At 67.9% G+C, this 113,920-nt stretch carries 101 protein-coding genes and 3 pseudogenes (1 of these 104 cut by a window edge); 48 read left to right on the plus strand and 56 right to left on the minus strand.

Annotated elements, in window-relative coordinates; genetic code table 11:
- Positions 1-188 precede the first annotated feature (188 nt).
- From F614_RS0103580 to F614_RS0103590, 3 genes are all read right to left on the minus strand, one after another.
- Complete coding sequence (locus F614_RS0103580) at positions 189-401, minus strand: YjfB family protein (RefSeq protein WP_018866450.1); 213 nt, start codon at positions 399-401, stop codon at positions 189-191.
- A gap of 557 nt (positions 402-958) precedes the next feature.
- Positions 959-1,597, minus strand: coding sequence for a YceI family protein (locus F614_RS0103585; protein WP_018866451.1), 639 nt, complete (start codon positions 1,595-1,597; stop codon positions 959-961).
- Complete coding sequence (locus F614_RS0103590) at positions 1,590-2,366, minus strand: CDP-alcohol phosphatidyltransferase family protein (protein WP_026329800.1); 777 nt, start codon at positions 2,364-2,366, stop codon at positions 1,590-1,592. Before F614_RS0103590 ends, F614_RS0103585 begins: the two co-directional genes overlap by 8 nt.
- A gap of 164 nt (positions 2,367-2,530) precedes the next feature.
- On the opposite strand from F614_RS0103590, the gene F614_RS0103595 reads away from it, so the two are divergent.
- The 5 genes from F614_RS0103595 (at position 2,531) to F614_RS0103615 (ending at position 6,603) form a co-directional block, all read left to right on the plus strand.
- Positions 2,531-3,532, plus strand: coding sequence for a zinc-binding alcohol dehydrogenase (locus tag F614_RS0103595; RefSeq protein WP_026329801.1), 1,002 nt, complete (start codon positions 2,531-2,533; stop codon positions 3,530-3,532).
- Between the two features lie 31 nt (positions 3,533-3,563).
- Positions 3,564-3,962, plus strand: a complete 399-nt coding sequence (locus F614_RS0103600) for a 6-carboxytetrahydropterin synthase (protein ID WP_018876148.1) — start codon at positions 3,564-3,566, stop codon at positions 3,960-3,962.
- A 5-nt stretch (positions 3,963-3,967) separates the two neighbouring features.
- Complete coding sequence (locus F614_RS0103605) at positions 3,968-5,020, plus strand: glycosyltransferase family 4 protein (protein ID WP_019558280.1); 1,053 nt, start codon at positions 3,968-3,970, stop codon at positions 5,018-5,020.
- On the plus strand, positions 5,017-5,838 hold the full coding sequence (locus F614_RS0103610; RefSeq protein WP_018882277.1) for a hypothetical protein: 822 nt from the start codon (positions 5,017-5,019) through the stop codon (positions 5,836-5,838). Before F614_RS0103605 ends, F614_RS0103610 begins: the two co-directional genes overlap by 4 nt.
- A gap of 96 nt (positions 5,839-5,934) precedes the next feature.
- Positions 5,935-6,603 (plus strand): hypothetical protein, encoded by a 669-nt coding sequence (locus F614_RS0103615; protein ID WP_019558281.1) that lies wholly within the window; start codon positions 5,935-5,937, stop codon positions 6,601-6,603.
- Positions 6,604-6,702: 99 nt separating this feature from the next.
- On the opposite strand, the gene F614_RS0103620 is transcribed toward F614_RS0103615, so the two are convergent.
- A complete protein-coding gene (locus F614_RS0103620) occupies positions 6,703-8,082 on the minus strand; it encodes a sigma-54-dependent Fis family transcriptional regulator (protein ID WP_019558282.1) in 1,380 nt (459 codons plus the stop codon).
- 430 nt (positions 8,083-8,512) lie between these two features.
- Between F614_RS0103620 and F614_RS0103625 the strand changes: the two genes are divergently transcribed.
- The 10 genes from F614_RS0103625 (at position 8,513) to F614_RS0103670 (ending at position 20,272) form a co-directional block, all read left to right on the plus strand.
- Positions 8,513-9,721 (plus strand): efflux RND transporter periplasmic adaptor subunit, encoded by a 1,209-nt coding sequence (locus tag F614_RS0103625; RefSeq protein ID WP_018866459.1) that lies wholly within the window; start codon positions 8,513-8,515, stop codon positions 9,719-9,721.
- A gap of 128 nt (positions 9,722-9,849) precedes the next feature.
- The gene (locus F614_RS0103630; RefSeq protein ID WP_018877913.1) at positions 9,850-14,133 is read left to right on the plus strand and encodes an efflux RND transporter permease subunit; all 4,284 of its coding nucleotides are present in this window, start codon (positions 9,850-9,852) and stop codon (positions 14,131-14,133) included.
- 31 nt (positions 14,134-14,164) lie between these two features.
- The gene (locus F614_RS0103635; protein ID WP_018866461.1) at positions 14,165-14,872 is read left to right on the plus strand and encodes a sulfur globule family protein; all 708 of its coding nucleotides are present in this window, start codon (positions 14,165-14,167) and stop codon (positions 14,870-14,872) included.
- Between the two features lie 596 nt (positions 14,873-15,468).
- Positions 15,469-15,900 (plus strand): sulfur globule family protein, encoded by a 432-nt coding sequence (locus F614_RS0103640; protein WP_018866462.1) that lies wholly within the window; start codon positions 15,469-15,471, stop codon positions 15,898-15,900.
- 110 nt (positions 15,901-16,010) lie between these two features.
- The gene (locus F614_RS0103645) at positions 16,011-16,655 is read left to right on the plus strand and encodes a ParA family protein (RefSeq protein WP_019558283.1); all 645 of its coding nucleotides are present in this window, start codon (positions 16,011-16,013) and stop codon (positions 16,653-16,655) included.
- A gap of 54 nt (positions 16,656-16,709) precedes the next feature.
- The gene (locus tag F614_RS0103650) at positions 16,710-17,297 is read left to right on the plus strand and encodes a DUF302 domain-containing protein (protein WP_018866464.1); all 588 of its coding nucleotides are present in this window, start codon (positions 16,710-16,712) and stop codon (positions 17,295-17,297) included.
- 42 nt (positions 17,298-17,339) lie between these two features.
- Positions 17,340-17,861 (plus strand): hypothetical protein, encoded by a 522-nt coding sequence (locus F614_RS0103655; RefSeq protein ID WP_019558284.1) that lies wholly within the window; start codon positions 17,340-17,342, stop codon positions 17,859-17,861.
- A gap of 27 nt (positions 17,862-17,888) precedes the next feature.
- Complete coding sequence (locus F614_RS0103660; RefSeq protein WP_019558285.1) at positions 17,889-19,460, plus strand: dynamin family protein; 1,572 nt, start codon at positions 17,889-17,891, stop codon at positions 19,458-19,460.
- A gap of 99 nt (positions 19,461-19,559) precedes the next feature.
- Positions 19,560-19,706 (plus strand): hypothetical protein, encoded by a 147-nt coding sequence (locus F614_RS14885; protein WP_018866467.1) that lies wholly within the window; start codon positions 19,560-19,562, stop codon positions 19,704-19,706.
- Between the two features lie 95 nt (positions 19,707-19,801).
- Positions 19,802-20,272: a DsrE/DsrF/DrsH-like family protein gene (locus tag F614_RS0103670; RefSeq protein WP_017941517.1), complete on the plus strand. Its 471-nt coding sequence runs from the start codon at positions 19,802-19,804 to the stop codon at positions 20,270-20,272.
- A 397-nt stretch (positions 20,273-20,669) separates the two neighbouring features.
- On the opposite strand, the gene F614_RS0103675 is transcribed toward F614_RS0103670, so the two are convergent.
- From F614_RS0103675 to hisI, 5 genes are all read right to left on the minus strand, one after another.
- Positions 20,670-22,472 (minus strand): long-chain fatty acid--CoA ligase, encoded by a 1,803-nt coding sequence (locus F614_RS0103675; protein ID WP_019558286.1) that lies wholly within the window; start codon positions 22,470-22,472, stop codon positions 20,670-20,672.
- A 343-nt stretch (positions 22,473-22,815) separates the two neighbouring features.
- Positions 22,816-23,865, minus strand: coding sequence for a nickel/cobalt transporter (locus F614_RS0103680; RefSeq protein WP_196800206.1), 1,050 nt, complete (start codon positions 23,863-23,865; stop codon positions 22,816-22,818).
- A gap of 129 nt (positions 23,866-23,994) precedes the next feature.
- Positions 23,995-24,630 carry a DUF1007 family protein gene (locus tag F614_RS0103685; RefSeq protein ID WP_018876162.1) on the minus strand — a complete coding sequence of 212 codons (636 nt, stop codon included), beginning with the start codon at positions 24,628-24,630 and terminating at the stop codon, positions 23,995-23,997.
- Between the two features lie 5 nt (positions 24,631-24,635).
- Positions 24,636-26,045, minus strand: a complete 1,410-nt coding sequence (cysS, locus tag F614_RS0103690; protein WP_019558287.1) for a cysteine--tRNA ligase — start codon at positions 26,043-26,045, stop codon at positions 24,636-24,638.
- Entirely contained in the window at positions 26,045-26,485 is a 441-nt protein-coding gene (gene hisI, locus F614_RS0103695) for a phosphoribosyl-AMP cyclohydrolase (protein ID WP_018876164.1), read from the minus strand. Before hisI ends, cysS begins: the two co-directional genes overlap by 1 nt.
- A 228-nt stretch (positions 26,486-26,713) precedes the next feature.
- Here hisI and F614_RS0103700 point away from each other — a divergent pair, with 228 nt between their 5' ends.
- The 5 genes from F614_RS0103700 to F614_RS0103720 all read left to right on the plus strand — a co-directional run bounded on the left by F614_RS0103700 (position 26,714) and on the right by F614_RS0103720 (position 35,039).
- Positions 26,714-28,801, plus strand: coding sequence for a PAS domain S-box protein (locus F614_RS0103700; protein WP_019558288.1), 2,088 nt, complete (start codon positions 26,714-26,716; stop codon positions 28,799-28,801).
- Positions 28,798-29,232, plus strand: a complete 435-nt coding sequence (locus tag F614_RS0103705; RefSeq protein WP_018866475.1) for a response regulator — start codon at positions 28,798-28,800, stop codon at positions 29,230-29,232. The genes F614_RS0103700 and F614_RS0103705 overlap by 4 nt, the downstream gene beginning before the upstream one ends.
- A 28-nt stretch (positions 29,233-29,260) precedes the next feature.
- Positions 29,261-33,166 carry an EAL domain-containing protein gene (locus F614_RS0103710; RefSeq protein ID WP_019558289.1) on the plus strand — a complete coding sequence of 1,302 codons (3,906 nt, stop codon included), beginning with the start codon at positions 29,261-29,263 and terminating at the stop codon, positions 33,164-33,166.
- A gap of 84 nt (positions 33,167-33,250) precedes the next feature.
- The gene (locus F614_RS0103715; protein WP_019558290.1) at positions 33,251-34,231 is read left to right on the plus strand and encodes a M14 family metallopeptidase; all 981 of its coding nucleotides are present in this window, start codon (positions 33,251-33,253) and stop codon (positions 34,229-34,231) included.
- A gap of 22 nt (positions 34,232-34,253) precedes the next feature.
- Complete coding sequence (locus F614_RS0103720; protein WP_019558291.1) at positions 34,254-35,039, plus strand: sulfite exporter TauE/SafE family protein; 786 nt, start codon at positions 34,254-34,256, stop codon at positions 35,037-35,039.
- 28 nt (positions 35,040-35,067) lie between these two features.
- Here the strand turns inward: F614_RS0103720 and F614_RS0103725 are convergent, their stop codons facing one another.
- The 3 genes from F614_RS0103725 to motA are packed head-to-tail and all read right to left on the minus strand — an operon-like array spanning position 35,068 to position 37,931.
- A complete protein-coding gene (locus F614_RS0103725; protein ID WP_019558292.1) occupies positions 35,068-36,126 on the minus strand; it encodes a GTP-binding protein in 1,059 nt (352 codons plus the stop codon).
- A gap of 1 nt (position 36,127) precedes the next feature.
- Positions 36,128-37,060, minus strand: coding sequence for a flagellar motor protein MotB (gene motB / locus F614_RS0103730; RefSeq protein WP_019558293.1), 933 nt, complete (start codon positions 37,058-37,060; stop codon positions 36,128-36,130).
- 19 nt (positions 37,061-37,079) lie between these two features.
- On the minus strand, positions 37,080-37,931 hold the full coding sequence (motA, locus tag F614_RS0103735; RefSeq protein WP_018866481.1) for a flagellar motor stator protein MotA: 852 nt from the start codon (positions 37,929-37,931) through the stop codon (positions 37,080-37,082).
- A gap of 110 nt (positions 37,932-38,041) precedes the next feature.
- Between motA and F614_RS0103740 the strand changes: the two genes are divergently transcribed.
- The 4 genes from F614_RS0103740 (at position 38,042) to F614_RS0103755 (ending at position 43,911) form a co-directional block, all read left to right on the plus strand.
- A complete protein-coding gene (locus F614_RS0103740; protein WP_019558294.1) occupies positions 38,042-39,433 on the plus strand; it encodes an HDOD domain-containing protein in 1,392 nt (463 codons plus the stop codon).
- A gap of 169 nt (positions 39,434-39,602) precedes the next feature.
- Positions 39,603-41,174 (plus strand): PAS domain-containing methyl-accepting chemotaxis protein, encoded by a 1,572-nt coding sequence (locus tag F614_RS0103745; protein ID WP_018877927.1) that lies wholly within the window; start codon positions 39,603-39,605, stop codon positions 41,172-41,174.
- Positions 41,175-41,785: 611 nt separating this feature from the next.
- Positions 41,786-43,171, plus strand: coding sequence for a magnesium transporter (locus F614_RS0103750; RefSeq protein ID WP_019558295.1), 1,386 nt, complete (start codon positions 41,786-41,788; stop codon positions 43,169-43,171).
- 83 nt (positions 43,172-43,254) lie between these two features.
- Positions 43,255-43,911, plus strand: coding sequence for a TorF family putative porin (locus F614_RS0103755; protein WP_019558296.1), 657 nt, complete (start codon positions 43,255-43,257; stop codon positions 43,909-43,911).
- 259 nt (positions 43,912-44,170) lie between these two features.
- Here the strand turns inward: F614_RS0103755 and ispG are convergent, their stop codons facing one another.
- The 3 genes from ispG to F614_RS0103770 all read right to left on the minus strand — a co-directional run bounded on the left by ispG (position 44,171) and on the right by F614_RS0103770 (position 47,667).
- Positions 44,171-45,388, minus strand: coding sequence for a flavodoxin-dependent (E)-4-hydroxy-3-methylbut-2-enyl-diphosphate synthase (ispG, locus tag F614_RS0103760; protein ID WP_019558297.1), 1,218 nt, complete (start codon positions 45,386-45,388; stop codon positions 44,171-44,173).
- 355 nt (positions 45,389-45,743) lie between these two features.
- Complete coding sequence (locus tag F614_RS0103765; protein WP_019558298.1) at positions 45,744-46,847, minus strand: hypothetical protein; 1,104 nt, start codon at positions 46,845-46,847, stop codon at positions 45,744-45,746.
- Between the two features lie 22 nt (positions 46,848-46,869).
- Entirely contained in the window at positions 46,870-47,667 is a 798-nt protein-coding gene (locus tag F614_RS0103770; protein WP_369771866.1) for a hypothetical protein, read from the minus strand.
- Between the two features lie 201 nt (positions 47,668-47,868).
- Here F614_RS0103770 and F614_RS0103775 point away from each other — a divergent pair, with 201 nt between their 5' ends.
- Both F614_RS0103775 and F614_RS0103780 read left to right on the plus strand, forming a co-directional pair.
- Entirely contained in the window at positions 47,869-48,537 is a 669-nt protein-coding gene (locus F614_RS0103775; protein WP_018876179.1) for a TIGR02281 family clan AA aspartic protease, read from the plus strand.
- Between the two features lie 70 nt (positions 48,538-48,607).
- Positions 48,608-49,930, plus strand: coding sequence for an MFS transporter (locus F614_RS0103780; protein ID WP_019558299.1), 1,323 nt, complete (start codon positions 48,608-48,610; stop codon positions 49,928-49,930).
- A 205-nt stretch (positions 49,931-50,135) separates the two neighbouring features.
- On the opposite strand, the gene F614_RS0103785 is transcribed toward F614_RS0103780, so the two are convergent.
- Both F614_RS0103785 and F614_RS0103790 read right to left on the minus strand, forming a co-directional pair.
- Positions 50,136-53,324: an efflux RND transporter permease subunit gene (locus F614_RS0103785; protein ID WP_019558300.1), complete on the minus strand. Its 3,189-nt coding sequence runs from the start codon at positions 53,322-53,324 to the stop codon at positions 50,136-50,138.
- Positions 53,321-54,577, minus strand: coding sequence for an efflux RND transporter periplasmic adaptor subunit (locus F614_RS0103790; RefSeq protein WP_018876182.1), 1,257 nt, complete (start codon positions 54,575-54,577; stop codon positions 53,321-53,323). The genes F614_RS0103785 and F614_RS0103790 overlap by 4 nt, the downstream gene beginning before the upstream one ends.
- A gap of 186 nt (positions 54,578-54,763) precedes the next feature.
- On the opposite strand from F614_RS0103790, the gene F614_RS0103795 reads away from it, so the two are divergent.
- The gene (locus F614_RS0103795; RefSeq protein ID WP_038037212.1) at positions 54,764-55,318 is read left to right on the plus strand and encodes a copper chaperone PCu(A)C; all 555 of its coding nucleotides are present in this window, start codon (positions 54,764-54,766) and stop codon (positions 55,316-55,318) included.
- Positions 55,319-55,336: 18 nt separating this feature from the next.
- Here F614_RS0103795 and F614_RS0103800 read toward each other — a convergent pair whose 3' ends face one another.
- Complete coding sequence (locus F614_RS0103800) at positions 55,337-56,194, minus strand: peptidylprolyl isomerase (protein WP_019558302.1); 858 nt, start codon at positions 56,192-56,194, stop codon at positions 55,337-55,339.
- Entirely contained in the window at positions 56,194-56,490 is a 297-nt protein-coding gene (locus tag F614_RS0103805; RefSeq protein ID WP_019558303.1) for a YciI family protein, read from the minus strand. The genes F614_RS0103800 and F614_RS0103805 overlap by 1 nt, the downstream gene beginning before the upstream one ends.
- A gap of 181 nt (positions 56,491-56,671) precedes the next feature.
- Here F614_RS0103805 and F614_RS0103810 point away from each other — a divergent pair, with 181 nt between their 5' ends.
- The 5 genes from F614_RS0103810 to scpB are packed head-to-tail and all read left to right on the plus strand — an operon-like array spanning position 56,672 to position 61,580.
- A complete protein-coding gene (locus F614_RS0103810; protein WP_019558304.1) occupies positions 56,672-57,286 on the plus strand; it encodes an L-threonylcarbamoyladenylate synthase in 615 nt (204 codons plus the stop codon).
- A gap of 50 nt (positions 57,287-57,336) precedes the next feature.
- The gene (locus F614_RS0103815; protein ID WP_018877940.1) at positions 57,337-58,704 is read left to right on the plus strand and encodes a DUF945 family protein; all 1,368 of its coding nucleotides are present in this window, start codon (positions 57,337-57,339) and stop codon (positions 58,702-58,704) included.
- A gap of 54 nt (positions 58,705-58,758) precedes the next feature.
- Positions 58,759-59,979 carry a tryptophan--tRNA ligase gene (locus tag F614_RS0103820; RefSeq protein ID WP_018879490.1) on the plus strand — a complete coding sequence of 407 codons (1,221 nt, stop codon included), beginning with the start codon at positions 58,759-58,761 and terminating at the stop codon, positions 59,977-59,979.
- Positions 59,980-59,988: 9 nt separating this feature from the next.
- Positions 59,989-60,858: a ScpA family protein gene (locus tag F614_RS0103825; protein WP_018879491.1), complete on the plus strand. Its 870-nt coding sequence runs from the start codon at positions 59,989-59,991 to the stop codon at positions 60,856-60,858.
- A gap of 8 nt (positions 60,859-60,866) precedes the next feature.
- The gene (gene scpB, locus F614_RS0103830) at positions 60,867-61,580 is read left to right on the plus strand and encodes an SMC-Scp complex subunit ScpB (protein ID WP_018879492.1); all 714 of its coding nucleotides are present in this window, start codon (positions 60,867-60,869) and stop codon (positions 61,578-61,580) included.
- Here scpB and F614_RS0103835 read toward each other — a convergent pair.
- Entirely contained in the window at positions 61,577-62,314 is a 738-nt protein-coding gene (locus F614_RS0103835; RefSeq protein WP_018866501.1) for an FKBP-type peptidyl-prolyl cis-trans isomerase, read from the minus strand. The genes scpB and F614_RS0103835 overlap by 4 nt on opposite strands.
- Before the next feature lie 330 nt (positions 62,315-62,644).
- On the opposite strand from F614_RS0103835, the gene F614_RS0103840 reads away from it, so the two are divergent.
- On the plus strand, positions 62,645-63,976 hold the full coding sequence (locus F614_RS0103840) for a sulfite oxidase (RefSeq protein ID WP_019558305.1): 1,332 nt from the start codon (positions 62,645-62,647) through the stop codon (positions 63,974-63,976).
- 9 nt (positions 63,977-63,985) lie between these two features.
- Complete coding sequence (locus F614_RS0103845; RefSeq protein ID WP_018866503.1) at positions 63,986-64,312, plus strand: hypothetical protein; 327 nt, start codon at positions 63,986-63,988, stop codon at positions 64,310-64,312.
- A 112-nt stretch (positions 64,313-64,424) separates the two neighbouring features.
- Here the strand turns inward: F614_RS0103845 and rlmKL are convergent, their stop codons facing one another.
- From rlmKL to F614_RS13875, 7 genes and pseudogenes are all read right to left on the minus strand, one after another.
- Positions 64,425-66,647, minus strand: a complete 2,223-nt coding sequence (gene rlmKL, locus F614_RS0103850) for a bifunctional 23S rRNA (guanine(2069)-N(7))-methyltransferase RlmK/23S rRNA (guanine(2445)-N(2))-methyltransferase RlmL (protein ID WP_019558306.1) — start codon at positions 66,645-66,647, stop codon at positions 64,425-64,427.
- A gap of 66 nt (positions 66,648-66,713) precedes the next feature.
- Positions 66,714-67,502: an ABC transporter permease gene (locus tag F614_RS0103855; protein WP_019558307.1), complete on the minus strand. Its 789-nt coding sequence runs from the start codon at positions 67,500-67,502 to the stop codon at positions 66,714-66,716.
- On the minus strand, positions 67,502-68,407 hold the full coding sequence (locus F614_RS0103860; protein ID WP_018880783.1) for an ABC transporter ATP-binding protein: 906 nt from the start codon (positions 68,405-68,407) through the stop codon (positions 67,502-67,504). Before F614_RS0103860 ends, F614_RS0103855 begins: the two co-directional genes overlap by 1 nt.
- A 132-nt stretch (positions 68,408-68,539) precedes the next feature.
- Positions 68,540-68,986: a DsrE family protein gene (locus F614_RS0103865; RefSeq protein WP_019558308.1), complete on the minus strand. Its 447-nt coding sequence runs from the start codon at positions 68,984-68,986 to the stop codon at positions 68,540-68,542.
- Positions 68,987-69,265: 279 nt separating this feature from the next.
- A complete protein-coding gene (locus F614_RS0103870) occupies positions 69,266-69,715 on the minus strand; it encodes a DsrE family protein (RefSeq protein ID WP_018866508.1) in 450 nt (149 codons plus the stop codon).
- A 197-nt stretch (positions 69,716-69,912) separates the two neighbouring features.
- Positions 69,913-70,242: pseudogene (locus tag F614_RS13870) on the minus strand (EamA/RhaT family transporter); the annotation flags it as partial.
- Between the two features lie 284 nt (positions 70,243-70,526).
- Positions 70,527-71,057: pseudogene (locus F614_RS13875) on the minus strand (EamA family transporter); the annotation flags it as partial.
- A 76-nt stretch (positions 71,058-71,133) separates the two neighbouring features.
- Here F614_RS13875 and F614_RS0103880 point away from each other — a divergent pair.
- Positions 71,134-72,042 (plus strand): NAD(P)-dependent oxidoreductase, encoded by a 909-nt coding sequence (locus F614_RS0103880; RefSeq protein WP_018877946.1) that lies wholly within the window; start codon positions 71,134-71,136, stop codon positions 72,040-72,042.
- A 4-nt stretch (positions 72,043-72,046) separates the two neighbouring features.
- Here F614_RS0103880 and F614_RS0103885 read toward each other — a convergent pair whose 3' ends face one another.
- The 3 genes from F614_RS0103885 to F614_RS0103895 form a co-directional block, all read right to left on the minus strand.
- Complete coding sequence (locus tag F614_RS0103885; RefSeq protein ID WP_019558309.1) at positions 72,047-73,348, minus strand: NRAMP family divalent metal transporter; 1,302 nt, start codon at positions 73,346-73,348, stop codon at positions 72,047-72,049.
- On the minus strand, positions 73,345-74,880 hold the full coding sequence (locus F614_RS0103890; RefSeq protein WP_019558310.1) for a GGDEF domain-containing protein: 1,536 nt from the start codon (positions 74,878-74,880) through the stop codon (positions 73,345-73,347). The genes F614_RS0103885 and F614_RS0103890 overlap by 4 nt, the downstream gene beginning before the upstream one ends.
- Positions 74,881-75,241: 361 nt before the next feature.
- Positions 75,242-75,475 (minus strand): hypothetical protein, encoded by a 234-nt coding sequence (locus tag F614_RS0103895; protein ID WP_018866512.1) that lies wholly within the window; start codon positions 75,473-75,475, stop codon positions 75,242-75,244.
- Positions 75,476-75,613: 138 nt separating this feature from the next.
- Here F614_RS0103895 and F614_RS0103900 point away from each other — a divergent pair, with 138 nt between their 5' ends.
- The 5 genes from F614_RS0103900 to F614_RS0103925 all read left to right on the plus strand — a co-directional run bounded on the left by F614_RS0103900 (position 75,614) and on the right by F614_RS0103925 (position 80,463).
- Complete coding sequence (locus F614_RS0103900) at positions 75,614-76,933, plus strand: rhodanese-like domain-containing protein (protein WP_019558311.1); 1,320 nt, start codon at positions 75,614-75,616, stop codon at positions 76,931-76,933.
- A 407-nt stretch (positions 76,934-77,340) separates the two neighbouring features.
- On the plus strand, positions 77,341-77,952 hold the full coding sequence (locus tag F614_RS0103910) for a TetR/AcrR family transcriptional regulator (protein WP_019558312.1): 612 nt from the start codon (positions 77,341-77,343) through the stop codon (positions 77,950-77,952).
- A gap of 37 nt (positions 77,953-77,989) precedes the next feature.
- Positions 77,990-78,481: a DsrE family protein gene (locus F614_RS0103915; protein ID WP_018877952.1), complete on the plus strand. Its 492-nt coding sequence runs from the start codon at positions 77,990-77,992 to the stop codon at positions 78,479-78,481.
- A gap of 72 nt (positions 78,482-78,553) precedes the next feature.
- Complete coding sequence (locus tag F614_RS0103920) at positions 78,554-79,054, plus strand: DsrE family protein (protein ID WP_026329802.1); 501 nt, start codon at positions 78,554-78,556, stop codon at positions 79,052-79,054.
- 368 nt (positions 79,055-79,422) lie between these two features.
- A complete protein-coding gene (locus F614_RS0103925) occupies positions 79,423-80,463 on the plus strand; it encodes a GGDEF domain-containing protein (protein WP_019558314.1) in 1,041 nt (346 codons plus the stop codon).
- Between the two features lie 39 nt (positions 80,464-80,502).
- Here F614_RS0103925 and F614_RS0103930 read toward each other — a convergent pair whose 3' ends face one another.
- The 5 genes from F614_RS0103930 to F614_RS0103950 all read right to left on the minus strand — a co-directional run bounded on the left by F614_RS0103930 (position 80,503) and on the right by F614_RS0103950 (position 83,654).
- Positions 80,503-81,270: an ABC transporter permease gene (locus F614_RS0103930; RefSeq protein ID WP_018866517.1), complete on the minus strand. Its 768-nt coding sequence runs from the start codon at positions 81,268-81,270 to the stop codon at positions 80,503-80,505.
- Positions 81,267-82,235, minus strand: coding sequence for a daunorubicin resistance protein DrrA family ABC transporter ATP-binding protein (locus F614_RS0103935; RefSeq protein ID WP_018876200.1), 969 nt, complete (start codon positions 82,233-82,235; stop codon positions 81,267-81,269). Before F614_RS0103935 ends, F614_RS0103930 begins: the two co-directional genes overlap by 4 nt.
- Positions 82,236-82,330: 95 nt before the next feature.
- Positions 82,331-82,741 (minus strand): large-conductance mechanosensitive channel protein MscL, encoded by a 411-nt coding sequence (gene mscL / locus F614_RS0103940; protein ID WP_018880792.1) that lies wholly within the window; start codon positions 82,739-82,741, stop codon positions 82,331-82,333.
- An 80-nt stretch (positions 82,742-82,821) separates the two neighbouring features.
- Entirely contained in the window at positions 82,822-83,169 is a 348-nt protein-coding gene (locus F614_RS0103945; RefSeq protein ID WP_019558315.1) for an antibiotic biosynthesis monooxygenase, read from the minus strand.
- A 119-nt stretch (positions 83,170-83,288) separates the two neighbouring features.
- Positions 83,289-83,654 carry a rhodanese-like domain-containing protein gene (locus F614_RS0103950; protein WP_019558316.1) on the minus strand — a complete coding sequence of 122 codons (366 nt, stop codon included), beginning with the start codon at positions 83,652-83,654 and terminating at the stop codon, positions 83,289-83,291.
- Between the two features lie 177 nt (positions 83,655-83,831).
- Here F614_RS0103950 and F614_RS0103955 point away from each other — a divergent pair, with 177 nt between their 5' ends.
- Entirely contained in the window at positions 83,832-85,163 is a 1,332-nt protein-coding gene (locus tag F614_RS0103955; RefSeq protein ID WP_019558317.1) for an ethylbenzene dehydrogenase-related protein, read from the plus strand.
- 287 nt (positions 85,164-85,450) lie between these two features.
- Here F614_RS0103955 and F614_RS0103960 read toward each other — a convergent pair whose 3' ends face one another.
- The 5 genes from F614_RS0103960 to F614_RS0103980 form a co-directional block, all read right to left on the minus strand.
- Positions 85,451-85,753, minus strand: a complete 303-nt coding sequence (locus F614_RS0103960; protein WP_018866523.1) for a DUF3817 domain-containing protein — start codon at positions 85,751-85,753, stop codon at positions 85,451-85,453.
- 87 nt (positions 85,754-85,840) lie between these two features.
- Complete coding sequence (locus tag F614_RS0103965; RefSeq protein ID WP_019558318.1) at positions 85,841-86,122, minus strand: hypothetical protein; 282 nt, start codon at positions 86,120-86,122, stop codon at positions 85,841-85,843.
- 166 nt (positions 86,123-86,288) lie between these two features.
- Complete coding sequence (locus F614_RS0103970; protein ID WP_018876203.1) at positions 86,289-86,723, minus strand: DsrE family protein; 435 nt, start codon at positions 86,721-86,723, stop codon at positions 86,289-86,291.
- A gap of 318 nt (positions 86,724-87,041) precedes the next feature.
- Entirely contained in the window at positions 87,042-88,676 is a 1,635-nt protein-coding gene (locus tag F614_RS0103975) for a methyl-accepting chemotaxis protein (protein WP_019558319.1), read from the minus strand.
- 313 nt (positions 88,677-88,989) lie between these two features.
- Complete coding sequence (locus tag F614_RS0103980; RefSeq protein ID WP_019558320.1) at positions 88,990-89,628, minus strand: hypothetical protein; 639 nt, start codon at positions 89,626-89,628, stop codon at positions 88,990-88,992.
- A 276-nt stretch (positions 89,629-89,904) separates the two neighbouring features.
- Between F614_RS0103980 and F614_RS0103985 the strand changes: the two genes are divergently transcribed.
- Positions 89,905-90,327 carry a rhodanese-like domain-containing protein gene (locus F614_RS0103985; protein ID WP_018866527.1) on the plus strand — a complete coding sequence of 141 codons (423 nt, stop codon included), beginning with the start codon at positions 89,905-89,907 and terminating at the stop codon, positions 90,325-90,327.
- A 134-nt stretch (positions 90,328-90,461) separates the two neighbouring features.
- Here F614_RS0103985 and F614_RS0103990 read toward each other — a convergent pair whose 3' ends face one another.
- Positions 90,462-90,941, minus strand: a complete 480-nt coding sequence (locus F614_RS0103990; protein WP_018866528.1) for a cupin domain-containing protein — start codon at positions 90,939-90,941, stop codon at positions 90,462-90,464.
- A gap of 607 nt (positions 90,942-91,548) precedes the next feature.
- Positions 91,549-92,130, minus strand: a complete 582-nt coding sequence (locus F614_RS0103995; RefSeq protein ID WP_018866529.1) for an OsmC family protein — start codon at positions 92,128-92,130, stop codon at positions 91,549-91,551.
- Between the two features lie 134 nt (positions 92,131-92,264).
- On the opposite strand from F614_RS0103995, the gene F614_RS0104000 reads away from it, so the two are divergent.
- Positions 92,265-93,320: a GlxA family transcriptional regulator gene (locus F614_RS0104000; RefSeq protein WP_018866530.1), complete on the plus strand. Its 1,056-nt coding sequence runs from the start codon at positions 92,265-92,267 to the stop codon at positions 93,318-93,320.
- A 51-nt stretch (positions 93,321-93,371) separates the two neighbouring features.
- Here F614_RS0104000 and F614_RS0104005 read toward each other — a convergent pair whose 3' ends face one another.
- From F614_RS0104005 to F614_RS14325, 12 genes are all read right to left on the minus strand, one after another.
- Positions 93,372-94,463 carry a tetratricopeptide repeat protein gene (locus F614_RS0104005; RefSeq protein ID WP_019558321.1) on the minus strand — a complete coding sequence of 364 codons (1,092 nt, stop codon included), beginning with the start codon at positions 94,461-94,463 and terminating at the stop codon, positions 93,372-93,374.
- Positions 94,464-95,697: 1,234 nt separating this feature from the next.
- Positions 95,698-96,804, minus strand: a complete 1,107-nt coding sequence (modC, locus tag F614_RS0104010) for a molybdenum ABC transporter ATP-binding protein (protein WP_019558322.1) — start codon at positions 96,802-96,804, stop codon at positions 95,698-95,700.
- Positions 96,801-97,493 carry a molybdate ABC transporter permease subunit gene (gene modB / locus F614_RS0104015; RefSeq protein ID WP_018876220.1) on the minus strand — a complete coding sequence of 231 codons (693 nt, stop codon included), beginning with the start codon at positions 97,491-97,493 and terminating at the stop codon, positions 96,801-96,803. The genes modC and modB overlap by 4 nt, the downstream gene beginning before the upstream one ends.
- 6 nt (positions 97,494-97,499) lie before the next feature.
- Positions 97,500-98,300, minus strand: a complete 801-nt coding sequence (gene modA / locus F614_RS0104020) for a molybdate ABC transporter substrate-binding protein (protein WP_019558323.1) — start codon at positions 98,298-98,300, stop codon at positions 97,500-97,502.
- Positions 98,301-98,488: 188 nt separating this feature from the next.
- Positions 98,489-98,869: a winged helix-turn-helix domain-containing protein gene (locus tag F614_RS0104025; protein WP_019558324.1), complete on the minus strand. Its 381-nt coding sequence runs from the start codon at positions 98,867-98,869 to the stop codon at positions 98,489-98,491.
- Positions 98,870-99,265: 396 nt separating this feature from the next.
- Complete coding sequence (gene acs, locus F614_RS0104030) at positions 99,266-101,224, minus strand: acetate--CoA ligase (RefSeq protein WP_019558325.1); 1,959 nt, start codon at positions 101,222-101,224, stop codon at positions 99,266-99,268.
- 112 nt (positions 101,225-101,336) lie between these two features.
- Positions 101,337-101,948 (minus strand): 3'-5' exonuclease, encoded by a 612-nt coding sequence (locus tag F614_RS0104035; protein ID WP_026329803.1) that lies wholly within the window; start codon positions 101,946-101,948, stop codon positions 101,337-101,339.
- Between the two features lie 163 nt (positions 101,949-102,111).
- Complete coding sequence (locus F614_RS0104040; protein ID WP_019558327.1) at positions 102,112-103,962, minus strand: putative nucleotidyltransferase substrate binding domain-containing protein; 1,851 nt, start codon at positions 103,960-103,962, stop codon at positions 102,112-102,114.
- A gap of 249 nt (positions 103,963-104,211) precedes the next feature.
- Complete coding sequence (locus F614_RS0104045) at positions 104,212-105,981, minus strand: sodium:solute symporter family protein (protein WP_018866542.1); 1,770 nt, start codon at positions 105,979-105,981, stop codon at positions 104,212-104,214.
- A 7-nt stretch (positions 105,982-105,988) separates the two neighbouring features.
- Positions 105,989-106,252: a DUF4212 domain-containing protein gene (locus F614_RS0104050; RefSeq protein ID WP_018866543.1), complete on the minus strand. Its 264-nt coding sequence runs from the start codon at positions 106,250-106,252 to the stop codon at positions 105,989-105,991.
- Between the two features lie 43 nt (positions 106,253-106,295).
- Positions 106,296-108,173 carry a DUF294 nucleotidyltransferase-like domain-containing protein gene (locus F614_RS0104055; RefSeq protein WP_018866544.1) on the minus strand — a complete coding sequence of 626 codons (1,878 nt, stop codon included), beginning with the start codon at positions 108,171-108,173 and terminating at the stop codon, positions 106,296-106,298.
- 188 nt (positions 108,174-108,361) lie between these two features.
- The gene (locus F614_RS14325) at positions 108,362-108,526 is read right to left on the minus strand and encodes a DUF1328 domain-containing protein (protein ID WP_018866545.1); all 165 of its coding nucleotides are present in this window, start codon (positions 108,524-108,526) and stop codon (positions 108,362-108,364) included.
- A 298-nt stretch (positions 108,527-108,824) separates the two neighbouring features.
- Between F614_RS14325 and F614_RS0104065 the strand changes: the two genes are divergently transcribed.
- The 5 genes and pseudogenes from F614_RS0104065 to dtd all read left to right on the plus strand — a co-directional run bounded on the left by F614_RS0104065 (position 108,825) and on the right by dtd (position 111,933).
- Entirely contained in the window at positions 108,825-109,118 is a 294-nt protein-coding gene (locus tag F614_RS0104065) for a hypothetical protein (protein WP_231366583.1), read from the plus strand.
- 243 nt (positions 109,119-109,361) lie between these two features.
- A pseudogene (locus F614_RS0104070) lies at positions 109,362-109,757 on the plus strand (outer membrane beta-barrel protein); the annotation flags it as partial.
- Between the two features lie 376 nt (positions 109,758-110,133).
- Positions 110,134-110,448, plus strand: coding sequence for a hypothetical protein (locus F614_RS0104075; protein ID WP_018867628.1), 315 nt, complete (start codon positions 110,134-110,136; stop codon positions 110,446-110,448).
- Between the two features lie 55 nt (positions 110,449-110,503).
- Entirely contained in the window at positions 110,504-111,490 is a 987-nt protein-coding gene (gene pip, locus F614_RS0104080; protein WP_019558328.1) for a prolyl aminopeptidase, read from the plus strand.
- Complete coding sequence (dtd, locus tag F614_RS0104085) at positions 111,487-111,933, plus strand: D-aminoacyl-tRNA deacylase (protein ID WP_018876784.1); 447 nt, start codon at positions 111,487-111,489, stop codon at positions 111,931-111,933. The genes pip and dtd overlap by 4 nt, the downstream gene beginning before the upstream one ends.
- Before the next feature lie 310 nt (positions 111,934-112,243).
- Here the strand turns inward: dtd and F614_RS0104090 are convergent, their stop codons facing one another.
- Both F614_RS0104090 and glmS read right to left on the minus strand, forming a co-directional pair.
- Positions 112,244-112,540 carry a hypothetical protein gene (locus F614_RS0104090; protein ID WP_017943077.1) on the minus strand — a complete coding sequence of 99 codons (297 nt, stop codon included), beginning with the start codon at positions 112,538-112,540 and terminating at the stop codon, positions 112,244-112,246.
- A 112-nt stretch (positions 112,541-112,652) separates the two neighbouring features.
- A protein-coding gene (gene glmS, locus F614_RS0104095; protein WP_019558329.1) for a glutamine--fructose-6-phosphate transaminase (isomerizing) crosses the window boundary here: on the minus strand, positions 112,653-113,920 show its 3' portion. It continues 583 nt past the right edge of the window; the window shows 1,268 of its 1,851 coding nt (coding positions 584-1,851); its start codon lies beyond the right edge, outside the window; the stop codon is at positions 112,653-112,655.

The following is a 113,920-nucleotide window of genomic DNA, read 5'->3' on the forward strand; positions in this document are numbered from 1 at the left end:
CAAGGGCCTTTGTTCACCACGAAGGGCACGAAGATACGAAGGAAGGGCAAGGGCGTGTAACCACAGAGGTCACGGAGGACACGGAGAAAGTCGATCGTTGCCGGAGCAGGGCGGGTGATGGCCCAGTCAAGAGAAGGCCCCGGGCATGGATGCGCCGGGGCCTTTCTGGGTGGACGGTCGGTAACGTGTCAGGCGGTCGTGTTGATGTTGGTGCCGACGTTGTCCGGCAGGCCCTGAGTGGCAGCCTGCATCTCGCCGATGTCGGGCATGGCCTGCAGCATCGACTGAGCCGCCATCTCTTGGGACTCCATCGCCTTCTTCTGCACGGCCACATCCTTCTGCATGGCCACCTGCTGCTGGCTGTTCTGCGTGGCCATCGCGGCAATCGCGCTTGCGTCCATCTCGTACTCCCGGTTCTGAATGTGCAGGCCCGTTGCACTCGATAGGGGGAACGGGCCTGCCCCCGGTGACGGCTGCATCCCCGCAGACTTGAGCCCCCGAATCGGATTTTTTTCAGAAGGTACCTGTTCTACGGGGCCATCGCCGTGCGTCCGGGCTCCCCGTCCTTCTCCATACCCTGGCTGGTTTGATCTGCCCTGGCCCTTCCTTCGTATCTTCGTGCCCTTCGTGGTGAACAGCGCCCTTGACCTTCAATGGGCGTTTCGCTCGCTTCGTCCGCGTCCTGTCTATTTCGGGGCGATCGCGACCCGCGCCTTCGGGGTGCGCCGTGACATGGGTGCCAGGGTCCGGAGATCCCGGCTCTTCGCTTCGCTGCGGCCGGGGTGACGGGGAGTGTTGCCCCGTGCCCCGCGATCACCCGTCAGCAACGTCGGCTCCAGCGCGTCGCCCTGTAGTCAGTCCTTCTCCGTGTCCTCTGTGCCCTCCGTGGTGCAATCCGCCCTGGCCCTTCTTCGTGCCTTCGTGTGCTTCGTGGTGAATACATTCAGTCGGCGGGGCGTTACTGGCGCTGGGCCTCGAACTCGATGATCAGTTCGACTTCGTCGCCGACGATGTCGCGGGTCAGGCCGTAGGTCATGCCGAAGTCGGAGCGGTTGAAGCTGCCGCGCATCGACGCACCGAGCACGTACGGCCGGCCGAACAGGCCGCCGAGCGGGAACGGGTAGCGCCCGACCTTGTTGATCGTCACGTCGAGGTGGATGGTGCGGGTCTCGCCCAGCAGCTCGAGCCCGCCGCTGAGGCGCCCGGTGTTCTCGCTGGTCGGCTCGTAGCGCGTGGCGGTAAAGCGCATCTCCGGGTATTCCTCGACGTTCAGGAAGTCCTCGTTGCGCAGGTGGTCGTCGCGCTCGGCGTGGTTGGTGAACACGCTGTCGGTCTGGATGACGAAATGGCCGTCGCCCAGCTCGCCCGTGTCGGGGTCGAAGACGAACTCGCCCTCGGCTTCCAGGAACATGCCCAGGACCTTGGCATAGCCGGCATGATCGACCAGGAAGCCGACCGCGAAGTGGTCGGGGTCGATGACCCAGCGGTCGGCATCGGCCAGGGCCTGCGCGGGCAGCGCCAGGGCCGTGGCCAGCAGGCCACCCAGCAGCAGGCGGCGCAGGCGGGCGGGGCGGCGGTTGTTGCGGGCGTCAGTCATGACACACCTCCGGTCGGTGGCGGTACAGCCAGTGGATATCCACGGCAAAGGACAGGCCCAGGGCCAGCAGGCCGGCCAGGGCGATGGTGATGGCGGCGGGTGCGGGCAGGCCGGGGATCAGGACCAGGAGCAGGACCACGGTCTGCAACACGCAGAGGGCCTGGCGGCGCCGGCTGGGCGGCAGTGGCGCGGCCAGCCAGGGCAGGGGGCGGGCGGCCAGCACGAAGGCGTAGCGCATCAGGCCGATCAGGATCACCCAGGGCCCCACCGCCGTCATCTGCCAGACGAGGACCGACAGGGCGAGGATCATGGCGGCGTCCAGCTCCATGTCGAAGCGGGCGCCGAACGCGGTGGCGCTGTCCGTGCGGCGCGCGACGGCCCCGTCCACCCCGTCCAGCACCAGTGCCAGGCCCGCGAGGGCGATCACCCACAGCGCCAGCACCGGCTCGTCCGGGGTAGGGGCGGCCAGGACCAGGCCGCCGAGCGGGGCGGTCAGGGCGGCGCGCAGGAGCGTGACCCGGTTGGCCGGGCCAGGGCCGCGCCCGGCGGGCGCCACTCCGGTCGCCGGGGTGCGGCTGGCGAGGATGGCACCCAGCACCAGCCAGAGCGTGACGAAACCGGCGACGGTTGGCAGGCCCGTGGGCGCGTGCCAAACCAGTGCACCGGTTACGGCGAGGCCGGCCAGGCCCGCGAGCAGCCAGTCGGTCGCCCAGACCCGCAGGCCGGCCTGCAGGCGCAACGGGAAAGGCTTGGCGGGGGAAGACTCCATGCGGGGATTGTAGCGCTCCGTTGGCGATCGTCCTGGGGGCGCGCGGGTGGCACGCCCTGGTCTTGCGACCATGCGGGGCACCGGGAGTTGCCGGTCGCTGCGCCCTTCGCCCAAACTGCACGGATGATCACGTGGCAGCGCACCCCGTTTCCGGGCCCCTCCCGGTGAGCACGGCCGACTCCGAACAGGCGTTCTGGGTCACCGGTCCGGGCACGGGCGCGTTGCGTCCGGAGGCACTGGCGGAGCCGGGCCCGGACGCGGTGCGGGTGCGCACGCAGTTCTCGGCGATCAGCCGCGGGACCGAGTCGCTGGTGTTCCACGGTCGGGTGCCGGAGAGCCAGTATCAGGCGATGCGCGCGCCGTTCCAGGCCGGCGAATTCCCGTGGCCTGTGAAGTACGGCTACATCAGCGTCGGCACCGTTGAGGCGGGTGGCGCGGCGCACGGGCTGGACGGGCAGCGAGTGTTCTGCCTGTATCCGCATCAAAGCGCCTACACGGTGCCGGCCGCCGCGGTGGTGCCGATACCGGATGCCGTGCCTTCGCGGCGCGCGGTGCTGGCGGCCAACATGGAGACGGCCATCAACGCGGTCTGGGACTTGCAGCCCGGTCCGGGGGATCGCCTCGCGGTGATCGGCGCCGGCGTGGTGGGCCTGCTGGTGGCCGGGTTGCTGCGGGCGATGCCGGGCGCCGAGGTCACGCTGATCGACCCCAATCCCGCCCGCGAACCCGTGGCGGCGGCGCTGGGATTGTCGCTCTGTACGCCGGAGGCGGCGCGGGGGAACCCGGAGCTGCAGGGGCTGGACGGGGTGGTGCATGCCAGCGGCAACCCGGCCGGGCTGGCGCAGGCCCTGGACCTGGCCGGGGTCGAGGCGCGGGTGGTGGAGATGAGCTGGTACGGCGACCAGCCGGTGCCGGCACCGCTGGGCGAGGCGTTCCATTCGCGGCGGCTTACGCTGCGCAGTTCACAGGTGGGCCGCATCCCGCCGGAGCGCGCGGCGCGCTGGGATTACCGTCGCCGCCTGGCGCTTGCATTGTCCCTGCTGGCCGATCCCGCACTCGACGCGCTGATCACTGGCGAGGATGCCTTCGCCAACCTGCCCGCGGCGATGGCCCGCGTCACGGGGCCCGAGGCCGCCCGCACCCTTTGCCACCGCGTCCGCTACTGATCTTTTATTTCTCAAGACGGGGAACCACCCGATGTACAGCCTGAACGTGCGTGACCACTTCATGATTGCCCACAGCTTCGCCGGCGAGACCTTTGGTCCGGCGCAGAAGCTGCACGGCGCGACCTACGTGGTCGATGTCACCTTCCGCCGCCGGGCGCTGGACGCGGACGGACTGGTGGTCGATATCGGCCGCGCCAGCGAGGTCGTAAAGGCCCTCCTGGCGGATCTCAATTACCAGAACCTGGACGAGCGCGAGGAGTTTCGCGGCCAGAACACGACCACCGAGTTTCTGGCCCACGCGCTGCACCAGCGCGTGGCAAGCGCCATCCATGCCGGCGAGCTGGGCGAGTCCGCGCGCGAGCTGGATGCGGTGTGCGTAACGCTGAACGAGTCGCATATTGCCTGGGCCAGCTACGAGGCCGCGCCCTGAGCGGAATGCGCGCGCTGGGTATCGTGGTCCCGGGTTCGCTGGACCAGCGTACCGGGGGGTATCGCTACGATGCGCGCATGGTCGCGGGTCTGCGGGCGCGAGGCTGGCGGGTCGCGGTCCACGAACTGGACGGTTGCTTCCCGGGGCCGGATCCCGAGGCTGCGGCGGCGCTGGATACCGCGCTTGCGGGCATTCCCGATGCCGGGGGTGTACTGCTGGATGGACTGGCGGCGGGGGCCTTTCCCGATGTGCTGGCCCGACATGCCGCGCGCTTGCGCCTGATCTACCTGCTGCATCATCCGCTGGGGTTGGAGACCGGCCTGGCGCCGGCGCGGTCGGAGGACCTGCTCGCGCGGGAGCGCGCTGCCCTCGGGCATGTGCAGGGTGTGGTCGCGACCAGTGCCTTTACCGCCGCGCAGGTGGCCGCCTGGGGCATGCCCCGGGAGCGGCTGCAGGCGATCCCGCCCGGCGTCGAGGCGCGCCCGCCCGCCACCGGTCCGGCGCCCGGCGCGCCGGCGCTGCTGCTCTGCGTGGGGACGGTGGTCCCGCGCAAGGGACAGCTGGAACTGGTGCAGGCCCTGGCCCGGCTTGAGGCCGAGAACTGGCGGGCGGTGCTGGTGGGCGCGCGCGACCGGGATGCGGCGTATGCCCGGCGGGTGGAGACGGCGATCGCGGCGGCCGGGCTGGAGGGCCGCATCGAATGGGCCGGCGAGTGCGACGATGCGATGCTGGAGGGCTGGTACGCGCAGGCGTCGGTGTTCGTCCTGCCCAGTGTCTACGAGGGTTTTGGCATGGCCTACACCGAGGCCATGGCCCGGGGACTTCCGGTGATCGGGACCACTGGTGGTGCGATCCCGGGGACCGTCCCCGAGGCGGCCGGACGTCTGGTGCCGCCGGGCGATAGCGAGGCGCTGGCTGGGGCCATCGAGGGATTGTTGCGCGACCCGCGGGGGCGCGAACGGATGGGCCAGGAGGCGCGCGCGGCCATGACGGAACGACCGGACTGGGACGGTGCGGTGGCCGCGCTGGAGCGAACGCTGGAGGACTGGCTGCGATGACCGAGACCTTCGACGCCGACTGGCTCGCCCTGCGCGAACCCGTGGATCACGCGGCGCGCCCGGACGCGCTGGTTGCGACACTGGGCGCGGTACTGGCCGGCCGGATGACGGGGGGTGCCCTGAGGGCCACCGATCTCGGCAGCGGGACCGGCTCCAACCTGCGCTATCTCGCGCCCCGGCTGCCGACCCCGCAACACTGGCGGCTGGTGGATCACGATAAGGGGTTGCTGCAGCGCGCGGCGGCCCCGGGCCCCGGGGTCGCGCTCGAGCGGCGGGTGACCGATCTGGCGGCGGGTCCGGCGGCGGCGCTCGCGGGGGACGAGACGCTGGTGACGGGGGCGGCGTTGCTGGATCTGGTGTCCGAAGCCTGGCTTGCCCGGCTGCTGGAGGGCTGTGCCCGCCAGGGGACGGCGGTCCTGTTCGCGCTGAGCTATGACGGGCGGATCCGCTGGTCAGATCCGCAGCCCCTGGATGCCGAGCTGGGGGATGCGGTGAATCGGCATCAGCGTTCGGACAAGGGCCTGGGGCCGGCGCTGGGCCCGACGGCCGCGTCGGTCTGCGCGGCCCGGCTCGAGGCGCACGGGTATCGCGTGGAAACGCGCGCGAGCGACTGGCGCCTGGATGCCGGGCAGGCGAAGCTGGGGGCGGCCCTGATCGACGGCTGGGTGGATGCGGCCTGCGAGGTCGTGCCGCACCGCGCGGCCGCGTTGCGGGCCTGGGGCGAGTCGCGGGCGCGTGCCCTTGCCCGGGGCGAGGTCGAGCTGGTGGTCGGTCACCAGGACGTGCTGGGATTGCCGCCGGCTTGGGCGCGCGGGTGAATCGCGGGGTTCGGCAGGAAATCCCGGTACCCGTTTCGCTGGACGTTGAACCCGTGCAGGATAGAATCGGACGGGGATAACCGGAAAAGGTGAGGCATGGAACAGGCAGATAAAAAGCAGAGAAGTTTCCTGAGTCGCTGGTGGATCCTGATCGTGATCGTACTGTGGCTGATCGCCTGGTCAGCGCGGGATGTGCTGGCGCCCAGCGCGGAGATGGTGCCGGAGGACGAAGATGTCGAGGCGGTGGCCGTGGCGGAGGATGACCCGGCGGCGGAGGCGCGCACCCCCGCGAGTCCGCCGCGCGAGGGCCGTCTGTCGGAGGGCGACATGGATCCGATGACCGGCGAGGCCTACGAGCGCGACGACGACACCGGCATGCATCGGCCGATTCCGGACCCGCGGGAGCAGCCGCGCACCACGGCCGACGGCGAGCCGGTGAGCGAGGAGCAGGTCGCGCGCCAGGTGCAGGAGGCGCTGGAGAACGGTCGCGCCGCGTACTGGAGTGACGGGCCGGAGGCTGCGGCTGCTGTCCTGCGGACCGCGCTGGCGGATATTCCGGCGACGGCCGCTCAGCGTGCCGACCTCTATGGCGAGCTGGGCAACGCCCTGTTTGCCGCGGGTGATGCCCGCGGGGCCATGCGGGCCTGGGACAGCGCCCTGGACCTGCTGCCCGCCAGCGAGCGACGCGTGATGGTCGAGCGCCTGGCGCCGGTGTATGACCGTCACCACCGGGACGGGGCGCGCCACCTGCGTCAGTTCCGCTAGTCGGTCCCGGGCCGCCGTGCCCGGGCGATCCAAAAAGGCCCCGGAGGTGTATATCTCCGGGGCCTTTTGTTGTGTGGATGCGCCGTGCGCGGTTGGCGCTCAGACCAACTGGTAGCGGTGCAGCTTGCGCCACAGGGTGCTGCGATCCATGCCGAGGGCGCGGGCGGTCTGTGAACGGTTTCCGGCATGGGCCACCAGCGCCTCGCGCAGGCGCCGCGCCTCGGGATGTTCGCTGGCCTGGGTGTCGTGGGCCCCATTGGAGCCAAAACCATTCGGCTCGGCATACCCATTGGTACGCGGTGCATGGATCGTGTCGCTCGTGTCTGCCTCCACCCGCACCGGCTCGGGGAGCGGGAAGTCATCCACCTGGCCATCGCGGGCGTGCAAGGTCAGGCATTCGAAGACGTTCTCCAGCTCGCGGAAGTTGCCCGGCCAGGGGTGGTCCTGCAGCTTCTCCTTCAGCCGGGGGGCAATGCGGATGCCGTGATGCACCTCGTAGGCCTGGAGCGTGGCCGCGAGATCACGGGGCCGATCGCGCAGCGGCGGGATCTCCACCGTCGCGACCGCCAGCCGGTAGAAAAGGTCGGTGCGGAATTCGCCGGCCTCCACTCGGCTGCGCAGATCCTGGTTCGACGCGGCGAGGATGCGCACATCCACCTGGCGGGTGGTGTTCTCCCCCACGCGTTCGAAGGCGCCGTCCTGCACCGCGCGCAGCAGCTTGGCCTGCAACCGCTGGCTCATCTCCCCGATCTCGTCGAGAAACAGCGTGCCGCCATCGGCGGACTCGAAGCGCCCGACACGGTCACTGACCGCGCCGGAGAAGGCGCCCCGGGTATGGCCGAAGAGCTCGGATTCCAGCAGTTCCTCGGGGATCGCCGCGCAGTTGATCTCCACAAACGGCGCCTCGGCGCGGCGGCTGGCCTGGTGGATGGCGCGGGCCAGGCGGGTCTTGCCGGTGCCGGATTCGCCCAGCAGCATCACGCGCACATCGCTGGCGGCGACCCGCCGCGCGAACTGCAGGGTGGGGCGGCAATGGGCGTCATGAGAGTGGAAGTGGCTGTCATCGAGTCCGTCCCGACCATCCTCGCTCACGGTCTCCACCGGGGTGGTGCGCCGGCGCTGCGGCTGCAGGGTGATCAGGCGCAGCGCGCGGGCGTCGTCGTTCAGGCGCAGGGGCTGGCTGATGACCTCCAGTGGCAGGGTCTCGTCCTCCAGTTCGGCCATCAGCGAGAAGTGCAGGGCGTGCGGGGTGCGGTTGGCGTCGGCGTCGTCGTCGCCGGCGGCGACGGCGGCCTCTTTCAGATGTGCCTCGAGATTCAGCGACCCGAGCTGGTCCAGGGTCAGGGGGGTATCCGGGGGGATTTGCAGGGTCTGGTGAAAGGCCGGGTTGGCGAACAGGACCCGGCCCCGGGTATCGCTGATGAGGTGTGGATCCCGACTGTGTCGGATGCAGATCTCGGCCAGTTCGGTTGTGGTCATCCCGCCTCCTTTTTCTTGTTGGAGGGGCCGGCGGCAGCGGGACGGTGTTGCAACACCCGGGGCCTCCTGCAACACCCGGGAATCCCCCGTTTCGCCAATCCCTGTCTCGGTTATAGCGCGAAACGGGGGTGTTGCAACAGGTATGCCCTGAATATCAGTAAATCAGAATCAAGTGATTGATTTATAAGAATGTCACAATACTGGCATATACGTTGCTTGTAGTTGGGCATGAGTTCTTCTACATACTGGGATATGGATACCCGCTTCGGTGGTCATCCGGCTGACACCGGTCGCCGGACCAGGCTCGTTGCCGTTTCCCCCGGCAGTCGGTCGGCTGCGGCCCATCGTTTGCCCGGGCCCCGGCGCGTGCAGGCGCGCAGGCCCGGTACCCCCTCTCTCATCGCGGCATTCGGCGCGAGGTAGGACGATCATGATTGCTCGAGTCTCCCGACGCCTTCTGGCTCGGACCCTGCTGGGTGCGGCACTGGCACTGCCTCTGTGGGGCCTGTCGGTGGTGCATGCCTCCGGCCCCGTCCTCACGGTGGAGCCGGATCAGGCGGCCACCCAGTCGGTCAGTGGCACGGTGATTCCCTTCCGCGAGGTCACGCTGACGGCGCAATCCTCCGGGCGCGTGGTCGACGTAGCCGGTGCCGAGGGCGACCGTTTCGAACAGGGAGCCGTGCTGGTGGCGATCAGCGATGACCGGCTGCGCGCCCAGCGCCAGGCGGCCGAGGCCGAGATGCGTACCGCCGAGGCTGCGATCCGCGAGGCCCAGATGCAGTACGGCCGCGAGATGATTTCGCCGCAGTCGCGCAACATCGGGCAGATGCCCGGCATGGGCGTGCCATCGATGTTCGACCAGATGTTTACCCAGCCGATGGGCCAGTTCATGGGCATGGGCGACCCCGCGCTGGACCGACGCACCGATCTCTACTCCCGCTACATCGGCGTGGACCAGGCCCAGGCGCGCTGGGAACAGGCCCGGGCCCGCGTGGCCGAGCTGGACGCCGCCATTCGCGACACCCGCTCCGAGGCCCCCTTTGACGGCCTGGTGATGCACAAGCACGTCGAAGAAGGCGACACCGTGCAGCCCGGGCAGCCGCTCGTCAGCTTCGGCCATGTCGAGTTCCTGCGCATCGAGGCCCAGGTGCCGGTGCGGCTGGTAAGCAGCCTGCAGGAAGACGACTACGTGCAGGTGCGGCTGGATACCGGCGACGAGGTGGAGGCCCGGGTCGCCCGGATCTTCCCCCTGGCCGATCCCCAGCGCCATACCGTGACCGTCAAGTTCGATCTGCCCCAGGGCGTGCGCGGCGGGCCGGGCATGCATGCGGCGGTGCATCTGCCGCAGGCCGGTACGCCGGGCAACCGCGTGGTGATCCCGCGTTCCGCCCTGATCCCGGGGGGCGCCTTGCCGCGTGTGGCCGTGCTGGACGGCGAGGGCCATGTGCGGGTGCGCATGGTGCGTCTTGGGGGGTCGCGCGGGGACCAGGTGGTAGTGACCTCCGGGCTGGAGCCGGGCATGCAGATTCTCGCGCGGCCGGATGCCGGCGTGCGCTCCGGCCAGCCGGTCGGTGGACGCTCTCCGGATGCGGGCGCCGGGCGCCGCGGGGGTGACGCCGATCCCTGGAGCCGCATGTAGGGACGCCTCTCCGGCCCAAAACCGGATTCACAGCACCGGCAGGCGCCCCTGGCAGGCGCACCGGTGGCAAGGCGCCGCCCCTGGCGGTGCCCGGGACGCCAGACCGACAACAGGACCGTTCAAGCTCGATGGCCGAAGACGACAGACAATCCGAGACCGGTTTCCGGCAGAAGCACGGCGACCCCGGCATTGCCGGGCGCATGGCGGCGGCGTTTATCCATTCGCCGCTGTCGCCGCTGCTGCTGCTGGCCAGTATCGCGATCGGCATCCTCGGCCTGATGGTGACGCCGCGCCAGGAGGATCCGCAGATCTCCGTGCCGATGGTGGACATCATGGTGTCCTACCCGGGCGTGCCGTCGGAGCAGGTGGCGAGCCTGGCGGCAAGGCCGCTGGAGCGGCTGATGAGCGAGCTCTCCGGTGTCGACAACGTCTACTCCGTATCGCATCGCGGCGAGGCGATGGTGACCGTGCAGTTCGATGTAGGCGAGGACATGGAGTCCTCGATCGTCAAGGTGCACGACAAGCTGTTTGCCAATCGTGACCTGATGCCGCCGGGTGTGAGCGAGCCGATGGTCAAGGCCAAGGGCGCGGATGATGTGCCGGTGGTGAACCTGACTTTCTGGTCGCACGAGGTGGATGATGCCCTGCTGCGCCAAATCGCGCTGGATGCGCAGCAACAGCTGAACGAGGTCCCCGATACCAGTCAGAGCTTCGTGGTCAGCGGGCGCGAGGAGCGCCTGCGCATCGAGGTGCAGCCGGAGCGCCTGGCCGGGTTCGATGTCAGTCTGGACCAGATCGCACAGGCCGTGCAGTCCGCGAACGTCGAGGGCGCCGCCGGACGCATCGAGAGCGATGGCCTGAGCACCGCGGTGTACACCGGGCGGTTCTTTACCGGGGCGGCGGATCTGGAGCAGCTGCTGGTGGCGGTCAGTGACGGTCAGCCGGTGTATCTGCGTGACGTGGCGGAGGTGACCTACGGACCGGGCGAGGTGGACCGCTTCGTGCGGCACTACTCCGGGCCGGCCGCCGTGGATCCGGACGCGGCGCCGGAGGGCGCGGCGGCGGTGACCCTGGCGATCGCCAAGAAGCCCGGCAGCAACGGCGTGACCGTGGCCAACAATGTCCTCGAACGTCTCGAACGCCTGAAGGGCAGTGTGATCCCGGACAACGTCGAGGTCGCGGTCTCGCGCGACTACGGCAAGACCGCCAACGAGAAGGTCAACGAACTGATCTTCAAGCTGTTCATCGCGACCTTCGCGGTGACCATCCTGGTCGGGCTGTTCCTCGGGATCCGCGCCGCGCTGGTGGTGCTGATCGTGATTCCGGTGGTGATCCTGTTCACCGTGTTCAGCGCCTGGGTCCTGGGCTATACCATCGATCGCGTCAGCCTGTTCGCGCTGATCTTCTCCATCGGCATCCTGGTGGACGATGCCATCGTGGTGGTGGAGAACATCTACCGACGCTGGCTGATGAAGCGCGGCATCGATACCGAGACCTCGGTAGATGCGGTGCGCGAGGTCGGCAATCCGACCATCCTGGCCACCTTCACCGTGATCGCGGCGCTGCTGCCGATGGGCTTCGTCTCCGGGATGATGGGCCCGTACATGCAGCCGATCCCGGTGCTGGGTTCGGTCGCCATGCTGTTCTCGCTGGTCGCGGCCTTTGTCTTTACCCCGTGGCTGACCCAGCGCCTGCGCCCCAGCATGGCCTACCTCGAAAAGGCCACCGACAAGGAACACCGCCAGGCCGAGAAGCTGGGTCGGTTCTATCGCATGGCGATCCCGGGACTGGCCGACAACCCCGTGCGCGGCTATGCCTTCCTGATCGGCGTGATCGTGATCTTCTTCCTGATGGTCAGCCTGTTCATGACCACCGATGTGCGCGTGAAGATGCTGCCGCTGGACAACAAGCCCGAGTTTCAGGTGGTGGTGAACTTCCCCGAGGGCACCGCCCTGACCGAGACCGCCACCCTGAGCCACGACATGGCACAGGTGCTGCGCGAGATGGACGAGGTGGTGGGCCTGCAGTCCTATGTTGGCACCGCGTCGCCGTTCAATTTCAACGGCCTGGTGCGCCACTACTACCTGCGTGACGAACCCTGGCAGGGGGATATCCAGGTGCAGCTGGTGGACAAGGGCGACCGCGGCCGCACCTCGCACGAGATCGCCACCGAGGCCCGCGAACGCCTGACCCCGCTGGCTCGCGCCGCCGGTGCGCGTATCCAGGTGGTCGAGATGCCGCCGGGCCCGCCGGTGCTGCAGTCGGTGGTGGCCGAGGTCTACGGCCCCGACGCGGCAACCCGCCGTGCGGTCGCCCGTGATCTGGAAGGCATGTTCGCCAATGCCGAGCACGTAGCGGACGTGGACAGCTTCCTGCAGGCGCCGCACGACGTCTGGCACTTTGATGTGGATCGTGACAAGGCCCTGCGCCGCGGCGTGACCGTCGAGACCATCAACCGCACCCTGGAGACCGCGATAGGCGGACAGATCCTGGGCGACGTGAAGGCGCAGTCGCTGGTTGAGCCGCACCTGATCGAGATGCGCCTGCCGATGGCCACGCGCAACGACATCCGGCAGCTGGAAATGCTGCCCGTGTTTACCCGGCAGGGCGGGTCCATCCCGCTGGCCGAGCTCGGCGAGTTTGTCCAGCGCCCGCAGGACGAGCCGATCTACCACAAGAACCTGCGTCCGGTGGAGTACGTGACCGGCGAGGTGGTCGGCCGCCTGGCCGCGCCGGTGTACGGGATGCTGGAGGTCCAGGAGCAGCTGGAGGACTACCGGCTTCCGGATGGCAGCCAGGTGCAGCCGCACTGGCTGGGACCGCCGCCGAATGACGATTCCACCGCGTTCGAGTGGGCCGGCGAGTGGACGGTGACCTACGAGACCTTCCGCGACATGGGCATCGCCTTCGCCATCGCGCTGATCCTGATCTACATGCTGGTGGTCTGGGAGTTCGGCAACTTCGTGCTGCCGGGCATCATCATGGCCCCGATCCCGCTGACCCTGATCGGGATCATCCCCGGCCACTGGCTGATGAACGCCGAGTTCACCGCCACTTCGATGATCGGCTTCATCGCACTCGCGGGCATCATCGTCCGAAACTCGATACTGCTGGTGGACTTCGGCCGCCAGGCGGTGGACGAGGGCCATGACGTGCGCGACGCGATGATCCTGGCCTGTCAGGCGCGTACCCGCCCGATCATTATCACCGCGCTGGCCCTGCTGGCCGGTTCCAGCGTGATCCTGTTCGATCCGATCTTCCAGGGCATGGCGATCTCACTGATGTTCGGCACCGTGGTGGCCACCCTGCTGACCCTGCTGGTAATCCCGCTGGGCTGCATCTCCGGGCGGCGTGCCTTCTGTCCGACCAGCCTGGACGAAAACGGCGAGGCGGCTGCGGTGTGCGCGAACGGTAATGGCAACGGCAACGGCAATGGCCATGGCGGTGGGACTACCCCGGCTCCGGGCGCGACCGCCGGCGCCGCCGCGGGCAACGACCTCTTCGGCCCGCGCGAGGGCGGGCCGGTCACCCAGGCGGTGCAGTACGCCGGCCTGTACCTCAAGTGCCTGGCCCTGGCCTTCCTCGAGGGCCTGCGCGATCTCGCGTTCGCCCTGTGGCGCCTGATCCGGTCCTTGCTGGAGCGCCGTCGCGACGGTGGCGGCGGGCCGGGCGGCCCGTCGGGCGGCGGCTCCACCCCGGGCTTCGGTAGCGGTCCGGCGAGTGGCGGGCCGTCGGACACGGGCTCCGGCCCGGCTGCGGGCAAGGCGCAGGACCGCCAATCGGCCGGTCCCGGGGATTCGGAGCCGGTCGCGCAGGCACCCCAACCGGCGGGTCGCCCGGAAGAGCCGGAGCCCGCCGCCGAGCCTCGGGGCACGGCGACCCCGCCGGCGGCCACCGACAACGCGGATGTGAAGGCCGAGGACGCGGCGCCTCCAAAGAAAGCGAAGTCCCGCGCCGGCGGGGCATCCCGCGCGGCGTCGGCGAAGGCGACGTCCGCGTCCGGCGCCACGGAATCGCGGTCTGCGAAGGGCGGCTCCAGCCGCGCGGCCGGCGCGGCCGGGAGCGGTGCCGCGGGTACGAAGACCGCGAAGAAGGCGTCCAGTGGCACGACGAAGACAGAGACAAAGGCCAAGACGCAGACCCAGGCCAGGACGACTAGCGGCGGCGCGGGTAGCCAGAGCAAAGGGCGTGCGAGCACGTCCGGCCAGGCCGCCAGCGGCCCCAAATCAAGTGGTGGCGCGGCGAACAAGCGCACGGCGCCGGCGTCCAACAAGAAGACCGGCGGAACCGCCAAATCCGCCTCGACCAGTAGCAAGACCGGCCGCAAGGAGAGCGGCACCACTCCCAAGGGGGGTGGCAAGTCGGGTACGCCCGGCAAGGGCCGCGCCCGGCGCGGGATTCGACTCAAATGATCACGCAAGCAAGACCTCAAGGAGGTTCCCGATGAAGAAGCGATTCAACACCCGAACGATCGGTACCACGCTGGCCAGCGCCGCTGTGGCATCCGTGCTGGCCCTGGGTGTGGCCCAGGCCGACGAGCAGCAGGGCTACGGCCAGGGTCCGGCGATGGGCCAGCAGGGTCCGGTGCCCGGTCCCTACGGTCACGCCCCCTATGGCCAGGGCATGGGCATGCATCCCGGCGGCGGGATGATGCAGCAACGCGAAGGCTCCGGTGACTTCAGCTTCGGCATGTCCGGGCGAGGCCATGGCCAGGGCTATGGCCGTGGCCATGGCGACGGGTACGGGCAGGGTTATGGTCGTGGCCATCAGGGTTACGGCCCCGGGTATGGCTACGGCCCCGGGTACGGCCAGGGCTACGGTCCCGGCCCGCAGCAGGGCGGCTTCGGCCATCCCGGGATGATGCAGCCGGGCTACGGCATGCAGCAGCGCCCGGGCTACGGCCAGATGCCGGAATTCGATCCGGACAACCTGCCGGAAGACATGCCGGAAGAGATGCGCGAGCGCATCCAGGCGCAGCATGCCGAGCGCCAGGAACGCATGGAAGAGATGCAGGCCATGCGCGAGGCACGCCAGAAGGCGATGGAGGCCGGCCGTGCCGCGTATGAAGAAGAGATGGAGCGCCAGCGCGAGCAACGCATGGAGATGATGCGCGAGCGTCGTGAAGCCATGGAAGAAGGTGGCGGCTACTGATCCGCGGATCAGTCATCGCAGATCGACGGGCACGCAGGCCCGTCGTAGTGGAAGCCAGACGGAGGCGGTTCGCCATGCAGGGCAGGCAGTCCGGTCAATCGAAACGCACGCGAGTCAGCACGATCCCGATGCTCGGGGTCGTGCTGGCTGCGGGGTTCCTTTTGCCGGTCGCCGACCTGGCGGCGAGTGATCGCCACAACCCCTGGGCCTCCGGTTCGCCGGAGGTACAGCGCTCGGCCCCGGAACGCCCGCGCGGGCGCTTCCCGGACCGCGACTACGACCCGTCCCGACGGGCCGAATCGCGGGATGCGCCGGGCCCGCCGCCGCATGCTCCGGGGTACCGGGGCTACGGGCCGCAAGGTCCTTACTGGGCGCCGGGTTCTCCGTCGTTCCACCCCCCTGGCGGGATGCCAGGAGGGTATCCATACGGATATCCGGGTTCGCCCGGGTATCCGGGAATGGGCGGGCCGTTTTCGGCCTTCCCCTGGGGGATGGGCGGTTTTCCGTTCCCCTGACCGGTAAGGCGCGTATTCGGGAAGCCCTCCCCGCGTGCGCGCATTCAAATTGAGGGCATGACTCCTTCAGGAGGTAGCACCATGAACAAGTTCGTCAAGGCAGCAGTTCTCGCCGTTTCCCTGGGTGGCCTGGCCGCCCCGATGATGGCCTCCGCCCAGTGGGGCGGCCCGGGTTACGGGTACGGTCCCGGCCATTACGGCCCCGGCTACGGCTATGGCCCCAGCATGCCCTTCTTCGGTGGCCCGGGCTATGGCCGCGGCCACGGTATGGGCGACATGATGAGCGACATGATGGGCGGGGGTGATTTCGACTTCTCCGCTCGCGGTCGCGGCCATGGCCACGGGTATGGTCACGGTTACGGCGACGGCTACGGCCGCGGTTATGGCCATGGATACGGCCATCCGGGTTACGGCTACGGTCCTGGCTATGGCTATGGTCCGGGCTACGGTCCGCAGGGCTGGGGTCCGCAGGGTCAGATGCCCCAGCAACAGCAGCAGGGTCAGGGCAACTAAGTCCATCCCGCTGTTCGGGCCTGCCCGTTTCGGGCAGGCCCTTTTTCCGGAGTGTTGCGGATTGACGGGCTGCACGCAGCCGTCAATCCGCAATGTTCCAAGGAGACGCCATGCAGACCGTCGTCGCCAATCTCAAGGGCGGTACCGGCAAGAGTACCGTGGCCTTCAATCTGGCCCTGTGGCTGCTGGAGGGGCGCCGCCGGGCCCTGACCGTGGACCTGGATCCCCAGCGCACCCTCAGCGACGTGCTGGAGGTGCGGCGGGAGGAGGGCTATGAACCGGCGCTGGATGCGGTGGAGGGCCTAGACGCGGCGCGTGTCCGCGCCGGTGAGTACGACGAGGTGCTGATCGATGTCGGCGCGTCGGACATGGCCTCGCTGATGGCGGCGGTGGAAGGGGCGGACCGCGTGCTGATCCCGGTGCCCCCCAGTCAGGCGGATGTCTGGTCAACGCATCGCTTTGTGCAAAGGATTCAGGAGCAGCGTGGATCCGGCGAACGCCCGGAGATCCTGGCGTTCATCAACCGCGCGGACACGCATCAGGCCGTGCGCGAGACCGACGAGACCTTCGAGGCGCTGCAGCAGATCGAGGGCGTGCGCCTGCTGAAGCCGCGACTGAAACAGCGCATGGCGTTCCGGCGCTCGTTCAGCGAGGGGCTGTCGGTGCGCGAACTGGAGCCGCGCGGCAAGGCCGCCGCCGAGCTGGATGCCCTGGCGGTGGCGCTGTTCGGACGGCGCCGCCGGAAAAAACAATAACGATTCGCACCCGGGGCTGCCGGGCTGCGGACGCGATGGAAGGAGGAGAGCTTCATGCGTTTCATCCGCAATGCACTGGTCGTGATCGGGCTCCTGGCGCTGATCGGCGTGGGGTATGCCATCTTCGCCTTCGAGCCCTACCTGAGCCAGGCACGCTCCCTGGACGCCCAGGCGCCCAAGGTCTATTCGCAGATGGCCCGGACGGTACTGGAGACGGGCGATGCCGCGGAGGCCATGGTCTACAAGCGTCAGGTGGACGAGGGGCTTGAAGTCGAGGACGTGGAGGATGTGCTGCGCCTTGTGGCCAACGAGCTGAATATTCGGAATGTCGGCGAGTTGCCCATGGGCGAAGAGGTCCGCAGCGTGACGGGCGAGGACTTCCCGTTCCTGAAGATCTACATGTTCTGCGATGTGGCCATCGCCGCGCAGATGGTACGGCACAGCCCGGCGATGGCGGCCTATATGCCCTGTCGGATCGTGCTGCAGGAGGATGCCGAGGGCAATCTGTGGCTGATGACCCTGGACCTGAACCCGATGATCCACGGGGGGCGGCCGTTGCCCGAGGATCTGCACGAGCAGGCGGTGTTTGTGAAGGAGTCACTTGAAGAGATCATCGATCGCGCTGCCGTTGGCGCCTTCTGACGGGGATGGCTCCCGTTTCCATGAAACAGCAAAGGGCGTTCAATGAGTGAAGAAAGTAGCAGCGAGTTTGCAGAGGTCCGTGACGAGGCCGACAAGGCGGATGCCCGTTCCCGGCGTCTGGAACTGATCGTCTACACCGCACTGGTGGCGTTCATCGTGCTGGCCATCTACGGCTTCTGGCTGATCACCAGTCTGACCCGGGATGTGGGCCAGCTCACCCAGGAGATCACCCAGATGACTCAGGTGATGGACCGCGACATGTCCACCATCGCGGGGCACATGGCGTCGATGGATCGGCAGATGACCGACATCAACAACACCATGCGGGTGATGAACGACGAGGTCGCGGTGATCGCCGGCAATACGCAGTCGATGGACGCCAACATCGGCTCCATGACAAGCGATACCCGCGTGATGGCGGGCTCGATCACGGGCATGCAGCAGGATATGTGGAGCCTGAATCGCAATGTGGGCGGCCCCATGGGTATGATGAACATGTTCAACCCATTCACCGATCAGGGCGGTCCGGTCCGGGGTTCGCCGGGACCTTATTACCCGCGCTGATCGCGCGTTTTGACTGACGGAGTCCGCATGTTCAATCGTCCTGGCCCTCGCGTGCGCAAGCAGCTCAAGCTGCTGAGCGACCGCCTTGCCGAAGAGAATCCGGTCCTGAAAGGCGTGGTCGATCCGTTCCGGGATCTGGACCGGGTCGGCTATGCGACCGGCCTCCTGGATCCCGCGGAGGATTCCTACGCCTTCACCATCTCCTGGTGGCCGATGATCGCCACGCTGGGCACCTTCTCCGCCGGCAAGTCCACGTTCATCAACGAGTACGTGGGCACGACGGTGCAGCGCAGTGGTTCGCAGGCGGTGGACGACAAGTTCACCGTGATCAGCTACGGCGGCAGCGAGCGCGTGCAGGAACTCCCGGGGCTGGCTCTGGACGGCGATCCGCGCTTCCCGTTCTATCGGGTGTCCGACGAGATCGAGCGGATTACCGACGGCGGCGGGCGCACGGTGGACCACTTCCTGGCGATGAAGACCGCGCGCTCGGAACGTCTGCGCGGGCGCATCATCATCGACTCCCCCGGCTTCGATGCCGACGAGCAGCGCGCGACCATCCTGCAGCTGACCGATCACATCATCGACCTGTCCGATCTGGTGCTGGTGTTCTTCGACGCCCGCCACCCGGAACCGGGCGCGATGCGCGACACCCTGGAGCACCTGGTCAACCGCGTCGCCGAGCGCAACGACTTCACCAAGCTGGTGTTCATCCTCAACCAGATCGACACCACCTGGCGCGAGGACAACCTGGAGGAGGTCGTCTCCGCCTGGCAGCGGGCCGTGGTGCGCCAGGGCAACGCGACCGGGCGCTTCTACTGCCTGTACAACGAGAGCGCGGCGGTGGAGATCGGCGATCCGCAGGTGCGCGAGCGCTACGAGGAGAAGTCCCGCCGCGATCGCGAGGAGATCCACGCCAAGATCCAGGAGATCAGCTCCTCGCGCTCCTACCGCATCCTGGGCTCGCTGCAGGCCATCGCCGAATCCATCGAGATGGACGCCCTGCCGGCCCTGAAGAAGGCGCTGGAGAAGTGGCGCCGCCGGGTGGTGCAGTTTGATGCCGGGATGTTCGCCGTGGTCGCGGTGCTTTTGGGCCTGATCGGGTACCAGTCGGCAGGGGGCATCGCGCCCTGGACCGACGGGAGCGTCTGGCAGGCCATGGGCGAGCGTCCGATGATGACGGGCTTCGGGCTCGTCGTGCTGGCGATCGTGCTGGGCGGCATCCACTTCTTCAACCGCCGCTGGCTGGCACGGCGCATCGCGCGGACCCTGCCGACCGAGACCGCCGCCGGGAACTGGCGCGCGGCGTTCGAGAAGAACACGCGCCCCTGGCAGCCGATGATGGGACGGGCGCCACTGGGCCTGGGGCGCCGCATGATCAGCCGCCTGCATCAGCTGCGCGACCGCGCCGAGGCCTATATCCAGCGCCTGAACAATCAGTTCGTGGATGCCAGCCCGGTCTCGCGGCAGGGCGGGCGTGCCTCGGCCACCGATGTTTACCATCCCAGGGAGCCGGAAGCCCCGGCCCCGGAACCGACGCCGGGCACGGATGCGCCCCGCGATTACGCCGAGCCGGAGGTGCCGGAGAAGCGCCAGGGGTAGGAGGTCGAGTGCCTCCTCCTCGCGTGATGGCTCGCAACCACAAGCAAGGCGACCAACCGATGCGGCTTCTGGCCGCAAACGTTGTGCAGGAGGAGAACGATGACCATACTGGCGTGGCTCATGTTTGCGCTGGCCATGATTCTGGTGCCCATCTCGGTATGGGCCAGCATGGCGGCGCTGGGGGTTTGTGCCGGATGTGCACTGATTCGCGACTGGCGCAGGGGGCGTCAGGCGTCGGGGCAGTGAGCCGGATAGACCAAGGGCTTTAACCAACTGGGGACGGATCGCGCAGGGGGCTGTGGCGGGTCCGGTTCCTGTTACCAATGGAGGAGAGAGTAAAGATGAGTGATCAGAAGAAAATGGCCATTATTGCCACCAAGGGCAGCCTGGACTGGGGCTATCCCCCGTTCATCCTGGCCTCCACCGCGGCTGCACTGGGCTATGACTGCGAGGTGTTTTTCACCTTCTATGGTCTGCAACTGCTGCGCAAGAAGCTGGATCTGCAGGTGACCTCGCTGGGCAACCCGGGCATGCCCATGCCGATGCCCATGCCGGTGATGCTGCAGGCCCTGCCGGGCATGCAGAAGATGATGACCGTGATGATGAAGAAGAAGATGGCGGCCAAGGGCGTCTCTGATCTGGGCGACCTGCGCGAGCTGTGCCTGGAGGCCGAGGTGCGCATGATTGCCTGCCAGATGACGGTGGACCTGTTCGACATGGACACCAGCGAATTCATCGACGGCGTGGAATACGCCGGGGCCGCGGCGTTCTTCGAGTTCGCCGGCGAGTCCGACATCTGCCTGTTCATCTGAACCGGCGGCGCGCCTGACGCGCCCTCAAGGCCCCGCAGCCCCGGCTGCGGGGCCTTTTTCGTTTTCGGGCTTCATGCCGCAGCTGAAAGGACATTTTCACCACGAAGCGCACGAAGGCACGAAGAAGGGCCAGGGCGATTGAACCACGGAGAGCACGGAGTGCACTGAGAACACTGTAGTTGTTCGGGTGCTCAGGGTGCGTTGATCACAGCGAACCGCATCGCGGCCGGTTCGCTCCATAGGATGGACGCGCTGGGATGCTGGTCATCGGCGTCCTGCCCACCCAGGAAGGGATTTCTCCGTGCCCTCTGTGTCCTCCGTGGTAGAAACGCTTTCGACCTTGACCGTGACCTTCTTCGTGCCTTCGTGCGCTTCGTGGTGAATATAGAAAGGGATCCTAGTCGTGGCCGGCGTACATGGCCTCGATGGCGTCGGCGTAGTGCTGGGAGATGACCGGGCGCTTGAGCTTCATGGTCGGGGTCAGCATGCCGTTGTCCACCGACCAGGGTTCATGCACTACGTGCACGTGGCGGATCTTGGCGTAGCCGGGAAAGTCGCGCAGCTGGTATTGAATCCGCTGCAGCAGGGCGCGTTCGGCGGAGCGCGGCAGCCGCCCGGAGGCGCCGGGGTCAAGGCCCTGGTCCTCGGCGAAGGTGGTCCAGGCCTCGGGCTCGGGGACAACCAGGGCGGTCAGGAAGGCGTGGCTGTCCCCCACGACCATGACCTGGTCGAACAGGGCGTCCAGGGCGATGGCCATTTCCATGTCCGCCGGCGGGACCTTCTCGCCGTTGGTGAGCACGAGGATGTCCTTCAGTCGTCCCGTTATAAAAATGTGCCCATCGTCGTCGATCCGGGCTTGGTCCCCGCTGTGCAGCCAGCGATCCTCGTCGATCGTGCTGGCAGTAGCCTCCTCGTTCTTCCAGTAGCCGAGCATCACGCAGCTGGAACGGGTGAGCAGCTCGTCCATCTCGCCGATCTTGACCTCGATGCCGGGCAGCGGCTTGCCGATGGAGGCGGGCAGGTTGTCGTCCGGGGTATTCACGCTGACCACCGGGCTGGATTCGGTCATGCCATAGCCGTGCAGCACCGGCAGGCCGAGACCGATGAAGAACCGGGCGATCGGCGGCGGCAGGGGCGCGCCGCCGCAGACCGCGAAGCGCAGTTTGCCGCCCAGGCGGTCCAGGACCTTGTGCGCGACGAGGCGCTCCAGCAGCGGCCACATCAGGAAGCCGGGTGACCAGGACGCGCGCCCTTGCTGATATTCGAAGCGGCGCCAGCCGATGGCCACGGTGGCCTTGAACAGCCCGCGACCCAGCGCGGATTTCTGTTTCAGGCCGGCCTGGATGCGGCCATGTACGCGTTCGTAGATGCGCGGAACCGAGATCAGCACGGTCGGCTGGACCGACATCAGGTCTTCGCCCAGCCCCTGGATGGAGCGGGCGAACGCGACCTCGGCACCGATCAGCATCGGCATGTAGTAGCCGCCGGTGCGCTCCAGCATGTGCGACAGCGGCAGGAAGGACAGGAAGCGGTCGGCATCCGACAGCGGGCCGGCAGTGGCGGAGGCGCAGGCGTTGTCGAGGATGTTGCGGTGCGACAGCATCACGCCCTTGGGCCGGCCGGTGGTGCCGGAGGTGAACACAATGGTGGCCAGGGCCAGCGGGTCGAGGTCCGGGCGGTGTACACGCTCGGGGTCGCCGCGCTCCAGCCAGCTCTCGAGGTCCATCACCCGCTCGTCTTCGGGTTGGCCGTCGGTGTGGCCCAGGCAGACGATGCGCTTGAGCGAGGGCATGTTCGCGAAGTGTTCGGACAGGCGGCGACTGTGCGCGCTCTCGCCCAGCAGGAGCAGGCGTGCCTGGGTCTGGCCGATGATGTAGGCGACGTTGTCCGGGCGGTCATCGGTGTACAGCGGGACGGTGATCAGCCCCAGTTCGGTGGCGGCCTGGTCGAAGGCGACCCACTCGCGCGAGTTGCCGAGCATCAGCGCGACGCGTTCGCCGGGCTTGAAGCCCTCGCGCGCCAGCGCTGCCTGCCAGCGATCGACCATCGCGGCCATCTCGCTCCAGGTCGTCTGCTTCCAGGTCTCGTCGGCGGCGCTGAAGTGACGATAGGCCGGCGCATCCGGGCTCATGGACACGCGGGTGCGGAACAGCGCGGGCAGGGTCGGGGCCTGTTCCGGGGTGATGGTGGTCGACGGCATGGCGTCCTCGCAAGCGGGGTTCGGTTGTCCCGGACGTTAGAGGACGCACGCGGGCGGGGCAAGCCCGGTGACTTCAGCGAATCCCCAGGGATACACTGATCGATGTACACGCTCGCGCTCGAGTCGCTTTTGCGTGCGAACAAGGCGCGGTGACTGCCGTGCAGTCAATCTGCACAAGGGAGCCGCAACGCCGTGCGCGCGCAAAAGAGGCCGAGCCCCTTCGGGGTTGGCACCCCAGGTTCCCCGATCCTGCGTTGCGGCCCTTGCCGGTAGAACCACTACCGGCTGCGCACCGCGCCTTGTCTCGGAAAACCTGGGGTGCCAACGCGAGGGTGTACATCGATCAGTGTATCCCTAAGGGATGGGCAACGGGCTGGTAGGCGATTGCGCCCAGTACCAGGCTGAGACCGATCAGGGCGATGACACCGCCACCGGCCAGGCCCAGGGCCGGGCCGATGTAGGTCAGCCGGCCCATGCGGGTCGGGCCCAGCCAGCGCCGGGTCCAGTCGCGTGCCGAAACGGCGAGGGTCGCCAGCACGGAGACGGTGGCGGCGGTCCCCAGGGACATCGCGAGCACGGCCGCCACGCCGGCCCAGGCCAGTCCCAGCGCGGCGGAGACCGCCATGATCAGCACGGCGCCGGAACAGGGGCGGATGCCGACGGCCAGCACGGTACCCCACCAGGTGCCGCGGTGGTTGGGGTCTACGTGGTGCGGGGTCCCGCAGCCACAGTGGGCGTCATGTTCATGTCCATGGGTATGGCCATGCTCGTGGTCGTGTCCATGGACGGGCGCGGCCCGATGCGCGCGATGCAGCCGCCACGCGTGACGCAGGGCGCGCGCCATCAGCCACAGCCCGAGCAGCGCGACCAGGGCGAAGCTGGCGATCTCCAGGGTGCGCACCTGGCCCAGGGTGTCCCGCGCCAGCCAGCCGAACAGGCCGATCAGCACGCCGACCAGTACGATGGCGGTGACGCCCTGTGCCAGCGCCGAGACGGTGGACAGCAGGATGCCGCGGCGGAGATTCTGGGGCTGGGTCAGCAGGTAGGCGCTGATGACGGCCTTGCCGTGGCCGGGGCCGGCGGCATGGAAGATCCCGTACAGCAGGCTGACCAGGATCAGCGCCCCGGCGGTGTGCGCGGTGGGTCCGTCGCGCAGGGCGTGCAGGCCTTCGGTCAGGCTGCGGTGCAGCTGGCGCTGGGTCTGCAGCATCCAGCCGGTCAGGCGTTCCAGGGCGCCGGGCGGTTCGGCCAGCGGCGCCGGGGCGTCGAGGCGGTCCGGGGGCGTCGGGGCCGCGCGCTCGGCGGGCGCCTCGGTGGGGGCGCCCAGTGGGTGGCCGGTCTCGGCCTGTGCGAGGCCCGGACCGCTGAACAGCAGGCACAACGCGAGCAGCATCAGCAGGCTCGGGAAGGCGGACTCCAGCAGATGCCGGATTCGATGCGTTACCTGGTCCATAACGTTACTGTATAACACACGAGCGGTCGGGTGGTGTGTGCGCCGTCCGGTTGTGAAGCGGCATCCCCCTCAGTCGCATTCCAGCGTGGCGGTCTCCGCGAAGTGGCGTCCGAGGTTGTCGACCGGGCTGCGATCCTGGCGTTCCAGGGTCGCGGCGTAGCGGATCAGCTGCGGGTCGGGCCGCGGTTCGTCGATCGTCACCGCGCAGCCGGGCCGGTTCTCTACGAAGACGATGTCCTCCGGGTCGTGAAGGATCTCGATCCAGTACTCGGGATCGAACACGCGGTAGCTGAAGCGGTCCCCGGCCGTGATGTCGAGGCCCTCCAGCGGCAGCTCGAAGCGCAGGTGCAGGCGGCGGTCCTCCAGGGTCAGACGGGCGTTGCGCGCCGGCGGGACGTCCAGGTCGCGCTCGCCGGCGCTCAGTTCGGTGAAGTAGTCATGCCCGGCCAGGTTCTCGCGCATCCGTTGGGCGGCGTGCTCCAGGGCCGTGTCAATGTCGGTGTCCCCGTCGAGCTGGCCGGTCAGGTCCTCCAGCAGCATGTGGCTGTAGGTGGGGTCGATGCGCCAGGACTGCTCCATGCGTAGCAGCTCGCCGGCCTCGTTGAAGACCAGTCCCACGCGCAGGTCGATCCAGGCATGCGGGTGGGCGAGCACCCCGGTGGGCAGCAGGCCCAGGATCAGCACGAACCAGGGGCGGATACGCATCGGCTTCAGGTGGCGCGCTGCCAGCGCGTGCCGTCGGGGGTGTCCTCGAGCTCGATGCCGCGGGCCGTCAGTTCGTCGCGGATGGCATCGGCGGTCGCGAAATCCCGGTTCTTGCGGGCCGCCTGGCGCGCGGCGATGCGCTCCTCCACCCAGGCGGCGAGGTCGTCGTCGCCGGCATCGCCCTGAAACCATACGCCCGGGTCCTGCTGCAGCAGGCCCAGCAGGCCGGCCCCGGCCAGCAGCTCGCCCTTGCGCCGGGCGCGTTCGGCGTCGTCGCCGGCCGCGGCCAGGGCATCGCTCATGCGGTGCAGCGCGGTGATCGCGGCGGGGGTGTTCAGATCGTCCAGCAGCGCCGCGAACACCGGGGTGTCGGCGGCGGCGACCGGGGCGGGTTCGATGCCGGCGGCGTCGCGCAGCACGCGGTACAGCCCGTTCAGGCTGTTGCGCGACTGGGTCAGGGTCTCTTCCGAGAAGTTCAGCGGCGCACGGTAGTGGCGCGACAGCAGTGCCAGGCGCAGGACCTCGCCGGGGTAGTGCTGCAGCAGGTCATGCAGCAGCTGGAAGTTGCCCAGAGACTTGGACATCTTCTCGCCGTCGATGGTCAGGTGGCCGTTGTGCACCCAGTAGCGGGCGTAGTGCGTGCCGTGTTCGTGGCAGCCCTCGGCCGCGCAGCCCTGGGCGATCTCGTTTTCGTGGTGCGGGAATACCAGATCGTGGCCGCCGCCGTGGATGTCGATCATGGGCCCCAGGTGGCTGCGGATCATCGCGGTGCATTCCAGGTGCCAGCCGGGTCGGCCGTTGCCCCAGGGGCTGTCCCAGCCGGGCTCGCCCGCGGCAGCCGGCTTCCACAGCACGAAGTCGCCGGGGTGGCGCTTGTAGTCGGCGACCTCGACCCGGGCCCCGGCCTGCATGTCGTCCAGCGAGCGGCCGGACAGGGCGCCGTACTCGGGGTAGGAGGTCACGTCGAACAGCACGTGATCCTCGGCGACGTAGGCGTGGCCGCGGTCGATCAGGCGCTGGATCAGCTCGATCATCGGCTGGATGTGTTCGGTTGCGCGCGGCTCCAGGGTGGGCTCCAGCGTGCCCAGCTCGGCGATGTCCTCGTGGAAGGCGCGGGTGAAGCGTTCGGTCAGGGCGGCAATCGGCTCGCCGTTGTCGGCGGCGGCCTTGTTGATCTTGTCGTCGACGTCGGTGATGTTGCGCGCGTAGACCACGTGGTCCGGACCGTAGAGTTCGCGCAGCACGCGGAACAGCACGTCGAACACCACCACCGGGCGCCCGTTGCCGATGTGCACCCGGTTGTACACGGTGGGGCCGCAGACGTAGAGGGTCACCCGCTCCGGGTCCTGCGGCACGAAGGCTTCGTCGTGCCCGCCCAGGGTGTTGTGCAGGGTAAGGGTCCGGGGCTCGCTCATTATTCGGTGTTTCCCTTGCCGTAGAGCGTCTCCGGCGCGATCTCGGGGTCGCTGGTGACCACGACACTGTCGTTCTCGACCTGCAGGTAGAAGCAGCTGCGACGTCCGGTGTGGCAGGCCGGCCCGGTCTGGTCGACCTTCAGCAGCAGGGTGTCGCCGTCGCAGTCCAGGTGCAGGGAGTGCAGTTGCTGGACCTGGCCCGACTGCTCGCCCTTGCGCCACAGTGCCTGGCGCGAGCGTGAGTAGTAGCACACGCGCCCCGTGGCCAGGGTCTCGTTCAGGGCCTCGCGGTTCATCCACGCCAGCATCAGGACCTCGCCGGTGTCGTGCTGCTGGGCGATCGCGGGGATCAGGCCATCGGCATTGAGCTTCAGGCGGTCCAGGACGTCGGAGATCGGGTGGCGTTCGCCACGGGGTTCGCTTTCGAGTTGCTTGAACATCGCTGCGTCCGCTTGCGGGAGCGGCGAAGAATAGCATTTTCCCCGGGGCTCCCGAAGCCCGGGCAGGGGCGCGGTGGGTACGGGCCTTGCGCGGCGGCCCCGGGTGGTCGATGCTCGAGGCAGGCAGGTAAGCCAGGCGGATCTCCACGGCAGCCGGGAGGCTAGATGGAGCAAGACAGGCAGAGGGCACGCAGGCCCAGCGCGGGGCGGACCGCGGCCATCATTGCCGTGGTGTATCTGGTCTTCGGGCTGGCATGGATCGGACTGTCCGACCGCGCCCTGCTGCTGATGGTCGACGATGTGGCCTTGCTGGCGCAGTTACAGACCCTGAAGGGATGGGGCTACGTGACGGTCACCGCCGCGGGCCTGTTCCTGCTGGTGTATTACCCGCTGCGGGCGCGCGACCGCGCCTCGCGCGAGGCGCGGCGGCTGACCGCGATTGTCGAGCGCTCGCCGGTGGTCGCGATTGAATGGGCGACCACGCCCGGTTGGCCGGTCACCTTCGTGTCGCCGAACATCGCGCGCTGGGGGATCGATCGCCATGCCCTGTTGCAGGGCGACGTGAATTACGCCGAGCTGATTCATCCCGAAGACATCGACCGGATCGTGGCGGAGGTGGCCGCGCACATTGAGCACGGCCCGGATCGCTATACCCAGCTCTACCGCCTGCGCAGCGGCGAGGGTAACTGGCTTTGGGTGGAAGACCGGACCTGGCTGACTCGCGACGAGGCCGGGCGGGTGACACGCATCCACGGCCTGCTGCTGGATGTGACCGAGCGCCTGCGCGCCGAACGGGACCTGCGTGACTCGGAGACCCGCTTCCGCGCGATCTTCGACAACGTGCAGGAGGCGATCCTGCTGCAGGACCTGGATACCGAGGCCCTGATCGGGGTGAATGCCGCCGCCGAGCGAATGTACGGCTACAGCCGGGCCGAACTGCTCGCCTGCAGCGTGGATGACCTGAGCGCGGACGAAGGCGGCTACGACGTACAGCGTCAGAAGGCGCTGATGGAGCGCGCCCGGCGCGGCGAACAACTGGTCTTCGAGTGGCGGGCGCGCCACCGTGACGGCCATGGCTTCTGGGTGGAGGCCAACCTGCAGGCGACCGAGATCGCCGGCGAAAGGCTGCTGCTGGTCACCCTGCGCAACATCGAGGCGCGCAAGCAGGCCGAGTCGGCGCTGGCGCGTCAGGTGGATCGACTGAGCCAGGCGGAACGCCACGCGGGGCTGGGCAGCTGGGAGTTCATGCTGGAGACCCGCGAGCTGTGGTGGTCGGATCGGCTGTATGCCCTGCTCGGGTGCGATGCCCGTTATGGCACCCCGACGCTGGAGGCCTTCGCCCGGGATTTCTTCGATCTTGACTCCGCGGACGGGAAGAGCTTTTCCGATGCCATGGAAACGCTGATCGCCGGCGGGCACCCCGGGCCGCGACGGCTGTTGCTGAAGGCGCGCCCGGAGGTTCGCGCGGAGGCGTGGTTCAGCATCACCATGGAGGCCCCGCTCGAGCGGGCCGACGGCATGCACTACGTGCAGGGCACGGTGCTGGAGGTCACCGAACTCAAGCGCAGCGAACTGGAACTGCGCGACCTGAATGCCACGCTGGAACAGCGGGTGACGGAGCGCACGGCGGCTCTGCAGGCCCTGAACCAGGAACTGGAATCGTTCTCCTACGCGGTCTCGCACGACCTGAAGGCCCCGTTGCGCGGGATCGAGGGCTACAGCCAGCTGCTGGAGGCGGACTACGGCGAGCAGCTGGAGGGCGAGGGGCGTACGTTCGTGCGCAACATCCGCCAGGGCGTGGCGCAGATGAACGAGTTGATCTCCGATCTGCTGGCCTATTCACGTATGGAGCGCCGGCCGCTGGAGGAACGGGAGGTTCGTGTGCGCGCGCTGGTGGAGGAGGTGCTCGAGTCGGTGGACCCGAAGCTGCGCAGCCGCGCCGAGGTGACGCTGGAGATCGATCCCGATCTGGTGTTCCAGAGCGACCCCGATGGCGTTGCGCTGATCCTGCGCAATCTGCTGGAAAATGCCTTCAAGTTCAGTGCCGAGCGCGAGACACCGCAGGTGACGGTGCAGGCCGAATCCCGCAGCGCTACACTCGGGCTCTCGGTACAGGATAACGGGATCGGCTTCGACATGGCGTTTCAGGATCGCATCTTCGATATCTTCCAGCGCCTGAACCGCGCCGAGGCCTACCCGGGAACCGGTGTCGGCCTTGCGCTCGTGCGGCGAGCGGTCAACCGCCTGGGCGGGGAGATCCGCGCCGAGGGTACGCCGGGCGTGGGCGCCCGCTTCCACGTGGAGTTCCCGCGATGAGCACGGCCGCGCGTCAACCGTCCATCCTGGTGGTCGAGGACAACCCGGTGGATATCGACCTGATGCGGCGCGCCTTCGAGCGGCGCAACCTCACCAACCCCCTGGAGATCGCGCGCGATGGAGTGGAGGCCCTGGCGTTCCTCGAGTGCTGGGAGCGGGGCGAACTGGCGCTGCCGGCGGTGATCCTGCTGGATATCAAGCTGCCCAAGGTGGACGGGCTGGAGGTGCTGCGCCGGATCCGCGAACACGAGCGTTTCCGCCGCATTCCGGTGGTCATGCTGACCTCCTCCAGCGAGGATCGCGACATCGCGACCGCCTACGACTGCGGGGCCAATTCCTACATCGTCAAGCCGGTGGACTTCGCCAAGTTTGTCGATGTCGCCGAGCAGGTGGAGCTGTACTGGTGCCTGCTCAATCACCCGCCGAGTTGAACATGCGGCTGCCCCCGAAAGAGACCTGATGCGAATCCTGCTCGTGGAAGACAACCCGGCGGATGCCGATCTGCAGCGCCGGGTGCTGGAGCGCGAGGTGCCGGGTGCCGAGGTGCACCTGGCGGCGTCGCTGGCCGAGGCCCGGGGCGCGCTGGCCGGCGCTGCGGGATTTGACTGTGTGGTGGAGGACTTGCGCCTGCCGGACGGGAGCGGCCTCGAACTGATCGGCGAGCTGCAGGCCGCCGGGCGCGACGAGGCGGTGCTGGTGCTGACGGGCCACGGCGAACAGGAGACCGTGGTCGCGGCTTTCCGGGCCGGTGCCGACGACTACCTGACCAAGTCCGATGACTACCTGGAGCGTCTGCCGGCGCGCGTGGTCGATGCCCGTGCTCGCCGGGAACTGAGCGTGGCCAACGGGCACGAGCCGCTGCGGGTGCTGTATGCCGAGCATAATGCCTTCGATGTGGGGCTGACGCGCCGCGAGCTCGCGCATACCGCCCCCCACATCCAGCTGGAGACGGTGCACACCGCGGAGGAGGCCCTGGCGGCGCTGGCGCCGGATGCGACCGGCGCGGCCGGCTTCGACCTGCTGCTGGTGGACTACCGCCTGCCGGGGGTCGACGGCCTGGAACTGGCACGGCTGGTGCGCGAGGAACGCGGGCTGGATCTGCCGACGATCCTGGTGACCGGGCAGGGCACCGAGGACCTGGCGGCCCGTGCCCTGCGCATGGGCGTGGACGACTACGCGGTCAAGCGCGAGGGGTATCTGAAGATGCTCCCGGTACTGCTGGACCAGGTCCATGCGCGCGCCCGCCTGCGCCGGGAACAGGCCGCCCTGGCAGCCTCCGAGCGCCGGTACCGCGAGGTGATCGAGCGCGCCGGCGACATCGTCTTCGAGACCGATGCCGCCGGTTGCTGGCGCTTCCTGAATCCCGCCTGGACGGCGATCACCGGTCATGCGGTGGAGTCCGCGATCGGCGAAGAGATGCTGTCCTTCATGCCGCTGGAGGATCGCGCGATGGCGGCGCGGCTGCTGGCGCGTGCGGCGGAGTCCGACGACGGGCGGCTGGAGACGGAGATCCGCCTGCGCGCGGCGGATGGGTCCCTTTGCTGGCTGGAGCTGCGTGGCCAGGCCAATCTGGATGCCGAGGGGCGGCCGATCGGGTTGTCCGGCAGCCTGGTGGACGTGACCCGGCGGGTCCTGGACCAGCGGATCCAGGAGGTCCGCGCGAACGTGCTCGGGCGCCTGGCCACCGGCGAGCGTGACCCGCGCCTGCTGGAGGACGTGGTCAAGGGGCTGGAGGCCCTGGCCCCGGGACTGCACGGGTGCATCATGCTGCTGGACGGCGACACCCGGGAGCTGCACGGTGTGGCCGCCCCGCGGGTGCCGGATCCGTTGCGCAGCGCCACCCGCCGCATCCGCGCCGAGCAGGGTCTGGGTTCCTGCGGCGAGGCCGCCTGGAGCGGCGAGCCGGTGATCATCGAGGATTGCAGTGCCCACCCCAACTGGGTCGGGTTCTGCGATCTCGCGCATGGCGCGGGGTTCCGGGCCTGCTGGTCGTTCCCCTTCCGCGATGCCGATGGCAGCGTGCTGGGCACGCTGGGGATCTATGTAGCGGGGGCCCGCGGTCCGCATGCCGGCGAGCGCGTGCTGATCGACGAGTTCACCCAGATCGCCGGCCTGGCGGCACAGAAGCTGCGCGTGTCGCAGGCGCTGGGCGAGCGCGAGCGGGCGCTGCGCACCGCGGCCGAGCTAACCGTGGAGTTGCTGCGCGAGGACAACCCCGCGAGCGTAATCCACCGGCTGCTGGCCGAACTGGGGCAGGAGGCGCATGCCGATCGGGCCTACGTGCTGGTGGCCGAGCTGGACCATGGGGTGCGCGAGGCCCTGGATGTCCATCGCTACTACTGGGTGCGCACGGACACCGATCAGGTGGTGCGGCCGCCCCCGCTGCGCAACCTGAGCCTCGAATCGGTCCTGCCGCGCTGGCACGAGATCCTGCAGGGGGGCGGTGCGGTCGAGGTGCTGACCCGGGAGCTGCCGGAGGCCGAACGCGAGATCCTGGAGGCCGCGCAAAGCCAGGCGGCTTTGCTGGTCCCGCTGTACGTGGAGGGCGAATACCGTGGCTTCCTGGCCCTCGATCGGGTGCGGCGCGCGCAACGCTGGACCGCGGCGGACCAGAGCCTGGCGCGCATCGTCGCGTCCAGCCTGGGGGCCGCGCTGGAGCGGCGTCAGGCCTTGCTAGGGCTGCGGCGCATGGCGGCGGTCTTCGAGAGCACCCGGGACGGGATCATCATCACGGACCTGACCCCGCGGATCATTGCGGTGAACCCGGCCTTCGTCGATATCACCGGCTTTTCCGAGGCGGAGGCGCTGGGGCGCAACCCGAGTTTCCTGCAGTCCGGGCGTCACGATGCGGCGTTCTTCCAGCGCATGTGGGACGCTCTCCATCATGAGGGGCACTGGCAGGGCGAGATCTGGAACCGCCGGCGCAACAGCGAGGTGGCCCCGCAATGGCTGAGCCTCAATACCGTCTACGACGAGCAGGGCCAGGCCCTGCACTACGCCGGGGTGTTGACGGATATGTCGGAGTTGCGCCGCTCGGAGGAAGAGCTCCAGCACCTGGCCCGGCATGATGCGCTGACCGATCTGCCCAACCGTACGCAGCTGCAGGTAATCCTGGACCAGGCGCTGGAACGCGCCCGGGCCCACGGCTATCGCGTCGCGGTGCTGAATCTGGATCTCGACCGCTTCAAGAACGTCAACGACTCCATGGGCCACCCGGTCGGCGACCGGGTGCTGGTGGAGGTCGCGCGGCGGCTGCGCGAGGCGGTGGGGCCCTCCCATGCACTGGGCCGTCTGGGGGGCGACGAGTTCCTGATCGTGGCGGAGAATCCGGCCAGTGACGAGACCGTGGCCCGTTGTGCGCGCGACCTGCTGGCCAGCCTGGAGCGCCCGCTGGTGCTGGACGATGGGCGTTCGGTGTACCTGAACGGCAGTATCGGCATCAGTCTCTACCCCGAGCATGGCGACTCGGTGACGGAACTGATCCAGCATGCCGATGCGGCCATGTACCAGGCCAAGGCCTCCGGGCGCCAGACCTGGAGCGTCTACACCCAGGCCCTGACCCGCGCGGCGGACGAACGCCTGGAACTCGAGAACCGCCTGCGGAAGGCCCTGGAGACCGAGAACGGCGAGCTTCGCCTGCACTTCCAGCCGCAAGTCCGCCTGGAGGATGGACAGCCCTTCGGCATGGAGGCGCTGCTGCGCTGGCAGCCGGAGGACGGGCCGATGATCCCGCCGGACCGGTTCATCCCGATCGCCGAGGACACCGGCCTGATCGTCGCGCTGGGCGAGTGGGTTTTGCGCGAGGCCTGCGACGCCGGCAAGCGTCTTCTGGATCTGGGGGCCGGGGATTTCAGTCTCGCGGTGAATCTGTCGCCGGTGCAGTTGCAGCGCGGCGATTTCGTGAACCGGGTGGCGGAGATCCTGGCGCTGACCGGCTTCCCCGCCGCGCAGCTGGAACTGGAGATCACCGAGACCGCGATCATGCAGCAGGGCGAGCAGGCGATCGCCCGGCTGGCGGCATTGAGGGAGCTGGGCGTGCGCCTGGCCATCGACGACTTCGGCACCGGGTATTCCTCGCTGGCCGCGCTGCGGACGTATCCGCTGGACGTGCTGAAGATCGACCGCAGCTTTGTCGACGGGGTCGCCAGCGAGAGCGCCGATCGCGAGATCGCCGCGACCATCATCGCCATGGGGCGCAACCTGAACATGCAGGTCATCGCCGAGGGCGTGGAGACCGCCGAGCAGGCCGCCTTCCTGCGCGAACGCGGTTGCGCCCTGGGGCAGGGATACCTCTACAGCCAGCCGCTGGAACTCGACGTGCTGCAGGGCTGGATGACCGAGCATGGTGCGCTGCCGGTGGACTGACGGCCTTCCCGTGGCGCCGGACGGATGGCTCCGGTAGCCTTTGCGCCGCAGGATATCCGTTACCCCTTGCCCGGAGTTTCCCCGATGGCCGATCCCTCCCGTCCCACTGCGCTGCGTTCGATCACCTTTCACGGGCTGGAGCCGGGGCCGCGCCTGATCGTACTGGGCGCGGTGCATGGCAACGAGACCTGCGGCACCCAGGCCGCCGAGCGGGTTCATGCCGAGCTGGAGGCGCGCGAGCGGGATCTGCTGCGTGGCAGCCTGACCCTGGTGCCGCGCACCAATCCGCTGGCCTATGACCTCGGGCAGCGCATGGGCGAGCGCAACCTGAACCGCAACCTGCGGGTGACCGAGGATCCGCAGGATTTCGAGGACCGCATCGCCAACGTGCTGTGTCCGCTGCTGGCGGCGCACGACGTGCTGCTGGACCTGCACTCGTTCCACACTGGCGGGCAGCCGTTCATCATGCTCGGCCCGCGCAATAACGAAGGCTCGCTGGAGGGCTTCGCGCAGGCGCGCGAGGAGGAGGCGCTGGCGGCCTGCCTGGGGCCGCGGCGCATGGTCGAGGGCTGGCTGGATACCTATGCCCGGGGCGTGGCGGCGCGGATGAAGAACCCGAACGCCAGCCACCGGGCGCAGATCCTGAGCACCGATCCCAGTTACGGGATCGGAACCACCGAGTACATGCGCAGCCAGGGCGGCTACGGCGTGACCCTGGAGTGCGGGCAGCACGATGACCCGCAGGCCCCGGTGGTGGCCTACAACGCGATCATCAACACCCTGGCGCACCTGGGCATGCTGCCGGAGTCGGCCACGCCGGGGCAGGATGACCCGGAGGTCCTGCGTCTGGTCGAGGTGATCGACCGGGATCACCCCGACGACCGTTTCGCGTGCGAGTGGAAGAGCTTCGACCCGCTGGAAGCGGGTGACCTGATCGGCGTGCGCGCCGACGGGACCGAGGTGCGGGCACCGGAACCCGGGTTCATCGTGTTCCCCAACCCCAACTCGCTGCCGGGCAACGAGTGGTTCTATCGCGCCGAGTTCAGCGACCGCCGGGTGATCTGAGCCGCGCTTCTGCCCGACCGGCATGGATCTCGCGCCCTCCGGTGTTGCGCTGCTGCTCCTGGCCGCCGGCTTCTTCGCCGGGTTGCTGAATGCGGTGGCCGGCGGTGGCAGCTTCCTGACCCTCCCGGCGCTGATGAGTGTGGGCGTCCCGCCGGTGGCCGCCAATGCCACCGGGACGGCGGCCCTGTTGCCCGGCTATCTGGCCAGCGTGCTGGCGGATCGGCACGGGCTGCGCGCCGCCTGGCGCGACCTCGGCCCGGCGCTGGCCGGGGGGCTGCTGCTGGCGGGCGTGCTCGGCGGGGCCGTTGGCGCGGTCGCCTTGCTGCTGACCGGAGACGCCGCTTTCCGTGTCCTGATCCCCTGGCTGCTGCTGGTCGCGACATTGCTGTTTGCGCTGGGACCCTGGCTGCGGCGTCTGGCCGCGCGGCCGCATCCGGGGCCGCTGCGCGCCCTGGGGGCGGGGCTGGGCTGTGCCTATGGGGGCTACTTCAACGGCGGCGTCGGCATCCTGCTGCTGGCGATCCTGCGGGGCCAGGGCATCGCGGATCTGGCGCGGGCCAATGCCCTGAAGAATCTTCTGTCCTCGGTGCTGACGCTGATGGCGGTGGCCGTCTACATCGCGGGCGGGCAGGTGGTGGCGACCGGGCTGCTGGCGGTCGGGGCGGGCGCGATCCTGGGCGCGCGTGTCGGGATCATCCTGGTGCGCCGGCTGCCCGAGTCGGGCTACCGCCAGGTGGTGACCCTGATCGGTGCTGCGGTCACCGCCCTGTTCTTCCTCGAACCCGCCTGGCTGCTGCCACGTCTGTAGGCGGCGGGGCGCGGCCAGCGGGTACCGATCAGCGACTTGGCGTGACGGCGGTTTCGAGGCGGCGGGCGAGGTCGTCCAGCGTGGCGGTCGCGGATTCCGGCAGGATGGCCTCGATGCGAGGGCGCAGCCGGGCCGCCGGGGCGGTCATCGGTTCCAGGGCGCCGTGGCCGTCCACCCGGTTAAGGCGGTGCCAGCCGCGGTCGGTCTCGACCAGGCCTTTCAGTCGATCACCGGTGAAATCCGCGACCAGGCCCGCGAGGGCGGCATGGTCGATGAGCTGTCCCTCGGGCAGCAGCCAGCTGCGGCCGATGTAGCCGTCACCGCGGGTGTCGATGGTGACCCACTCGTCGGCTGCATGGGCGGTGTCATCATGCCGGTGGTCGTGGTCGTGGTCGTGGTCGTGGTCGTGGTCGGCGTGCGCATCCGCGCTCGTGGACGCGAGAAAGTCGCGGGCCTCCGGGAACAGGGCGCCGCCCCGATCCAGTCGCGGGCGGTCCAGCCAGTCGCGTTCGATGCGGCCCTGGGTGGTCTCCACGACCAGCGGGCGTGGTGGCGGCATCGCCGCGACGAAGGCCTGCAACGCCTCGCGGTCCGCCTCGCTGTAGAGGTCGGCCTTGTTGGCCAGCAGCACGTCGGCCAGGGCGATCTGGTCGCGCCAGTTCGCGTGCTCCCGGTGGCGCGGCGAGGCCAGGTGGCGGGCATCCATCAGGGTGACGGTGGCGCGCAGGTCCAGTACGCCGGCGTAGGGCGGCTCGGTCAGGGTGCGGATGATCTGGGCCGGGTGGCCGAGTCCGGTGGGTTCGATCAGGATGCGGTCGGGGCGCTGGCTGCGGATCAGCCGGTTGAGCCCGACGGTGAACATCTGGGCGGAGACACAGCACAGGCAGCCGCCGGGGATCTCCTCCAGCGCCACGCCGGTATCGGCCAGCAGGCCGCCGTCCACCCCGATCTCGCCGAACTCGTTGACCAGCACGGCCCAGTGTTCGCCCTCCGGGCGCTGCGCGAGCAGGTGGCGGATGGCGGTGGTCTTGCCGACGCCGAGAAACCCGGTGATCAGGTTGAGCGGGATGTCGTGGTGCCGCTGCATGCTAGCCAGCTCCGTCGCCGGAGGCCTCCGGGTCGTCTTGGAGCGCCTCTGGGCCGCTCCCTTCGCTCTCGAGGCTGCGGTACATCGCCTCTTCCGCCTCCTGGTTCAGCACGATCAGGGTGATCCGCCGGTTGATCGCGGCTTCTGGGTCTTCGCGGTTAAAGGGTACGCTGGCGGCCAGCCCCACGACGCGGGCGATCTGGTCGGACTCGGTGCCGCCGGCGACCAGCGCGCGGCGGGCGGCGTTGGCGCGATCGGCCGAGAGCTCCCAGTTGGTGTAGTCCGGACGCAGCAGCGGGCGGGCGTCGGTGTGGCCGGTGATCGAGACGCGGTTGGGGACCTGATTGATCAAGCCGGCCAGCTCGCGCAGGATCGCGTCCGCGTGATCCAGCGGACGGGCGCTGGCGCTGTCGAACATCGGGCGGTTCTCGCGATCGATGATCTGGATGCGCAGGCCCTCGGGGGTGAGGTCCAGCAGCAGCTGGTCCTTGAAGGGCTCCAGCGCCTGGCTTTGCTCGACCGCTTCCTCCAGCGCCTCCTGCAGGGTCTCCAGGGCCTCGCGGTCGCGCGCCTCGGCCAGCTCGTCGAGGGTTTCTTCATCGATCCCCGTCGGGGCCTCCATGGCCTCCGGGTCCTGGATGAGTTCCGGCATGCCCTCGAAGTCGATGATCGATGGGTCCACGCCGGTTCCGTCGCCGGGCGCCTGGCCCGGCGCGGCGGCTTCGCCCACGAAGGCGGAGGGGTTCTGAAAGTACTCGGATATGCCGGCGCGCTGCTCGTCATCCAGCGCAACAAGCAGCCACATCACCAGGAAGAAGCCCATCATCGCGAGCGTGAAGTCGGCGAAAGCGATCTTCCACGCGCCGCCGTGGTGGCCGCCCTGGACCACCTTCTTCTTGACGATGATCGGCTGGGTCTTGTCCTCGACTCCCATGGTAGTGATCCGGAGGCCGTCAGGCCCCCTTCACGTACTCTTCCAGTTCGGTAAAGCTCGGGCGCATCGCGCTTTCCATGGTCTTGCGACCGAACTCCACCGCGACCTGCGGGCTGTAGCCCTGGACATTGGCGAGGATGCAGGCCTTGATGCACTGCAGGAACTTGGCCTCCTCCTGGGCACGGGACTCGAGGGCGGTCGAGGTCGGCCCGGCAAAGCCGTAGGCCAGCAGAATCCCGAGGAACGAGCCGACCAGGGCAGCCGCCACGCTCGAGCCGATCTCCGCGATGGAGCCGTCGAGTTTGCCCATTGTCATCACGATGCCCAGGACCGCCGCCACGATACCGAAGCCGGGGAGGGCCTCCGCCACGCGGTGAACCGCGTGGGCCGGCTTGTGCGATTCCTCGTGGTGGGTCTCGAGGTCAAGATCCATCAGGGCATCGAGCTCATGCGGGTTCATGCTGCCGGAGATGATCAGGCGCATGTAGTCGGTGATGAACTCCATCGCGTGGTGATCCTGCAGGATCCGCGGGTGGGCCTTGAAGACCTCGCTTTCTTCCGGCTCCTCGATGTCGGCTTCCACCGCCATCAGGCCCTCTTTGCGGGCCTTGGTGAACAGCTTGTACATCATGGCCAGCAGGTCGAGATAGTCGTCCGACTTGTACTTGCTGCCCTTCATCAGACTGGGGATGGACTTGAAGACGGTGAAGACGACGCGGGGCGGGTTGGCGATCAGGAATGCCCCGAGCGCCGCGCCCCCGATGATCCAGTACTCGTAGGGCTGCCACATGACCCGGAGGTCGCCGCCATGAAAGTAGTATCCACCGAAGACCGACGAGAAAACGATGACGATACCCAGGAAATACTTCACGGACCGCGACCCCACATTGCTCAAGCGACATGTCGGACAGGGTATCCGCCCGCATGCGTTGCTATAGTTGACGGGCTTTACGATAACGACTCCCCTGCGCGAGGTACAGCATGTCCCTGGGCAAGGACGCGCCCTACATGGAAGAGGCCGCGCGCCTGGCGGCGCTGGAATGGCCGATTCTGGAAGCCAGCGATGCGGTGTTTGCGGACCCGGATGCCCTGGTGAATCGGTCCCTGCGCGAACTGGCGCGCTACGCCGAGCGCGATCCCGGCCTGAGCCTGCGCCTGGTGCGGCGGGCCAACGCCTCGCGTCGCGGTCTGCGCCAGGAGGTGCACGCGGTGGGCGACGCGATTTCCATGCTGGGATTGCAGAACGTGCATCGGGAGGCGGCCGAGGCCCCGCGCGTCGCGGATGTGGTCACAAGACCCCAGGCCTATCGCGAACTGGCGGCGCAGTCGCGGCTGGCGGCAATGATCGCAGGCGAGATTGCGCACAAGCGCCACGACACCGAGCCGGGCGAGGTGGCCCTGGCGGCCCTGCTGAATCAGCTGGGCCTTCTGGCGTTGCTGGCCGAGGGCGAGCCGCGCCTGGATCGGCTGCTGGAGATGCTGGAGCTCAGCGCCCTGCCGGACGAGGCCAGTTACGCCGCGCTGGGGTATGCGACAGACGACCTGTCGCGCGCCATGGCGGAGCAGATGGCCCTGCCGGAACTGGTACAGGGCACGCTGCGCGCGGTCAACGCGGCCCATCACCGGGCCTATGAGGTCATGGTCGCGAGCGCCGTGGCCTGGCAGGTCTTCCGCGGCATGGACACCGCGCGCGGCGATCGCGACCTTGGACTGCTGGCCGGTCTGATGGGGCTGACGGACAAGGAGGCCGCGGACCGCGTGGGCGCGGTCATCGAGCGTTTCAACGAGGATGTCGCCGTCTATCAGCGGCCGCCGCTGGACCCGCAGACCCCCGGTCGCGTCTGGCTGGGCGAGCGCTATCGCCCGCGCCTGGCCCTGATGCCGCGGGCCGACCTGCTGGAGACCGGGCTCCGCGCCCTCGAACAGGAAACGAATCGCGAGGCCCGGATACGCCGGATGCTGCGAGTGATGCAGTTCGGCGTGGGGTTGAACCGGGTGGTGTTCGCCCGCCTGTCCCGCGATGGCGAGAGCCTGCGCGCCGAGCACCTGGTCGGGACCCTGCACGAACCGGAGTTCAGCCACTTCGTGATCAACCGGTCCGCGCTCGGACCGCTGGGTCGGGTCCTGGAGGAGGACGCCGCCCAGTGGTGGGATCGCCGACGCATCCATGACGAGATGCCGGCGGCTGTCCGCCGCCTGACCGGCGGGGTGGACTGTCTGGTCGCCCGGTTGTGCGACGGCGACCGCGTGCTGGGCATGGTCTATGCCGACCGGCGTGCGCGTGATCTGGATCTGACCCCGGTCGCCTTCGAGGGGTTTCGCCGCGTGCTGGCCGCGGCCGCGCGTCCTTTCGGCTCCTCAGGGGAACACTGAGCGCTTCCCCGGGCCGGGTCGGTGGCTCAAGTCTTTCGCGGGGTGGTCGATACATGTACAGGGTCGTATATAGGCGATCATAATCCGCAGCATTCGCGAGGGGTTGGCCACGGCGTATGGCTGATCCCACGGGCCCCGAGCCCGTGGAACAATCAAAAGGACGTACGACATGCGCAAGAACCTGCCCGTCACCCAGACGGAGTACTCGATTGATCAGCACGGCGACCTGATCTCGGCCACCGACGAGAAGGGGCGTATTCGCTACGCCAACAGTGATTTCGTCGAGGTCAGCGGGTTCGTCTGCGAGGAACTGGAGGGTGCCGCCCATAACATCGTCCGCCACCCGGATATGCCCGAGGCCGCCTACGCGAACATGTGGGAGACCCTGAAGGCCGACCGGGCCTGGATGGGCATCGTCAAGAACCGCCGCAAGAACGGGGACCACTACTGGGTGGACGCCTTTGTGACCCCCGCCTACGAGCACGGCCGCAAGACCGGCTACGAGTCGGTGCGCGCGATCCCCGAGCGCGAGCATGTCGCCCGTGCGGAGAAGGTGTATGCCGCGATCAACCGGGGCCGGAGCTTCGCTCGGCGCTGGTACCACGGCCTCACCTGCCGCCTCGCCGGGACCTGGATCGTCGGCTTCCTGTTGGCGCTGGCGGTGGTGTTTCTGGCGTCCTCGCCAGCGGTGCAGGCGGGCCTGCTGGTATTGATCTTTGCCGCCGGCGGCATCGCGTCGCTGGCGTTCACGTCCGGTATCCGCCAGGCGGTCAATCGGGCCCGGGAGCAGTTCGACAACCCGGTAATGGAGGCGATCTACACTGGGCGCCGCGACGACAGCGCTTCGCTGGAGCTGGTGCAGCAGTTCGGGGAGGCGAAGCTGCGCACCGTGCTGGGCCGGATCGAGGACAAGGCCGACGCGGTGAACGACGATGCCCATGCCATGGCCAGCAGCGTGGAGCAGACCGCCTCCGGCGTGGAGCGCCAGCAAAACGAGATCGACCAGGTCGCCACCGCGATGAACGAGATGACCTCGACCATCCAGGAGATGGCGAGCAATTCCGCGCGCGCGGCCGAGGCCGCCAACAACGCCGAGAAGGAGACCGGCGCCGGGCAGGATGTCGTGAACGGTACAGTGTCCGTGATCAATCGCATGGCGGCGGAGGTGGAATCCACCGCCGAGAAGCTGGGCAAGCTCGAGGCCAGCACCGAGGAGATCGACAAGATCCTGAGCGTGATCCGCGAGATCGCCGAGCAGACCAACCTGCTGGCGCTGAACGCCGCGATCGAGGCCGCGCGCGCCGGCGAGCACGGCCGCGGTTTCGCGGTGGTGGCCGACGAGGTGCGCTCGCTGTCGCAGCGCACCGACGAGTCCACCGTGACCATCCGCAACATGATCGAGACCCTGCAAAACGGTGCGCGCGAGGCGATGTCCGCGATGCGGGCCAGTCAGGAGCAGGCCGCCGACGGGGTGGAAAAGGCGCAGGCGGCGGGCGACTCGCTGACCACGATCCGCGAGGCCGTGGCCCAGATCACCGAGATGAATACCCAGATCGCCACGGCCGTCGAAGAACAAAGCGCGGTCTCCGAGGAGATCAACCGCAACGTCACCTCCATCCGTGATGTGGCCAGCGAAACCGGATCGGTCTCGGTGCACGCGCGCGACGCCAGCGCACGGATGCAGGCCGAGGCCGCCGAGCTGAAAGCGCTGATCCAGCGGTTTGAACAAAAGGCTGGCTAGAATTTTACTTTTCCGGGTTGCGCCATTGAATATGCGCAATTACAATCTCGCCCATCTTGAGTAGCAGAGGTCTGTCAATGGACTGTTGTCGATGGATGCATGAACGTGGGGCCGGTGGCCGGTACGAGCGTGCATATCGTTGCCAGCGGGGTCCCGCCACCCGGTAATGCGGTGGTGTCTCCCCGGTGTCAGCGATATGCGTGACTCCGGGGGGGGTGACAGAACGCCTTTCCCCTAACGCCCCTCGCGGGCGCCTCCCCAGCCCCGAAGCCTTTCCCTGCGCCCGCCCGTGTGCGCGGCGCGTGGGCTCCCATGCCATTCGATTTGTCCTGCCTCTGCCCGGATACCGGGCCGGTGCGTGCATTGCTGTGCGCGTAACGGATATGGATCACACCCATGAACACCCAGCAGGAGGCCGCCATGCCAGCGCCTGAAGACGACGACCCCGGGTCTAGCCCGGAAATTCACTGCGGGGCAGTGAGCAAAGTAAAAGTGTGTTCGGCTCGCTGATGGGGGGTTTGTAAAAGACCGCCACCAGCGGTCACGGGATTCTTTTGTCTTTTGTGATGCCCCGCGTGCGTTTTTATTTTTTAAGCACAAGGAGCATTGCAATGAACGACAAGATCCTGGAAATGATTCATGCCGGCGACGTGGGCGCTGCCCGCGACGAGATGATCCATCCGGTGCCGGCTATCACCGCCAATCGCCTGTCCGAGCTGGACCCGCGTTCGCGCTGGGTGATTCTGGAGGGCGTGGATACCAACGAGCGCCGCGCCATCTTCCTGGCGATGGACGACGAAGAGCAGGCGATCCTGTTCGAGCACATGCCCGAGCCGGAGGCGCGTGAGCTGGTTCAGGGCCTGCCGGCCTATACCCTGGCGCGCGCTCTGACCCTGGTGGGCAAGCCGCTCGCGGCCGATCTGCTGAGTGCTCTGCCGGGCGCCAAGCGCGACAAGGTGCGTGCGCTGTGGCGGCAGGACGAGGACACCGTGGCCCGGGTGATGCGTCGCCCGGTGTTCTGCGTGACCCCGGAAGAGTCCGTCGGCGAGGTCACTGCCCGCCTGCGCGGGGATCGCAATATGCCGGACGATGTCGGGGCGGCGCTGCTGATTACCGATCGTGACCACCACTATCAGGGGCTGGTGCGCCTGGGCCGCATGTTCCGCGCGGAGCCTGGCCAGGCGGTCGGCGAGCTGATCGAGCTGGAGGACTTCTGCACCACGCCCGACGGTGACAAGGTGGAGGCCGCTCGCCTGCTGCAGCGCACGGATCTGCCGTACCTGCCGGTGGTGGATGCCGACGGGGTCCTGGTGGGCGTGCTGCGCATCGACGACGCGATGGACGTACTCGAGGAGGACACCTCGGAGGACTTCTACAAGAAGGCGGGGATTGGTGACCTGCTGCACCACAGGGATGTCGTGCGCTCGGAGAAGTTGACCTCCGGCGGGATCGGCTATGCGGTCAAGGTGCGCATGGCCTTCCTGATGGTGACGCTGGCCGGCGGCTTGGCCGTGGGCGGGGTGATCGACTTCTTCGAGGACACCCTGGCGGCGGTGGTCGCGCTGGCCATCTTCATCCCGCTGGTGATGGACATGGGCGGCAACGTCGGCACGCAGTCGACCACGATCTTCGCCCGCGGGCTTGCCCTGGGGCATATCAACCTGGGTCGCTTCTTCCGCAACCATCTGGTGCGCGAGGGGGGCGTGGGCCTGGCCATGGGGGTAATCATGGCGGTGCTCGCCGGGACGATCGCCTACTTCTGGCAGGGTGCGCCGAATGACATCCCGCAGCTGGGTTTCGTGGTTGGCACGGCGCTGTTCTTCTCGGTGTTCACCGCCTCGATCCTGGGCTTCCTGCTGCCGTGGGTGCTGCTGAAGATCGGGGTGGACCATGCACCGGGCGCGGACCCGTTCATCACCACCATCAAGGATTTCACCGGCCTGGCTGTGTACTTCGGCATGGCCGCCTGGCTGCTGAGCGCGCACATGCCGGCCTGAATGCCGGGGAACCCGACGCGTGTTGCCGGAGACAGAATCCGGCAACACGCCTGCAAAGAACGTTTGATAGAAGAGGAATCGACATGAACCATCGCAACTTCCAGCGCGGCGTGCTGGCCGCCACCGTGGCCGGGGTCTTCGCCTTCGGCATCCCGGCCATCCAGGCCGCCGAGGCCGAATTCAACATCGGCGTGTTCACCGACTACATCGATGACGGTGCGTCCAAGTCCGACAACGACCCGGTGGTGCAGGGCGGCTTCGAGCTGGGCTTCCCCACCGGCGTGTTTACCGGCGTGCAGGCCTCCACTCTTGGCAGTGGCCGCGGCAGCGAGATCGTCCCGTTCGTCGGCTACGGCTTCGACGTCGGCTCGGTGGGTATCGAGTTCGGCTACGAGCACTTTCACTACACCGATCTCGACGAGCGCTACGAGGGCGAGACCTTTGTGGTGGTTGACTGGGGGCCGGTATACACGGGGGTGAACTACCTGGCCCATGCCCATGATCGCGACGCCCGGGGTAGCCGGGAATTCTTCGCGGGTACGGCATTCGAGGTGGCCCCGCGTACCGAGCTTTTCGCCGAGGTGGGCCAGGATCGTCCCGCCGATGACGACAACGCCGTGTTCTGGGAACTGGGCGCGGCCCACGCGACCGACTTCGGCACCTTCTCGCTGACCTACGGCTCACGCGACGAAAGCGGCGCGCAGGACCTTCTGGTCGGCGGCTACACCTACAACTTCTAACCTACTACCCGCGTCGGCCCGGCGCGGGTTGGTTATTCACCACGAAGCCCACGAAGGCACGAAGGAGATCAAGGTCAAGGGCTTTTGCACCACAGAGTGCACAGAGAAAGGCCGATAGGGGGTTGAACCGTTTCGCTGTGCTCGGCGGGTTTGAGCTCCATCGAAACCTTCTTTGAATTTCTCTGTGTTCTCTGTGCCCTCTGTGGTGCGATCGCTTTTCTTCGTGCCTTCGTGTGCTTCGTGGTGATTATGGATTTTTCTAGCCGTAGCGGCGTTCGATGTAGGCCTCGACGCGGGCCTGGAATTCCTCGGCGATGCGTTCGCCCTTGAGCGTCACGGTCTTCTCGCCGTCCTCGTAGACCGGGGCCACCGGCTGCTCGCCGGTGCCGGGCAGGGAGATGCCGATGTTGGCGTGCTTGCTCTCGCCGGGCCCGTTGACCACGCAGCCCATCACCGCGACGGTCATCTCCTCCACGCCCGGGTACTGCTGCTTCCAGCTCGGCATCTGCTGGCGGATGTAGGACTGGATGTCCTGCGCCAGGTGCTGGAAGTACTCGCTGGAGGTGCGACCGCAGCCGGGGCAGGCGACCACCGACGGCAGGAAGCTGCGCAGCCCCATGCTCTGCAGGATCTCCTGGGCGACCAGGACCTCCTGGGTACGGTCGCCGCCGGGCTCCGGGGTCAGCGAGATGCGGATGGTGTCGCCGATGCCCTGCTGCAGCAACACGGCCAGCGCGGCGGTGGAGGCGACGATGCCCTTCGCACCCATGCCGGCCTCGGTCAGCCCGAGGTGCAGCGGGTAGTCGCAGCGCGCGGCCAGGTCCTGGTAGACGCTGATCAGCGGCTGCACACCACTGACCTTGGCCGAGAGGATGATGCGGTCATGCGGCAGGCCGATGCGTTCGGCCTCGGCGGCGCTCTCCAGCGCCGAGGCGATCAGCGCCTCCTGCATCACCGCCTCGGGCGCGGCCGGCTCGCCGCGCTGGCTGTTCTCGTCCATCATCCGCGCGAGCAGGGCCTGGTCCAGGCTGCCCCAGTTCACGCCAATGCGCACCGGCTTGTCGTAGCGGATCGCGGTCTCGATCATCGCGGCGTACTGGGCGTCGCGCTTCGAGCCGCGGCCGACATTCCCGGGATTGATGCGCAGCTTGGCCAGCGCCTCGGCACACTCGGGGTATTTGGTCAGCAGCTTGTGGCCGTTGAAGTGGAAGTCCCCGACCAGCGGCACCTCCAGTCCCATCACATCCAGGCGTTCGCGGATCTCCGGCACGGCCCTGGCTGCGTCCTCCGAATTGACGGTGATGCGCACGACCTCGGAGCCGGCGCGCGCCAGCTCCGCCACCTGCACGGCGGTGCGCAGGGCATCGGCGGTGTCGGTGTTGGTCATCGACTGCACCATCACCGGGGAATTGCCACCGACGGTGACGTTGCCGACGCGGACAGGGACGGCCTTGTGGCGGGTGGGGATCGTGTTCATGTTGACCTACGCGGGCGCGTGGAAACGGTGCGCGGAGTGTAACGCAGCACCGCCCGACTGCCGAGAATCCCTGTCGTAAAGTTCCATTTGAACCCAATGGGCAGGTCCCCGTGGTCTTGGGGAGGGGCGTAAGGCCGAGCGCCAGGGACGCTGCCGCCAGTGTGTCCACTCCCCGTCATGGCGAGGCCCCGCAGGGGCCGTGGCCATCTCCGGACGACCCCCCGACGTCCGCCCAGGCCGGCGCCGGGGCTGCCCCGGGAGATCGCCACGGCGCGATGCGCCTCGCGATGACGGTGCTCACTTTCCCTGTCATTGCGAGGCCCCGCAGGGGGCGTGTCGATGCGTGGCGTTCCGGTCAGCGTGTCCGGCTCGATTGCCAGGGCTGGAAGGTGTTCTCCACCGCGCTGCGACTGGCCGCGTGGCGGGCCTCCGCGCGCTCGGCGATCGCCTGCTGCAGCGCCTGGCGGGTCTCGGTCTCCAGTACGTCCAGGGCCTCGTGCAGGGCCTTTTCCAGATCCTCGCGATGGCGGGCCTCGTCGAGTCGCAGCAACAGCCAGTCGACACCGATGATGGTGGCCCCGGCCGCCGTGATGCCGCAGCCCAGCGAGAACGGTCCGCTCCAGGCGCAGACCCCGGCGCCCAGGGCCCCGGCGCGTCCGGCGCGCCCCAGGCTGCGGGCCAGCCCCGCCTGGGTGGTGCGGGCGGCCAGACGGGCCTGCACGGCGCGGGCGATCAGGGGCGTGGCCAGGCCGCTGCCGGCGGCGGCCGTCGCGGCCAGGCCGGTGCGTTGATCGAAGCGCTCCAGGTCGATGTCCAGGGCCGTATGCAGGGCGTGGCCGCGTTCGATCTCGGCGGCCGAGGTGGCCGTGGCGCGGGGTGGCGGGTTGGGGATACGGGCATCCGCCAGGCGGTCGATCAGTTCCAGGCGCCAGGCATCGCGGACCTGGCGCTGCTGTTCGTCCAGTCCCCACTCGACGCGGGTCGCGAGTTCCCCCAGGGGTTCGTCCCAGAGGGCGTCCGGTAGCAGCTGTTCGCGCAGCATGCGGGCCCCGGCATCCGGGTCAGCGTCGCCCAGCCACTGTACGCCGCGCCGCCACAGCCGGGTGTATTCCGCGCCGAGGGAGTAGTACCCGTCCACGACCTCGGGGACACGGTCATGGAGGGCGGCGAAGCGGGCCTCGAGTTCCGCGTCCACGCGGGTCTGCCAGTGCTCGCGGGCGGCGGTGTCGCCGGCCTCCAGCCACTCCAGCGTGTAGCGCTCGAGCGCGGTGAGGCGCTGGTGGTCGAGCTGGTAGCGCTGCTCGCCGAGTTGCAGGGTCAGCGCGCCGTCCGCGTCCCAGTCGCGCGGCTCGTGCTGACTGGCGAGCCAGAGCAGGGCGAGACTCGCCAGCAGGGTCATGCAGAGCCACAGGCCGGCGCGGGCTGAGCTGGAGGTGGTGTGCGCTGCCGGCGTGGTCATGGGTCGGTGGCTCCGGACCCGACTACTCGATCACGGGCGCGTTGCGCGGATCGCCCAGGGTGTCGGTGGCCGGTCGCAGCGGCAGCAGGCCGTTGGCCAGCAGCAGGAACCCGGCCGCGAGGAAGGCCTGTTCCGCAAGCACCAGCAGCCAGCCGAGCAGGGCCGGCAGGGACTCCACTCCCTGCGGGAACCACTGCTGTCCCAGCCACAGGCGCAGGCCGTCCTGCGCCGCGGCGAGCTGCAGCCCGGCCTCCAGCAGGTGACTGCGCGCGGCCTCGTGATGCACCAGGAACCACACCGCCTGTTCCAGTGTGGCGCCGGTCAGGTCGGGATAGCGCGCCTGCAGGGCCAGGATCAGCAGGGCGGCGATCAGCAGGAGCCCGGTCAGGCGCAGGGCCCCGCGGCGGGCCAGCTCCGGGGCGAACCGGGGGTGGGCGTGCCCGCGCAGCAGTCGGGCGAACAGGGCCTCGCCGCTCACCAGCACGAAACCGGCGACGAGGAGCACGGCCCAGACCTCCTGTGTCGGGATGCGCGCGAGGGTGATCAGCAGCAGGCCGCCCAGCAGGGCACCGATGACCAGGTGGCGCAGGGCCATCAGCGGGCCGCCGCGCAATCGTCGGGGCCACTGGCTGGTGGGCTCCAGGTAGCCGCGCAGGAACGCCGCGCGCTGTACCCGATGACGGCGGAAGCCGCCATGGGCGATCAGCAGGGTCACGGCGATCCACAGCACCACCACGCCGGCCTCCGGCAGGACCCGCAGGTTCATGTGCATCAGCCACAGCCCGATCACCAGTACGGTTACGGTAAAGGCATGCCGCAGCGCGACATGGGTGGTCGGGCCGGGGCGGGCGGAATCGTCAGACGGTTGGCGGGACACGGCAGCTCCACGCGAAGGGGAATGCCCCGATGGTAGCAGGCGCGCGGGCCCGGGCCGTGGTGTGTCCGTGGTGCCATTGCGGACGTTCGGGCTTCGTTCAGCCGAACCCGGTATAACCGGCCCATGGATCGTACAGCGCATGCAATGGTTTCGGCCTGGGCTTTGACGGGGCGCCGGTTCTGGCTCGTCGGGCTCCTGGCCCTCTGGCTGCCTCTGGGGGTTGCCGCGGAGGAGCTTCGGCTGCACGCGGTGTTCGGCGAACGTGCCGTGGTGTCCGTGGGCGACGAGCGAGCGGTGGTGTCGACCGGGGATACGGGGCCCGGTGGCATGCGGGTCCTGCGCACCGGCCCCGGGATGGCCCTGGTGGAGTATCGCGGCGAGCAGCGCGAGCTGCGGGTGCAGCCGCGGCCCGCGCCGGCACGCCCGGATCCCTCGGCGGGGGAGGCTGGAGCGGTTCGGGTGCACCGCGATTCGCGGGGGGATCACGCCGTTACTGCTGGCCTGAACGGCACGGCGGTGACCCTGGTGGTCGACCCGCAGGCCGACTCCGTGCTGCTGCGCGCTTCGGATGCCGGGCGCGTCGGGATTGATCCCGACCAGGGGCGCTCGGTGCGCTTTCGTGACGAGCTCGGCACACGGCATGGCCAGCGGGTGCGCATCGACCAGCTCCAGGTGGGGGGGCTGCGGCGTGCGGGGGTCAGCGCGATCGTGCTGCCGGACGGCGACCTGCCGCGCTCGCGTCTGGGGCGCAGCTTCCTCGAACACTTCGCGGTCGAGCGCGATGGCGACGCGCTGGTGATCCGGGATCGCTGAGGGCAGCATGGATCAGTGTTTCCCCGAGCTGCGTTAGCATGGCGGCCGTCACGCCCACCAGGATGCCTGCATGCCGCTGATTCGGCGCCACCCCGAGGACGCCCCCGCCCCGCGCCGCGAGATCTTCGGCTGGGCGATGTTCGACTTCGCCAACCAGGCCTACACGCTGCTGATCATCACGGTGATCTTCGGCGATCTGTTTACCCGCATCATCGTCGGGGATGCCCCGGACTACCGCCTGGGCAACCTGCTGTGGAGCCTGGCGCTGGCGATCAGCTACGCCATGGTGGTGATCGCGGCCCCGTTCGCCGGGGCGGTGATGGATGCAACGGCCTCGCGCAAGCGCTTCCTGATGGCCTCGTGGATCCTGACGGTGGTGACGACGGGGCTTTTGTATTTCGTCGAGCCGGGGCTGGTGCTGTTCGGCATGGCGCTGATCATTGCCTCCAACTTCGGCTATGCGATCGGCGAATCCTTCATCGCCAGCTTCCTGCCGAGCCTCGGGCCGCCGGAGAAGCTCGGCTGGATCTCGGGGCTGGGCTGGGGCATGGGCTATATCGGCGGGCTGATCGCCACCGCCTTTGCCCTGGGCCTGCTGGGCGAGGTCAGCGCCGAGAACTTCGAGCGTATCCGCTGGGTGGGGCCGTTCGCCGCGGTGTTTTTCCTGATCTCGGCGATTCCGACCTTCCTGTTCCTGAAGGAGCGCGGCACGCGCCGACGCATGCACCGGCGCATGCAGCTGGGGCTCGGCTGGCGGCGGGTGCGCGAGGCGCTGGTCACGCTGGGGCAGCGCCGTGAGCTGCGCGCGCTGTATGTCTCCATCTTCTTCATGATGGCCGGGATCTACATCATCATCTCCTTCACCTTCATCTACGGCTCGCAGGTGATCCAGTGGGACGAGCCGGTGCGCATCGCGATGTTCGTGATCACCCAGGTCACCGCGATCATCGGGGCGATCGGTTTCGGCTTCCTGCAGGACCGTGCCGGGCCGGTGCGGATCTATCGGCTGACCCTGGCGCTATGGGCGCTGGCGGTGCTGGCGATCTTCGGCACCACGACCATCGCGCAGTGGCTGAGCGCACTGCTGGGCCGGCCGGTGGAGGCGCAGATCGTGTTCCTCGGCGTGGGGATTGTCGCCGGGCTGTGCCTGGGCTCGGCGCAGTCGGCCGGCCGCGCGCTGGTCGGGATGATGGTGCCGGTGCGCGAGGCCGGGCGCTGGTTCGGGTTCTGGGCCCTGTCGGCGCGCGCGGCCGCGATCTTCGGACTGGCCGGGATCGGGCTGTTGCAGGCCTGGCTGGGGCTGGCCAACGCCATCCTGTTCTGCCTGTTCCTGTTCCTCGCCGCGCTGCTCGCCTCCATCCCCGTCCACCTCGCCGATCGCTCCCGCCACTGAGGGTGAAGGTCAAAAGCGGTATACAGGAAGATGTGAAGACAGGAAGAGGGATTGGGTTTGGCCGTAGCTGGTGTGGCAGGGGTGCGGGAGTGTCAGGGTGCTGGCCAGATCACGCTGTCCACACCCAAATCATCCTTCCCATCTTCGAACCTTCCTGTCGATCGCTCTTGATCTGGCCCTCTTAGCGGTGGGCCACATGCAAGTGTTAGTCGGTGGCGTGGTGGGTGAGGGTGGCGCCGCGGTCGAAGCGGCCTTCGTAGAGGCGCAGCAGGGCGGGGATCACGAACAGTACCAGCACGGTGGCGATGGCCAGGCCGAACACGATGGAGATGGCCATCGGGATCAGGAACTGGGCCTGGACCGAGCGCTCGAACAGCAGCGGGGTCAGGCCGGCGATGGTGGTGACCGAGGTCAGGATCACCGCGCGCAGGCGCTGGCAGGCGGCCTCGACGATCGCCTCCTGCAGGGCCAGGCCGGCCTCGCGCAGGCCCTGATAGAAGCTGACCAGGATGATCGAGTTGTTGACCACGATCCCGGTCAGGCCGAACAGGCCGAACAGCGACAGGATGGTCAGCTCCACGTTAAGGATCCAGTGGCCCAGCAGGGCGCCGAGGATGCCGAACGGGATGATCGCCATCACGATCAACGGCCAGCCCCAGGACCCGAACACCCAGGCCAGGGTGATGTACATCAGCCCCAGCGCCAGGACCAGGCCCGTGCGCATGTCGGCGAAGGTCTCGGCCTGGTCGGCCGCGCGCCCCTCGAACGAGTATTCGATGCCGTAGCGCGTCGCGAGGTCGTCCAGCGGGCCGTCTTCCAGCGCCGCACGGATGCGCGCGGCGTTGTTCACGCTGCGGTCGACCTCGGTGGAGACCTGGATCGCCAGACGGGTGTCGGCATGGCGCAGGGTCTCGAAGCCCTGACGCGAGCGCAGGTCCACCACGCTGCCCAACGGCACGAACTCGCCGCTGGGCAGGCGCAGATTCAGGCGCTCCAGGCTCTCGCTGGAATGGCGCTCGGCATCCGGCAGGCGCACGCGCACCTCCACCTCTTCCAGCCCGTCCTGGTAGAGCTGGGCGAGGTGGCCGTCATAGGCGTCGCGCAGCTGGGCGCCGACCGATTCGGTGGTCAGGCCCAGGGCGCGGCCCTCCGGCTTGACCTGGAACACCAGTTGCTCGCGACCGAATGGCGTGTCGTCGTTGGTGGCGAAGGTACCCGCAAAGTCATCGAAAATCTCCGCCAGGTCCAGGGCGGCGTTCTTCAGGACGTGCGGGTCATCACCGGTCAGGCGCACCTCGAGGTCGCGTCCGGGCGGCCCGGTCTGGCGTTCGTCGATGCTGAAGTTCTCGATCCCGGGGGCCTGGCGCACGCGCTCCTCCCAGGCCTGGATGAACTCGCGGTTACGCACTTCGCGCTGCTCGGGCGAGACCAGTTCGACCTGGATGTTGCCGAACTGGTCGCCGCGCGGGGCGTTGCCGTCGCCGGGATCGATGCCGCGGCCGAGCCGGGTGACGGAGGCGCGCACCAGGTCGCCGCCTAGGGCTTCCTCGGTCTCGGCCAGGGCCTCCTCGACGTGGATCAGGAAGGCCTCGACCCGCTCCGGCGGTGTGCCGGCGACAAAGTTGACCCCGGCGTTGACGATGGTGCCCTCGGGCGACGGGAAGAAGGTGAAGCCGATGCGTCCGCTGGCGGCCAGGCCGATGGCGAGGATCAGCGCGCCGACCGCCAGCGCCAGGGTGGTGCCCGAGTGGCTAACCGACACGGTGACCGCGCGGCGGAAGGCGCCATTGCGGAAGGTCTCGAAGCCGTTGTCGAAGCGTTCGCGCAGGCTGCCGGCGCGCGGCGGCTGGAGTCGGTGCATCACGCCCTTCAGGTGCGCGGGCAGGATCAGGAAGGCGATCAGGAGCGTGGCGACGATCACGCAGATCACCACCAGCGGGATGTCGAACAGGATGTTGCCGATGATGCCGCCGATCAGCATCAGCGGCAGGAAGGCCGCCACCGTGGTCAGCGAGGCGGCGATCACCGGCCCGACCATGCGCCGGGCGCCGTCGCGCGCGGCACGGCTGGCCGAGAGCCCGCGCTGGTGCAGGCTGTAGGCGTGCTCGGAGACCACGATCGCGTTGTCGACGATGATCCCCAGCGACATGATGAAGCCGAACAGCGAGATCATGTTGATGGAGCCGCCGACCACCCACAGCACCACGAACGCGGCGGTAAAGGCGATCGGGATGCCCAGCGCCACGCGCAGGGCGATATGCCGGTTGAGGAAGAGGAACAGGATCCCGAGCACCAGCAGCAGGCCGCCCAGGCCGTTTTTCAGCAGCAGGGTGATGCGTTCGGAGAGCAGCTCCCAGAAGGCGTCGGTCACCTGCAGATCGACACCCGGAGGCAGGGCGGGGCGTGTTTCTTCCAGCCAGTCCTCCAGCACTCGCGCGGCCTCCAGCGAGTCGCCGGTCTCCGAGCGCAGCAGCTGCATCTCGATCGCGCGCTGGCCGTTGGCGCGGGCGCGCACCTGGCCGTCGCGGTGGCGCAGGTCGAGGGTGGCAATGTCGCCCAGGGTCAGGCGTCCCAGTTCGCCGTCGCCGCGCAGGACCAGCCGCTCGAAGCTGACGATGTCGCGGGCCTGTTCCAGGCTGCGGATCTGGCGCGCGGTGTCGTCGCGGCCCACCGAGCCGGCCGGCAGGTCCTGAGCCATCGCGCGGATCTGCTCGGCGATGTCCGCCAGCGTCATGTCCAGGCGATAGAGCGTCGCCGAGGGCACCTGGATGGCCATCTCGTCTTCGGTCAGGCCGGTGAACTCGATGCGCGCGATGCCGGCATCCAGCAGCTCGCGCTCGAACTGACGCGCGAGGATGCGCAGCTGCTGGGGGTCTTCGGGACCGGTCAGCAGCAGCCGTGCCACCGGCTCGTAGCGGATCACACGGGTGACCACCGGGGTCTCGGCCGCTTCCGGCAGGTTGCGCTGCTGGTTCACCCGGTCGTTGACCTGCTCCAGCGCCAGGGTCATGTCGGTCCCGGCCTCGAACTCCATGGTCACCACGCCGATGCCCAATGCCGAGGTGGAGGTCATGTTGCGCAGGCCGTCCACCGTGCGCAGGTCCTGCTCCAGCGGGTCGACGATGGCGCGCTCGACATCCTCCGCGCTGGCCCCGGTCCAGGGCACCTCCACGGTGATGAAGTCGAGCTCGAAGTTGGGGAAGAACTGGGTGTTGAGCTTGGTCAGGGCAAAGGCCCCGGCCAGCAGCATCAGCGCGATCAGCAGATTGGCCGCGAGGCGGTGTTCCAGGAACAGCTGGATCGGCCCGCGCGGGGGCCGGTCAGGGTCCTGCGCGCCGCCCCCGGGCATCGGCTGCCCGGATGCCGGCGAGTTGCCGGGTTCCGCTTCGCTCATCGACCGGAATCCTGCTGTTCCACCTCGACCCGCAGGCCATCCACGGCATTCGGCAGGCGCGTGGCGATCAGGGTGTCGCCGGCGGCGATGGCGTCACTGCGGATCAGCGCGAGGGTATTGCCGTCCGCATCGATGAAATCGCCCAGGCGCTCGACCTGCAGCGACTCCAGGCGCCCGTCGACCACTCGGAACACGCGGTCACGCCCGAACAGGGACTCGAATGGCACCGCGAGGCTGTCGGGTTCCTCCGGCAGTTGCAGGCGCAGTTCGACAAAACGGTTCAGCGGGAGTTGTTCGCCCCCGGAGCGCACCTCGAACACCCCGCGCATCCCGGCATCGCCAGTGCGGGTCTCGCCCTCCAGGCGCACCAGTTCGGTCTCGACCGTGTGGCCGGCGACCTGGGCAAGGGCGGGCAGGGGTGTGTCCCCCTGCAGCAGGCGTTCGACCCGGGCGATCAGGTGTTCCGGGAGGCTGGCGCGGATCTCCAGGTCATCCACCGCGAACAGGCGCAGCAACGGGTCTCCTGGTCGGGCGCGCTCGCCCGCGGCGACGTCGACCTCCACGATACGTGCGTCGAAGGGCGCGCGAATGGTCGTGCGTTCCAGGTCGATCTCGGCCTGGGACTCGGCGGCGCGGGCACGTGCCAGGCGGGCCTCGGCCTGGGCCCTGCGCATCGGGGCGTCGGCCACGGCCTGCTCGCGGTTGTCCACGGTGATGCTGGCCTGCTGCAGCCGCTCGCGGGCGGCATCGAGATCCGATTCCGAGCCAAGGTTGCGCTCGCGCAGGTCGCGGGCGCGCTCCAGGCCGCGTTCGGCGATCGCCAGGAGTTCGCGCTCGCGCTGCAGGGCCTCGCGGTCGAAGCGGGCACGCAGTTCCTCGCTTTCGACCGCGCCCTCCAGCTCGCGGCGCTCGGCCTCGCGCTGGTCCAGCAGCAGCCGGGCCTCGCGCGGGTCGATCTGCACCAGCGTGTCGCCGGCGGCCACGCGCTGGCCGGCGCGCGCCGGCACGGCTTCGATCTCGCCCTCCACCGCGGCGCGCAGCTGGGCATCGCGGGCGGAGCGGCTGCGCCCGTTGAGGATCACCCCCGGCCGGTGCGTCCCGGGCTCGGCGGTCACGCCCTGCACCGGCCAGGTACGCTCGCTGGCCTCCGGCGGCGGCGCCTCGGGCCCGGTCGCGCGCAGGACCATGAAGCCCACCACGGCGACGGCGAGGATCAGGACGGGAAGTAGGGCTCGGCGGAGGGCGCGCGGCATGGGCGTCTCGTTTGTGGCTTGGCAGTTCGGCGGGGCGGGTGCGGCCCGTCGCTTGGAGGCGCCTGCGGGCCGGAGGTTCCCGTCGCGGGCGTTATCTTACCACCGGGTTTTGTAGGGGAACCGCGCAGGTTCCTGAAAGCCCCAGTTATGCCAATATTACGTTTTGCTTAAATGAGGTGAAAGGCCATGAAAGGATCCACGCTGATTCCGGCAGTGATGCTGACGACCACCCTTCTGGCGGGCGGCGCGGTTGCACCCGCGCTGGCCGGGGAGCCCGAGGTCTGCGAGTGTCGGGCGGGCCTCGAGATGGAGGGGACGCCCTGGATTCGGCTGATGCCGGGAGACATGACTGGCGGCTACTTCGTGCTGCGCAACCATGGCGAGCAGGACCTCCGGATCGTCGCGGCGCAGGCGCCGATCTCCGAGGTGGTGGAACTGCACGAGCATGCCCACGTGGACGGGGTGATGCGCATGCGTCAGGTCAACGGGCTGGAACTCCCGGCGGGCGAGACCCTGGTGCTGGAGCCGGGCGGCCTGCACCTGATGTTCATCGGGCTGCACGAGCCGCTGACGGCCGGTGACTGGATCCCTGTGATCCTGGAATTCGAGGATGGCGGGACCATGGAGATCCACGCCCGCGTCCAGCGTGGCGAGGGTGCCAGTGGCGGCCATTCGGGTGGCCATATGATGGAGGGTGACGCCCCCGGCATGGATGCCGAAGGCGGACACCACAGGCACTGAGGCCCGGGGCTTGCCCCACTACTGATTGGCGGGCCGGTTCGGGATCTGGATGTCGGCATCCGCGCGCAGCGTCTCCAGGAATTCCTGGATGGCGCGGCTTTCGAGGATCTCGACCAGTTCGGCGCGCACATCCTCGAATTCGGGGACCGGTGTGTCGCGGGTCTCCTCCAGACGGATGAGGTGCCAGCCAAAGCGGCTCTCCACCGGCTCCTCGGTGGTGGTGCCGGGTTCCAGGGCCACGGTGGCGTCGCTGAACGCGGGGACCATCTGTTCCGGAGAGAACCAGCCCAGTTCGCCGCCGCGGGCGGCCGAGCCGGGGTCGATGGAATGGGCCTCCGCCAGTTCGCCGAAGTCCGCGCCGTCGTCCAGCTCCGCGAGGAGTTCGCGGGCCTGTTGTTCCTCTTCGACCAGGATATGGCGGGCGCGGTACTCGGTGCCGCGCATCTGCTCAACCTGGCGTTCGTACTCCGCCTCGAGGTCGTCGCGGGTGATCTCCAGCTCCGCGGTGATGCGTTCCATCAAAAGCGAGGCCAGCAGGTTGGTCTCTACCATGCGCAGGATACGCCGGGTCTCGGCATCGGTATCCAGGCCGCGGTTGACCGCCTCCTGGCGCAACAGCTCCAGGCTGATCAGCTCTTCCAGCGTGCCATCCCCCTCGGCCAGGCCCGGGTCCTCGTCCATGCCGGAGTAGGTAAACAGGTCGGCCCGGGTGATGGGCTCGCCGTTGACGAGGGCGACGGTGTCGACGTCGTCGGTATCGGTGGTGATCGCGTCCGTTTCGGCATCCGGTGCGGGCGCCTCCTGTGCGTCGCAGGCGACCAGCACACCGGCGAAGGCCAGGGTGGCGAGCGTGGTGGCAAGGGGACGAAGTCGCATCAGAACACCTGCTTGAAGGGGCGTACGTCGACCGCGGTGTACACGCCGGCCGCGACGTAGGGATCGGCGTCGGCCCACGCGCGGGCGGCTTCCAGGGACGGGAATTCCGCGACGATCAGGCTGCCGGTGAAGCCGGCCGGGCCCGGGTCGTTGCTGTCGATGGCGGGGCAGGGGCCGGCCAGGACCAGCCGGCCATCGTCGCGCAGGGCCTGCAGCCGGGCGACGTGTTCGGGCCGCGCGGCGAGACGGGCATCCAGCGAGTCGGGGGCGTCCTGGCCCTGGATCATGTACAGCATGGGGTGTTCTCCTTGATTTTGGGTGCATCGTAACCGATCACTGGCCGCGCCTCGCGCTCCGGGTTCGCAGTTTTCCCCTTTCCGCGCGGGCGGGCCGCGGCTGGCCGGCCCGTGCGCGTTCTTATGGGTGTGGCGGCGGATGCGCTACACTGCGCAGCCGATCCCCGCGTCGAATCGATCCATGATCTCGATCCACCCCGAAAACCCCCAGCCCCGGCTGATCCGGCAGGTCCTGGACCGGCTCCAGGACGGGGCCGTGATCGCCCTGCCGACGGATGCCTGCTATGCCCTGGCCTGCCTGCCGGGGGACAAGACCGGGGCGGACCGGATCCGCCGTATCCGCCAGGTGGACGAGACCCATCATCTGACCCTGCTGTGCCGCGATCTCTCCGAGCTGGGCGTGTACGCGAAGGTGGACAACAGCGCGTTTCGCCTGATGAAGGCACTTACGCCGGGGCCCTACACCTTTATCCTGCCTGCCACCCGCGAGGTGCCGCGGCGCCTGCAACACCCCAAGCGGCGCACCATCGGGCTGCGTGTGCCGGCTAGTCCGATCCTGTCGGCGTTGCTGGCGGAGCTCGGATCACCGCTGATGTCGGCGACCCTGCAGCTCCCCGGGGACGAGAACCCGCTGAGCGAACCCTGGGAGATCGAGGATCGGCTGGGCAAGGTGGTGGACCTGGTGGTCGATGGCGGGGCCGGGACCCTGGAGGCGACCAGTGTGCTGGACCTGACCGGCGATGTGCCCGAGGTGATCCGTCACGGGATGGGCGATGTGGGATTTCTGGATGAATAGCCCCGGCCGCATACCGAGGCTACGGCGCGGCACGGCCGCAGGGAGGCGCAATGCGTAAGTGGGTGGTTCTGGCCGTGGTCGTGCTGGCGGTGGCCGCTGTGTGGCCGGTCGTGGTCGGCAAGCAGGTGGAGGGTACCGTTGCCGGAACGCACGAGGCCCAGCTGGGCGAGGTACAGCTGCGCCACGAGATGCTTGAATACGAACGCGGCTACCTGGGCGCCAGCGGCCGCAGCCAGCTGATCCTGGAAGACCCCGACGGGCGCTTCGAGATCCCGCTGGTGCACGATATCCGTCACGGTCTGCTCGGGGCGCGCGGCGATTCGTTCGTGGATCTCGACACCCTGGCGGCGCCGGACGATTCCCTGCTCGGCCATCTGCTGCGCTCGCTGGATCTGCAGGTGCATTCGCGCTCGGGGATCGGCGGTGGCGTGACGACGCGCGTTGCGTTCGACGACCTGCGCATGGACCTGATGAGCGTGCCCGAGGTGGCCGAGCATGCCGCCACGGTGGGTGGCCCGCTGTGGCTGGATCTGGCGGCCGGCCAGGGTCGGTTCGCCTGGTCGGCCGAGCAGATCCTGGTGAGTCTGGATCTGCCGGAGCTGAGGCTGTCGGACGACACCTTCGTCTGGGAGGCGCAGGACGCCCGCTACGCCACGGTGTTCGAGGCCGACGCCGACGGGGTCTTTGGGCGCCTGCCGGACTACGAGGGCGGCCTGGCGGCGTCCGTGGTGGAGCTGCGCGAGGGCGAGGCGAGTCGGCTGCGGATCGAGCGCCCGCGTCTGGATGCCTTCCAGCAGACCAGCAACGACCGCATGGACTCGCGCCTGCGCCTGCAGGTCGAGCAGGCGCGCATGGACGACGGCGCCGGGGATGCGCTGACGCTGAGCGCCCTGGACCTGCAGGCGGGCATCCTGCGCTGGGACCGTCCCAGCCTGCTGCAGTTGCTCGGCGAACTGGAATCGATCGAGGCGCGTGGCATCGAGGGCGAGCAGCGCACTGCCCTGATCGGCGCGGCGATGATCGACGCCGTCGGCGGGATGATCGAGCACCGCCCGGTGGTCGAGCTCAAGGCCTCCCTGAACGAGGAGCCGGCGCGTCAGGTCGCGCTGGACACCGAACTGGGGCTGTACGGCACGCAACAGACCTTCGCTACCCGTCCGCTGGAGACGCTGCGGCTGGACAGCGAACTGCGTCTCGGGCTGGAATGGGTGGCCGAATTCGACGCCGCCTATCCCGATATCGACCTGGATGCACAGCTGCACGCCCTGGCGGCTGACGGCTGGCTCCGCCGCGATGCCGAGGCCGGGTACTGGCACAGCACGCTGGCCATGGCGGACGGCCGGGTGCATATCAACGACGTGGATCGCACGGCCATGCTGCTGGCGATGCTGTTCGCCTTTTCCGGCGGCATGTTCTGAGACGACTGACCGGGCGTGGATGCGCCCGTTTCCTGACAGGAAGGGATTGATTCCGTGAGCAGCAATCAGGGTAGCAACCAGCGTGTGCTCTCCGGCATGCGCCCCACCGGGCGCCTGCATCTGGGCCATTATCACGGTGTGCTGAAGAACTGGATCGAGTTGCAGCACAACTACGAGTGCTTCTTCTTCGTCGCCGACTGGCATGCGCTGACCACCCACTACGAGGACCCCGGTGACCTGCAGCAGCATGTGACCGAGATGGTCATCGACTGGCTGGCGGCAGGGGTCAGCCCCGGGTCCGCGACACTGTTCGTGCAGTCGCGCGTGCCCGAGCATGCCGAGCTGCATCTGCTGCTGTCGATGATCACGCCGCTGGGCTGGCTGGAGCGGGTACCGACCTGGAAAGACCAGCAGGAGCAGCTGCGCGAGAAGGATCTGGCGACCTACGGCTTCCTCGGCTATCCGGTACTGCAAAGCGCGGACGTGCTGGCCTATCGCGCCGGTATGGTCCCGGTGGGCGAGGACCAGGTATCGCACCTGGAAGTCACGCGCGAGATCGCGCGCCGCTTCAACCACCTCTACGGCCGCGAGCCGGGCTTCGCCGAGAAGGCGGAGGCCGCTGCCGACAAGATGGGCAAGAAGGCCGCCAAGCGTTACCGCGACCTGCGCAAGCGCTACCAGGAGCAGGGCGAGGACGAGGCCCTGGAGGTGGCGCGGGCGATGCTCGAGTCGCAGCAGAACATCTCGCTGGGCGACCGCGAGCGCCTGTTCGGCTACCTCGAGGGGGGCGGCAAGATCATCCTGCCGGAGCCGCAGGCGCGCCTGACTCCGGCCTCGAAGATGCCGGGGCTGGACGGGCGCAAGATGTCCAAGAGCTACGGCAATACCATCAGCCTGCGCACCGAGCCGGCCGAGGTGGAGAGCCTGATTCGCACCATGCCCACCGACCCTGCGCGGGTGCGGCGCACGGACCCCGGCGATCCGGCCAAGTGCCCGGTGTGGGACCTGCATAAGGTCTACACCAGCGAAAGCCAGCGCGAGGAACTCTACGCCGGATGCACCACGGCCGGCATCGGCTGTCTGGACTGCAAGCGGCCCCTGATCGAGGCGGTGCAGGCGGAGCTGGAGCCGATCCAGCAGCGCGCGAAGGAATACGCCGAGGACCCGGCGCTGGTCCGGTCCATCATCGTCGAGGGCTCCGAGGCGGCCCGCGAGGAGGCCCGCGAGACCCTGGAAGAGGTGCGCCGGGCCATGGGGCTGGACTACCTGCGATGAGCCCGGGGCATGGATCCGCACGCTGACGCGAACGACGGCCTCGAGCGCCCCGCGACGGTCGAGACCGGCGCGGACGGCGAGGTGCTTTATCGCGTGCATGGCGAGCCGGTGGCCGAGCTGCCGGCCGATCTCTACATCCCGCCCGATGCCCTGGAGGTCTTTCTTGACTCCTTCGAGGGGCCGCTGGATCTGCTGCTGTATCTGATCCGGCGGCAGAACCTCGACATCCTGGCGATCCCCATCGCCGAGATCACCCGCCAGTACATGGCCTACATCGAGGTGATGCGGGCGCTGCGTCTGGAGCTGGCCGGCGAATACCTGGTGATGGCCGCGCTGCTGGCCGAGATCAAGTCGCGCATGCTGCTGCCGCGGCCGACGGAGGCCGAGGCGGACGAGGACGCCGACCCGCGCATGGCCCTGATCCGTCAGTTGCAGGAGTACGAACAGTTCAAGACCGCGGCCGAGCGCCTGGATGCCCTGCCGCGCATGGACCGTGACGTGTTCGCCGCGGGCGCCAGCGTCGAGGCACTGGAGGGCCCGCCGCCCCCGGCCCCGAGCATGGACGAGCTGATGGAGGCCCTGGCCGCGGTGATGCACCGCGCCAGTCTGATGGCGCACCACCATGTCTCCACCGAACAGTTGTCGGTGCGCGAGCGTATGTCCAGCATCCTCGACAGCCTGCACCCCGAGCGCTTCACCGATTTCGTGGCCCTGCTGCTGGCTGCCGAGGGGCGCCAGGGCGTGGTGGTATCGTTTCTGGCGGTGCTGGAGCTGACCAAGGCGGGCCTGGTCGAATGGGGCCAGAGCGAGCCCTACAGCCCCATCCGGCTGCGCCGGCGCGGGGCGGCCGTAGACGATGAGGGGGGAGTGCCGGCGTGAGCGACACGATGGATTCAACGATCCACGCACCCGTGGCGGCCGCAGATGACGATCAGCTGCGGGCCGTCGAACTGGCGGTGGAGGCGGTGCTGTTCGCGGCCGCCGAGCCCGTCGCCCCCCGCGACCTGAAGGCGGCCTGCGAGGACCTCGGCGAGATCGATCAGGCGTTACTCGAACAGGCGCTGGGCCGTCTTGAGGAGCGCTACCGGGACCGCGCCATTGAACTGGTTCGGTCCGCCGGGGGCTATCGCTTCCGCGTGCGCTCGCGTTTCTCCGCCACCGTACAGGCGGCTCAGCCCGAACGCCCGGCGCGCCTGTCGCGGGCACTGCTGGAGACGCTGGCGATCATCGCCTACCGCCAGCCGGTCACGCGCGCGGAGATCGAGGCCGTGCGCGGGGTGGCGGTCAGCTCGGGCATCATGCGCACGCTGCAGGAGCGCGAATGGGTGCGCGTGGTGGGTCACAAGGAGGTCCCCGGACGCCCGGCGCTGTATGCGACCACGCGCGGCTTTCTGGACGACCTGGGGCTCAAGCGCCTGGAGGAGCTGCCGCCGCTGGACCAGATCCGCGATCTGGCCGACGTGGCGTCGGACGCGGGGCTGAGCCTGGCACCGCCAGAAGCGGAAGAAGACGCTGGCCCGGGCACGAACCAGCGGCTGGATTTCGACGTCGCAGACGCCGAGCCGGAACCGGACTCCCGGTCCGGCTCAGCCCATAGTTAGCACTGGGCCGTTTCGGCCGCCTCGGGGCAGTCGTGCTGCACCAGACGGTTCTCGGCCAACCACTCCATGATGCCGTCGGTCACGTTGTAGAGGTTGTCGTAGCCGAGACCGTCCGCCAGCGCGCGGGCGAGGGCGCTGGTCCGGTTGCCCACGCGGCAGATCAGCACGACCTCTTCGTCCGGGTCCACCAGGTCGGTGAAGCGTTGCCCGAACTCCGGATGCAGGTCGCCGTTCTCGTCGAAAGCGGTAATGCGATGGCTGCCCTCGATCACGCCGGTCTCCGCCCACTCGTCCGGCCGGCGGATGTCGACGATTGTCGCGCCTTCCTCGATCTTCTCCGCCAGTCCCTCGTTGTCCAGGCCACTGAAGGGCGCCCGCTCGACCTCCAGCACCTCGACCTCGAAGCGCAGCGTGGCGTTGGACGGGATGATGTTGCCCGCGCCGCGTTCGCCGTAGCCAAGCTCCGGCGGGATCACGATCTCGCGCTTGCCACCCTCGCGCATGCCCATCACCCCCTGTTCGAAGCCGGGGATGACCTGGCCCCGGCCGAGGGTCAGCGCGAACGGTGTACCGGACTCGCGACTGGAGTCGAACACGCTGCCGTCGTCTTCCAGGGTCCCGGTGTAATGCAGGATCGCCGTGTCGTGGCGAACGATTTCGGGACCCTCCCCGCGTTCCACCTCGTGAATTTCGATGGAGGGCTCGGATTCCGCACCGGCGGTTCCCGTGACCATCAGGGCCGCAACCAGCGCAGCCGAAAATATAACAATAGGGGTATATGCGAACTGATGAATTCTGTTGTTCATTATGTAGATTCCACTAATATTAAAACTTTGTGATCATTCTTTATTGTCAGTCACTTGCAGTGTCGTTGTGGTCGGTATTCTACACCGTATTCCGAGCCCCGAATACAGGTGTTAGAAGCGGTATTCTGGAATCCGTAAAAAATCCCGATCTTTTATTGCAGGTTTTTAGAGGATGTACTAAAACTGCACTCGGCTGTCCCAGGGAGAGAGGGGCAGCACATGCGATTTCGATCCGAAGTACAAGCCGGAGGCTGGCAAATGACAGACCACAAGAATGACCATACCGAGCTGGAAAACAAATCCGAAGAAGAGATCAAGGAAACCGGGGAGCTGACCGAGACGGGCGCGGCCCGCCGTAGCTTCCTGGGCAAACTGGGCAAGGGCGGCGCCGCCCTGGCCGTGTTCGGCATGGGGGCGGAAACCGCCATGCAGACCATGTTCAACCGCAGCACCCTGTCGAGCGCCGTCGCCGCCGGCATCGAGGGCTTCCACGTGGACGGCAAGGTGGACGGGTTCATCTGGCTGAATGATCGCCCGATCAACGGCGAGCTGCCGCCGCACCTCCTGCACGACGAGGTCACCCCGTTCCCCAACATGTTCATCCGCAACAACGGTGTCCCGCCGGAAAAGGCCGGCATCGATGCCGCGGCCTGGACCCTCACCGTGCACGGTGAGGCGGCAAATCAGGAGAAGTCCTACACGATCGCCGATCTCAAGGAGAAGTTCGAGCACCATACCCTGCAGATCTGGATCGAGTGTGGCGGCAACGGCCGTGCCGCATTCGAGCCGTCCCCGCGTGGCAACCAGTGGGATCTGGGTGCGGTCGGCTGCCCGACCTGGACCGGTGTGCGCCTGCGCGACGTGCTGGAAGACGTCGGCTACGACGCGGACAAGGCCGTGTACATCGGTTACAAGGCGGGCGATGCCCACCTCAGCGGTCGCGACGACCTGGACGCCCTGTCCCGTGGCTGCCCGATGCGCAAGGCCCTGGAGGACGAGACCCTGATCGTCTGGGCGATGAATGGCGAGGACATCCCGGAACAGCACGGCTACCCGCTGCGCCTGATTACGCCTGGCTTCCCGGGTTCCGCCAGCGGCAAGTGGCTGACCGAGATCCTGGTGCGCGACCGCGAGCATGACGGTCAGGGCATGACCGGCCACAGCTACCGCGTGCCGCGTCATCCGGTGGAGCCGGGTGCTGACGTGCCGAACGAGGACATGGTCGTCCTCGAGGAAATGCCGGTGAAGTCGCTGATCACGTATCCGCAGACCGGCGTCGAGACCTCCGCTGGCAGCACGCTGAAGGTCGAGGGCAAGGCGTGGGATGGCTACGGCGATGTCGAGGAGCTCCACGTGTCGACCGACTACGGGGTGACCTGGCAGAAGGCCGACCTGAAGCGGCCGGTCAACAAGTTTGCCTGGCAAACCTGGGAGGCGGACATCGAGTTCCCCGAGCAGGGCTTCTATCAGGTGTGGGCCGTGGCCACCAACAGCAAGGGTGACCGTCAGCCGATGGTGCTGCCGGGCTGGAACCCGCGCGGTTACGGCAACAACAAGGCCCACCACATCGATGTCCGAGTCAAAGCGTAAGGAGCACTAATGAAGTCGAAGATGGTCCTGTTGTTGCCGGCCATCCTCGGCCTCCTCTGGGTGGCGCCCGCGATCGCGGGCGACCACGTCGAGGCCGCCGAGGAGTACGAGACCGATCCGGAAACCGGCCTGCTCAAGGCCCCGGGGTTCGATACCGTCAAGAATAATTGCACGGTCTGCCACTCGGCCCGGTTGTTCACGAGCCGCGGGTACACCCGCAAGATCTGGCTGGAACAGATCCGCTGGATGCAGGACACCCAGGGGCTCTGGGAGTTTTCTCCCGAAGTGGAGGAAGAGATCCTGGACTACCTGGAAACCTACTACCCACCGAGTTGATCCTGACACGGTGATGACGAAACGCCCCGGCTGGTCCGGGGCGTTTTTTTGTGGCCTCACTGCATGTTGGCAGGGCGTCGCGCGGGTCGGCGGAAGCGCCTCGGGGATCCGGCTATCCGGCGTTGGCGGGTGTGATTGCCCAGCAGCGATGGGGAGGCGGCGGACGGCGGAAATCCTCGTCCAGGGTCTCGCGGGTGATGTCGCGGGCAACGAGCCCGGTCAGCGCCGCGTGGTCCAGCTCGAAGCGGCGACGGTTGGTAGAGAAGTACAGCACGCCATCCGGGGTGAGCAGGCGCGCCGCCGCAAGGATCAGCGGCACATGATCACGCTGGACCTCGAAGTCATCCTCGGTGCGCTTGGAGTTGGAGAAGGTGGGCGGGTCCAGAAAGATCCGCTCGAAGACCATGCCGGGCATGTCGGTGGCGCCCTCCAGCCAGCGCACCACGTCCTCGCGCAGTAGCGTGTGGGTGCCCGGAAGGCGACGGCTGCGGCCATCGCGGATCTCGGCCTCCAGGCCATTGGCGCGGAAGTTCGCCTCGGCCCATTCCAGGTAGGTATTGGACAGGTCCACGGACACGGTCTGGCGTGCGCCCCCCACCGCGGCATGCACGCTGACCGCGGCGGTGTAGCAGAACAGGTTCAGCAGGCGCAGGTCGCGGCATTCCTGCTGCAGTCGCAGGCGCATCGGGCGGTGGTCCAGGAACAGTCCGGAATCCAGGTAGGCATCCAGGTCCACCCGCAGGCGGCAGCCGTGTTCGACCACCGTGAAGGGCGCGGCCTCGGCGGCCTCGGCGCGCTGGTACTGCGAGCGTCCCTTCTGGGCCCGGCGTTGCTTGTAGTGCAGGTGCGCGGGTTCGACGCCGGTGACCTCCAGGGTGGCGGCCAGTGCGCCACGCAGGCGGGCCTCGGCTCGGGCGGGCTCGACGCTGGCGGGGGCGGCGAACTCCTGCACATGCAGATGCAGTGTCCCGTCTTCCGCCTCGTAGCGGTCGATCTGCAGGGGATATTCGGCCAGGTCGGAATCGTAGATGCGGTAGCAGGTGATGCCCTGGCGCCGCGCCCAGCGGGTCAGGTGACGCAGGTTCTTCTGCAGCCGGTTGGCGAAGTCCGGCGCCGGGGCAGCCGGCGGTTCCTCGCGGCGATGGATCTCGAACTGGAGCAGGTGGCAGGCGAGGGTGCCGTTGTAGAAGCGGTGCTTGTGGCTGGCACGCAGGCCCAGCCGCTGCGAGTCGGTGGTGTCCGCGACCAGCAGGGCGACGTGCCAGCCGCCAAACGCGCTGCGCAGGCGCTCGCCCAGCAGGCTGTAGAGCTTGATCAGCTCCGGTGTGTTGCCGATGCGTTCGCCGTAGGGCGGGTTGCTGACCAGCATGCCGTGATCGGCCGGGGGCTCCAGGGTCAGGGCATCGGCCTGATCGAAGCGCGTGCAGTCGTCCACACCCGCGGCCCGGGCCGCCTTGCGGGCGGCGGCCACCGCGCCCCGGTCGCGGTCGCTGCCCAGCAGGGGCGGGCCCTGCCAGGGGCGTACGGTATCGCGGGCCTCGGCCAGGCAGCGGTCCCAGAGCTCCGCATCATGGCCGGACCAGCCCCGGGCCCGGAATCCCGTGCGCAGCAGCCCCGGTGCGGTACGGGTCGCCATCAGCGCCGCTTCGATCACCAGCGTCCCGCTGCCGCAGAACGGGTCGAGGAACGGCGCGTCCGGATGGGCCTCCAGGTGCTCCGGCCAGCCGGCGCGAATCAGCAGCGCGGCGGCCAGGTTCTCGCGCAGCGGGGCCTGGCCGCCCGCGCCGCGATAGCCGCGTCGGTGCAGGCCCCCGTTACCGATGTCCAGGCTCAGCTGCGCCTGCCGGCCCTGCAGTTGCAGCAGTACGCGTACGTCCGGGTCGGCCGCGTCCACGTCGGGGCGTTCGCCGGTGGCGGCGCGAAAGGCGTCGGCGATGCCGTCCTTCACCCGCACCCCGGCAAAATGGGTATGCCGGATGTGCGAACTCTTGCCCGTCACGTCCACCGCGAAGGTGGCGCCGAGACCGAACAGGGCGGGCCAGTCCAGGGCTCGGCTGGCGGCGTGGCAGGCATCGCCGTCGGGTTCGTCGAAGCGGGCCAGGGGCAGCAGGATGCGGCTGGCCACCCGGCTGCCGAGCAGGCAGCGGTACAGCGTGGCAAGGTCCGCCCGGAAGTGGATGCCGGCGCGGTCCTCGCGCAGATTCGTCGCGCCGAAGCCCTCCAGCTCCCGTGCGACCAGCGGGGCCAGCCCGCCGGCGGCGGTCGCCAGATACACGCGGGTGGTGGCCGCCGGGTCGTAGGGCAGGATCGTGTCGTCGGCAGGGGTGTCGGTCATTGCGGGCTCGGACAGGCAGGGCGGGAAGGCCGCTTATTCTGGCACACCCGGCGGCGAGTTCGGCCCTCAGCGCAGCAGGCGGCGACGGATCAGGAAGGTCGAGAGGATGATGGCGCCGACGCCGTAGGCGGTGATCACGGCCAGATGCGGGAGCCACGCGTCCGGCCAGGCGCCGGTCATCAGCGGGCGCACGATCTCCAGCACATGCGCCAGTGGCAGGGCCAGCGCCAGGCCCTGCACCCAGCCGGGCAGCTCGGTCAGCGGGAAGAACACCCCGGAGAGCAGGAGCATGGGGGTGACGGCCAGGGTGAAGTAGTAGAGAAAGAAGTCGTAGCTGCGCGCCAGCGCGGTGATCACCAGGGCCAGGGCGCCGAAGGTGAACGCGGCGAGGAAGATCACCGGGAGCGCGAGCAGCGCGCGGGCATCGCTGACCAGCCCCAGCAGGCTGGCGACGACCAGGATGGTGATGGCACTGATCAGGCCCTTGGTCGCCGCCCAGACGGCCTCGGCGAAGACGATGTCGTCGAGCGTGAGCGGCGTGGCGAGCATGCCCAGCCAGGTGTTCTGCTCCGCCATGCGGGTGTAGGCGGAATACATGCCCTCGAAGCTGGCGGTGAACATCGCGGAGGAACAGATGATGCCGGAGGCGATGAAGACCATATAGCGCATGCCGTCGAGGTCGCCGACCAGGCTGCCGAAACCGTAGCCAAACGCCAGCAGGTACAGGATCGGCTCGCCGAAGTTGCCGAGCATCGACGGCACGATCAGCTTGCGCCAGACCAGCGCATTGCGTCGCCAGACCGCGACAAAGCGCAGGCTGGGGCGGGGCAGCAGGGGCATCGCGGGATGGGCCATCAGTCGCGCAGTTCGTGTCCGGTGAGTTTCAGGAAGACGTCTTCCAGGTCGGCCTCGCGCAGGGTGGGCTCGTGGCCGAGCGCGCGCAGACGTTCGCGCAGGCGGTCCGGCTCGGTCGTGTAGACCAGCCAGGTATCGGCCACCTGGTGGGCGCGGTCCTTCGCCCCCAGTTCGCGCTGCAGCACATCGCCGGCCCCGGCCCCGCCCACGGTCAGCACCCAGGGTTCGATGTGCTCGGCGATCAGACGGCTGGGGGCGTCACAGGCGATGATGCGGCCGTGGTCGATGATCGCGATGCGATCGCACAGCTCCTGGGCCTCCTCCATGTAGTGCGTGGTCAGCACCAACGTGACCCCGGAGGCGCGCAGCGCCCGCAGCTGGCGCCACAGGTGATGGCGGGCCTGCGGGTCCAGCCCGGTGGTGGGTTCGTCCAGGACGACCACCTCCGGCTCGTTGATCAGGGCGCGTGCCAGGGTCAGGCGTCGCTTCATGCCGCCGGACAGGGCGTCGATACGCGCGCCGCGCTTGTCGTTCAGGTTGACCTGCTCCAGCAGCCGGTCAATGCGCGCCTCCACCGTTGGTCCGGCCAGGCCGAAGTAGGCAGCGTAGGTGCGCATGTTCTCGATCACGGTGAAGTCGGGGTCGAGGGTGTCGAACTGCGGCACGATGCCCAGTCGTTCGCGCACGGCGCGTTCGCCCTCGGGCATCGGCAGGCCCAGGACCTCGACCCGGCCACCGTCGATCGGGGTCATGCCGAGCAGCATGCGCAGGGTGGTGGTCTTGCCGGCCCCGTTGGGACCCAGCAGCCCGAAGAATTCGCCCGGAGCGATCTCGAGGTCCACGCCGTCGACCACGTGGATGCTGTCGTAGGTCTTGCGGAGCTGGTCGATACGGATCGCGGACATGGCGGGGCTCGCGGCGAAGGGGTGCGCATACCATACCGGTTCGGGGGCCTGCTCCCAATGGCCCGGGGCCGCGCCATCAAAAAGGCCCGGATCGTCTGATCCGGGCCGGTCGTTCTGATACCGCTGTCGGCGTTACGGACGGCTGTAGGTATAACCCTGGTGCTGCAGCCAGGAAATATGGGCCACGCCGCTGGGGATCACATCGTCCTCGGAGGCATCGAACAGCTCCTCCAGGGCGATATTGCGCCCGCGCAGGGTGTTCGCGCAGACCTGGAACTCCACGTCCTGCATCTTCAGGTTCTCGATGCGCCCGCGCAGGTTCTCGTTGGTCATCGCGGTCTGGAGCAGGCCGAGTCCATCGCCATGCATGACGACCTTGATCGCCATGTTCTCGGCGCCGACGGCGTTGATGTGGTTCTGGATGTTGCCCATCGCCGCCATGTAGCGCCGTTCGTCATCGTAGTTCACATGGTAGACGACCTTGTGGGTGCCGTAGTCGAAGTCACTCGCGGCGGCCAGGCCGGGGAGGCTCAGCACCATTGCGAGCAGGGCGGGAAGGATCAGTTTCATTGCGTTCATTGCACAGGTTCCTCCTGAAACAATCACGATCCCGGGCGGGTCTTGGGTACGCCACGGGGCCTTGCGCCGGGGTTGGCGCGCTGCGACCGGAGGCTTCGTCGGGAAGGCGGTCGGCAGCTGTTTATAAGACGCACCGAGCATGCGCCTATTCCCGTCCGGGCCAGCTTCAAGGGGGTATTTCGGGAGCGGAGGGAGCCAAAGAAAAGGGCCCGGGAAGGCCCGGGCCCGAAGCGACGACCGGGAGATGGCGGCCGCCGCGGGGGGACTTGCCTGAAACGCTTACGGGCGCACGTAGGTGTAGCCCTGCTGCTGCAGATGCGACAGGTGGGCCACGCCGCTCGGGATGATGTCGTCCGCGGAGGCGTCGTAGAGATCATTGGCGATATCGATGTTCCGGCCGACCACGGTGTTGTTGCACACCTGGAAGTCCACGTCCTGCATCTTCAGCTGGTCGACGAAGGCCTTCAGGTCTTCGTTCGACTTGGCGTGCTGCAGCAGGCTGAGCCCGTTTCCATGCATCACTACCTTGATGCTCATGCGGTCGGCGCCAACGGCGTTGATGTGGTTCTGGATGTTGCGCATCGCGCCGATCTGACGCTGTTCGTTGTCGTGGTTTACGTGGTAGACCACTTTCTGTTCGGAGTAGCCGTTGTCGTTGGCCAGGGCGGTGCCCGGCAGGACGAATGCGGCAGCGGCCAGGGCCAGCGGAAGGATGTAGCGTTTTTTCATGATCGGGCTCCTGCTTGTGTTCCCGTGTGTTCGTTGTCGATACGCCCGGGGCGTATGTCGCGCTGCAAGCAGCTGACCGGATCCGGTGGCGGGCTTCCATGCCTTTCGTTTCCGGTTACAGGTAGGACGGGAACTATCCGCGATTATTCCGATCAGAATCTAGATAAATGCCTGATCATATGTAGAAAATTAGAACATTAGGGGATGTTGTTTCGCATGCCCCGGGCGGCGTGCAGGGCCAGGGTCAGGAGTACCAGGCCACCGGCCAGCAGCGTGAAGCGGCCCGGGGCCTCGGCCAGGAACAGCCAGACCCAGAGCGTTCCGAACACCGCCTCCAGGACCAGGAACAGCGCGACCTCGCCGGCCGGCAGGAAACGGGTCGACAGGGCGATCAGCGCGAGTGCCAGCGGGAGCTGGACCAGCCCCATCACGGCGAGTACCGCGAAGCTGTCGAGCGTGATCGCAAGCGGCGAGGCCAGCGGCCAGGCGATCACGGCCGCCAGCAGCCCGCCCGCCGCGATCACGGCTAGGGAAACACTGATCAATGTTCACGCTCGCGTTGGCACCCCAGGTTTTCCGAGACAAGGCGCGGTGCGTAGCGGGTAGTGGTTCTACCCGCAAGTGGCGCAACGCAGGATCGGGGAACCTGGGGTGCCAACCCCACAAATCATTCAATGCAGGGGCTCGGCCGCTTTTGTGTGCGCACAGCGTTGCGGCTCCCTTGTGCAGAATGACTGCACGGCAGTCACCGCGCCTTGTTCGCACGCAAAAGCGACTCGAGCGCGAGCGTGCACATTGATCAGTGTTTCCCTAGGCGATCCACCCGTGGCGACCGCCGCAGCAACGTCAGGTTAATGCCGATCACCAGAGCGGCCAGCAGCGCAAGCCCGTCCCCCAGCCAGCCCCCGGCCTCCAGCGACCCGGCAAATACGCCGATGATCCCGCCGAGGCAGACCAGCATCGCGACCCACGTCCGCGGGGGCACCCACTCGCGCAGCAGTACCCCGGAAAACACGGCGGCGAAGAGCGGCGAGGCGGCCAGGATCACGACCACGTTGGCGACCGTGGTGTGCAGGATGGCCAGCACGAAGAGGATGGTGGTGGCGGCAAAGCCTGCCGAGACCCAGCCGGCATCCGCGCCGCCCAGGCGCAGGTGGGTCCAGGCCCAGCGCCCGTCGAGGACACGCAGCAACAGGGTCAGGGCAAGCGCCATCAGCAGCCCGCGCCAGAAGACGATGTTCATGCCCTGAGTGTCGGCCAGGCGCACCAGCAGCCCGTCGAAGCTGAGCGCCATCACACCGGTGAAGGCGAGCAGCGAGCCGTGCAGGTGTTCGCGTTGCATGATTCGGGTCACCCTCCATGTGCCGCTTTTCCAGCGGGGTTGTTACAGTGCGTGGGTACCGTTTTCGGAGTGCCCTATGTCCGCATCCCCCATCCCGCCCGAACTGCAGCCGATCGGGGCCATTGGCCTCGGCATCATGGGCGCGCCCATGAACCGCAACCTCCTGGCCGCCGGGGCCGAAGTTCGTGTCTGGGCACGCCGGCCGGAGACGGCGGAGGCACTCGCGCAGGAGGGGGCGCAGTCGTGCGCGAGCCTCCCGGAGCTGGTTCGCGGCGTGCGGGTTCTGGTGCTGAATGTGTCCGATACGCCGGATGTCGAGGCGCTGATGCTGGGCCCGGACGGCATCCTGGAGCACGCCCGTCCCGGCCTGATCGTGATCGACCACAGCACCATCGACCCGATGCGGACGCGCGCCATCGCGCGCGCGGCCGCCGAACGCGAAGTGACCTTCGTGGATGCCCCGGTCTCGGGGGGCGAGCCGGGTGCCCGCGCCGGTTCACTGAGCCTGATGGTAGGCGGCCCCGCCGCGGTGGTCGAGTCGCTGCGCCCGATCTTCGAGGTCGTGGGGTCCACCCTGACGCACGTCGGTGAAAGCGGGGCGGGACAGATCGCCAAGGCCTGCAACCAGCTGGTGGTGGGCGAGACGCTGGTCGCGGTGGGCGAGGCCTTCGCGCTGGCGGAGCAGTCGGGTGTGGATCCGGCCCGGGTCCGCGAGGCGCTGATGGGCGGCTTTGCCAGCTCGCGCATCCTGGAGGTGCATGGCCAGCGCCTGCTGGACGGGGACTTCGAGCCGGGGTTCCAGGTCGGGCTGTATCACAAGGACCTGGGCATCATCGCCGATCTGAGCCGGGACCTTGGGCTCGCGACCGATGGGCTCAAGCCGGTGCGCGAGGCCGTGGATGCAGCGCTCGAGGCCGGGCAGGCCCGGCATGATGTGTCGATCCTCGCCCGCTTCTGCGTGCGCGCCAGCGAACCGGCTTCCTGAGCGGTCAGAGCACGAAGCGCCAGACCAGCCAGGCCAGCGAAAACCCGGCCAGGAAGATGATGCCGGCCCAGGCCAGGGCACGCAGGCCGGGCCCGGGTCGGGCATCCGCCGGCATATCTGGTGACATCACCGCGCGAAACGTGATCCAGGCGAGGATCGGGGCCGAGAGGAATGACAGGGTGGTCGCGATATCGACGAAGCGTGTGAACTGCTCGCCGGCGAGCCAGATCAGGGTCAACGCCCCGGTGGCGACGATCAGCAGGGCGATGCGATAGCCCCACCATTCCAGCCGGCCCTCGGCGCCCGTGTCCGGGTCGCTGCTCCGGGGCTGGTGGCTGTTCTCGCGCAGCGCGCGCAGGGTGGCCATGATCACTCGCGGGTAGGCGTCGGTCACGGCCAGGGTGGTGGAGAACATCGTGGTCAGCGCCGCGATCGCGATCAGGGAGCGACTCCATTCGCCCAGGCTCTGGGCGTAGAGATCCACCAGCTGCGCCGAGAAGGCGGCCGCCCCCGGCGCGAAGCCGACGCCGCTGCCGTACATCAGCAGGGCCCCCAGGAGCATGAACACGAGTGCCAGCGCGGTGGCACCGAAGAAGCCCAGCCGGAAGTCGAACACGGCCTCGCGCACACTGGGGTGATGCCCGGTCATGCGTGCGCGCTCCTGGGTCCAGACCGAATGCCAGGCGGCCACGTCCAGCGGGATCGGCATCCATCCCAGCAACGCCAGCACGAAGGCGAGACCGGCCAGGGTCCACAGGTTCGACCATTCCCGGGCGCCGGAGAGCGCATGCCAGTCCGGGGCCTCCTGGAACGCCAGGGCGACCGCGACCACGGTGGAGACACTCAGCGCGGCCATGATGATCTTCATGCCCAGGTCGAGCCCCTTGTAGGCCTCGACCATCAGGAAAGCGATGCAGGCGGCCAGGATCAGCGCGGAGAGCACGACCATCGACAGGTCCAGCCCGAAGACCAGGGCGAACAGCCCCGCGGTGGTCAGTGTCACCACGGCCTGGATGATGAACAGCGTGCCCAGCGTCACCGCGATGTACAAGCCCAGGGCCCAGTTGCCTAGCCGGTGATAGCCGGTCAGCAGGTTGTGCCCGGTGGCGGCCGCGTAGCGTGGCCCGAATTCCAGAAAGGGGTACTTGAACAGGCAGGCCATGAGCACGATCGGGATCAGCAGCAGCCCGTATTCGGCGCCGCCACGGGTGGCCTGGACCAGATGCGAGACGCCCACCGCCGCCCCGGCCATCAGCAGGCCGGGTCCGATGGCGGCGCGCAGCGTGGCGCGGGTGGATGCGGTCATGAATCGATGGTTCCTTGATCGGTTGCTGCCGTGCCCGACTGGGGCAGGGCGTCGGTGCTGGCGATGATAATGCGGTCGCGTCCGCTGTTCTTGGCGGCGTACAGGGCCTGGTCGGCGCGGCCCAGCAGCGAATCCGCTGTGTCGCCCGGGCGGAAGCTGGCAATGCCGCCGGAGCAGGTCTGGCCGCTGGGCATCGCCGCGCGCAGGCGCTCCAGGATGTGGCGCGTCTGCCGGGCATCCGTATGCGGAAACACGATCACGAACTCCTCCCCGCCGAAGCGCGCCAGCAGGTCCGTGGGGCGCAGGCTCGGGCGCCAGGCGCGGACCATGTCGCGGAGCAGGGCGTCGCCGGCGGCATGGCCGTGGGTGTCGTTGTAGCGCTTGAAGTGATCGATATCCAGGAAGGCCAGGGTCAGTGGTCCGGCATTACGCTCGGCCCGCGCGATTTCGCGGTCCAGTTGTTCCTCCAGGTGGCGACGATTGCCGACCCCGGTCAGCGCGTCGCTGCGGGAGAGGTGTTCCAGTCGCTGCGCCAGTACGTGGGTTTCGCGGAGCAGGCCTGCCATGCGGTACATCACCAGCAGGAACAGCAGGATGGACGCGATCGCGGCCACGCGGATGGTCTCCGTCTCGCCGCCGGCGGTGGCCAGGATTACCATGGGGACCAGCACCGAGGCCGCCCCCAGGATCAGCAGGCGCCGCCCGGAGAGCTCGGCAGGCGAGGTATGGGTTCGCGGTTCCACCCTCGCGGACGGGTGCCATGCGGCCGCCGCGATCAGCGCATAGGCCACGAGCCAGAGGGCGTCGGTCAGCCCGCCTGCCCGGTACCAGCCCGCAGAGTTGCCGTGGGCATACAGCAGGTCGGCGGCCAGATAGGCCAGCATCCCCAGCAGCAGGAAGCTGTGAGCGGTGATGCCCGTACGCTGCAGGAACACCAGGCGCAGCACCAGCACCAGCAGGATGAGATCGGCAACGGGGTAGCCCGTGGAGACCAGCAGTTGCAGCCAGCCGAGTCCGGGGTCGTAGGTGTAGGGGGCGATCAGCAGGGCCCAGCCGAGGACCGCGGCCGAGATCCCCACGATCAGCGCATCCACGAAGGCGCCATCGTTCCGCGCGGCCTGGGCCCCCAGCCGCCACAACGCCACGGCGAACAGCGGGTACACGGCGAGGTAGAAGACATCCGCGGCCGAAGGGAAGGGCTCCAGGCCCTGCAGGTCCAGCCAGTACCAGATGCCGTGCCCCGTGGCGGCCAGTGCCAGCGCGGCGGCGATCAGGGCCCAGGACGAGGCGGCGAACGGGCGTTGAGGGCGCAGGGTGGCGAGGGCAACGGCCACCGCGGCGCCGGCGGTCGTGATGACGTAGAGGGCGCTGGCCAGCGGGCCATGGGGCAGGGCGACATAGGCCATGGCCAGCACCAGGCCGATGCCCAGCAGTACGCCCCAGCCCTCCGGGCGCGGCCGTCGCGCGGTGCGGCGGGCGTCCCTGCTTGCGGCATGCGTGCTGCCACGCTGGATGTCGGCCGATTCCCCCATCGGCCGTATGGTGACAGACCGATGCAGGATTGTCCCGCCTCCGCGGCGGCGCGCGGCTCCCTCCGCAGGGGGGGGCCTTAAGGAGACGCTGATTGAATCGCACGTCCGCGCTCGAGTCGCTTTTGCGCGCGAACAAGGCGCGGTGACTGCCGTGCAGTCATTCTGCACAAGGGAACCGCAACGCTGTGCGCGCGCAAAAGCGGCCGAGCCCCTGCTTTCACTGGCTTGTGGGGTTGGTGCCCTCTGTTCCCCGATCCTGCGTTGCGCCGCTTGCGGGTAGAACCACTACCCGCTGCACGACGCGCCTTGTCTCGGAAAACAGGGGGCGCCAACGCGGACGTGCGATTCAATCAGCGTCTCCTTAAAGGCCGATCAGTTCGGCGTGCACACCGGAGGCGGTGACCGTGTCCAGCAGCTTGCGGCTGTTGATGCGTTGCGGGTCGTACTCCACCACCATCAGGTGCGGGCGTTCGTCGTGGCTGGACGCGGCCATCACGCCCGGGAGTTCGCGCAGGGCATCCTGGATGCGTTCGCGGGCCGCGTGGTCGGTGTCTTCGTCGATGTGGATGGTGACATCCGCCATATGGGTGCTCATTGCGGGCTCCTTCGGCCGCGGGGCCGTGTGCCTACAACATGAATATAGACGCTGCCGGAGGCGGCTCAAGCACCGTGCCTGGCTGCCGCCGCCGCGGAGGGCTATGGTGAAGGGATGGATACGAACCGGAGAATCACCATGCGAGCGATCTGGCTGGGGCTGGCCCTTGCCGCGGTGGGCAGCAGTGCCGCGCAGGCCGATGTGCTGACGGGCGACACGCTGCTGGAGGCGGCGAACGCGGAGATCACCAACATCGACCAGGAGGGCCTGCAGGACCTGATCGCCAGCGAGCCCGACCACGTGGTGATTGATGTGCGCACACGTACCGAGATTGATCACACCGGCGGGCAGATCCGCTCCAGCGAGACGCTGAATATCCCGCGTGGCTGGATCGAGTTCGAGGTGCCGGGCGAGATCCCGGACAAGGACACGCCGATCGTCGTCTACTGCGGCCAGAACCTGCGCAGTGTGGCCGCCGCGCAGACCCTGCAGCAGATGGGCTACACCAATGTGTACAACTACCCCGGGGGTTTCTTCGAGTGGAAAGACGCCGGGCTGCCGCTGTATGTGCTGGACAAGGCCCGCGACTCGTTCCTCTACGACCGCCCGCAGGAGGTGACCGACGGCGTCTGGTCCGCGATCGGCGCGACCCAGCCCTCCACCTACGAGAACTCCGGCCACAACAACAACCTGTCGTTCATCATCACCGACGACGGCGTGGTGGTGATGAACGCCGGCGACAACTACCTGCTGGCCAAGTCGCTGCATCAGGAGATCAAGAAGCTTACCGACCAGCCCGTGAAATACGTGGTGCTGGAGAATGCCCAGGGCCACGCGATGCTCGGCATGACCTATTGGCAGGAGCAGGGCGCCACGGTCATCGCGCACAACGATGCCTGGCGCGAGATCGAGGCCAATGGTCAGGCGAGCCTGGAAGCGGCCGCCACCCGCACCCGCGACAAGGCGTTCATGACCGAGCTGGGCACGCCGGACGTCACCTTCGCCACCCGCCTGGACCTGGAGATGGGCGGTGAAACCATTCAGATCCTCTACCTCGGGCCGGGCCACGCGCCGGGCGATATCGCCCTCTGGGCGCCGGAGCGCAAGGTCCTGATCACCGGGGACCTGGCCTTCCATCAGCGCATGCTGCCGATCTTCGAGTACACCGATACCGCCGGCTGGATCGAGACCTGGCACGAACTGGAGGCCCTGGAGGCCGAGTACATCATCCCCGGCCACGGCGACCCGGTGAACGACTTCGACGTGTTGCGCCGCTACACCCACGATTATCTCGTGTACCTGCGCGAGGAGGTCCAGCGCATCCTCGACGAGGGCGGCACGCTGAACGATGCCTACAACATCGACCAGACCGCCTACCGCCACCTGGACACCTACGGCGAGCTGCATCGCCAGAACGCCGGCCGCGTGTTCCGCGCCATGGAGTTCGAGGACTTCTGAATCCCAATGCGGACCGTCCGGGTCCCTCGCCTGCGGGAAGCCAGCCCCTGCCGGTAGGGCGTGGGCAAGGCCTCAATCGCCGAGAGGGCTCGGCTCCTACTGGTCTGGAGCCAGCGTTTGCAGGAGGCCAGCCCCCTGGCCGATGGGGCGCTGGTCTGGAGCCAGCGTTTGTAGGAGGCCAGCCCCCTGGCCGATGGGGCGCTTGCAAAACCGCAATCGGCCGGAAACCCGGGCTCTTGTAAGGGCGAGGGTGTACGTGGATCAGCATTTCCCTGGGAAGTACACCGCGTACGCGAAGGTCGGTTGTGCGGAGAATGGGTCCTGGCGAGAAGGCAGTGCCGGGTCGCATGTGGCATTTCCCATATCTTCGCGCTAAATTAGAACGAACGTTCGGTTCGGTATTCGCGATGACAGAGAACCCGAAGCAATCCGTGCGCGGCGCCGCGCTGCGCAAACTGGTACTGGATACCGCGCTCGAGCGGTTCAGCCGGGATGGCTATTTCAATACCTCCATCCACGACATCCGTCGGCAGGCCGGGGTATCCATCGGCTCGATCTATCACCACTTCGGCAACAAGGAGGCGCTGGCCAAGGCGCTGTACGACGAACTGCTGCAACGCATGGACGCCGGCCTGGCCGAGGTGATGGAGCGCGAGAGCGGTTGCCGCGCACGCTGCGACGGGATCATCGCGTTCCTGTTCCGGGCCGCCACCGAGGCCCCGCAGACGATGCGTTTCGTGCTCGAGGCGCGGCACCGCGAGTTTCTTCCGGACGAGCCGCCGGTGTGCTCCTCGCAGCCGTTCCAGCGCATGCGCGAGTGCATCGAACAGGGCATGGCCGCCGGCGAGGTCCGGCCCATGGAGATCCCGGTGGCGGCCACCGCCGCGTTCGGTGGCGCCATCCGCCTGTTGCACCTGTACCTCGACGGCGTGCTCGAGAAACCCCTGGCGCACTACCTGCCCGAGACCCAGGAGGCCGCCTGGCGCGCCATCGCGATGCCTTCGGCCGAGTGCCCGTAACCCGTTCTGCTATCGATGGCCCCAAAGGAGAATCCCGATGAAGATCGTTGCATCCCTGTTCCTGCTGCTGACCCTGTCGCTGACCACCCTGAGCGTCCAGGCCGAAACCCCCACCGACGCCCGCGCCCTGGACGGCGTCGAGCAGGGTCGCGTCGTGTTCGACCTGAACAACAACGACCCGGAGATGCTCGCGCTGTATCTGATGGTGATCCGCGAGACCTTTGAAGACCTGACCGATCAGGGCGTGGACCCGGACATGATCCTCGCCTTTCGCGGGCGGGCCGTGACCATGGTCTCCGAGGATCGCGAGCGCTTCGACCTGACCGACTTCGACCATCTGGACGCGATCGAGGAGCACGTGGCGGCACTGAAGGAGAAGGGCGTGCGCATGGAATCCTGCGCCGTGGCCACCCGCCTGTTCGGCGTCGAGCACGGCGAGCTGCTGCCCGGCATCGAGCCGGTGCGCAATACCTTCGTGTCCCTGACCGGTTACCAGGCCCAGGGCTACGCGGTCATCCCGATCTATTGAGCCTGAAGGGTTCGGGTATCGAGCCCGGGGACGCAACACCCGGGCCTTCACCATGAAAGGAGGAGAACCACCATGCGAAATCGAATGCTGATCCTGTTGCTGGCCCTGCTGTTGCCGTTTGGCCTGGCCTCCACGGCGAGCGCCGAGGGCCTGGACAATCGCGAGGCCACCCAGGGCATCGAGACCATGCGCGCGGTCTACGACATGCGCAAGTCCGACCCCAACGTGATGCTGGCCTACCTGCGCGGCATCGCCACCAACCACGAGAACCTGCTCAAGGAGGGCGTGGAGCCCGATCTGCGCATGGTCTTTATCGCCGAGGCGGTCAAGTTCATCAACACCGACCCGGAGCCCGAGGTCGCGATCGATCACGCCGACACCCTGGAGGCGATCGCGAAGGCGGTGGACCGCCTGGACGAGCTGGGCGTGAAGATGGAGGTCTGCGCCGCCGCGACGCGGGCCTATGGTGTGGACAACGACACCATCCTGGATCCGATCCAGCCGGTACGCAGCGGCTTCATCGCGGTCATGGGCTACCAGAACCAGGGCTACGCGCTGGTGCCGGTTTACTGAGCACTTGCTGTCCCTGTTGGAGAAAGCTTGTTGTCGCGGAGATGCGCCGGCGGTCTTTTCCCGGATCAGGCAATGTCTCTGGTCGAAAAGCCGGTTCGGTCCCGAGTCGGTTATTGCCGTTCTTCGTCCGTCCGTGTTCGGCCCGGAGTCGTACCTTCTTCCTGCCCCGAGGGTGTCCAGGTTGCGTTTCCCGTAACATGAGAGGCAAATTCGCGAGTTTTTCTCTGTTCTAGAACCTTGCAGGCGTGTTGCGGTCATCTCAAGGCGAGACGCGCAGGCCATCATGCGCAGAGATAAATTGGAACCGCAGCACCCGGACGAGAGTCCTGGCGCTCGGCGCCTCCCTCCCAAGCCTCGGGACTGATGCAATGACCAGCGGTCGAGATTTGCTTGACGGGCTGGCCCACCTCACGGGCATTCGCAATGCTCAGCGTCTGGAATACAGTCTTCTCAAGACACTGGACAGCATTTACCAGTCGGCGCAGATCTGGGCGATCCAGCTCACTGCCGAGGGCCACCCCGAAAGCCTCCATTCCTTCGACCGCAAGCATGACACCGTGACCACGGTGCCGTTCGATCAGGAGCAACAGCCCATACCTGTCTGGCTGCTGGATCAGGCACTTGCGACCGGGGAGCCGTCAGAGGGAACGGACGAATCGGGGCGCCGGGTGTCGGTCTTTCCAATGTCCGGCCTCAAGGAATTCAGTATCTGCCTCGCATTCTCGTTCGATAATGCCAGCGACAACGAGTCGCTGGACGCGCTCTTGGTGCGTAGCTTCCTGTCGGTGTATCGCAACTTCGTCAAGCTGATTGATGACGCGCAGACGGACGAGCTGACAGGGCTGCTCAACCGCAAGACATTCGAAGACAACTTTCGTGAACTCGCGACAATCGGGCGCAGCACCCATTCACCGGAGCCTGCGGGGGGCCGCCGCGAGGAGCCCGACCCTGAAGAAACTGACGTCTGGCTGGCCGTGATCGATGTCGATGACTTCAAGAGGATCAATGACAGCTTCGGCCATGTGTATGGCGACGAGGTGTTGATCCTACTGGCACGGCTGCTGCAGCAGAGCTTTCGCCAGAATGACTTGGTCTACCGTTTCGGTGGCGAGGAGTTCGTGGTCCTCGCCGAAATCGCCAGTCCCGAGATGGCGGCGGCAACCTTCGGGCGCTTGCAGCGGGCGGTGGCGGACTATGCGCTGCCACGGGTCGGACGTGTTACCACCAGCATCGGGGTCACCCGCTTGCGTCCGTACATGACCGCAAGCGCCGTGCTGGACGAGGCCGATCAGGCGCTGTACTACGCCAAGGCGAATGGGAAAAACCAAGTTTGTCTGTACGACCAGTTGGTTGATTCGGGTGTGATTAAGCCCAACGTGATCGAGGCGGGTGAGATTGAATTGTTCTGACTCCTGCTGGTGGTTGTCGGCTGGGCTCCCTGCGCGTCGCTACCCGCGGGCCAGTCGGCGGTTGAGCGCATAGACCGACAGCGGCGCGAACACCCCGGCAATGCCCAGGGCCCAGGCCAGCGACCACAGGGCCGGCTGCAGGGCCGGACCGTCGGCGTTCATCAGGGCGCGGGCGGCCTCCGCCAGCAGAGAGACGGGGTTGGCCTGTACGAAGCCCTGCAGCCAGGTCGGCATCGTGTCCACCGGCACGAAGGCGGAGCTGACGAAGGTGACCGGAAACAGCGCGGTAAAGCCGAACAGCTGCACATGCTCCGGGTCGCGCGCGATTACCCCCACCAGCACCATCACCCAGGAAAAGGCCACCGCGAAGCTCAGCACCAGCGCGACCATCGCCAGCAGGTGCGCCCACGAGGTCTCCAGGCGGAAGCCGAGCAGAAACCCGACGATCAGCAGCAAGGCGATACACAGCAGTTGCTTGACCACGTCCGCCAGGATGCGTCCGGCCAGTGGCGCCCAGCGCGGGATGGGCAGGGCGCGAAAACGGTCGAACACGCCACGGGTCAGGTCGGTGTTCAGGCCGTGGCCGACGTACACGGTGACAAACAGCATGTTCATCACGATCACGCCGGGCAGCACGAACGCCAGATAGTTCTCGGGCGAACCGGCAATGGCCCCGCCGAACACGAACAGGAACAGCACCAGGAACAGGATTGGCTGGATCGAGTAGTCGCCCAGTTCCCAGGGATTGCGGCGTACCTGCACCAGGCTGCGCCAGGCCAGCGCCAGGGTCTGGTCAATGGCGTTCATGCCGCGTCCTCCCCGGCGTCCGGTTCCGCGTGGCCGGCGCCACTGCGCCCGGTCAGGGACAGGAACACATCATCCAGGCTGGCGCCGCGCAGCCCCAGATCGACCACCTCGATCCCGGCGTCGTCCAGGCGCCGCAACACGGCGGGAAGCAGCCCGGCATCCTGCACCGGCGCGCTGATTTGCGCCCCCTCGACCTGGGCCGGGCGTCCCGCGAGCCCGGTGACGATCCCGGCTGCGCGGTCGCTGGTCGCCGGGTCCGCCACTGTCACGTAGAGGCTGCGCGCCCCGACCCGGGCCTTCAGTTCGGCGGCCGTGCCCTCGGCGATCACGCGGCCCTGGTCCAGCACCACGATGGAGTCGGCCAGGGCGTCGGCCTCTTCCAGGTACTGGGTGGTCAGCAGGACGGTGGTACCCGCCGCCTGCAACTGGCGCACCCGTTCCCACAGGTCGCGGCGGGCGCGCGGGTCGAGGCCGGTGGACGGCTCGTCCAGGAACAGGATGCGCGGCCGTCCGACCAGGCTGGCGGCCAGGTCCAGGCGTCGGCGCATACCCCCGGAGTAGGTCTGCGCGGGGCGTCGCCCGGCCTCCTGCAGCGAGAAGTCCGCGAGCAGCGCGTCCGCACGGGCCCGGGCATCGGCGCGCTTGAGGCCCAGCAGGCGGGCGATCAGGATCAGGTTCTCGCGGCCGGTCAGCTTTTCGTCCACCGAGGCGTACTGGCCGGTCAGGCCGATAATCTCGCGAACTCGCGCGGCCTCGCGGGCCACATCGAACCCGCCCACGCGGGCCGTGCCGGCGGTGGGCGCGAGCAGGGTGGCCAGCATGCGGACCACGGTGGTCTTGCCGGCGCCGTTCGGCCCCAGCAGGCCCAGGACCTGTCCGGTTGGTACCCGCAGATCGACGCCGTCCACGGCCCGCGTGGCGGCGAAGTCCCGTACCAGTCCCTGTACCTCGATGGCGTTGTCCAAACCTGTCTCCTGATCGGCTCTCCACGCTCGGACGCGGGCGGGGCGACCGGGTTCCGCCGGACAGCCCCGGGTGGTTGGCACCCCAGATTTTTCCCTTAGCCGTCCTGGCGCGCCTTCAGCAGGTCCCGGATCTCGGCCAGCAGCTTCTCCTCGTTACTGGGGGCCGGGGGTTCCGCGGGCCGGGCCTCCTCCTTGTGCTGGAGGCGCGCGATCATCTTGATGGCGGCGAATACCACGGCCGCAATGATCAGAAAGTCCACCACGCGCTTGATGAACACTCCGTAATTGATGGTGACCGCCGCCACGCCATTCTCGGCCTCGCGCAGCACGATCACCAGATCGGAAAAGTCGACCCCGCCAATCAGCAGGCCGATCGGCGGCATCACCACATCCGATACCAGCGACGACACGATCTGGCCGAACGCCAGCCCGATGATCACGCCCACGGCCATATCCACCACGTTGCCGCGCGCCACAAACTGCCTGAATTCGCTCACGATGCCCATGCCCTATCTCCCTTCAGTGGGTAACCCTGAAGCTATAGTCCAGCACGGGGGTAGTTGCGCGACGGGCAGGGCGGCGAGCGTCAGTTTCCGTGTGCGCGGCGCGAGTCGTCCGGGGCCTGGTCGCGCTCGTGCATGCCGTAGTCGCGCACGACTTCGGCCACGCGCAGGCGATAGTCGGCGAAGATGCCGCCGCGCCCGGCCGCCTGCACCTGACGGTGTTCCTCGAGGTTGCGCCATTCCCGCACCGCGGCCTCGTCCCGCCAGAAGGACAGCGACAGCACCTTGCCGGCCGTGCTGAGGCTTTCGAAACGTTCGATGGAGATGAATCCGTCGACGTCCTTCAGGTGTTCGCGCAGGCTCGCTGCCGCATCCAGGTAGTCCTGCTTGCGTTCGGAATGGGGCTCGACTTCAAAGATCACGGCAATCATGGCGGTTTCGCTATCAGAAAGACGAGGGCCGATTTAACCATGCGCGCAGGCGCAAGGTGGAAGCTGCGCCCGCCCGCGGAGGCTCGGGCGCACGGCCTGTCATCGATCAGGGGGCTTTCTCATTTTTCCGTGGTGTCATCCGGGTCCTGATAGGCGCGCAGTCCGCCCGCGATGGACTGGACATTGGTATAGCCCATATCCACCAGCTGGGCCGCCGCCAGTGCCCCGCGGTTGCCACCATTGCAGAAGCAGACCAGGGGCGCGCCCTTGTCAGGCACCACCCCCTCGATCTGGCGGGTGATGGAATCCAGCGCAACGTTGCGGGCGTTCGGAAGGCTGCCCTTCTGGTACTCCTCCGGTTCGCGCACATCAATGGCGATGGCACCGGATGCCAGGTGGTCGTCTACCTGTTTCGGTTCAATTTCATCGATGCGCTCGCGCGCGGCCTGTGCGCGTCGGAGAAACGCTTCGTCGTGGTGATCCATCCAGGTCTCCTTCGTTGAGGGTTTGTTGAGGGTGTGCGGCTCCTGCCGGGTGCGGGTGCCAGCGTTGCACGGCCTCTGGCCGTGATCTCTGTCGGGACACCCGGCAGGAACTGGCTAATTCCCTTGTGGTCGTAGGGAGTTCAAAATATCTTCAAAGCCATATATAGGGAGAGCCACATGAAGAAAACGCTGATGGCCCTTGCGGTCGCCGCCGCCTGCCCGGCTCTGGCACTGGCCGAACCCCGTGTCGTGGACACCGATCGTAATGTCTTTATTCCCGCCGAAGAGGATGCCCGCGCGGTTCTGCGGGTCGCCGCGGTCTATAACGACGAAGACTTCCGCATCCATTACGAGTACGAGACCGATACGCCCAGCTGGTATCACCAGGTCTGGCGCTACGAGGATGGCGAGTGGGTGCGCTACGGATCCGGCGGCCCGGGGCCGGACGAGCACGGCCTGTACGAGGACCGGATCTCCATGATGCTGGACGACGGCAAGGTGGAGGGTTTCGACCGCATGGGCGGATGGATGACCGCGCACGACGGTATGCGCAGCCTGACCTCCGAGGTGGACGCGGATGCCGTTCGCGAGCATCCCAAGCTGGGCGGCGACCTCGGGCGCAGCGACGTGCGCAAGTACCTCCCGCAGACCCGCGTCACGGTGGATCCGGAAGAGGTCTCCTGGGATCAGGTCATCGATGACGAGGCCCTGGAACAGTTGCAGTCCGACGGTGTGTTCCTCGACCTGTGGCAGTGGCGCTCCCACCGCAGCCACCCGATGGGCTACGCGGACAACAACTACGTGCTGCACTACCGCCTGTCGTCCGAGGGCACCAGCATGTTCACGACCAACTGGGATGACGACGCCGATCAGCCTGCCTGGATGTTCGATCCGGAGCAGGTCGGAGCCCCCGCCCTGGAGTGGGAGGCCCTGATCGCCCGCGAGTACGGCCAGGACGATGCTTATTACATCCACGAGGGCAACGCAATCGCCTTCGATCCGGACCACGACTGGCAGGAAGGCGATGTGATCCCGCAGCGGTTCCTGCGGGAGCCGAGCGGCAGCCGCGGCGCGATCCGTGCCGATGGTGGCTACGAAGACGGCGCCTGGCGGATTGCACTCACCCGCACGCTGGAGGCCCCCAACGCCCGGGACAGCAAGACCCTGGAACATGGCGCGTCCTACAACGTCGCCTTCGCGGTTCACAGTGCCGCGGGCGCGCGCTGGCACCTGGTCTCGCTGCCGATGACCCTGGGGCTGGAAGACGGGGAGGCCGACATCGTCGCTCGCCGTGTCGATGGGGACCTGGACGAAGCCGACCTGGAATGGACCGAGGTGGAGGTGTTCTACCCGGGTCAGATCACCTATCAGTTCCTGCACAGCGACGACCACCCGGGCGGCACGCTGGTGCGCGAGGGCGAGAAGGGCGTGCGTGATCAGCACGATCTAGACACCCTGCCGGGCTTCATCGTCGACATGGAGCAGCAGCTCCTGCGCGACGCAGACTGAGCCGGCGCGGGTCGGCACCACGCGCGCTCAGACCCGGACTCGTCTGGTGTCGACACTCTCGGCCGTGGAAGGGGTGCGCCCGACGCCCTTGCGCCACCAGACGTGCAGGGCAAGGCACAAAGCCTGACGTCGGGTCTCCTGCGCTCCGTCGTCCCGGACGCCGCGCAGCGGTGATCCGGGGTCTCCGCCGGTGGGGCGGGCGCGGTCGGTGGCAAGGCCGGCGTGGGCGCTCCCGGCTCTGCGCTTCGCTGAGGCCGGGATGACGCCGTGTGGGGCTGTGCCGCGTGTCAGGCCGTCTCGGCGTTGCCGGTGGGGGTGGTTTCGCGGCGGATCAGGTAGTCCACGTAGAGGAAGCCGAAGGGCACCACGCCGAGGAACAGCACCAGCAGCCATTTCCAAACCGGCCAGCCGCTCAGGTGGCTGGCCATCACCGACGCCGCGCCGTAGACGATGAACAGGATGCCGTGGACCCAGCCGACATAGGTGACGGCCAGGGGCATGTCCGCATAGGTGCGCAGCGGCATCGCGATAAACAGCAGGGTAATGAGCGACAACCCCTCGAGGACGCTGATCAGGCGGAAGAATTTCATGGGCGGGACCGGTGGATCGGGAAACGCGGCGGAGGGTAGCACGAAGCGCGACGGGCGCCACGAAATGGACCTGGCAGTGTGGTCGGGTTAATTCTTGCGCTGGTTGCGCGCGGATTGTGCGTAGTCCCTGGCCCGGGCGCGGATCTCCTCGAAGAACAGCGCCTCCCAGCGGGTGTTGCGCTCGTCCCGTGACAGAGGTCCTGTGTCCTGTTGCTCGCGAGCCAGGCGCGTGTCGGCCTCGGCCTCGGCGTCATCCAGGATCTGCTTGAAGCGATCCCGTGCCGCGGCTGCCTTCGGATCGATTCCCTGGCGCTGCAGGACGTTGGCCAGCAGCGCCCCGCCTTTTTTCCACTTCGACCAGAGTCTCACAGCGACGCTCCTCCCAGTAGTCGTCGGCGTGCATCCGGGGTATACCCGAGGACCGAAGAGGTCCGGACAATCGACATCTTACCGGGCCAAGCGGCCTGTTGGGATCCTGGTCTACCAACAAAAAAGGCCCTCCGAAGAGGGCCTCGTCATCACTACCAGCGAGTGATCAGTTCGAGAAGAAACGCACGTTCGGATCAGCCATGTAGGCACCGACTTCTTCCGGATCGGCCGGCGTAATGCCGTCAAGCAGGTCGGCCTCGGTGTAGTCCGTGTTCGGCAGGAAGATGGCGCAGGTCTCGACGGTCGCGCCGTTGTTGAGCAGGTTCATCATCAGTTGCTGCGCATTCCGGTCTGCCGGCTGCATGGTGGCGCCGTCGAAGTCTTCGGTCGCCATCTTCGCGGCAGGACCGCACAGCAGCACACGGATTTCCTGACCCTGACGCATGCTTTGGTTGGCCAGAACCATGGACATGAACTGGGTGTGATCATCGGCCGAGGTGACACTGACGAACAGCTTGGAGGGCTCGTCCGCCTGTGCGGTCGCGCCTGCACCGGCAAGGGCGATAAGGGCGGAAGCGGCTAGTGTCTTGATGGCTCGCATGGAGTCTCCTGATCGTTTCGAAAGTGGAAGAGTAGAAAATAAGCAGATTCTAAAACGTATTGCAACAAGAATGCGTCTAGAATGCGATTACAGTGAGAGCGGTCATGAAAACGTCATCGAATGACGACGTGACCCGGGCGGCTGGAGAATGCGATCCTCGAGGAACGTGGGAGTTCCCCGTGCGCCGAACACAAATTCTGTTGTCGGCGAAGGCCTGGTCTCGTCGCGGGACCAGATAGTCCGGACGATGTCTGAACGCCTGCAGGGGCAGGCCCGCGGGCCCTGGAGCGGGCCTCGCGGGTGACCAGAATGCGAGGGTTACGCGATGCGGTAGGCGGAGGCCAGGTCGCGTACGCGCGAGGCGATATCCGCGACCTCCTGGCTGGCGGTCGCGGTCTGGCGCGAGCCATTGGCGGTGTCGCCGGTGATGTCGTTGATCGCGTAGATGTTGCGGTTGATCTCCTCGGCCACGGCGTTCTGCTCTTCCGCGGCGCTGGCGATCTGCGTGGTCATGTCGCTGATCCGGCCGACGGCCTGGACGATGGATTCCAGCGCCTGGCCGGCGCGCTCGGCATCGTTGCTGGTGGCCTCCGCCATCTCGCGTCCGCGACCCATCGCGGTGACCGCGTTGCGGGTACCGGCCTGCAGGGCCTCGATCATCGCCTGGATGTCGGCGGTGGAGTCCTGGGTGCGCGAGGCGAGGGTGCGGACCTCGTCGGCGACCACCGCAAAGCCACGACCCTGTTCGCCGGCCCGGGCGGCCTCGATCGCCGCGTTCAGGGCCAGCAGGTTGGTCTGCTCGGCGATCCCGCGGATCACGTCCAGCACCGAGCCGATCTGCTGGCCCTTCTCGTCCAGGTTGCGCACGGTTTCTTCGATGGTGGCGACCTCGCCGGACAGGCGGCCGATGTCGCTGACCACCGTACGCACGACCTCGCCCCCCGAGCGGGACTCCTGGTCGGCTTCCTGGCTGGAGGAGGCGGCATCGGAGGCGTTGCGCGCGACCTCCTGAACCGTCGCGGCCATCTCGTTCATCGCGGTCGAGACCTGCTCGGTCTGCGAACGCTGCTGGTCGATGTTGCCGTCGGTCTGCGCGCTGACCGCGGACAACTGCTCGGCGGCCGAGGCCATCTGGTCGGTCAGGGTACGCAGCTCGCGGATGGAATCCTGGAACTGGTCGAGCATGCTGTTCAGGGCGGTCGCGGTCGCACCGATCTCGTCGTTCGCGGTGACATTCACCCGGCGCGACAGGTCATGGTCGCCAGCAATCCCCTCCAGCGTCTGGCGCATGTGCGCGATCGGGAGCGCTACCGAGCGATAGGTCCACACCCCGGTAATCACGACCCCGATCAATACCACCAGCATCAGGGCGCCGCTGCGCACCAGCACCTGGGTGTAGAACTCCGATACCCGTTCGGCCTCCGCGCCGGCGACCTCGATCTGCAGGTCGACCAGCTCGGTGATCTGGTCGCTGATCGGGTCGATGCTGTCGTACAGCGGGCCGTTGAAGGCGTCGAGCTCGCCCTGCACATTGCCGGACATCCCGCCCAGCGCCGCCTCCAGGCGATCCAGGTCGGCGTTGGCCGCGCGGAACAGGGAGCGGGCGCCATCGGCGAGTTCCTGTTCCCGGGGCGTCAGCGTCGTGGCCAGGTAGGCCTCCCAGATCGTGGCGATCTCCGTGCGCGCCTCGCGCACGTCGGCCAGGGCCTCTTCCGCGGTCATGCGCCCGGCATCGGCCTTGTTCACGGCATCGATAACCAGCACCGCGTAGTTGTCCGCGATGGTCTTCAACTGCTGCAGGGGCACGACCCGGTCGTGGTAGATGTTCTGCACGCCTTCTTCGATATTGGCCGTGCCGCGGGCCGCCAGGGCGGCCAGCAGCAGGAGCGCGGCCACGGGTACCACGATGGTGATGACCAGCTTGGATCGAACGGAGAGCGAGCGGAGGTTCATGGGCGGGTCCTTGTATGGCCTGGAAGGGGTAAGCCCGAGGTACCGGGCCGGGGGAATGCCGATCCATGCAGGCGTCCGTGCCCCGGGTATTCCGGGGGCGGGCGTCGTGCGCGGACGGCTGCGGTGTTACCGGCAGGCGCCGCGCCTTGTTGGCGCGCATGGCAGCGGACGCCACCGGCGGCGGCATTGCCCTGATGACAGCTTAAACGGCCCCGCGCGCCAAACCTTGAGCCACATCAACCGCGCCGAGTGTCCCTCAAGGTGGCGGGACGCTGGTCGGATCGGTGCCCGTGGTCCTGGCCCGGGCGCCGTCTCATTCCGGGTCGCGGTCGCGCTCGCGGTCGCGGCTCGACGCCAGTGTCTCGCGGATCCGCCGTAGATCGCGCACGTACTCCAGCATGGCCATCATGGCGTCGGCGAACAGGTAGGCCCCGAACAGGATCATCCCGGCCGCAAAGAGCCCGGCCAGCGGCCACAGGAGGGCTGCAAGCACGGCCAGTGCCCAGCCGATTGCTTCCATCTGTTCCGCTTCCAGCCCGAATGCGGCTACGGCTGCGCCCGCGAAGGGTTCTGCGGCCGTCAGGGAGATCACCGACAGGGCCACCGCCAACAGGACCACGCCGGTTGCCAGCAATTCGCCCGCCAGCCGCATGCAGACGACAACGCAGGTGATGGCGGGATAGTCCCGGGTATCCAGTGCTCCCAGTGCCCGGGCGCGGCGCCACAACAACGCGACCCAGGCGAGCACGGCTATCCCGAACAGGATCTGCAGCAGGATCAGGGAGACGAGCGGCCACGGGAGCTCCGGTGTCTCCTGCGCCAGCATCCAGAAGGCCAGCGAGGCGAGCAGTCCGCCGAGGCCCGTCAGGGCGGCGATTCCGCGAAGCGCCCAGCCGGCCAGCCGTTGCAGGGGAAGCGTGCCTTCGGTTCCACCGGTAGTCTCGTCGGTCAAGGGGGCCTCCATGGGGGGGCGATTGCCCTTGCGATAGTGCCCGAAAATCGCTTCGAGCAGGCGAGAGACCGGTGATTCGGCCGGCGCGTACAACCACGGGGCCCAATGCATGCGGCATGGACTGGTGTGTGGAGGCGCTGCAGGGCCAGCGCGCGTGCGCGTCGGGCTTCGGGCCTTTTGCAATCATGCGGTGTTTCGCGAAATCTATCGGAACTAGGGGCGCCTGCTGAAGCGAACCCCGTGCGCCCTCACAACCCCGACGCAAAAGGAGCCTGCATGGTGAACGAGACGGACGATCCAAAGCTGGAGATCAGCGTCAACGCGGCCCGCGAGCTGGTGGATATTGGTCTGGCGGTGCTGCTGGATATCCGTCAGCCCTTCGAGCTGGAACTGGAGGGCGAGGTGGAAGGGGCGGTCCCGGTGCCCCTGTTCCGCCTGAAGCAGCTACTGGGTCGGGGCCTGTCGGAGGAAGAGCAGGAGCTGCTGGACGCGGACGAGCCGGATGATCGCGACTTCCAGCACTTCATCTCCCTGATTAACCGGCATCACGTCACCCAGGACCAGATCCTGCTGTGCCTGTGCAACAGCGGCCGGCGCAGCCTGCGCGCCGCCGAACTGCTGCGGGACCTGGGGTATACCCGCTGCCTTTCGGTTCGCGAAGGCTTTCGCGAGTGGCCCCGCGACGCCGCTACCGAATAAGGCGCGTACTCGCCTCCCTGCCTCGTTGCTGGCAATGCGCCGGCTCTCGGCGCATTGCGCAAAGGCTTGTCGTTCTGCCCGCCCGTTGGAACGAGCCCGGGGCGTCAAGCCCGGATGGCAGGGATCGGCTGGCCTCAGTGACCGTGTGTCTCGTGCGCGTCCACCGGTTCTTCGAACGCGATGAACAGGATGCAGTCCTCGTCCGAGATGCAGTGGGTGGTATGCGCCAGTCGCGCAGGGCCATAGGCGTAGGTCCCGGGCCGAAGCACTACCGGTTCCTGATCGTCATAGTCCACCTGCATCTCGCCCTGGACCAGCACCATGCGCTCGGCGCTGGTGTGCCAGTGATGGGGCGCGGTGCTGTTGCCGGGCAGCAGGAAGAACACATCGGCGTTGGGCTCGGCCGGGTCGCCCTGGAGGACGGCCAGGCGGCAGTCGTCGGGCATGAAGGCCGGGCAGGGGTTCCATTCGAGATCGGGGGCGTCCGGCGCCCAGATAAAGGCCTGGCCGTCGTCGGCCGCCAGGCTCGCCAAGGGGGCGGCCAGGGCGAGCGCGGCGGCCCATGCAGCCAGGCGGCGAAGCGTTCCCGTGGGCCGGATCGAGTGGTCGTACATGAGGCACCTCCTGGGGTCCATGGCTTGGCCGGCCGCGGGCCGGGCGTAGCCTTTTCTCCGTCATGGGCCCCGCCACAGGGATGCGTGCGCGCGGCCTTTATCCAGGATTCTGGCTTGGCCCGGTCGGGGTGGCTTCCACAATCTTGCGGCGGGGGAGCGGATGTTGCGGTTACCACGTCGCACCTTCGCTACTGCGGCAGTGGTTCCGTACGCGCGCACCGAGGGGGCCGTACCGAAGGGGTCAGACCATGCCTTTTGCCCGTCCCGTGTTGCGGGCACAAGAGCCAAGGTCTGCCCCCCCGGTTGCCCGTGGGAGCCTGCTTGCAGGCGAAGCTCCTGCCCGTGCTGGATGTAGCAGGGGCCAGAGCCTCAATGGGTTGGCATGAAGCGAAAGGCAAGGTCGGACCCGTTGATTCTGCGGATCGCGCCAGCCTCGAATAACGGTGGGGAGCGAAGATGGGTCTCACGTTCGCGCCTTCGCTATAGCGCTGGACCGTCCCTGGTCCAGCCTTGGCCTTCGCAGCAGACGGCGGCGCGTACTGCTGGCGCCGCCGTCACCCTGTAAACCGGGTCGCTTGCAAGGGGCGCGTTCACCCAGGCGCTGACGTCAGGCCGCCGACCGCCCGGCATGAGAGACCCGTTCGATCCTGACGGGGACCGGTCGGCAGACCGTGTTGCAGACCGGCGAGTGGTCCTGCGCAAACCCGAGCAGGTCGTCCAGTTCTTGCTCGCTGCAGTCCGCGTCGATCTGCATCTGGATGGCGATGTCCTGGTAGCCCGCAGGGACCTCGTCATTAAGCGCCAGAAGACCTTCCAGATTGATCGTTCCTTTCAGCTCGGTCGAAAGCGAATGGATACGAATACCCCGGGCGGTGGCGTGCAGCACGGTCGTCGTGGTCACGCATCCCGCCAGTGCATGGAGCAGGTATTCAACCGGGTTGGCGCCCTCGTTTTTGCCGAGTAGTACCGGCGGTTCCCCGTTGGTGAATTCCCACCCGGTATCCCGCGAGGCGTCTTCGGCACCCGCACCATAGAAGTCCTTGATGGTCGATCGATTCTCGCCTCCGCTGATCCAGGTGTTGCGGGCGCGGAACTCGAACTGCGCGAGTTCGCGGTTGTCCTGCAGGGCCTGCACGGTCGTGGTCATCTGATCCACGTTCAGGCCGTTCATCGTGTTCTGCGTGTTCATGGCTGTTCTCCGTTTGAGAAGGGACCATTGCGCGCCATCGGATGGTGACGCAGCTTTAGGCTATAACCGGGGAATCGACCGCATAAGCGGCAGACGAGCCAGAAGCGTGGCGTTCGTGCCACCGGAGGACGCAGATGAGCCGCTCGGACATGCCTGTCGAGGTGCTGATCGTTGCCGTCCCCGAAACCGCAGGTTCCGCGCTGTACGGCATGGTGGACGTGCTGTCGGCCGCCGGGAATCTCTGGCAACGCCTTCGCCATGAGCCCGTCAGCCAGGCCGGGTTTCGGGTGCGCATCGTCGCCCGCGAACGCAAGCCTTTTCTGTGCGGAAACGACATTCCGGTGCAGCCGCATTGCGCGATTCGCGACCAGCCGGAGGCGTCCATCGTGATCCTGCCCGAGCTGTGGCTGGGCCCGGATGAATCCTTCCATGGCCGGTACCCGGAACTGATGCGCTGGGTTCGCGACTGTTACGAGGGCGGGAAATCGATCTACTCGGCCTGTTCCGGCACCATCATGCTGGCCGAAACGGGTCTGTTGGCCGGGTGTGCCGCCACCTCGCACTGGGGGTATCAGGACCTGTTCCGGCGCGACTATCCGGAAGTACGATTCCTGCCCGAACCCAATCTGGTCCTGGCGGACCCATCGGGGCGGATGGTCAGTGCCGGGGGTACCACGTCCTGGCACGATCTGGCCTTGCATATCATCGCGCGCCATCTGGGCCCGGTGGAGGCCATCCGCATCGCCAAGGTGTATCTACTCAAGTGGCACGATGAAGGCCAGGGGCCTTATACCCCGCTGGTGCTGAAATCCGACCATACCGACGCCCGAATGCGGCAGTGCGAGGACTGGCTGGGCCAGCATTTTGCCGAACACTCCGCGATCCGCTTGCTCACCGAGGAATCCGGCCTGGCCGAACGCACCCTGAAGCGGCGTTTCAAGCAGGCCACCGGCGTATCCCTGGTGCATTACCTGCAGAACCTGCGTATCGAAAGGGCCAAACACCTGCTCGAGACTACGACGATGTCCATCGAGGAGATCAGCTTTGCTGTCGGATACGAGGATGTATCGTTTTTCCGTGAGCTGTTCCGGCGGCTGACGGGCACCACGCCGGGCCGGTATCGCAGGCTCTTCTTTCCGGGCGTGGACTCCAGCACGAGGCTGGACAGCCCGGACAAGGCCGCGAGCTGAAGGCTGGATAGGGTCAAGGTGGGTACCCCCTTCACGGGCCGACCGGGGCGACTAGCGCGAGGTCTCGGCCTTGCGCGCCTCGGCCTCGCGGCGTTGCTCCGGTGTGAGCTGCTGGTGGACGTAGTCGCGGGCCTCCGCGGCCGGCTTGTGGCCTTGATCGGCGGCGCGCGCGAACCAGACCCAGGCGCCCGGCAGGTCGGCCTCCACGCCACGGCCCTCGGCGAGTACGATGCCCATGTTGTACTGCGCCGGCGCCAGCCCCTGCCGCGCCGAGGCCAGGTACCAGGCGGCCGCGGCCGACTCGTCCTGAGTCACTCCAAGCCCCCGTTCCAGGAGGACACCCAGGTTCGCCTGGGCCTGGGGATGGCTGGCTTCGGCCGCGGCGCGATACCAGTGGGCCGCCGCCGTCAGGTCTTCCTGCGTGCCGTTGCCGTCGCGGCAGAGGTTGCCCAGGCGGGCGGCTGCGTCCGGGTCTCCGGCCTCGGCGGCTTGCCGATACCAGTGGGCGGCCCCGGTCATGTCCGTTGCCACACCGTCGCCCTGTTCCAGGGCCAGGGCGAGGTTGAAGGCCGCGTCGCGGTGTCCCGCCTCAGCGGCCCGGGCGTAGTACTCGGCTGCCGCGGCCCGATCGCGCGCGCATCCGCTGCCTTGCTGATGCGCGACACCGAGACTGTTCAGGGCGTCGGGGTCGCCGTGCTCCGCGGCGCGTTTCCACCACTGGACGGCCTCGGTGGCGGCGGCCTCGTCGCCCGCGTTCTGCAGCAGCACGGCCAGGTTGTTCTGCGCCACGACGTGACCCGCCTCGGCCGCGTGCCCGTACCAGTGTCGGGCCGCCTCGGTATCGGCCGGGTCGGCCTTCTCCGCCATCACCCCCAGGTTAAAGCTGGCATCGCTCAGTCCCTGCGCCGCGGCCTGTTCCCAGTACCCGCGCGCACGCTCGGCATCGGCCTCCAGCCCCAGGCCGTCGGCATACAGAATCCCCATCCCCAACTGGCCCCAGGCCGAGCCGGCCTCGGCACTGGCCGCCCAGAGCTCCCCGGCGGTCCGATAGTCGCCCCGTTCAAATGCGGCAAAGCCGTCCTGATCGGCTTGGCTCGGCCCTTCGGGCTGTTCCGGATGCGGCGGGTTGGCAGGCGTACCCATGGCGGTGGTTCTCGCTGACAGTGTTTGCGGAGCGCCCGAGCATACAGCCTGGGTACCCGGCCGCAAGCAACCCCGGGCGCTGACCGCACGTTGCGGAACGGAAACGATGGGTCTCCTCGTCTTCGTCGCCCCTCTGAGGTTTCATCACGACGGAGAAGCAAACACCGTCATCGCGAGGCGCGTAGCGCCGTGGCGATCTCTGTGGATGTCCTTGGCGCTGATCGAGGCGGACGTCTGGGGTCGCGTTCGGAGATGGCCACGGCCCCGGCGGGGCCTCGCCATAACGCGGCAGGGAACGTGGGTGTCCTAGTCTTCCGCTCTTGTTCCTAAGCCGTTAGCGCGCGTTTTCTGCAGCTACGCGGCTGGCTGCCCGTTTTCTCTGTGCCCATCGAACCGCATCTTTTGTACGGCGTCCAGCACGCACCTAAGGGGTCAGGCCTTGCCTTTTGCCCCTGTCGTGGCAGCACGCACCTAAGGGGTCAGGCCTTGCCTTTTGCCCCTGTCGTGGCAGGGAGGCAAAAGGCAAGGTCTGACCCCTGTGCCCCAGATCATCCAGATTCCTAGACAAAACCACCTTATAGAGTGGACCGGTAACTTCGTTCTCCAAGATATCTACGTGCTTCTCCCAGTTCTCTTGCCAGAACTTGCTGCCCCGATTAACACAGAGCCACGCACAGGAGAAGACCACGCCTAGGCAGGATAGAATCACAGACAGATCCTGTTTGTTCTGTGCTCCTGATGCTTGTATAGCAAGAAATCCGGCGAACGTGGCGCCAATAAACGTCCAGAAGTAGGTGGCCCTTCTCCAGTAAAGGTCAATCTCAAACTTGCGGATATCTTGCGCCCGCTCAAGAGCTTTCTCCTCCTTCCCTCGAAAGTACTCTGAGTACTGCTCAGGGGTAATCCGCCGGGTTGTTGTTTCTTTTTCAGTTTTGCTCATAGGCTCGAATTACCTTGCCAGCTAACAGTGATTAGATAGCGCGCACGGATATTGGTTGAACGTGCGCGCTATATATCCCGGATGAGGCGGCGGCCAGAATGGGCGTGTATTCAGCGGGTTATGGTGCATGCGCGACGATGGATCCTGGATATGTTGCGGCGTGGATAGGTTGCGGGAGGTGGTAGGTTGGGTCTGCGCCGTATTGCATGGCAGTTGGCTGGATTCTGGCACGAGCGTTGTGGGTGTGCGAGCCGGTCGGTGGATGGTCGGTTTCGCGGCGTACGCGAGCGCCGTTCAGTCGAGAAACGCTACCGACTTGACGAGGGCGTGGGCACGAACACCGGGCTGTAGACCAAGGCGATCGGTAGATAACTGCGTCAGCTCCGCCATCAACGTCTGCCCATCGTCCTGCCGGCACACGGCAAGTACGCGTGCTGGCCCATGGTGCCCAGGCGCCTCATCCAGCGACTCAATGGTCACGGGGATGATGTTGAGGATGGAGACGTCCTGGGGTGGAGTCAGGGCGATGGAGACGTCGCGGGCGTCGATGCGGAGGCGGGCCTGTCGTCCGGCGCCGTTGGTGGAGCCGGGGGTGGCGGGGACGCGATAGCGGGCGTCCGGGGGGCCGAAGGGGTGCAGGCCGTGTTCGTCGGGCGGGCCGAGTTCGCCCTGGAGGACGGAGACGGCGCCTTCGTCGCGGAACAGGGGTGAGTCGGCGCGGGCCAGCGCATCGCGCAGGGGTTCCAGGCGTTCGAGCTGGCCGTCGTGCATGAAGGCGACGCGGGTGGCGAGGCGTTCGACCTCGTCGGGGGCGTGGGTGACGAGCAGGCTGGGGATGCCGGTCTCCTCGGACAGGCGGGCGAGGAAGGGCATGATCTCGCGTTTGGTCTGGGTGTCCAGGGCGTTCAGGGGTTCGTCGAGCAGCAGCAGGTCGGGGCTTGTGAGCAAGGCGCGGCCGAGGGCGACGCGCTGGCGCTGGCCGCCGGAGAGCTGGTCGGCGCGGCGCTCCAGCAGGTCGTCGATGCCGAGTAGCCGGGCGACCTCGTCCAGGTGCAGGCGGCGCAGGGGCTCCGGCGTGCGCTTGTAGCCGTAGAGCAGGTTGCCGCGCACGGACAGGTGCGGGAGCAGGGTGGATTCCTGGAACACGAGGCCGACGCGGCGGCGGTGCAGCGGGACGAAGGTCTTGCCGGACTGCCACGCGGTATCGCGAAAGTGCACCTCGCCGCCGGGCGGGTGTTCCAGCCCGGCGATGATGCGCAAGAGCGTGGTCTTGCCGCAGCCGGAGCGGCCGAACAGGGCGGTGACGCCCTCCAGCGGAAAGGCGGTGTCCACGTCCAGGGCGAAGCCGGGGCGTTCCAGCCGGGCCTTTATGCGCAGCGTGTCGGGCTCGGGCCGGGTCACAGGCGCACCGTGTCGAAGCGGCGGTTGATCGCGTAGACGATGAACAGCACGGCGAAGGCGAAGACCAGCAGCCCGAAGGACAGACGGTGGGCGGAGTCGAAGTCCATCGCCTCGGCGTGGTCGTAGATCAGGATGGACAGCACCTGGGTCTCGCCGGGGATCGCGCCGCCCAGCATCAGTATCACGCCGAACTCGCCGAGGGTGTGGGCGAAGGCGAGCGTGGCGGCGACGATGAAGCCGCCGCGGGTCATCGGCAGGATCACGGTCAGGAAGCGGTCGATGCGCCCGGCGCCCAGCGAGCCGGCGATCTCCACCGGGCGGCGGCCGAGGTTGGCGAAGGCCTGCTGCAGGGGCTGCACCGCGAACGGCAGGGAGTAGATCACCGAGCCGATCAGGATGCCCTGAAAGGTAAAGGCCAGGTGGTTCAGGCCCCAGCTCTCCAGCGTGCTGCCGACCGGCCCGGCCGGGCCAAGCAGGACCAGCAGGTAGAAGCCCAGCACGGTGGGCGGCAGCACCAGCGGCAGGGCGACGAGGGCCTGCACCGCGGTGCGCACGCCGGGGGAGCCGCGCCCGTTGGCCAGCCACCAGGCGATCGGCGTGGCGATCACCAGCAGGATCAGCGTGGTGTAGAGCGCGAGCTTGAGGGTGACCTCGATCGCCATCCAGTCCGTGGGGCTCAGGTCGAACATGGGTGCTTACGGGGTGGCCGTGGTGGCTTCGGCGGAGCGGTTTTCGGCGAGGTCGTCGCCGGGCATCACGAAGCCGTACCGACGCATGATCTCGCGGGCGGTGTCGGCGTTCATGTAGTCCGCGAAGCGGTGCGCGGTCTCGTTGTGTTCTCCGCGCCGAGTGATCACGAAGCCCTGGGTCAGGGGTTCGTGCAGCGCGTCGTCGATCAGGTAGTGCGGGTGCTCGGCGAGATCGGGAAATTCGGCCAGCGACAGCGCGATGATGCCGATGTCCGCGCCCCCGGCCTGCACCATGCGCGCGGTCTGGGCGATGTTGTCGCCGTTGACGATCTTGGGTTGCAGCTCCTCCCAGACGCCGGCGGCCTGCAGCGCCTCCATCGCGCGCACGCCGTAGGGGGCGTGGGTGGGCGAGGCGATGGCCACGCGGCGGATGTTGTCGCGCGTCAGGTCTTCCAGCGTCAGCTCGGAGGCATCCATGCGGTTGCTCCACAGGACGATGCGGCCAATGGCGTAGACCTCCGGCTCGGTGACCGCGTGGCCCTCGGCGCGCAGCTTCTGCGGGTAGGCGATGTCGGCGGAGAAGAAGACGTCGTAGGGGGCGCCGTTCATTATCTGCGTGGTCATGCGCCCGGAGGAGCCGTAGGTGACGCGTACCGCGTCGTCCGGGTGCGCCTCGCGGTAGGCGTCCAGGATCTCGTCCAGCGCAAAGCGCAGGTCGGAGGCGGCGGCGATGGTCAGCGGGCCGTTGGCGGCGGCCAGGCCGGGTAGCAGGAGGAGCAGGGTCAGGATGAGGGCGCGCAGGTGCATGTTGGGGATGGTTCCCTGTGGGTGCGGGTTGCGGTTGGCTCGGGTGGTTTGTCCGGCGACTGCTTCGTCGCGGTGCTCCTCGCAGTGACGGTGAGGCTGGGGGTATGCGGTTCGTTATATTTCAGTTTGCATATCGACTGGCGCAATGATGCGGGGCCGGGGGAGGGCCGTCAAGGCTCGAGCGGTGGTTACTGGTCGTCGGCGAGGAAGTCGGCGAAGGCGTGCAGTTCGTCGCGCAGGGCCTCGCAGGCCTTGCGTTCCATGTCGCGGTAGCGCGCCAGTACGGTCTCGCCGAATTCGGTGATCTGCGCCCCGCCCCCGCCGGAGCCGCCCTTGGCGGTGGTGATCACGGGTTCGCGGAAGCTCTGGTTCATGGTCTCGACCAGGTCCCAGGCGCGGCGGTAGGACATGCCGACACTGCGCGCGGCCGCGGAGATTGAGCCCTTGTCGCGAATGGCGTCCAGCAGCATGGCCTTGCCCGGGCCCATCGCGGTGACCTCGCCCAGCAGTACGCGCAGGCGCGGGGCCTGTGTTGGGTCCTTGTGGTCGTTGGAATGGTGGGTGCTCATGCGCGGGCGGGCCTGGGGGTTGCGTGGGGGTTTGCGTGCAGGGGTGCGGGCAAGGGCGTGTTAACAAATGATACCCCTCCTTCCTGTCATTGCGAGGAGGCGGAGCCGACGTGGCAATCTCCATCCGGAACCACCGGGGGTGCGAAGGCCGCCGTGCCAGCGTTCAGAGATTGCCACGTCGGCTTCGCCTCCTCGCAATGACGGGGAGGGGGCTCGTGGGTAGGGTGGCCTGGGGTGTGCCGATATGGGTAAGGGCTTGTGATGACCAATGATACCCCGGAATGGTAGGAGGCCAGCCCTCTGGCCGATGGGGGCCGATCCGGCGTCCTATCGGCCAGGGGGCTGGCCTCCTACGGGGGGCGTTGAGGGCCGGGGTGCGATACCCCGGCCTCTGGTTCAGGCCTTGCCCTGGAGCTGCGGGATCACGGCCTCGTTTTCCAGCGTGGAGGTGTCGGAGGTGATCTCCTCGCCCTTGGCGATGGAGCGCAGCAGGCGGCGCATGATCTTGCCGGAGCGGGTCTTGGGCAGGCCGTCGGCGAAGCGGATGTCGTCCGGCTTGGCGATCGGGCCGATCTGGTCGGCGACCCAGTTGCGCAGCTCCTTGATCATCGCGTCGGCCTCGTCGCCGGTCAGGCGGTCGCCCTGCAGGATCACGAAGGCGACGATGGCCTCGCCCTTCACGTCGTGCGGGCGGCCGACCACGGCGGCCTCGGCCACTGCCTTGTGCGCGACCAGGGCGGATTCGACCTCCATGGTGCCCATGCGGTGGCCGGAGACGTTCAGTACGTCGTCGATGCGGCCCATGATCCAGAAGTTGCCCTCGGAGTCGCGGCGCGCGGAGTCGCCGGCCAGATAGTACTTGCCGCCAAACTTCGGCCAGTAGGTGTCCTTGTAGCGCTGGTCGTCGCCCCAGACGGTGCGCAGCATGTGCGGCCACGGCTTCTTGATGACCAGATAGCCGCCCTGGTCGGCGCCCAGGCTGTTGCCCTGCTCGTCGACCACGTCGGCGGCGACGCCGGGCAGGGCCTGCGTGCAGGAGCCGGGAACCAGCGTGGTCGCGCCGGGGATCGGGGCGATCATGTTGGCGCCGGTCTCGGTCTGCCACCAGGTGTCGACGATGGGGCAGCGCTCCTGGCCGACGGTGGTGTAGTACCACATCCAGGCCTCGGGGTTGATCGGCTCGCCGACCGTGCCCAGCAGGCGCAGCTTGGACAGGTCGTACTGTTTCGGCAGGTCCGGGCCGGCCTTCATCAGCGCGCGGATCGCGGTGGGGGCGGTGTAGAACACGGTCACGCCGTGGTCCTGGCACATCTTCCACCAGCGCCCGGCGTCGGGGACGGTGGGCGTGCCTTCGTAGACGACCTGGGTGGCACCCACGGCGAGCGGGCCGTAGGCGACGTAGGTGTGGCCGGTGATCCAGCCGACATCCGCGGTGCACCAGTAGACATCGTCGCCCTGCAGGTCGAACACCCACTGGTTGGTGACGATCGCGCCCAGCAGGTAGCCGGCGCTGGAGTGCTGGATGCCCTTGGGCTTGCCGGTGGAGCCGGAGGTGTAGAGCAGGAACAGCGGATGCTCGGATTCCACCCACTCGGGCTCGCAGTCGACGGATTCGCCGTCCACCGCGTCCTCCCACCAGATGTCGCGGCCTTCGTGCATGGTCACGTCGTTGCCGGCGCGCTTGCACACCACGACCTTCTCGACGTCGCCGCCGTTGGAATCGAGCGCCTTGTCGACATTGGCCTTGAGCCCGACGACCTTGCCGCCGCGCTCGCCGCCATCGGCGGTGATGACCACCTTGGCGCCGGAATCCACCACGCGGTCACGCAGCGCGTCCGCGGAGAAGCCGCCGAACACCACCGAGTGGATCGCGCCGATGCGCGCGCAGGCCTGCATGGCGATCACGGCCTCGGCGTTCATCGGCATGTAGATGATGACGCGGTCGCCCTTCTCCACGCCCATGCCCTTGAGGGCGTTGGCCAGCTTGCCGACCTCGTTGTAGAGATCGCGGTAGGTCAGGTGGCGGGTGTCGCCGTTCTCTGCCTCGAAGATCAGGGCGGTCTTGTTGCCGCGCACCTCGAGATGCCGGTCGATGCAGTTGTAGGAGACGTTCATGCGCCCGTCGGCGAACCACTGGTAGTGCGGCGCGTTGGAGTCATCCAGGCCCTGGGTGAACTCGGTCTGCCAGTCGATCTGCTCGCGCGCGAGGTCGCACCAGAAGCCCTCGTAGTCGGCCTCGGCCTTCTGGTGCAGGGCCTCCAGGTCGGCCGGCTTCAGGCGGGCGTTTGCGGTGAACTCCGCCGGCGGCGCGAAGTGGCGCGTCTCGGTGAGGGTGGACTCGATGTTGTCACTCATCAGGGCCTCCAGATCGATTTCTTGTTTGGGGGCGGGAGCGGCCTGGGGCCAGTCCCGTCAGGGTTTCCATAGTGGGTGCGAGGATAGCATGCGAACCGCCCGCTGGCCGCGCCTACCAGAGCCATGCGGGGCGGAACAGCACGCGCCCGAGCGGCAGCTTGCCGTCCGGCGATTGCCGGCTCAGCAGGGCGGCGAACAGCTCGCCCGCGGCGATGGCGTCGAACAGCGCGTCGTGCGCGCGATACGCCGGCAGGTTGTAGCGCGCGCGCAGGGTATGCAGGCGCAGCCCGTGGGCGGGGATTGGCTGGCCCGCGCGGCGCAGGGCCGTCTCCGCCAGGCGCAGGGTGTCCACGATCGCCAGCGGCGGGCGCACGCCGTACAGCCGCTGGCAGGCCTGTTCCAGGAAGCCGATCTCCAGCGCCGCGTGGTGCGCCACCATGACGCGTCCGGCGAGGGCCTCGAACAGGGCGTCCAGCGCCTCCTCCAGCGGGACGCCGCCGGCAGCCCGCTGATCCGTGATGCGGTGGATCACCGCGCTGGCCTCCGGCACCGGTCCCTCGGCGCGCACCAGGCGCTGGTCCGCGGTCGCCAGGTCGATGCGGGCGCCGTCCATCGCCACCCAGCCGATGCTGAGGATGCGGTCGTGCTCCGGGTCCAGCCCGGTGGTCTCCAGGTCGACCGCGAGGAAGCGGCTGGCCGCGACCGCCTGGCCGGCGCGCGGCAGGGGGGCCTCCAGGGACGCGCGCAGCGGGCCCGGCGGGGCCCGGCGCGCGGCGCGCCGGCGGGCACGACAGAAACGCCAGTGCCCGGGCGGTCGGCGCCAGTCGGGATGGTTCAGCGGGCAGACCATCAGCGGACCGGGGGTGCGCCGGGCAAGGTCCAGCGGCTCATCCGTGGACCCGTTCGGCATTCGCGAGCGCCGTCTTGCGGGCGTCGCTGACCAGGCGGAAGGCCGTTTTCAGGTGGCTGCGTTCCAGCGTGGACAGCTCGGCCGGGTCCAGCGCGTTGTCCGGGGGCTGGCCGTTGCGGATCTGGTTCGCCTGGTGGCGGGCGCGCAGCTCGGCGATGTAGCGCCAGGCATCGACCAGGTTGTCGGCCGTGGTGTCGCTGATCACACCGGCGCGCGCGGCGGCGCGCAGGCGCTCCACGGTGCTGCGCGCCTCGCTGCCGGCATGCAGGGCGAAGACCCGTGCCATGGCCACGATCGGGAGCAGGCCGCGCATCTTCAGGTCCAGGGTGTCCGCGTGTTCGCCGCTGTCCTCCAGCACGAACTGCCGGAAGAAGCCTAGCGGTGGGGGCAGGTCGCGGGCCTGGTCGGCCAGGGCGCTCAGCAGGGCCTCGTGGCGGGCCCCGGTTTCCAGGGCCCGCTGGCGCAGGGGCTCGAACAGCGTGGCGTCCCCGTGGATCACGCGCATGTCGAGATAGTGGGTGGCCAGCATCGCATCGCGCGCGGCGGGGTGATGCAGCACGCGTTCCATCTCGCGGGCCCAGTCGGCGGCGGGGCGGCGCCAGTCCGGGTGGGTGGGGTCGACATCGCCGGGGCAGGCTCGGATGCCGCAGGCATCCAGGCCGGCGGTGACCTGGCGGGCCAGTGCCTCGAACCAGGCGCCGGCCCCCTCCGGCGCGTCGTCGGCCAGGATGAGCGCGGTGTCCTGGTCGGTGAATACGGTCTGTTCGTGGCGGCCCTGGCTGCCGCTGGCCAGCCAGGCATACGCGCAGGGGGCCGATCCCTGGTCACGCTCGCAGAGCTCGATCAGGCGCTGGGTCAGGGTGTCGATCACGGTGGTGATGGTCTGCGTGAGCTGCACGGCATCCGCGCCGGAGTCCACCAGCTGGGCCTGCAGCCGGGGCAGGGCCTGCATCACGGCCTTCAGGCCGTTGAGATCGTCGGCCCGGCGCAGGTCGCGCACCAGGTAGACGGCGCTGGTGCCCTGGTGGCGGATCAGGTCGGTGCTGGAGAGCATGCCGGCCAGGGTCCCGTCCGCCTCGTGGACGACGGGAAGATGGTGGATGTCGTGGCGGGCCATGCGCAGCAGGGCCTCGAAGGCGGGCGTGTCGCGCTGGACGGTGGTCAGCGGGCCGGCCATGGACTCCGCCACGGGTTGCCCGGGATCGATGCCCTTGGCGATGGCGCGCCGCAGGTCGGTGTCGGTCAGGATGCCTTCGGGGGCGCCCGGCCGGTCCGGGGCGTGCAGCAGCAGGGCGGAGACGTCGGCGCGGTCCATCAGGCGCGCGGCCTCGCGCAGGCTCAGGGTGCTCGGTGCCAGCACCGGGTTCGGCGTCATCAGCGCGCGGACTGGCGTGGTCAGCAGCCGGTTGTCGTCCCCGTGGCCGTGGGGCGCCCCCCCGGCGGCCAGGGGGCGCGGCGCGTCGTCGGCGAGGAACTGGGCGATGGCGCCGTCGCGGGCGGCCAGTTGCCGGGCGCGCTCCAGAGGCAGGTGGTAGACCAGGGCATCCTCGATCACGGGGCCGAGCGGGGTCTGCGGTGACGCGGCGAGATGCACCAGATCCCCTTCGCCCAGGCGGTCCAGCAGGGTGTCGCGGGCGTCGCGGATCTCCAGGGTGCCGGTGCGCACGATCCACAGGCCGGGCTCGGCGTCCGGCGGGAAGCGGCTGCCCTCGCGCAGGTAGCGCAGGGTGAGCTGACGCACGATCGCGTCCCGGCTGGCCGCCGGCAGGGAGGCCAGATCCGGGCAGCGATCGAGAAACTCGCGGATCTCTTCGAGTTCGCCGTTCATGCGCGGGTCCGTGTGGCGATATACCCGGGGAGACACCGGGGCGTGGATACGTTGGGGTTCAGGGTGTGGGGCAACCGGCAATCGACCGGGTTCGGGTCGATTGCCGCTTGTCCCGCGGGACATGTGCCAGATAAAAGGGGCCGACCCGGTGCACCCGAGCCGACCCCGTCGTTACTTCTGAAACTCCATCCAGTCATGGTGACGGGAGCCCCGCCATGCCGATGCTGCCAGGCATGACGGGGCCGTCCATCAGCTTTCGGTACGCGGTACGCGCACGCTTTCGACCAGGTCCTGGATGTCCTTCGGCGGTTCCTTGGTCATCTTCATCACAATGTAGGCGGTGATGAAGTTGAAGGCCGCGCCGATGGCGCCGAAGCCGGTCGGGTTCACACCCAGCAGCCAGCCGTCCGGATTGTCCGGGAGCATGGCGGTGCCGGAGAAGAAGAACCAGCCCTTGTACGTGAAGATGTACAGCAGGGTGGTCCCGAGACCGACCAGCATGCCGGCGATCGCGCCTTCCTTGTTCATCTTCTTCATGAAGATGCCCATCATCAGGGTCGGGAACAGCGAGGCCGCGGCCAGACCGAAGGCCAGTGCCACCACCTCGGCCGCGAAGCCGGGTGGATTAAGCCCCAGATACCCCGCGAACAGGATGGCGACCGCCATGGCGATACGTCCTGCCATCAGCTCGTTCTTCTCGCTGATCCTGGGCATGAATACGCCCTTCAGCAAGTCGTGCGAGATGGCCGACGATATGGCGAGCAGGAGCCCCGCCGCGGTCGACAGTGCGGCAGCGATACCGCCCGCTGCGACCAGTGCGATCACCCAGCCCGGAAGCCCGGCGATCTCGGGGTTGGCCAGCACCATGATGTCGCGGTCGAGGGTCACGATCTCGGAGCCTTCCCAGCCGTATTCCTCTTCCGCCATCGCGGCGAACTCTTCGTTGGCGTCGTTGTAGTACTGGATCACGCCGTCGTCGTTCTTGTCCTCGAACGCCAGCAGACCGGTCTGCTCCCAGCGCTCCATCCAGGCCGGCTTGTCCGCGTGGGCCAGGTGGCCTTCCTCGGTGCCGATCTCGCCCGGATGCACGGTGTTGACCAGGTTCCAGATGGCCATCGCACCGACCGCCGGGGCGGTGGTGTAGAGGATGCCGATGAACACCAGCGCCCAGCCGGCGGACTTGCGGGCATCCCGCACGCGCGGAACGGTGAAGAAGCGGATGATCACGTGCGGCAGACCCGCGGTACCGATCATCAGCGCCAGGGTCAGCAGGAACATGTTCATCAGGCTCATGCCGCCCACTTCGGTGTAGGCGTGGAAGCCCAGATCCACCATCGTCTGGTCCAGCGCATCCAGCAGGTAGGTATCGGAACCCTGCAGGGTGGAACCGAGACCCAGCTGCGGCAGCGGGTTGCCGGTCAGGGTGATGGCGATGAAGATCGCCGGCACCGTGTAGGCAAAGATCATGATCACGTACTGCGCGATCTGGGTGTAGGTGATGCCCTTCATCCCGCCGAGCACGGCGTAGATGAACACCACCGCCATCCCGGCGAACAGCCCGGTGGCCAGCGGCACCTCCAGGATGTTGGAGAAGGCGATCCCGACCCCGCGCATCTGCCCGATCACGTAGGTGACGGACATCACGATCAGGGAGATCACCGCGATGATGCGCGCGGCCTTCGAGTAGAAGCGGTCACCGATGAATTCCGGCACCGTGAACTTCCCGAACTTGCGCAGGTACGGGGCCAGCAGCAGGGCCATCAGCACGTAGCCGCCGGTCCAGCCCATCAGGTAGGCGCCCCCGGTGAAGCCGAGGAAGGCGATCAGGCCGGCCATGGAGATGAACGATGCGGCGGACATCCAGTCCGCGGCCGTGGCCATGCCGTTGGCGATCGGGTTGATGCCGCGCCCGGCGACGTAGAACTCGCTGGTCGAACCGGCACGCGCCCAGATGGCGATGCCGATGTACAGGGCGAAGGTCGCCCCGACCACGAGCAGGCTTAGAGTCTGTTGATCCATGACAGGCTTACTCCTCGTGGACGTTGAACTTGCGATCCAGGACGTTCATGCGCCAGGCATAAACGAAGATCAGGATGATGAAGGTGTAGATCGACCCCTGTTGTGCGAACCAGAAGCCCAGCGGATAGCCCCCCAGCTGGAACGCGTTCAGGGGCTGGGCCACCAGGATGCCCAGCACGAACGACACCAGGAACCAGATGGCCAGGCAGATGCCCAGCAGGCGCAGGTGCGCCCGCCAGTACGCCTGCCGGCTCAGGTCTTCTTGTGACATGACGATGCTCCTCTCGTAAGGTTTTGTTGTTTGCCGTGGTCCTTCACAGCTGGTACTGCACCTCAAGCTGTCCCTGCAGCTTGCGGGCCTGCCGGAAACTCTCCTTGAGCACCCGTCCCTCCAGGGCACCCAGTTCTTCCGGCCGGATTCGGTTGTCGTCCTCGCGCCCCTCGCGCAGGGCTTTCTGCTGTGCGCGCAGGCGCAGCATCTGCAGGTAGCGCAGCGCCGCGTGGTAGTCGCGGGCATCGGTTTCGCGCATCACGTCCGCGGTGACCGCCTGGTCCAGTCGGTCGTGGGTGCGCGTCGCCGGCAGCTCGGCGGCCAGCGCGATGACGCGCGCGGCGTCGACGAAGGGTGTGAGCCCCTGCTTCTTGATGTCGATGCCCTCGGCCCCGCTCTTGATCTCGCCGAACAGGCCCAGCGGCGGCCGGAACATCTGCTGGTTGGCCGCCATCTGACGGCGGAACCGGCTGTTGAACGCGGTCTTCTGCAGCAGCCGGGTGCGCAGGGCCTCGACCGGGCCGGCATCGCCGTCCACCGCGCGCAGGTCGAAGAAGATCGTGCTCTTGAGCAGGTGCTCCGGGGTGCCCTGCTCGATCCAGCGGGTAAAGCGTTGATCCCACTCCGGGCCGCTCAGGCAGCACTCCGGATTGCCGGCCATGATGTTGCCGGGGCACAGGGTGAAGCCGCATTCCGCCAGGGCCTGGTTCACGGCCTTCGCGTAGGGCAGCAGGCGCTCGCGGATGGCGTCCGCATCACCGGCCTCGGCATCGAACAGGATGCCGTTGTCCTGGTCGGTGACCAGGGCCTGTTCCTCGCGGGCCTGGGAGCCAAACGCCAGCCAGGTGAAGTCGATGCCCTCGATGCTCGGGTGTTCGCCGCGCAGCAACGCCAGCACGCGGCGGGTGGCGTGCTCGTTGAGGCGGGTGATCAGACGCAGGACCTGATCCGCCTCCGCGCCCTGGCCGACTACCGCCTCGATCAGGCGCGGAACCTGACGCAGGCGCTCGGCAATGGTCGCCACCGAGTCCGCGCGGCGGATCTCGCGGACCAGGCCATCCAGGGTCAGCGGCTGGCTGGTCAGCAGGTCGCGCTCGCCCAGCACCCCGACCAGGCGTCCGTCACGCACCACGCACAGGTGGGTCATGCCGTGCTCCGTCATTGCCTCGATGCCCTCGAACCCGGGGGCGTCTTCGGCCAGGGCAACCGGGTCCGGCGTCATCACGGCGGCGATCGGCGTATCCAGGTCCACATCCGCGAGCGCCACGCGCGCCAGCAGGTCGTGCAGGGTGAAGATCCCCACTGGTCGCTGTTCCGCGTCGACCGCGACGATGGAGCCCACGCGTTCGTCGCGCATCGAGGCGAGGACTTCGCGCAGGCGCGATTCCGGGCGGCAGGTGACGGGCTCGCGCGCAATGCGCAGCGCCAGGGGCGTGTTGAGCTGACCGGCGGACCCGCCGTCGCGGGCGGACAGGGTGTCCAGGCCCTGCTGCAGGCGGTCCAGGAGATTGGCCAGGCGGCGGGTGCAGAAGTCGTTGAAGACCTTCGAGCGTGCCCGCAGGCGGTCGAAGTCCTCCAGGTTCAGTTCCAGGCAGACGGTGTCCTCGGCCGCGCGGTGCACGGTGTGCACGGCGCGTCGCCCCAGCAGGGCACCAATCGGGAAGCATTCGCCGGGGATCAGCTCCCAGGCCTTGCCGGAGAGCTGTTCGTCTTCGCTGGGGGTCTCGCCCCGGATGCGGCCCTGGCGAATGATGTGGAAACGCTGTGCGGGGCCGGCCTCGGGGTCGGTGATGCGGGCTCCCCGGGCATAGAAGCGGCTCTCCAGCCGTGGAAGCAGGAATTCCAGCGCGTCCGCCTCGAGCTGGTCGAACGGGGCGTGGGCGCCGAGGAACTCCCGGGTGCTGTCGAGCGCGTCAGACATGGCGTGGGCGGCATCCCCAAGGTGATCGTGTTCACGTTTCGGGGATTCACTGCAAATAGCGCGCCAATCTTGCTGCCGGGGCGGAACAGTGACTTGCGCCCGGCTGGTTCTTCAGTGTGTTACGTCGCGTAACACCGGTGTTTCTTACCGTTACACCCGCCTCCGGGGTGATGGAGACGGGCGTTTCGCTAAAGCGGGGGCCGGCGCCCGGTGATGAAGAAGACCACGGCCAGGATCAGCCCCACGACAAACAGGATCCAGGCGATCTGCGTGGCGGCTCCGGCGATGCCGCTGAGGCCGAGCGCGCCCGCCACGATCGCGACAATCAGAAACAACAGGGCCCATCCCAGCATCGGTTTTCTCCTTTTCGGTCATCTGAAAATATCAGTGTAGGGCAGAAATTTTGATTCAGTGTGGGGTTTGTATCCGGCTTGGCGCACCCGTTCTCATTTCGGTTTTTCGAATCGCGACGCGGCGCGCATGTTGAGGACGCATTTTGCAAACTGGTACGCGGTGCAATAAGAGCGAGTCCTCGAATGTGAATCCGTTCCCGCGGCGCGCGCTGCGTTTCCATGAGAATGGTTCGGTGAACGACAGGACCCGGGTTGGCCGGACAACACCTTGAGTATTTAATTCACGGGCAGGTGCGAGATGAACAATGACGTGCGAGTAAAAGACGCGGGCGTGGACCCCGGTGCGTATTGGACCCGGCATCCGGTATATGCAGTGGGCCTGGTCCTGGGCCTTGCCGGCCTGCTGGCGGGGTGTTCCGACTCCGGCCCGGCACAGGAGGCCGGCGAGACCGTGGACGAAACGGTCGAGGAGGTAGAGGAGGACCTGCGTGGCTGGGTCGAGGATCTGCGCGAGGAAGAACGCCAGCAGGACGAAGCCGGTGGCGAGCAGGCGCCTTCCGCGAACGAGGACCCGCTGCGCGAACTGGACTGACACCGGGTGTCCTTAACCCGGCACGGGTCCTGCGGGATCCGGGGGCGCGTGTCGGTGGATCAGCGTCGTCCCCGCGCATTTTTGCGGTGCTGATTGTGGTCGGGTTCGCGTTGTGAGTGGGGCGCTTTTGGGGTTTTTGCGGTTATCCGGAGGACATCACAGGTTCGGCCTTTTTGGTTATATGACGGTTCGGGAGAATCGGCGCGCCTTTGGTGATCAACAATGTTTCAAGGAGACGCGCAAATGAAAAAATTCCTGCTTGCAACCGTTGCAGTGGCAGCCTCGGGTCTTCTGGTACCGCAGGGAGTGATGGCGGATCCATCCGACCGGAGCGAGGGGCTGTACATGGGCCTGGGAACGGGTTTCAGCTCGCTGAAGAATGATCGGGACGAGGTCGCTGATTTTATTGGTTCTGGTGCCTCCGACTACCGCCTGGATGATGACGACAACGTCTGGCGCGGGTTCGTTGGATACAACTTCAATCCCTACGTAGGGGTGGAGGGGTTCTACTCGGACCTCGGGAAGGTGAAGCTGCGCGGTGACGAGCAGGGTGCCCACACCGACATCAAGTCGAGTGCCTACGGGGCGAGCGTGCTCGGCAAGCTGCCGATCGGGCAGCACTTCGAGTTCTTCGCCGAGGGAAACACTGGATAATGTACACGCTCGCGTTGACACCCCAGGTTCTCCGAGGCAAGGCGCACCGTGCAGCGGGTAGTGGTTCTACCCGCAAGCGGTGCAACGCAGGATCGGGGAACTTGGGGTGCCAACCCTTGGGGCTCGGCCGCTTTTGCGCGCGCACGGCGTTGCGGTTCCCTTGTGCAGAATGACTGCACGGCAGTCACCGCGCCTTGTTCGCACGCAAAAGCGACTCGAGCGCGAGCGTGCACATTCATCAGCGTTTCCCTAGGGTGCGGGATCGCGGCGACCGGGGCGCACGCTGGGCCTGCGCGGCGGGTCCCGCCGTGGCATTGGGTTTGCATGAGCTCGGGAACACCCATGTCCACCGGGGACCCCCATGCACGACCGCAAGAGCCTCAGCCTGGCCGCCGAACTGCGGCGGAACATGCGGGCCGAATTCCCCGCAGTGGCCCGGCTGTCGGTCAGTGACCCGGACTTCATGGAGACCATTCTGGATTATGCGGCGCGCTCGCAGTCGAGCCTGGTGCAGGCCGCGGCGCTGACCCTGCGCAGCCAGCTCGAAGGGTCGGGGTATCTGCACGCGCCGCGGCGTGAGCCGCCCGCCGGGACCGACGCGGCGCCATCCGCAGGGGGCCGGCCCACCCACAAACGCCGGGTCTACCGCGGGCGGGTGATCGACGACCCGGAGTAGTCTTTCGCCCGCGGGACTTTTTGGCGACACTCGGGGTTTTGGCCGGAGACCCCTGATGGACGCACTGTACCCCGAGATCGAACCCCACGGGATGGGCCGCCTGGCGGTCGGCGACGGCCACGAACTCTACTTCGAGGAGTGCGGCAATCCCGACGGGATCCCGGTGGTATTCCTGCATGGCGGACCGGGGTCGGGCTGCGAGAGCTGGCACCGTCGCTTCTACGACCCGGAACGCTACCGGATCGTGCTGTTCGACCAGCGGGGCTGCGGGCGCTCGACCCCGCATGCCGGTCTGGAGGCGAACACCACCTGGCACGTGGTCGCGGACATCGAACGCCTGCGCGAACACCTGGGGATCGAGCGCTGGGTGGTATTCGGGGGGTCCTGGGGCTCCACCCTCGGCCTGGCCTATGCCGAGACGCATCCGGAGCGGGTGCTGGGTCTGGTGCTGCGCGGGATCTTCCTGTGCCGGCCGCAGGATATCCAGTGGTTCTACCAGTCCGGGGCCGACCGTCTGTTCCCCGAGGCCTGGGCCGAGTACGAGGCGCAGATCCCCGAGACCGAGCGCGACGACATGGTGGGCGCCTACTACCGGCGGCTTACCTCGCCGGAACGCCCGGTGCGCGAGGCCGCGGCCCGGGCCTGGTCGGGCTGGGAGGGGCGTACATCCTGTCTGGTGCCGAACCCCGATGTCATTGCCCACTTCGAGGACCCGGACGTCGCGGTCAGCCTCGCGCGGCTGGAGTGCCACTATTTCAAACACGACACCTTCCTCGAGCCGGACCAGCTGCTGCGCGACGCCGGGCGGCTGACGGGGATCCCCGGGACGCTGGTGCACGGGCGCTATGACGTGGTCTGTCCGGTCAACCAGGCGGTGGCGCTGCACCGGGCCTGGCCACAGGCGCAGCTGGAGATCGTGCCGGATGCGGGCCATTCGGCCGCCGAGCCCGGGATCCTGCGCCGCCTGGTGGCCGCGACCGACCGGCTGGCCGCCGACCTGGCGGGGCAGGTGGAGCCCGGGACCGGGGGAGCGCGCGCGTGATCGCGGTGATCCAGCGCGTCACCGAGGGCCGGGTCGCGATCGACGGGGAGGCGGTCGGGACTATCGGGCCGGGGTTGCTCGCGCTGGTCGCGGTGGAGCCGAACGACACCGAGGCGGGCGCGGATCGCATGCTGGACCGGTTGCTGGGCTACCGGGTCTTCGCCGACGCCGAGGGGCGGATGAACCGGAGCCTGACCGAGACCGGGGGCGGGCTGCTGCTGGTGCCGCAGTTCACCCTCGCGGCCGACACCCGCAAGGGGATGCGCCCGAGCTTCTCGGGATCCGCCACCCCGGAACACGGGGCGGCACTGTTCGACTATCTGGTGCGGCGGGCCGGGGAACGCCACGCGCCGGTCGCCAGTGGTCGCTTCGGCGCGGACATGCAGGTGAGCCTGACCAACGACGGGCCGGTCACCTTCTGGCTGGAGGCCCGTGGCCAGTAAGCCGCGACGCGACGGGCGACGGAACCAGAGGGCAAGGGCGGGTTGCACCACGAAGTGCACGAAGGCACGAAGAAGGGCGATAGCACCACAGAGGGCCCAGAGGACACAGAGAAGGTCCCGGCTCGCGTGCTGCGGATGCCGTGGCCGCGCCGGCGGCCCGACGAAGAGATTCGCTCCAAGCCCCTCCGTACTTTCTCCGTGTCCTGTGTGTGCTCTGTGGTGACCAAAATGGTTTGCGGGGCCGGAAACGAAGAGACCCGGCACAGGGCCGGGTCTCCAGGGACAGCGCGGGGTTCGCTGCGGGCGCGGATCAGGCCGCGCGGCGCAGGAACGGACGCTGGCCGGACTGGACCGCGCGACGGATGAAGTCGGCACGGCCGGCCTCGCGCTGGTTCAGGTTGTCGGCGCACTGCGACGGCTCGTAGGCGGCAGCGGAGAGCATCACTTCCAGCTCGCACAGGTCGACCTTCGGCTGGGTCAGTTCGTCCGGGGTGGTGTTCAGCTTGCGGCCCACTTCCCAGAACATGCGCGGGTTCCAGAGCTTGGTCTGGATGCGCGGGGACTGGAACAGGGTGACGCAGCGGTTGTTGAGCTCTTGCTGATCCATGAGGGACTCCTGTGACAGATTGTTCAAGCGCGCCCGAATCTAGCCGACCCGGGGCGCGAATACAAGCGTTTCCTGATGGATCAGTGTTTCCCCAAGACTTCGGAGAGGCGCGCTATTCGACCGTGACCGACTTGGCGAGGTTGCGCGGCTGGTCCACGTCGGTGCCCTTCAGCACGGCCGTGTGATAGGCGAGCAACTGCAACGGGATGGTGAACAGGACCGGCGCCAGCCAGGGGCTAAGGGCCTCGTTCTGCGGGAGGCCGATCCAGGTGTCTTCCGGGGCCAGCGCCCGTGCGGCGCTGGATTCGCCGATCACGATCAGCTGCCCACCCCGCGCCCGAACCTCCTGCAGGTTGCTGGAGAGCTTTTCCAGCTGGGCGTCGTCCGGGGCGACCGCGATCACCGGCATCTCCGTATCCACCAGGGCCAGGGGGCCGTGTTTCAGCTCGCCCGAGGGATAGGCCTCGGCGTGGATGTAGGAGATCTCCTTCAGCTTGAGGGCACCCTCCAGGGCGATCGGGAAATACGCGCCCCGGCCCAGGAACAGCGCGTGCTGGCGTTCCAGCAGCTCCTCGGCAATCCGCGCGATGGGGGTGTCCAGGGCGAGGATCCGCGCGACCTGATCCGGCAGACCGCGCAGGGCCGCGACAGCGGCGGCGCGGTCGCTGGCCGGCATCCGGGCGGCCGTCGCGACCTGACCCAGCAGCAGGACCAGGATCCCCAGGGCGGCGAGCTGGGTGGTGAAGGCCTTGGTGGAGGCGACACCGATCTCCGGGCCGGCGTGCGTCATCAGGATCAGGTCGGCCGCGCGCGCCATGGTGCTCTCGGGGACATTGCAGATGGCCAGGCGGGCGAGGAACGGCTCCTCCTGGGACTGGCGCAGCACCGCGAGGGTGTCGGCGGTCTCACCGGACTGGGAGATCACCACAAGCAGCGTGCCGGGAGCGAGGACATGGCGGCGGTAGCGGTACTCGCTGGCGACCTCCACCCGCGCCGGCAGGCCCAGGTGCTCCTCGATCCAGTGGGCCGCGACCATGCCGGCGTGATAGCTGGTCCCGCAGGCCACGATCTGGACCGCGGCGACGTCGGCGAGCCGTTCGTCACTGCCTGGTCCAAGGATGTTCTCGAGGATGGCCGATTCGCCGAGGCGACCGGACAGCGTCTCCTCGAGGGCGTGGGGCTGCTCGTAGATCTCCTTGAGCATGAAGTGCCGGTATTCGCCACGGTCCGCGACGTTCACCTGGCAACGACTCTCGCGGATGCCGCGCTCGACCGGAGCCCCGCGCGCATCCTCGACCTCTACGCCGGCGCGCGTCAGACGGGCGATGTCGCCGTCCTCGAGGTCGACAAAGCGTTGGGTCACCGGGAGCAGGGCCTGCA

Origin of the sequence: Thioalkalivibrio sp. ALE12, from assembly GCF_000381105.1 — a bacterium.
In the GTDB taxonomy this organism is placed as follows: domain Bacteria; phylum Pseudomonadota; class Gammaproteobacteria; order Ectothiorhodospirales; family Ectothiorhodospiraceae; genus Thioalkalivibrio.

Coding starts and splice junctions, on each gene's coding strand:
- F614_RS0103580 (WP_018866450.1), bottom strand. CDS start 401: ATGGACGCAAGCGCGATTGCCGCGATGGCCACGCAGAACAGCCAGCAG.
- F614_RS0103585 (WP_018866451.1), bottom strand. CDS start 1,597: ATGACTGACGCCCGCAACAACCGCCGCCCCGCCCGCCTGCGCCGCCTG.
- F614_RS0103590 (WP_026329800.1), bottom strand. CDS start 2,366: ATGGAGTCTTCCCCCGCCAAGCCTTTCCCGTTGCGCCTGCAGGCCGGC.
- F614_RS0103600 (WP_018876148.1), top strand. CDS start 3,564: ATGTACAGCCTGAACGTGCGTGACCACTTCATGATTGCCCACAGCTTC.
- F614_RS0103605 (WP_019558280.1), top strand. CDS start 3,968: ATGCGCGCGCTGGGTATCGTGGTCCCGGGTTCGCTGGACCAGCGTACC.
- F614_RS0103610 (WP_018882277.1), top strand. CDS start 5,017: ATGACCGAGACCTTCGACGCCGACTGGCTCGCCCTGCGCGAACCCGTG.
- F614_RS0103615 (WP_019558281.1), top strand. CDS start 5,935: ATGGAACAGGCAGATAAAAAGCAGAGAAGTTTCCTGAGTCGCTGGTGG.
- F614_RS0103620 (WP_019558282.1), bottom strand. CDS start 8,082: ATGACCACAACCGAACTGGCCGAGATCTGCATCCGACACAGTCGGGAT.
- F614_RS0103625 (WP_018866459.1), top strand. CDS start 8,513: ATGATTGCTCGAGTCTCCCGACGCCTTCTGGCTCGGACCCTGCTGGGT.
- F614_RS0103630 (WP_018877913.1), top strand. CDS start 9,850: ATGGCCGAAGACGACAGACAATCCGAGACCGGTTTCCGGCAGAAGCAC.
- F614_RS0103635 (WP_018866461.1), top strand. CDS start 14,165: ATGAAGAAGCGATTCAACACCCGAACGATCGGTACCACGCTGGCCAGC.
- F614_RS0103640 (WP_018866462.1), top strand. CDS start 15,469: ATGAACAAGTTCGTCAAGGCAGCAGTTCTCGCCGTTTCCCTGGGTGGC.
- F614_RS0103645 (WP_019558283.1), top strand. CDS start 16,011: ATGCAGACCGTCGTCGCCAATCTCAAGGGCGGTACCGGCAAGAGTACC.
- F614_RS0103650 (WP_018866464.1), top strand. CDS start 16,710: ATGCGTTTCATCCGCAATGCACTGGTCGTGATCGGGCTCCTGGCGCTG.
- F614_RS0103655 (WP_019558284.1), top strand. CDS start 17,340: ATGAGTGAAGAAAGTAGCAGCGAGTTTGCAGAGGTCCGTGACGAGGCC.
- F614_RS0103660 (WP_019558285.1), top strand. CDS start 17,889: ATGTTCAATCGTCCTGGCCCTCGCGTGCGCAAGCAGCTCAAGCTGCTG.
- F614_RS14885 (WP_018866467.1), top strand. CDS start 19,560: ATGACCATACTGGCGTGGCTCATGTTTGCGCTGGCCATGATTCTGGTG.
- F614_RS0103670 (WP_017941517.1), top strand. CDS start 19,802: ATGAGTGATCAGAAGAAAATGGCCATTATTGCCACCAAGGGCAGCCTG.
- F614_RS0103675 (WP_019558286.1), bottom strand. CDS start 22,472: ATGCCGTCGACCACCATCACCCCGGAACAGGCCCCGACCCTGCCCGCG.
- F614_RS0103680 (WP_196800206.1), bottom strand. CDS start 23,865: ATGCTGCTCGCGTTGTGCCTGCTGTTCAGCGGTCCGGGCCTCGCACAG.
- F614_RS0103685 (WP_018876162.1), bottom strand. CDS start 24,630: ATGCGTATCCGCCCCTGGTTCGTGCTGATCCTGGGCCTGCTGCCCACC.
- cysS (WP_019558287.1), bottom strand. CDS start 26,045: ATGAGCGAGCCCCGGACCCTTACCCTGCACAACACCCTGGGCGGGCAC.
- hisI (WP_018876164.1), bottom strand. CDS start 26,485: ATGTTCAAGCAACTCGAAAGCGAACCCCGTGGCGAACGCCACCCGATC.
- F614_RS0103705 (WP_018866475.1), top strand. CDS start 28,798: ATGAGCACGGCCGCGCGTCAACCGTCCATCCTGGTGGTCGAGGACAAC.
- F614_RS0103710 (WP_019558289.1), top strand. CDS start 29,261: ATGCGAATCCTGCTCGTGGAAGACAACCCGGCGGATGCCGATCTGCAG.
- F614_RS0103715 (WP_019558290.1), top strand. CDS start 33,251: ATGGCCGATCCCTCCCGTCCCACTGCGCTGCGTTCGATCACCTTTCAC.
- F614_RS0103720 (WP_019558291.1), top strand. CDS start 34,254: ATGGATCTCGCGCCCTCCGGTGTTGCGCTGCTGCTCCTGGCCGCCGGC.
- F614_RS0103725 (WP_019558292.1), bottom strand. CDS start 36,126: ATGCAGCGGCACCACGACATCCCGCTCAACCTGATCACCGGGTTTCTC.
- motB (WP_019558293.1), bottom strand. CDS start 37,060: ATGGGAGTCGAGGACAAGACCCAGCCGATCATCGTCAAGAAGAAGGTG.
- F614_RS0103740 (WP_019558294.1), top strand. CDS start 38,042: ATGTCCCTGGGCAAGGACGCGCCCTACATGGAAGAGGCCGCGCGCCTG.
- F614_RS0103745 (WP_018877927.1), top strand. CDS start 39,603: ATGCGCAAGAACCTGCCCGTCACCCAGACGGAGTACTCGATTGATCAG.
- F614_RS0103750 (WP_019558295.1), top strand. CDS start 41,786: ATGAACGACAAGATCCTGGAAATGATTCATGCCGGCGACGTGGGCGCT.
- F614_RS0103755 (WP_019558296.1), top strand. CDS start 43,255: ATGAACCATCGCAACTTCCAGCGCGGCGTGCTGGCCGCCACCGTGGCC.
- ispG (WP_019558297.1), bottom strand. CDS start 45,388: ATGAACACGATCCCCACCCGCCACAAGGCCGTCCCTGTCCGCGTCGGC.
- F614_RS0103765 (WP_019558298.1), bottom strand. CDS start 46,847: ATGACCACGCCGGCAGCGCACACCACCTCCAGCTCAGCCCGCGCCGGC.
- F614_RS0103775 (WP_018876179.1), top strand. CDS start 47,869: ATGGTTTCGGCCTGGGCTTTGACGGGGCGCCGGTTCTGGCTCGTCGGG.
- F614_RS0103780 (WP_019558299.1), top strand. CDS start 48,608: ATGCCGCTGATTCGGCGCCACCCCGAGGACGCCCCCGCCCCGCGCCGC.
- F614_RS0103785 (WP_019558300.1), bottom strand. CDS start 53,324: ATGAGCGAAGCGGAACCCGGCAACTCGCCGGCATCCGGGCAGCCGATG.
- F614_RS0103790 (WP_018876182.1), bottom strand. CDS start 54,577: ATGCCGCGCGCCCTCCGCCGAGCCCTACTTCCCGTCCTGATCCTCGCC.
- F614_RS0103795 (WP_038037212.1), top strand. CDS start 54,764: ATGAAAGGATCCACGCTGATTCCGGCAGTGATGCTGACGACCACCCTT.
- F614_RS0103800 (WP_019558302.1), bottom strand. CDS start 56,194: ATGCGACTTCGTCCCCTTGCCACCACGCTCGCCACCCTGGCCTTCGCC.
- F614_RS0103805 (WP_019558303.1), bottom strand. CDS start 56,490: ATGCTGTACATGATCCAGGGCCAGGACGCCCCCGACTCGCTGGATGCC.
- F614_RS0103810 (WP_019558304.1), top strand. CDS start 56,672: ATGATCTCGATCCACCCCGAAAACCCCCAGCCCCGGCTGATCCGGCAG.
- F614_RS0103815 (WP_018877940.1), top strand. CDS start 57,337: ATGCGTAAGTGGGTGGTTCTGGCCGTGGTCGTGCTGGCGGTGGCCGCT.
- F614_RS0103825 (WP_018879491.1), top strand. CDS start 59,989: ATGGATCCGCACGCTGACGCGAACGACGGCCTCGAGCGCCCCGCGACG.
- scpB (WP_018879492.1), top strand. CDS start 60,867: ATGGATTCAACGATCCACGCACCCGTGGCGGCCGCAGATGACGATCAG.
- F614_RS0103835 (WP_018866501.1), bottom strand. CDS start 62,314: ATGGTCACGGGAACCGCCGGTGCGGAATCCGAGCCCTCCATCGAAATT.
- F614_RS0103840 (WP_019558305.1), top strand. CDS start 62,645: ATGACAGACCACAAGAATGACCATACCGAGCTGGAAAACAAATCCGAA.
- F614_RS0103845 (WP_018866503.1), top strand. CDS start 63,986: ATGAAGTCGAAGATGGTCCTGTTGTTGCCGGCCATCCTCGGCCTCCTC.
- rlmKL (WP_019558306.1), bottom strand. CDS start 66,647: ATGACCGACACCCCTGCCGACGACACGATCCTGCCCTACGACCCGGCG.
- F614_RS0103855 (WP_019558307.1), bottom strand. CDS start 67,502: ATGGCCCATCCCGCGATGCCCCTGCTGCCCCGCCCCAGCCTGCGCTTT.
- F614_RS0103860 (WP_018880783.1), bottom strand. CDS start 68,407: ATGTCCGCGATCCGTATCGACCAGCTCCGCAAGACCTACGACAGCATC.
- F614_RS0103865 (WP_019558308.1), bottom strand. CDS start 68,986: ATGAACGCAATGAAACTGATCCTTCCCGCCCTGCTCGCAATGGTGCTG.
- F614_RS0103870 (WP_018866508.1), bottom strand. CDS start 69,715: ATGAAAAAACGCTACATCCTTCCGCTGGCCCTGGCCGCTGCCGCATTC.
- F614_RS0103880 (WP_018877946.1), top strand. CDS start 71,134: ATGTCCGCATCCCCCATCCCGCCCGAACTGCAGCCGATCGGGGCCATT.
- F614_RS0103885 (WP_019558309.1), bottom strand. CDS start 73,348: ATGACCGCATCCACCCGCGCCACGCTGCGCGCCGCCATCGGACCCGGC.
- F614_RS0103890 (WP_019558310.1), bottom strand. CDS start 74,880: ATGGGGGAATCGGCCGACATCCAGCGTGGCAGCACGCATGCCGCAAGC.
- F614_RS0103895 (WP_018866512.1), bottom strand. CDS start 75,475: ATGAGCACCCATATGGCGGATGTCACCATCCACATCGACGAAGACACC.
- F614_RS0103900 (WP_019558311.1), top strand. CDS start 75,614: ATGCGAGCGATCTGGCTGGGGCTGGCCCTTGCCGCGGTGGGCAGCAGT.
- F614_RS0103910 (WP_019558312.1), top strand. CDS start 77,341: ATGACAGAGAACCCGAAGCAATCCGTGCGCGGCGCCGCGCTGCGCAAA.
- F614_RS0103915 (WP_018877952.1), top strand. CDS start 77,990: ATGAAGATCGTTGCATCCCTGTTCCTGCTGCTGACCCTGTCGCTGACC.
- F614_RS0103920 (WP_026329802.1), top strand. CDS start 78,554: ATGCGAAATCGAATGCTGATCCTGTTGCTGGCCCTGCTGTTGCCGTTT.
- F614_RS0103925 (WP_019558314.1), top strand. CDS start 79,423: ATGACCAGCGGTCGAGATTTGCTTGACGGGCTGGCCCACCTCACGGGC.
- F614_RS0103930 (WP_018866517.1), bottom strand. CDS start 81,270: ATGAACGCCATTGACCAGACCCTGGCGCTGGCCTGGCGCAGCCTGGTG.
- mscL (WP_018880792.1), bottom strand. CDS start 82,741: ATGGGCATCGTGAGCGAATTCAGGCAGTTTGTGGCGCGCGGCAACGTG.
- F614_RS0103945 (WP_019558315.1), bottom strand. CDS start 83,169: ATGATTGCCGTGATCTTTGAAGTCGAGCCCCATTCCGAACGCAAGCAG.
- F614_RS0103950 (WP_019558316.1), bottom strand. CDS start 83,654: ATGGATCACCACGACGAAGCGTTTCTCCGACGCGCACAGGCCGCGCGC.
- F614_RS0103955 (WP_019558317.1), top strand. CDS start 83,832: ATGAAGAAAACGCTGATGGCCCTTGCGGTCGCCGCCGCCTGCCCGGCT.
- F614_RS0103960 (WP_018866523.1), bottom strand. CDS start 85,753: ATGAAATTCTTCCGCCTGATCAGCGTCCTCGAGGGGTTGTCGCTCATT.
- F614_RS0103970 (WP_018876203.1), bottom strand. CDS start 86,723: ATGCGAGCCATCAAGACACTAGCCGCTTCCGCCCTTATCGCCCTTGCC.
- F614_RS0103975 (WP_019558319.1), bottom strand. CDS start 88,676: ATGAACCTCCGCTCGCTCTCCGTTCGATCCAAGCTGGTCATCACCATC.
- F614_RS0103985 (WP_018866527.1), top strand. CDS start 89,905: ATGGTGAACGAGACGGACGATCCAAAGCTGGAGATCAGCGTCAACGCG.
- F614_RS0103990 (WP_018866528.1), bottom strand. CDS start 90,941: ATGTACGACCACTCGATCCGGCCCACGGGAACGCTTCGCCGCCTGGCT.
- F614_RS0103995 (WP_018866529.1), bottom strand. CDS start 92,130: ATGAACACGCAGAACACGATGAACGGCCTGAACGTGGATCAGATGACC.
- F614_RS0104000 (WP_018866530.1), top strand. CDS start 92,265: ATGAGCCGCTCGGACATGCCTGTCGAGGTGCTGATCGTTGCCGTCCCC.
- F614_RS0104005 (WP_019558321.1), bottom strand. CDS start 94,463: ATGGGTACGCCTGCCAACCCGCCGCATCCGGAACAGCCCGAAGGGCCG.
- modB (WP_018876220.1), bottom strand. CDS start 97,493: ATGTTCGACCTGAGCCCCACGGACTGGATGGCGATCGAGGTCACCCTC.
- modA (WP_019558323.1), bottom strand. CDS start 98,300: ATGCACCTGCGCGCCCTCATCCTGACCCTGCTCCTCCTGCTACCCGGC.
- F614_RS0104025 (WP_019558324.1), bottom strand. CDS start 98,869: ATGAGCACCCACCATTCCAACGACCACAAGGACCCAACACAGGCCCCG.
- acs (WP_019558325.1), bottom strand. CDS start 101,224: ATGAGTGACAACATCGAGTCCACCCTCACCGAGACGCGCCACTTCGCG.
- F614_RS0104040 (WP_019558327.1), bottom strand. CDS start 103,962: ATGAACGGCGAACTCGAAGAGATCCGCGAGTTTCTCGATCGCTGCCCG.
- F614_RS0104045 (WP_018866542.1), bottom strand. CDS start 105,981: ATGGATCAACAGACTCTAAGCCTGCTCGTGGTCGGGGCGACCTTCGCC.
- F614_RS0104050 (WP_018866543.1), bottom strand. CDS start 106,252: ATGTCACAAGAAGACCTGAGCCGGCAGGCGTACTGGCGGGCGCACCTG.
- F614_RS0104055 (WP_018866544.1), bottom strand. CDS start 108,173: ATGTCTGACGCGCTCGACAGCACCCGGGAGTTCCTCGGCGCCCACGCC.
- F614_RS14325 (WP_018866545.1), bottom strand. CDS start 108,526: ATGCTGGGATGGGCCCTGTTGTTTCTGATTGTCGCGATCGTGGCGGGC.
- F614_RS0104065 (WP_231366583.1), top strand. CDS start 108,825: ATGAACAATGACGTGCGAGTAAAAGACGCGGGCGTGGACCCCGGTGCG.
- F614_RS0104075 (WP_018867628.1), top strand. CDS start 110,134: ATGCACGACCGCAAGAGCCTCAGCCTGGCCGCCGAACTGCGGCGGAAC.
- pip (WP_019558328.1), top strand. CDS start 110,504: ATGGACGCACTGTACCCCGAGATCGAACCCCACGGGATGGGCCGCCTG.
- F614_RS0104090 (WP_017943077.1), bottom strand. CDS start 112,540: ATGGATCAGCAAGAGCTCAACAACCGCTGCGTCACCCTGTTCCAGTCC.